The organism is Pseudorhodoferax sp. Leaf274, from assembly GCF_001422445.1.
GTDB lineage: Bacteria > Pseudomonadota > Gammaproteobacteria > Burkholderiales > Burkholderiaceae_C > Pseudorhodoferax.
Genome location: NZ_LMNA01000023.1, coordinates 278,696 through 387,876 on the forward strand (window position 1 = coordinate 278,696; position 109,181 = coordinate 387,876).

Consider the following 109,181-nt stretch of genomic DNA (forward strand, 5'->3'; position numbering starts at 1 on the left):
ACGGCGTGCAGGTGCCAGGGCTGCAGGTTGCCGCCCGAGGGCGCGCGCAGGGCCCGTTCGAGCACGCGGCGGATGACCTCGCCGGGCACCGGCTTCGGCTGGAAGGCGCGCACCGAGCGGCGGCTGGCGATGGCTTCTGAGACGTTCATTTCTTCTCTCCACGGGCGGGCACGGCCACACCCAGTTCGCGCGCCAGTTCGGCGCTGTGTTCGCCGGCATGCGGCGCATGGGCGCGCTGGGCGCAGTCGTAGGCAGAGAAGCGGACGGGCGGCCCCACCTCCAGGTAGTCGCCCTCGGTGGGGTGGGTGCGTGTCTTGAACAGCCCGCTGGCGATGAGCTGCGGATCGTTGGGCAGGTCGGCCACCTCGTTCACGCGCATGGCCGGCACGTTGGCGGCGCGCAGGATGTCCAGCCATTCGTCGGTGCTGCGCTCGGGCAGGATGCGCGCGGCGGCCTGGTACATCAGGTTCATGTTCTTGCGCCGCAGGTCCTTGTCTGCCAGCTCGGGGCGGTCCAGCGCCTCCGGGTGGCCGGCCGCGGCGAAGAAGCGCAGCCAGCGCTCGTCCATGTAGGGTGCGATGGCGATCCAGCCGTCGCGCGTTGCCATGGGCTGGCGGCTGGGGTCGATCTGGCGCGGGTACAGCGCCGGGCCCGTGGGCGGCACGAAGGTGGCGTCGCACAGGTGCTCCAGCAGGTTGAAGCTGGCGACGGATTCGAACATCGGCACCTCGATGCGCTGGCCCTCGCCGGTGCGCAGGCGGTGGACCACGCCGGCCATCACGGCATAGGCCGCGTGCAGGCCCGACACCTTGTCGGCCATGGTCATGGGCACGAAGCGCGGCGCCGGGTTGCCGTCGACCTTGGGTGGCAGCGAAGCCACGCCGGCGGCGGCCTGGATGATGTCGTCGTAGGCCTGCAGGGCCGCATAGGGGCCGCGCTGGTCGAAGCCGGTGCAGTGCACGTACAGGATGTCGGGCTTGATCGCCTTCACCTCCTCGTACGACAGCCCGGCCCGGGCGATGGCCTCGCTGCGCACGTTGTGCACGAAGATGTCTGCCGTGGCCAGCAGCGCGCGCATGGCGGCCTGGCCGTCGGCGCTCTTGAGGTTCCAGTCCACCGAGCGCTTGCCGCGGTTCAGGCGCAGATGCACCGGGCTCATGCCGGGTGTCTTCGCCGGCGTGCCGATGATGCGGGTGTGGTCGCCCTCGGGTGGCTCGACCTTGATCACCTCCGCGCCCAGGTCGGCCAGGATCTGGGTGCAGTAGGGGCCGAAGATCACGGTCGTCAGGTCGACGACGCGCAGGCCTTCGAGCATGCGGGGGGAAGCGGACATGGGTCTCCTCGAATACAGGTGGTGCCGGGATCATCGCCGCGGCGTTGGAAAGTCCTTGTCGCGGGCGCATCCTAGGGACAACCCGCTGGCGGACTCAATCGTCCGTTCCGACGATGTGCCCCCTTGAGGGGCCTGCCTACGATGCGGCCGTTCTGCGGGCAGCCTGCCCGGGACACCCTCAGAAGAGCGGGAGACTTCGAATATGGACCATGGTGTTTCGCGGCCGCTGCGCCGTTTCCTCAAGGCTGGTGTGGCTTTGGCGATGGGCGTGGCGCTGGCCGGTGCGGCCCAGGCGCAGAAGAAGTACGACACGGGTGCCACCGACACCGAGATCAAGATCGGCCACCTGGTGCCCTACAGCGGCCCGGTGTCGGCCTACGGCACCATCGGCAAGGCCATCAACGCCTACTTCTCCAAGCTCAATGCCGAGGGTGGCATCAACGGCCGCAAGATCAACTTCCTGTCGCTGGACGATGCCTACACGCCCTCGCGCACGGTGGAGCAGGCGCGCAAGCTGGTCGAGCAGGACGAGGTGCTGCTGATGTTCGGCACGCTGGGCACGGCGCACAACATGGCGATCCAGCGCTACATGAACGCCAAGAAGGTGCCGCAGCTGTTCGTGGCCACCGGCGCCACGCGCTTCGGCGACCCCAAGGCCTTCCCGTGGACCATGGGCTGGCAGCCGACCTACCAGGCCGAGGGCACCATCTACGCCCAGCACATCCTGGCCACCAAGCCGAACGCGAAGATCGGCATCCTGATGCAGAACGACGACTTCGGGAAGGACTACCTCAAGGGCTTCCTGGACGGCCTGGGCGACAAGGCCAAGACCATGGTCGTCTCCCAGGTCACCTATGAGGTGACCGACCCCACGGTGGACAGCCAGCTGGTGGCGCTCAAGTCCTCGGGCGCCGACGTGTTCTTCTCGATCACCACGCCCAAGTTCGCCGCCCAGGCGATCCGCAAGGTGGCCGAGATCGGCTGGAAGCCCACGCACTACCTGGCCAGCGTGTCGCAGTCGGTCACCTCGGTGTTCAAGCCGGCCGGCTTCGAGAACGCCAAGGGCGTGATCTCGGCCGCCTACCTGCGCGATCCCTCGGACTACAAGGACACCAAGGAAGTGCAGGAGTACCTGGCCGTGATGGCCAAGTACTACCCGGGCGGCGACCCGAACGATTCGCTCAACGTGCTGGGCTATTCCTCGGCCCAGACGCTGGAGTTCGTGCTGCGCAAGGCCGGCGACAACCTCACGCGCGAGAACATCATGAAGATCGCGGCCAACATGTCGATGACGCTGCCCATGCTGTACCCGGGCATCGAGATCAAGACCAGCCCGGACGATTTCCACCCCATCGAGAAGATGCAGCCGCAGCAGTTCGATGGCACGCGCTACGTGCCGATGGGGCCGGTGCTGGGGCGTTGATCGGCCGTTGAGCGGCCGATGAGTGGCCGATGCGTGGCCGGCAGGGAGCTGCCGGCCCGCGCAATCGTCCGATCCGACGACGCCCGCTTGGGCGCCCGCGCCTAGCATGCCTGCGCGCCGCCATGCCGGGCCCCGCCGGGCAGCCTGGGCGGCATTCCAGAAGAAAGAGGAACACACCATGGCATCCCCCCTGTTCGGACTCATGCAGGACCGCCCGCTGCTGATCTCGTCGCTGATCGAGCACGCGGCGCGCTTCCACCCCAAGGCCGAGATCGTCTCGCGCCTGCCCGAAGGCGGCATGCACCGCACCGACTGGGCCGGCATCCGCAGCGAGGCCTGCAAGGTGGCCAACGCCCTGAAGCAGTTGGGCGTCGGGCAGGGCGAACGCGTCGGCACGCTGGCCTGGAACAGTTACCGCCACCTGGCGCTGTACTTCGGCGTCTCGGGTTCGGGCGCCGTGCTGCACACCGTCAACCCGCGGCTGTTTCCCGAGCAGATCGAGTACATCGTGAACCATGCCGAAGACCAGGTGATGTTCTTCGACACCAGCTTCGCGCCACTGGTGGAGAAGCTGGCCTCCAGGTTCAAGACCGTCAAGGCCTTCGTCTGCATGTGCACGCGGGACGCCATGCCCAAGATCGACGTGCCCAACCTGCACTGCTGGGAAGACCTGATCGGCGGCCAGAGCGATGCCTACACCTGGCCCGAATTCGACGAGCGTACCGCCTCGTCGCTGTGCTACACCTCTGGCACCACGGGCAACCCCAAGGGCGTGCTGTACTCGCACCGCTCCACCATTCTGCACACGCTGATGGAACTGGCGCCCGACACCTTCGGCATCAGCTCGCGCGAGACCGTGATGCTGATCGTGCCGATGTTCCACGCCAACGCCTGGGGCACGCCGTACGCCGCCGCGATGGTCGGCTGCCGGCTGGTGCTGCCCGGCCCGCACCTGGACGGGCAGAGCGTCTACACCCTCATGCGCGACGAGAAGGTCACCTTCTCGCAGGGCGTGCCCACGGTCTGGCTCATGCTGTTCCAGTACCTGGACGCCAACCCCGACATCGACCCGAAGAAGCTCGGCATGCAGCGTGTGGGCATCGGCGGTGCGGCCGTGCCGCGCGCGATGCTGGAACGCTTCGAGAACCAGTTCGGCGTCGAGGTCACGCAGGGCTGGGGCATGACCGAGACCAGCCCCATCGGCGTGATCAGCAAGCTGCTGCCCAAGCACGACAGCATGTCCGGCGAAGAGCTGGTCAAGGTCAAGCTCAAGCAGGGCCGCGGCGTCTGGGGCGTGGACCTCAAGATCGTCGACGACGAAGGCAAGGTCCAACCGTGGGATGGCGAGGCCTTCGGCCACCTGCGCGTGCGCGGCCCGTGGATCGCCAGCGGCTACTTCAAGGGCGAGGGCGGCTCGCCCATCGACGAGGAGGGTTACTTCAGCACCGGCGACGTGGCCACCATCGACACCGACGGCTTCCTGCAGCTGGTGGACCGTGCCAAGGACGTGATCAAGTCCGGCGGCGAGTGGATCTCGTCCATCGACGTCGAGAACGCCTGCATGAGCCACCCCGGCGTGGCCGAGGCCGCTGTCATCGGCCTGCCGCACCCCAAGTGGCAAGAGCGCCCGCTGCTGGTGGTGGTCAAGCGCCCCGGTGCCGAGGTCGACCGCCAGAGCGTGCTGGACCACCTGGGCCAGCGCATCGTCAAGTGGTGGATGCCGGACGATGTGGTGTTCGTCGACAGCCTGCCGCACACGGCGACGGGCAAGCTGCTCAAGACGCAGCTGCGGCAGCAGTTCAAGGATTACAAGCTGGCGGATTGAACGTCACCGCACGCTGAACGGCGACTGGTACGGCCGCCCGAACGCCACGCCGGCCACCACCGTGCCGGCCGGCTTCAGGTGCATCTTGCCGGTGCGCTTGTTGCCCATGCTGTCGACGAACTCGACCGGGCCCTCGACCAGATCAAGGAACGACAGATCGGCCGGTGCGCCGACCTGCAGCGTGCCGTGCTTCGGGATGCGGCCGATCACGCGCGCCGGCGCGGCCGTGGACATGGCCACCACCTCGGGCAGCGACAGGCCCAGCCCGACCAGCTTGCTCATGACCCAGGGCAGGTAGGGCATGCCCGGGCTGTTGCCCGAGAAGGCGTGGATGTCCGACGAGATCGTGTCGGGCATGGCGCCCTGGGCCATCGCGGCCTCGGCGATGGTGTAGTCGAAGCTGCCGCCACCGTGGCCGATGTCGAAGATCACGCCGCGGCGCTTGGCCTCCAGCGCGGCCGGCAGCAGCTTGCCGTCCTGCACGATGTTCGTGCCCTCGCCAGCGTTGTTGCGGGCACCCGAATAACAGTGCGTGAGCACATCGCCGGGGCGCAGCGCATCCAGGATCTGCGACATCAGCGCCTTCTCGGACACGCCGCCGATGTGCGCCATCACGCGCGCCGGCACGCCGGCCATCTCGCAGGCCGCGATCGCGCGCTTGAGCGGCTCCAGGCCGTGGCGTGCGACCACGTTCTCGCTCATGCGCACCTTCACGCCCAGGACCATGTCGGCGTTCTCGGCCACCACGCGCGCGGCGGCGTCGGGCCGCGCGTAGTCGATGTTGAACAGCTCGGGCACCGGAAAACCGGCCAGGCCCACGATGCCGATGTGCACGAAGGCGAACTGCCGCGTCCGCGAGCCCGGTGCGATGAAGCGCCGGAACGCCGCGAAGTTGTTGGCGCCCGCATCGCCGGCCGAGACCACGGTGGTCGTGGCCTGCAGTGCCACGAGTTCATCGGCCGGGATGCCGATGGCCGAGCCGTAGGGGTAGCTGTGCGCGTGCAGGTCGATCAGGCCCGGCGTGACCAGCTTGCCGCCGGCGTCCAGCACGCGCTGCGCGCGCTCGGGGGCGATGGAAGCCTCCACGGCGGCGACCAGGCCGTGGCGGATGCCCACGTCGCGCTGGCCCGACAGGTTCTGCGACGGGTCGAGCACATTGGCGTTGCGCACCAGCAGGTCGAACTTGTCGTTGGGGCCCATGGCGGCCAGGGAAAGGCCCGGCAGGGCCATGGCGGGGCAGGCCAGCAGTCGGCGGCGTGTCAGCATGCGTGTCTCCTCTTGGTGGTGGGAATGCCATGGCCGGCACGCGCATGCCTCTGGCCGCAGCGGCGTGAGTCTAGGGGGCAGATGCCTGCCTGGGTAGCATCGCCGCATGCCCTTGCCGCATTTCGCGACTCTGACCCACCATGCCGACCCGCTGGCCGACGGCATCGCGGCAGAGCGCGACTGGGCTCAGGCCGTCGCCAAAGGTGTTGCACCGCAGGCCCACCTATGGCAGGGCGTGCCGGGATGGGCCGTGCCGGCCAGCTATGCCCGCGCGCCTGGCTGGGCCGGCTGGCAGGCGCCGCTACCGCGTCGAGGCACTGACCAGTGTGGCGGCCGAGGCATCGCGCGCGGGCCAGGCGCCGGGCGACTGGCCGCAACGGCTGGCGCAGGCGCTGCGCGTGCAGGGCCTGGCCGGCATCCCCTGAACATCCAACAAGGAAACACCATGGTCCTGCTCGAATTCCAGATGTCCCCGCGCGCCGAAGGCGACAGCGTGAGCGCCTACGTGGCCCAGATCATCGACATCATCGACCGAAGCGGCGTGCCCTACCAGCTCACGCCCATGGGCACCATCCTCGAAGGCGAATGGGACGAGACCTTCGCCGTCGTGAAGGCCTGCTTCGACCATCTGCGCGAGGTTGGCTGCAGCCGGATTGGCCTGCACCTCAAGGTGGACTGGCGCGAGGGCCCGGCCGGTCGGCTGCAGGCCAAGACGGCCAAGGTGGCGCAGCTGCTGGGCCGCAAGCTGCGCACCTGAGGCCGCCGGCCTGGCCTGCCTGTTTTGCAGGCACCGCGCCGCAGCCCGCGCCGGGCAAGGATTCCGGACGCTTCCCACGCGGTTGTCCACAGGCTTGCCCACGGTGTCCATGGACAAGTCGGGGGGGGGCCGGTCACTCGATGTTCTGCACCTGCTCGCGCATCTGCTCGATCAGCACCTTCATGTCCACCGAGATGCGCGTGAGTTCGAGCGCCGCGGACTTCGAACCCAGCGTGTTGGCCTCGCGGTGCAGTTCCTGGATCAGGAAGTCGAGCCGCTTGCCGAGTTCGCCGCCCTTCTTGAGCAGGCGCTCGATCTCGTCGAGGTGCGAGTCCAGCCGGGTGATCTCCTCGGCCACGTCGATGCGGATCGCGAAAGCCGTGGCTTCGCTCAGCGCGCGGTCCTGCGCGGCTTCGGGCAGGGTGGCGCCATCGGCCAGGGCCATGGCGTCCTTCCAGCGGTCCAGGAAGCGCTGGCGCTGCTGTTCCACGAGCTGCGGCACCAGCGGCAGGGCCTGCGCCGCCAGGGCCCGCAGCTGGCCCAGGCGCTCGTTCAGCATCGCCGCGAGGCGGGCGCCTTCGCGCTGGCGCGCGGCCAGCAGTTCCTTGAGCACCTTCTCGGCCAGCGGCAGCACCTGCTCGTCGAGTTCGCCCGTGCCATGCTGTTCGGCGGAAGACAGCCGGATCACCTCGGCCACCGACAGCGGGGTGGCGTTCGGCAGCCAGGAGCGCACCTGGTCCTGCACGCCGTTGAGGCGCTGCAGCAGCCGCGGCGTGGGTTCGGGCACGCTGCCCGCGTCGATGCTGTCGATGGACGCGCGCAGCTCGACCTTGCCGCGCTTGAGCTTGGCCGTCAGCAGTTCGCGCAGCGCGGGCTCCTGCTGGCGCAGCTCGTCGGGCAGGCGGAACGCGAGGTCGAGGAAGCGGCTGTTGACGGCGCGGATCTCGATGCCAAGGCGGCGGGACGGGGCGCTTTTGGCGTCGTGTTCCGCAGTGTTACTGGCGCCACTTTGCTGGGCGCTTGCGTAACCGGTCATGCTGTAGACTGGCATGAGAACGTTTCTGGTCGTTGCAAAGGCCAGAGAATAACGGCTTCCACCACTCGCGACGATTGCAGCCCCTTCCATGACCAAGAGCAAGCCGGCGCCGTTGCGGCCCGAGACCGTCATCGGTGGCTACCGGGTCGTGCGCAGGCTCTCGTCGGGTGGCTTCGGCATGGTGTACCTCGCCATCGACGGCGAGGGCAACCATGTGGCGGTCAAGGAGTACCTGCCGTCCTCGCTCGCTTCGCGCGACCCTGGCGAGACCTTGCCCAAGGTGCCGCCCGAGAAGCTGTCGCTGTACCGCTTGGGCCTCAAGAGCTTCTTCGAGGAAGGCCGCTCGCTCGCGCAGATCGCGCACCCGTCGGTGGTCAGCGTGCTGAACTTCTTCCGCGAGAACGAGACCGTCTACATGGTCATGAACTACCTGGAAGGGGCGACCCTGCAGGACTTCATCATCACCTCGCGCGAGTTGAAGCGGCCCAAGGTATTCCGCGAGTCGACCATCCGCTCGCTGTTCGACGAGGTGCTGCGCGGCCTGCGCATCGTGCACCAGCACAAGATGCTGCACCTGGACATCAAGCCGGCCAACATCTTCATCACCGACGACGACAAGGCCGTGCTGATCGACTTCGGCGCGGCGCGCGAGGTGCTGAACAAGGAAGGCAACTTCATCCGGCCGATGTACACGCCGGGCTTTGCAGCGCCCGAGATGTACCGCCGCGACGCCACCATGGGGCCGTGGACCGACATCTACGCCATCGGCGCCTGCATCTACGCCTGCATGCTGGGCTTTCCGCCTGCCGAGGCGCCGCAGCGGCTCGAGAAGGACCGCATCACCATGTCGCTGTCGCGGCTGCGCGGGGTGTACTCCGACAACCTGATCGAGGTGGTCGAGTGGTGCATGGCGCTGGATCCGCTGTCGCGTCCGCAATCGGTGTTCTCCTTGCAGAAGGAGCTCAGCCGCGAGGGCGAGCGCCGCTACACCAAGCTGTCCGTGGGCGAGAAGATCCGGATGCAGTTCGACACGCTGGTGTCGGACGGCAAGAAGGGCGGTGCAACGCCCGCCGGGTCGAACGACAAGACCTCTCGATGAGGTTTTCGGTCTTCCAGGTCAGCCGCCGCGGTGGCCGGGCGAAGAACGAGGACCGCATGGGCTACTGCTACACGCGGGAGTCCGGCCTGTTCGTGCTGGCGGATGGCATGGGCGGCCATCCCGAGGGCGAGGCCGCGGCCCAGCTCGCGGTGCAGACGGTCTCGTCGCTGCACCAGCAGCAGGCCACGCCGCAGCTGGCGCAGGCGGGCGATTTCCTGGTGCATGCGCTGCTGGCGTCGCACCGGCGCATCCTGCGCTACGGCGAAGAGCGTGGCCTGGCCGACAAGCCGCGCACCACGCTGGTGGCCGCCGTGGTGCAGGGCGACAGCGTGACCTGGGTGCATTGCGGCGATTCGCGGCTGTACCTGGTGCGCGGCGGCGCGTTGCTGGCGCGCACGCGCGACCATTCCTATCTCGAACAGATGCCGCCCGACATGGCCCGCGCGGGCCGGGTCAGCCGCAATGTGCTGTACACCTGCCTGGGCTCGCCCGTGGCGCCGGAATACCAGGTGACGGGGCCGCTGCCGCTGCAGCGCGGCGACAAGCTGCTGCTGTGCTCCGATGGCTTGTGGTCCAGCGTGAGCGACGAGCGCATCGTCGCGCAGCTGAGCGCCGCGCCGGTGGCGCAGGCGGTGCCGGAGCTCGTGGAACAGGCGCTGCGCGCGGCCGGCGAGAGCAGCGACAACGTGACCGCGCTGGCGCTGGAGTGGCAGAACGCCGATGCTTTCGTCTCCACGCGCGGCCAGGCGGCCGACGCGTTCGCCGCCACGGTGCAGGGCGTGGACCCCAAGGCGGCCGTGCCCGAGCTGGACGAGGCCGCCATCGACCGCTCCATCGCCGAGATCAACGAGGCCATCCGCCGCACGGCCGCCCGCCGGATCTGACCGTGCGGCGCGCGCGGCCTTCGCGCTTGGCGACAATCGCCCCATGACTGAATTTGCAAGAACCGGCGGCCGTGCCGCCGACCAGCTGCGTCCCGTGCGCATCACCCGTGGCTTCACCGTCCATGCCGAGGGCTCGGTGCTGATCGAGTTCGGCCAGACGCGCGTGCTGTGCACGGCCTCGGTCGAGGAGAAGGTGCCGCCGCACAAGAAGGGCAGCGGCGAGGGCTGGGTCACGGCGGAGTACGGCATGCTGCCGCGCGCCACCCACACGCGCAGCAGCCGCGAAGCCGCCAAGGGCAAGCAGACCGGCCGCACGCAGGAGATCCAGCGGCTGATCGGCCGCTCCATGCGCGCGGTGTTCGATCTGAACCGCCTGGGCGAGCGCACCATCCACCTCGATTGCGACGTGCTGCAGGCCGACGGCGGCACGCGCACGGCGGCCATCACTGGCGCCTTCGTGGCCGCGCAGGACGCCGTCGGCAAGCTGATGGCCCAGGGCAAGCTGGCTGCCTCGCCCATCGTGCAGCCGGTGGCGGCGGTCTCCGTCGGCATCGTCCAGGGCACGCCGCTGCTGGACCTCGAATACGTGGAAGACTCTGCCTGCGACACCGACATGAACGTGGTCATGACCGGCGCCGGCCACTTCGTCGAGGTGCAGGGCACGGCCGAGGGCGCGGCCTTCACCCGCGCCGAGATGGACCAGCTGCTGCAACTGGCCGACAAGGGCATCCAGGAACTGATCGCGCTGCAAGCGGCTGCCTTGGCCGCCGTGGCGGGTTGAGGCCGGGCATGGACCTGGTCCTCGCGTCCAACAACAAGGGCAAGCTGGCCGAGCTGCAGGCCCTGTTCGCGCCACTGGGCGTGCACCTGGTGGCCCAGGGAGAACTGGGCGTGCCCGAGGCCGAGGAGCCGTTCCGCACCTTCGTCGAGAACGCGCTGGCCAAGGCCCGCAATGCCGCCCGCCACACCGGCCTGGCGGCGGTGGCCGACGACGCGGGCCTGTGCGTCGATGCCTTCGGCGGCCTGCCGGGCGTGGACACGGCCTACTACGCCACGCAGTTCGGCTACGCCAAGGGCGACGACAACAACGTGCGCGCGCTGCTCGAGCAGATGCGCGGCGTGGCCAACCGCCGCGCCGCGCTGGTCAGCACGCTCGTGGCCGTGCGCAGCCCGGAAGACCCGGAGCCGCTGATCGCCGTTGGCCGCGCGGTGGGGCGCATCACCGAGGCACCGGTGGGCGCGGGCGGTTTCGGCTTCGACCCGGTGATGTGGATCGAGAGCTTCGGCAAGACCTTCGCCGAGCTGCCGGCCGAGGTGAAGAACGCCAACAGCCACCGCGGCCAGGCCGCGCGCGAGATGCTGCGCCTCATGCGCGAGCGCTGGTTCTAGATGTCCGGCCTGCGCCCGCGCGAACTGACGGCCTACACGCGGCCCGGCCTGCTGCAGCTGCAGGCCCAGCCGCCGCTGGCGCTGTACCTGCACCTGCCCTGGTGCATCCGCAAGTGCCCCTACTGCGATTTCAACTCGCACGCCGTGCGCGGCGACGAGGCGGTGGTGCGCTGGGCCGGTGCCGATGCGCCCGCCGTGACCCAGGTGGCCGCTCCCGCCGAGCTGCCCGAGCAGCGCTACATCGATGCGCTGATCGCCGACCTGGAGGCCGCGCTGCCGCTGGTCTGGGGCCGCACCGTGCACAGCATCTTCATCGGCGGCGGCACGCCCAGCCTGTTCTCGCCGCAGGCCATCGACCGGCTGCTGGGCGACGTGCGTGCGCGGCTGCGGCTGGAGGCCGATTGCGAGATCACGCTGGAGGCCAACCCCGGCACTTTCGAGAAGGACCGTTTCCGTGCCTACCGCGCGGCCGGCGTCACGCGCCTGTCGGTGGGCGTGCAAAGCTTCGACGATGCGCTGCTGCAGGCCGTGGGCCGCGTGCACGACCGCCGCCAGGCCATCTCCGCGCTCGAAGAGGCGCGCCAGGCGTTCGACACCTTCAACCTGGACCTGATGTACGCGCTGCCCGGCCAGACGCCCGAGATGCTGGCGCAGGACCTGGCCACCGCGCTGGCGCTGGCGCCGCCGCACCTGTCGGTCTACCACCTGACCATCGAGCCCAACACCTTCTTCGCCAAGCACCCGCCGGTGCTGCCCGAGGACGACACTGCCTACGCGATGCTGGACCAGATCACCGAGGCCACGGGCCGCGCGGGCCTGGAGCGCTACGAGGTCTCGGCCTATGCGCGCGCCGGCCACCGCTGCGTGCACAACCTCAACTACTGGCAGTTCGGCGACTACCTCGGCATCGGCGCCGGCGCGCACAGCAAGCTCAGCTTCGCGCACCGCGTGGTGCGCCAGGTGCGGCTGCGCGAGCCGGGCCTGTACATGGCGCAGGCCCTGGCCGGCGCCGCGTTGGCGCAGGACGACGACGTGCGCCGCGCCGACCTGCCGTTCGAGTTCATGCTCAACGCCTTGCGGCTGCGCGAAGGCTTCGCGCTGCAGGACTTCACCGAGCGCACCGGGCTGCCGCTGTCCAGCATTGCGGCGGGGCTGGCCGAAGGCGAGCGGCGCGGCCTGCTGCTGCGCGACGCCGCGCGCGTGCGGCCCAGCGAGAAGGGGTTCGACTTCCTCAGCGACCTGCAGGAAATCTTCCTGTCCGGCGCGTAGCGCCTTTCACTTCACCGGAGTACATCCATGGATCTGCAGTTGACCGGCCAGCATGTCTTGATCACGGGCGGCAGCAAGGGCATCGGCCTGGCCTGCGCCCAGGCCTTCCTGCGCGAGGGCGCGCGCGTGAGCCTGGTCTCGCGCGATGCCGGCAACCTGGAGCGCGCCGCGATGGATCTGCGGGCCGACTTCGCCGATGCCGCCACGCGCGTGCAGACGCATGCCGCGGACCTGCGCGATGCGGCTGCGGCGCTGGCCGCGCTCGACGCCATCGAGCAGCAGGCCGGCGCCGTGCAGGTGCTCGTGAATTCTGCGGGGGCTGCAAAGCGCACGCCGCCCGACGAACTCACGCCGCAGGCCTGGCACGACGCCATGGACGCCAAGTACTTCAGCTACATCCACATGCTGGACCCGCTGGTCAAGCGCATGGCCGAGCGCGGCGGCGGCGCCATCGTCAACGTGGTCGGTGCGGGCGGCAAGGTGGCCAGCCCCATCCACATGCCGGGCGGCGCGGCCAATGCGGCGCTGATGCTGGTCTCGGCCGGCATGGCGGCGGCCTACGCCGCGCGTGGCGTGCGCGTGAATGCGGTGAACCCCGGGCTCACGCTCACGGAAAGGCTCAAGGAGGGGATGGCGGCCGATGCGCGGCTGCAGGGCATCGACACGGACGAGGCCTTGCGCCGTGCCACTGCGCGCCTGCCGCTGGGCCGCATCGCCGAGCCGGCCGAGATCGCGGATGCGGTGCTGTTCCTGGCATCGGCACGCGCCAGCTACATCACAGGCGCGATCCTGGCCATGGACGGCGCCGTGACGCCGATGATCTGACGCAGGCTAATGCTGCGCGCGCCGCAGCGCAGACACGCGGTCGGCGATGACGGCCGTGTCCTGCGCCTCGTCGGCGCAGACCAGGTATTTCTCCAGGTCCAGCACGGCCTCGTCGGTGTTGCCCAGGTCGGCATGCGTCAGGCCGCGGTCGCGGTACTCGGACCAGGCCTCGGGCAGCAACACCACGAGCCGGTTCTGCACCGCCAGCAGGCGCTGCGCGTCCGACTGGCTGCGGTGGATTTCCTTCAGGTTGCGCAGCATGCGCGCCAGGATGTCGCGCGGCTTGGCCGACTGCAGGTACAGGCCCAGCGGCACGTCGAAGTCTTCGCCATGCTCGGCCTGTTGCTGCTGCTTGTAGGGCGCCAGGCGCTCGACCAGTTCCTCGCGGCTCAGCGACTGGCCGACGAAGGGGTCGATCACCACCTGGCCCTTGGGCAGGTTGACCTTGACCAGGAAGTGGCCCGGGAAGTTGATGCCGCGCACCTGCAGGTGCAGGCCCTGGGCCAGTTCCATCCACAGCACGGCCAGCGAGATCGGGATGCCCATGCGCGTGCGCAGCACGGCGTTGAGGTAGCTGTTGTCGGGGTCGTAGTAGTTGTTGACGTTGCCGCCGAAACCCAGCTCGCGGTAGAAGAACTGGTTCAGCATGCGCAGGCGGTGCAGCGGCGGCGCGTCGGCCGCCAGGCGGCGCTGCAGGCGCGCCTGCAGCTGGTCCATGTCGCCCAGCACCTGGTGCACGTCCAGCTCGGGATACTCGTCCTGGGCCAGGCTGGCACAGGCTTCGAGCAGCGGGAACTGCTCATCGCTCTGGACCAGGGTGGCGAAATAGTCCAGCGGTGTCGGGATCGAATAGCGGGGCGGCATCGGTTCTTTGTAATGGACGGGCCAGGGCGCGTCAAGCCAGGGCCGGATGGCCTCAGATGCCGTGGCGCAGCATGCGCTGGAGCTTGATGCCGGCGGCCCAGGCCGCGCCGAAATACACCAGGCCCGAGGCAGCCAGCGCCAGCGCCATGCCGCCCATGCGCAGCCAGCCATGGCCGACCTGCGTCCAGGGATAGGCGCGCGACACCCAGATCAGGAAGATCGCCAGCAGCGCGCTGGCCGCCACCACCTGCAGCAGGAAACGCCCCCAGCCCGGCGAGGGCTGGTAGCTGCCGCGGCGCAGCAGGCCGACCAGCAGCAGCGCCGCGTTCAGCGTGGCGCCCAGGCCGACCGACAGCGCCAGCCCGGCATGCTGCAGCGTCGGCACCAGGGCGAAGTTCAGCAGCTGCGTGCAGACCAGCACCACCAGCGCGATCTTCACCGGGGTGCGCACGTCCTGGCGCGCGTAGAAGCCCGGCGCCAGCACCTTGATCGCCACCAAGCCGAACAGGCCGGCGCCATAGCCCATGAGCGCCAGGCTGGTCTGGCGCACGTCTTCCTCGCGAAACGCGCCGTGGTGGTAGATGGTGGCCACCAGCGGCACGGCGAAGGTCAGCAACGCCACGGCGCTGGGCACGGCCATCAGCACCACCAGGCGCAGGCCCCAGTCCAGCATGGCTGAATAGCGCACCGTGTCGCCGGCTGCGTGGGCGCCGCTGAGCTGCGGCATCAGCACCACGCCCAGCGCCACGCCCAGCAACGCGGTGGGGAACTCCATGAGCCGGTCGGCATAGCCGAGCCAGCTGACGCTGCCGGGCGCCAGGTGCGATGCGATCTGGGTGTTGATCATGATCGACACGTGCGCCACGCCCACGCCCAGCAGCGCCGGCCCCATGAGCTTGGCGATGCGCCGCGTGCCCGGATCGGCCCAGGCCTCGCGCAGGCCGGCCAGGCCCAGCCGCACGCGCGGCAGCAAGCCCATGCCGGCCAGGGCCGGCACCTGCACACCGAGCTGCAGCAGGCCGCCCAGCATGACACCGCCGGCCATGGCGTAGATGGGCTCGATGCCGCGCGCCGCCAGCCAGGGCGCACCCAGCCAGGCCGAGCCCATCATCGCCAGGTTCAACAGCACCGGCGTGACGGCCGGCACGGCGAAGCGCTTCCAGGTGTTCAGGATGCCCGAGGCCAGCGCCACCAGCGACATGCAGCCGATGTAGGGGAACATCCAGCGCGTCATGGCAACGGCCGCATCGAAGCCGGCGGCATCCTGCTGCAGGCCGGCGGCCAGCGCCCAGACCAGCCAGGGTGCCCCCAGCACGCCGGCCAGGCACACCAGCACCAGGACGGCGGACAGCACGCTGGCCACGTGGTCGATCAACTGCTTGGTGGCGGCCTCGCCGTGCTGGGCCTTGCTGGCCGCCAGCACCGGCACGAAGGCTTGGCTGAACGCACCCTCGCCGAACAGGCGCCGGAACAGGTTGGGGATGCGGAAGGCGACGTTGAAGGCATCGGTCATGGCGCTGGCGCCGAACAGCGATGCCATCAGCAGTTCGCGGCCCAGGCCGGTGATGCGCGACGCGAGCGTCAGCAGCGAGACCGTGGAGGCGGATTTGAGGAGACTCACCGGCGCGAGTGTAGCCAGCGGGCAGGGCGGCGCCTGCGTGGCAAGCCGGGACCTGACCGCGCTGCTATACTGGCGGGCTTTGCTGGCAACATCCTCAAGCCCTTAAGGAATACATACCATGGCAACCAAGCCCAAGAAGAAGAACCCGCGCCTGGCGTCGGGCCGCAAGCGCGTCCGCCAGGACGTCAAGATCAACGCCGCAAACACCTCGCTGCGTTCCAAGTACCGCACTTTCGTCAAGAACGTCGAGAAGGCCGTTGCCTCCGGCGACAAGGCGAAGGCCACCGAACTGTTCGGCAAGATGCAATCCGTGGTCGACACCGTCGCCGACAAGGGCATCTTCCACAAGAACAAGGCCGCGCGCGACAAGAGCCGCCTGGCCGCCAAGGTCAAGGCCCTGGCCACTGCCCCGGCCGCAGCCTAAACTAGCCAACCCGCCCGGGTTGCACGTGCAACCCGCCGTTTGACCGGGTGCGCTGCCAGCAAAGAAAAAGAGAAACCGCCTTCGGGCGGTTTTTTCTTGGGCCATCGATCGCGGCTGTCGGACCGCGTGCGTTCAGCGCTTGGGCGGCTCCGGCACCAGGCAGGCCTGTGCCACCTGCAGTTCGTTGTCGCGCGCGAAGTTCATCGCGAAGTCCCAGGCCATCACGTCGTAGTCGCGCAGGTCGTGGTGCACGATCACGCACTTGACGCCGTTCACCGTGGTCGGAACGCACCACGGCGAGTAGCCCAGGTGGCTGCCCGGCTGTGGCCCGCCTGGCCGGAACTGGCTCAGCACCCCGGCCAGCCGCTCGGCCCAGTCGCTGGGGCGGAAGGTCCTGCCGTCGTGGGTGATGCCCTGGATGAAGACTTCCTTGGACGGGGGCGGGGTCATCTGATCGGATTGGTGGAGAAGAAGGCGCTGGGGCGCGGCATTGCGCAGAATTTGCAGCAAGAACGGTGCCGTTGTCATGCTGCGGTGCACCAGAGTTTAGCCGAGCCGCCTGTCTTGGCCTTGTCGCCGGGCGCATGGCTGTGATGCGCAATTGTCAAAAAAGCGAGCAATTGCAGCCCCTAGAATCGCCGTTCAGCGGACTCCGGTGATATGCCGACGAGGCGCCGGTCTTGCTGAATCCCCCGTGTTCCGCCCCCTGTTCCTGGAGAGATCAGCACCATGACCGCTGCCGTAGAGCCCACTTCCCCCCACGTCATGAACACCTACGGCCGCGTGCCGATTGCGCTGTCGCATGGCCAGGGCGTGCGCGTGTGGGACACCAATGGCAAGCAGTACATCGATGCGCTGGGCGGCATCGCCGTCAACACGCTGGGCCACAACCACCCCAAGCTGGTGCCGGCGCTGCAGGACCAGATCACCAAGATCATCCACAGCTCCAACTACTACCACGTGCCCGGCCAGGAGAAGCTCGCGGCCAAGCTGACCGAGCTGGCCGGCATGACCAACGCCTTCTTCTGCTGCACGGGCCTGGAAGCCAACGAGGCCGCCATCAAGCTGGCGCGCAAGTTCGGCCACGACAAGGGCATCGACAAGCCCGAGATCGTCGTCTACGAGAAGGCCTTCCATGGCCGCAGCATCGCCACGCTCTCGGCCACCGGCAACACCAAGGTGCAGCAGGGCTTCGGCCCGCTGGTCGAGGGCTTCATCCGCGTGCCGCTCAACGACATCGCCGCGCTCAAGGCCAAGACCGAAGGCAATCCCAACGTGGTCGCCGTGTTCTTCGAGACCATCCAGGGCGAGGGCGGCGTGAACCCGATGCGCGTCGAATACCTGCAGCAGGTGCGCCAGCTCTGCGACGAACGCGACTGGCTGCTCATGATCGACGAGGTGCAATGCGGCATGGGCCGCACCGGCAAGTGGTTCGCGCACCAGTGGGCCGGCATCGTGCCCGACGTGATGCCGCTGGCCAAGGGCCTGGGCTCGGGCGTGCCCATCGGCGCCGTGGTGGCCGGCCCCAAGGCCGCCGGCATCTTCGGCCCCGGCAACCACGGCACCACCTTCGGCGGCAACCCGCTGGCCATGCGCGCGGGCATCGAGACCATCCGCATCATGGAAGAAGAGGGCTTGCTGGAGAACGCCGCCAAGGTCGGCGCGCATCTCAAGCAATCGCTGCTGCAGGCCTTCGAGGGGCTCGACGGCTTCAAGGAGATCCGCGGCCAGGGCCTCATGCTCGGCGTGGAACTCACCCGGCCCTGCGGCGTGCTCACCGCGCGCGCGGCCGAGCGGGGCCTGCTGCTCAGCGTGACGGCCGATTCGGTGATCCGCATGGTGCCTTCGCTGATCCTGTCGCAGGCCGAGGCCGACGAGATCGTCGGCATCCTCGTGCCGCTGGTGAAAGAGTTCCTGGCCGAGCCGGTGGCTGCATGAGCATCAAGCACTACCTGCAGTTCAGCGACTTCGACGCGGCCGAGTACGCCTACCTGTTCGAGCGCGCCGCGCTCATCAAGCGCAAGTTCAAGGCCTACGAGAAGCACCACCCGCTCGTGGACCGCACGCTGGCCATGATCTTCGAGAAGGCCAGCACCCGCACGCGCGTGAGCTTCGAGGCCGGCATGTACCAGCTCGGCGGCAGCGTGGTCCACCTGACCACGGGCGACAGCCAGCTGGGCCGCGCCGAGCCCATCGAGGACAGCGCCAAGGTCATCAGCCGCATGGTCGACCTGGTGATGATCCGTACCTACGGCCAGGACAAGATCGACAGCTTCGCCGCGCACTCGCGCGTGCCCGTCATCAACGGCCTGACCAACGAGTTCCACCCCTGCCAGATCCTGGCCGACATCTTCACCTTCATCGAGCACCGCGGCTCGATTGCCGGCAAGACGGTGGCCTGGGTGGGCGACGGCAACAACATGGCCAACACCTGGCTGCAGGCCAGCGAGATCCTGGGCTTCAAGGTCCATGTCAGCACGCCCAGCGGTTACGAGGTCGACCAGTCCATCGCCGGACTGCGGTCGAACGACAGCTACCAGGTCTTCCAGGACCCGATGGCCGCCTGCGCCGGCGCCGACCTCGTGACCACGGACGTCTGGACCAGCATGGGCTACGAGGCCGAGAACGAGGCGCGCAAGAAGGCCTTCGCCGACTGGTGCGTGGACGAGGACATGATGAAGGTCGCCAAGCCCGATGCACTGTTCATGCACTGCCTGCCCGCGCACCGCGGCGAGGAGGTGCAGGCCGAGGTCATCGACGGGCCGCAGTCGGTGGTGTGGGAAGAGGCGGAGAACCGCATGCACGTGCAGAAGGCGCTGATGGAGTACCTGCTGCTGGGCAGGCTCTGAGCCACCGCTCGCGCGCAGCATCCGCATTTCACGCCGCAGCCACGGCGTTCCGTCGCAATCCGCTCGCACCCCGGGCGCGCCGTTCCTACAGTGAATGCATCGAAAGCAACTGCCGCTTTCGATCCCTTCACCGTCTGGAGCCCCGCGATGCCCGTTCTCTCCCGCCCTGTTCCTCGCGCCGCCGCCGCTGCCTTCCTGGCGCTGGCTGTCGGTACCGCCCACGCCGCCAACCTGACCGTCGAAGTGTCCGGCGCGCGCTCGCCGCAGGGCAGCGTCGCCGGCGCGCTGTTCACCAGCGCGACCGGCTGGCTCAAGCCCGGACAGGCCGTGCAGGGCCAGTTCGTGCCGGCAACGGACAAGACCGTCCTGTTCTTCCGCGGCCTGGCGCCCGGCCGTCATGCACTGTCCGTCTACCACGACGAGAACGGCAATGCCAAGCTGGACACCAACCCGATCGGCATGCCGATCGAGCCCTATGGCTTCAGCCGTGACGCGCAGGGTCGCATGGGGCCGCCCGCGTTCGATGACGCAGCAGTGGATGTGCAGGCCGACACCACGATCACCATCCAGCTGCGCTGAGGAGGATCGTGATGGACCGCCGTGCCTTTGCCCGTTCCCTGTTGGGCGCCGCCGGCCTGTTGGCGCTGGGCGATGCGCCCGCCCGCGCCGCCGAGGCGCCCGATGCCTGGCAGGCCGCGTTCGACGCGCGCCGCACCCAACAGCCCTGGCAGATGGGCTTCGAGGGCCTGCAGGCCGACGCCGCGCCCATGCCCCTGGAGATGCGCGGTCGCATTCCGCCCGCGCTGTACGGATCGTTCTACCGCAACGGCGCGGCGCGCCATGTACTGGGGGGCGAGCGCTACCACCACTGGTTCGACGGCGACGGCATGTTGCAGCAATACCGGTTGGGCCCCCAGGGCGCTGTGCACAGCGGCCGCTTCGTACGGACCGGCAAATTCCTGGCGGACAGTGCAGCCGGCCGACCGGTGCGTGCTGCCTTCGGCACCAACCCGCCGGCGGCAGAGCCCATCCGCTCGGCCGATGCGCTCAACGTCGCCAACACCAGCGTGGTGTCCCACGGCGGCGAACTGCTGGCCTTGTGGGAGGGCGGTTCCGCCACGCGCATCGACGCGCAGACCCTGGAGACACGCGGCCTCAAGACCTGGACGCCCGAGTACGCCGGCATGCCGTTCTCCGCGCACCCGCGCATCGGGCGCGATGGCAGCCTGTGGAACTTCGGCGTCAGCAGCGCCGCGGGCGTGCTCTCCATCTACCACGTGTCGCCCGACGGCCGCGATGTCCGCACGGCCAGCCTGCAGGTGCCCGACATCGCCATGGTCCACGACTTCGCAGTGACCGAGCGGCACCTGGTGTTCCTGCTGCCGCCCCTGGTGTTCGACCTGGAGCGCATGCGCGCGGGCCAGACCTTCGTGGCCAGCCACGTCTGGCGGCCCGAGATGGGCATGCGTGTGCTGGTGCTGCCCAAGGACCGGCTCGATGCGCCGCGCTGGTTCATGCTGCCCGCCGGCTTCGTGTTCCACATCGGCAACGCATGGGAGGACGCCCGCCGCGGGGTCATCCAGCTGGACTACATCCGCTCTCCCGACGCCTGGTGGGCGACCCAGGGTCTGCAGGACCTGATGCGCGGCCGGTACCAAAGCGCCGATCAGGCCGCGATGGCGCTCGTCACGCTGGACCTGCAATCCGGCCAGGCGCGCCAGGAACTGCTGCCGCATGCGGCCGAGTTCCCGCGCGTGGACCCGCGCTTCGTCGGCCAGCGCACGCGCCACGTGCTGGTGGCCGAGCGCGTGGCCGCCGGCCCGCGGCCGGGCTTCGACGCGGTCACCCGCATCGACCTGCAGACGGGCCGCGCCGACCGCTACCGCTACGGCACCGAGGTGCTGGTCGAGGAGCACCTGTTCGTGCCGCGCGAAGGCAGGCCCGAAGGGCATGGCTGGGTGCTGGGCACCGCGCTGGATCTGCAGCGGCGCGCCATGCTGCTGTCGGTGTTCGACGCGCAGCACCTGGCGGACGGCCCCATCGCGCAAGGCGTGCTGCCGCGCGTGATGCCGATGGGGCTGCATGGGATCTTCGTGGCGGCGTGACGCGGTGCCCTACAGTCGGGACCACCGCGGCCGGCGTGCGCGACGTCCTGCCCGAGACGCCGAACTGCGTCTGGATGGGACGCCGGTCAATGATGAAGCGAAGAGACGTGCTGCTTGCAGCCTTGGGGACTGCCGGATTCGCCGCCAGCGCGGCCGATGCCCGACCGGCAACGCCGGCGTGGGCCTGGATCTACGGCGAATGGCGTTCGGACGTCGAACGGTCCATGGCGCATTTCACCTTCCAGGGCAAGCGGCCGACCCAAGAGAACCTGGCGAGGATCGCCAGCATGTTCGGCCACATGACGCACGTGATCTCTCCCGGGAAGTTCACTGTGGTCTCCCGGACCAACGACATGGAGCATCGGGAGACCTATCCCTTCCGTGTCGCGCGCCACACCGCCAGCAGCACCACCCTCACGTTCGAGGACGCATCCGCGTTGCCCGAGTTGACCTTGTACAAGGGCGACGGGTTCTACCTTGTTCGCGTCGGTGCGAACTTCGAGTACTTCAGCAAGGTCGCGTGATCCGCGGCTGCCACGGGCCAGAGCGGTCATTCGCCATGTGACCGGGGGCACGCCCGCTCCGCGCGCTGCGGCTACGGCGCCAGCGTCTTCTTCATGTGGGCCAGGTAGTGGCCCTGGACATAGTCGTCGATGCGTCCGAACTCCTCGTAGCCTTGCCGCACGTAGAAGGCACGGGCTTGCCATGCGAAGGTGGTCAGCGTTGCATGGCGGGCGCCCATGTCGATTGCTTGGCGTTCTGCGGTTGCGAGCAAGCGGCGGCCCAGGCCCTGGTGCCGCGCCGCCTCGTCCACGAAGAGCAGTTCGACAGTGAGCCAGTGCAGGAACACGAATCCCCGCAATCCGCCGACGAGCTCGCCGCCGGCATTCTTCGCGCTGACCCAGATCGGCTGCGTCTGGCCATACTCGCCGATGACGCGGTAGTTGAACTGCCGCATGCGGCGGCCCAATTCGCCGGAATGGACTTCCTCGGCCGTGGGGGTGTAGATCTCGAAATCGGGCACGGTTGTGCGATGGGTGACCATCTCGCTCTTCCAGCCGTTCAGGCCAGCAACTCCAGGCAGCGCAAGTCTTCGACGGCCTGCACGGTCCGGGTCAGTTGCGGCCACCAGACGTAAGCGGACATGCCCCGTTCAAAACGCGCCAGTGGCGTGCGCAGATGGAGCAACACCGCGAGGCGGTAGTCGTCCTGGAGCGCTTGGCGCGAGCAGCCGGGCATGTCGCAGGCAGCGGCCGCGGCGTGGTACCGGTCCAGCAGGTGGTTCTCGAAGCGCTGGCGAACCCCGCGATCCCATTGCAGGGCCATCATGTACGCAAGGTCCCAAACTCCCGGACCCCGTTGCCAGGCGTCCCAGTCGATGAGCTTCGGTGTCCCAGGAATGCCTGCGCGCGGCAGCATCCAGTTCCACACGTGCGCATCGCCATGGACGAGCGTGATGCCCTGCATCGACGCAGCCCGATCGACAAGAGACGGGTACCTGGACAGGAAGCGCGCATAGGTCTCTCGCGTGCCCGGGGCCAAGGCGTCGCCCGCCTCCGTGAACAGGCGCTCGCATGCCGCATCGAGCCAAGCCGACGTCCGAAGCCGATCCGAAAGCGAGGGGCAGGTGGCTTGCCAGCTGTCTGTCTTTTGTCCGGCTGCATGGAAGCGTGCCAATGCTTCGACGATGCTGGTGCTGCGCGCGAGCGTCGGTGGCAACGGCGCCTGGCTGGGCCGTTCGTGCGATGCGGACAGGTCTTCCATCAGCAGCCATGTGCGCCCGGTTGGCTCGTCGATGCCGCCGGCAAATACCGTGGGAATCGAAGCGCAGTCCAGGTGTTGCGCGATGTTGTCGTAGAACGGCCATTCCAGCTGGCCGAAGCCGGCATGTGACACCTTCAGGATGGCGCGCGTGGGCGCGCCGGTCGGCGGGTCCCACGTCAGCGTCACGCCGACCAGGTCTGACAGGTAGCCGGGAGCATCGACGTCGCGGATGCACGACGACAGCAGTCTCGCGCCATCGGTCTGGCGTTTGCGTTCGATGTGTTTCGACAGGAACGCCGGTTCGAGAAGGCGCGTTGCAAGCAATGGGTCCATCGTGTGTTGGCTCAAAACAGCCAAGCCCCCAGCTGGTAGTAATCGAACCCGCTGCTGCGCCCGCCCAGGCAACTGGCGAGGAAGTCCTCCGTCTTGCGGTACATCGCCAGGTTGTTGTTCCATTTCTGGTTGCCGTGGCCATCGCCCTGGAACGTCAGGTACTCGACCGGCTTGCCGGCCGCGCGCAGCGCGGCCACCATGCGCTCGGACTGGTCCAGCTTGACCCGCGCGTCGTTGACGCCGTGCATGATGAGGATGGGGCGGGTGGCCCGGTCTGCGCGGTACAGCGGCGACTTGTCGCGCATGCGCTGCAGGTCTTCCGGGCGATCTGGATCGCCGACGAAGCGCACCCACCAGGGCTTGCCAAGCTCCCAGTACGGCGGCGCGTTCTGCAGCAGGCTGCCCAGGTCGCTCATGCCGACCACGTCGACCGCGCAGGCAAACACTTCGGGCGTGAACGTGGCGCCGACCAGCGCGGAATACCCACCGTAGCTGGCGCCGTAGATGGCCACGCGGCCCGGGTCTGCCACGCCGGCGTCCACGGCCCAGCGCACGCCGTCGACCAGGTCGTCGTGCATCCGCCCGGCGAACTCGCCGATCGCTTTCTCCATGAAGGCGCGGCCGTAGCCGCTGGAGCCGCGGTAGTTCAGTTGCAGCACCGCATAGCCGCGGTTGGCCAGGAACTGCTGCAGCGCGCGGTTCGTCGCACCGTTGCCCCAGCGGTCGCGCTGCCACGGGCCGCCGTGCACCAGCAACGCCATGGGCAGTTGGCGTGGGGCCACGCCGGGCGGCAACGTGAGATAGCCGTGCAGCGCGAGGCCATCGCGGCTGGTCACGGTGATGGGCCGGGTGGACGCCAGCTCCGTGTCGACCATGCTCAGGCTGCTCTCGCCGAGCAGCTGCGCCGGCTGGTCGCCGCGCAGCAGGTAGCTGCGGCTGCCACGGTCCGTGGTCACGGTGGCGACGAACACGGTTTCGCTGTCGTCCATGCTTGCGATCTGCACGTCGGCCGGCTTGCCGTCGGCCAGTGTGTCCAGGCGGCGGGCGAGGGCGTCGTCCAGAACGCGGCGGGCCGGATAGCCGGGCATCGCGTGGATGACCAGCGGCTGTTGCGTCTTGCGGCTCAGCACCACGCTGTCCAGGTCCACGTCGGGGTCGGCATGGACCATGTCCTCGGTCCCGGTGTCCAGGTCGAAACGCACCAGCGCCAGCTTGTCCCGGCCACGATTGGACAGCGCCCATGCCTGGCGGCCATCCTCCTGCAAGCCGAACAGGATGACGGTGTCCCAACGGCTCCATTGCGCCAGATCGCGCCAAGGCTGGCCATCGGCCGCCGGCCGCTGCAGATGACCCTGCGTGCCATCGAGGGTGACCCGGGCCAGCGTGCGGCCCTTGCGGTCCACGCCCCACCAGCCCACGTTGCCCGGGTTGGTCTGCAGCAGTGTGCGTGCGCCGGTGCGCGCGTCGATACGGTACAGGTCGAAGACCTTCTTGTCGCGCAGGTTGGAGCTGACGACGAAGTCCGCCGTACCGTCCACCGGCATGACGATGTGCGACGTGGTGCGCGCGAAAGGCGTCAGGTCCAGCGCCTCGGTGGACGGGCCGTCGGCCGCCACGGCGTGCACGCGCATGTCTTCGTCGCCGCCACGGTCGGCCACGATGGCCAGGATGCTGCTGTCGGCGCTCCAGCGCAGCGTGCGTCCCCGCATGCGCACGGCCTTGGCGTCGTCCGCGTCCAGCGACTTGATCCACACCGCCGGCGATACGCCATCGGTGCCGAACCAGGCGATCTTGCGGCCATCGGGCGAAACGCGGTATCCGCCGCTGGATTGGCGGTTGGCCACGAAATCGCGCACCGGGACCAGGGCAGGCAGCGCCGCCTCGCGCAACGCCGGGTGCGTGGGGGCGACTGTGCAACCCGCCAGCGCCGTGGCCGCCAACGCCAAAACCATCCATGTGCTCCGCATCGTCTTCTCCTTCTTGTCGAGCGGTGGAGATGCTAGCGGCGGGCGGCTTAAGGATTGCCAAAGATGCAGGTCCGCACGGGCCGGATCGCGGCGCCCCAGCGCCACAATCGTGGCGATGCATGTGCTTCTCATCGAAGACGACCTGGACCTGGGCCGCGCGTTGCAGTCCGCGCTGCGCGTGGAAGGCCTCAGCAGCGAATGGCGGCGCCGGGCGGTGGACGTGCCGCGCGAGGTCGACGCCAGCGTGGACTGCGTGCTGCTGGACCTGGCCTTGCCCGACGGCTCCGGGCTCGACCTCCTGCTGCGCTGGCGGCGCGAGGGCGTGCTGGTGCCGGTCATCGTCATCACCGCGCGCTCGGCCGTGGCCGACCGGCTGGCGGGGCTGGACGGCGGGGCCGACGACTTCGTCGTCAAGCCATTCGCCACCGAGGAGCTGATCTCGCGCATCCGCGCCGTGCTGCGCCGCGCGGCGCGCCAGGCCAGCGAACGCTGGGTGCTGGGGCCGCTGGTCGTCGAGCCGCGGCGGCGCCGCGTCACGCGCGAGGGCGTGGCGGTGCCGCTGTCGCCGCGCGAATTCCAGATCCTGCTGGAGCTGGCGCGCGAACCCGGCACGGTGCTGGCCAAGGGCCTGCTATCGCAGCGCCTCGAACCGCTGGGCGAGCCGCTGGACTTCAGCGCGCTGGAAGTGCACATCTCCAACCTGCGCCGCAAGATCGGCCCCGACGCGATCCAGACCGTGCGCGGGGTCGGGTACGTGCTGTCGGCATGAAGCGCCTTGTCGCCTGGTTGGCCGAACCCACGCTGGTACGGCGCAGCACCTGGTCGGTGCTGCTGGCGTTCGTCGTGGTGTGGATGGTGCTGCTGGGCTACAACTACGCGTTGAACCGCCATGCGCTGGCGACCGGCCCGAACCTGCAGAAATTCGGCCACGCGTTGGCTGGCGCGCTGGCGGACATCAAGGATGCGGACCAGGCGCGTGTCACGCTGGCGGCCTCGGCGCGCTGGATCAACGAGCGGCGCGCGCACGACGAGCGGTTCACGGGCCACTACCGGTTCGCGCTGGCCGATGGGGACGGCCGGACCGTCTACGCATCGCCGGGCTTCGCAGCCGACGCAGCGCGCCCCGCGGACCCGATCACGCACGCCGACATCGACGGCGTGCCCCACCGGATCTTTCAAGCCGGCGCGGGACGCTGGACGCTGCGGATCGCGGAGCCCCGGCGCATGACGTCGGACTTCCTGGCCTACAACGCGCGCAACCTGCTGCCCTACCTGCTCCTGGCCTCTCCCATTGTGCTGCTGGCCGTCTGGCTGTCCGTGCGCAACGGCCTGCGGCCGCTGCAGGTATTGGCCGACCGCATCCGCAGCCGCACGGTGGGCGACCTGCAGCCGGTCGGCTTCGACGCGCGGCACCGCGAGCTGCTGCCGCTGGTGCACTCGCTCGACGACCTGCTGGCCAGTGCACGCCACAAGCTCGCGCGCGAGCGCGCCTTCGTGCAGGACGCGGCCCACGAACTGCGCACGCCGCTGGCCGTGGTCGCCGCGCAGGCGCACGTGCTGGCGCGCTCGCAGGATGCGCGGGAACGCGCGTTGGCCGCACCGCAGCTCGAACAGGCCGTGCTGCGCGCGGCCCACCTGGCGCAGCAGCTGCTGGAGTTGGCCCGGCTCGACGAGGCACAGCGGCCGCCGGCCGAACCGGCAGACCTGGCCGCGCTGCTGCGCGAGACATTGGCCGAAGCTTTCCCGGCGGCACGCGCGCGCCGCATCGAGCTGGCCCTGGAGGCGCCGAGCACCTGCACCGGCCTGCGGATCCCATGGTCGTGCGCTCGATCGCCACCAACCTCGTGGACAACGCGGTCCGCTACAGCGGCGCGGGCAGCCAGGTGCGTGCCACGCTCGCGGGCCTGGCCTCCGGCGGCTGGTCGCTGGCCGTGCAGGACGACGGCGTGGGCATCGCGCCGGCCGAGCACGAACGCGTGTTCGAGCGCTTCTACCGCGGCGCCGGCCAGGCGGAATCGGGCGCCGGCCTGGGCCTGGCCATCGTGCGCCAGGCCGCGCTGCGCCTGGGCGGCAGCGTGCGGGTTGCCGAGGGCTTGCACGGCCGCGGCGTGGGGCTGCTCGTCGAGGTGCCGGCCGTCCCCGGCGCGCGCTCCTAAAATCCGGCCCGCCGCGCGGGGGCTCCGGTGCGCCGTGGCGCGCTCCCTATGCCAGATTCCCACGCCATCACACCCGCGCTGCGGCGCTCCATCCTGCTGCTGTCGCTGTCCAACTTCTCCAGCATGTCGGTGCAGCGCATCTGCGACGCCATGCTGCCCGCGCTGGCGCAGGAGTTCTCGGTCTCGCTGGCGCAGGCCGCGCAGGTGGTCTCGTTCTTCGCGATCGCCTACGGCGTGGCATTGCTGTTCTACGGACCGCTGGGCGACCGCTTCGGCAAGTTCAAGCTGATCTCGCTGTGCACGCTGGCCTGCAGCGTCGGCAGCGTGGTCTCGGCGTTGGCGCCGGACCTGGCCATGCTGGTGCTGGGGCGCGTGCTGGTGGCCGTGGCGGCCGCGGCCATGATCCCGATGGCGCTGGCCTGGGTCGGCGATGCGGTCAGCTATGAGAAGCGCCAGGAAACGCTGGCGCTGCTGGGCCTGGGTTCCACGCTGGGGCTGGTCAGCGGCCAGCTGCTGGGCGGCCTGTTCACCGACTGGTTCGGCTGGCGCTGGGCCTTCTGGTTCCTGACCGCCCTGTTCGGCGTGGTCGGCGCGCTGCAGTGGCGCGACTGGCGGCAGCAGCGCCTGCGGCCGCACCACATGGCGGGCCTGGCGGGTGCGCCTGCCACGCGCCAGCCCTTCGGCGCGCAGCTGCTCGTCATCCTGCGGCGCCCGCACGCCCGCGCCGTGCTGCTGACCTCGGTGGCCCAGGGCGCGCTGGCCTTCGGCGTCATGGCCATCTGGGCCTCGCACCTGCACGCCCGGCTGGGCATGTCGCTGGCTGCTTCCGGTGCCAGCGTGGCGCTGGCCGGGGTTGGCGGCGTGCTCTACATGGTCGGCGCGCGGCGGCTGATCCCCTGGCTGGGCGAGCGCGGCCTGGTGCTGACGGGCGCCGCCGCGCTGTCCATCGGCGCATGCGGGCTGGCCTTCACCCCTTATGCCGGGCTGGCGCCGCTGGCCAGCCTGGTCGCAGGCTTCGGCCTGTTCATGATGCAGAACACGCTGCAGACCAACGCCACGCAGATGGCGCCCGAGGCGCGCGGCATGGGCGTGGCCATGTTCTCCACCTCGCTGTTCATCGGGCAATCGGTGGGCGTGGTGCTGGCGGCCAGCCTGGTCGGGCGCTGGGGCTCGACGGCGGTGGTGGCGGGCGCGGGCGTGGCGGTGCTGGGCATGGCGCTGTTCTTCGCGCGGGCGCTGCGCCGGCGCGATGCGGCGGCTGCGGCAGCCCAGGCCTGACGGACGCACCATGGCTCAGACCGATTCCCCCTGCCAATCCTGCGGCGCCTGCTGCGCCAACTTCCGCGTCGACTTCTCGGTCTACGAGCTGCAGAGCGAAGGCGGCACCGTGCCCGATGGCCTGGCCGTGGAGGTCAACGGCAACACCGCGCGCATGCGCGGCACCGACCACGTGCCGATCCGCTGCGCCGCGCTGACCGGCAAGCTGGGGCAGAACGTGGGCTGCGGCATCTACGAATGGCGGCCCTCGCCCTGCCGCGAGTTCGAGGCCGGCAGCGATGCCTGCGACCGGGCCCGCGCGCGCCACGGCATGGCGCCGCTGGATTCCTGACCAGCCGCGCGCCCGCAGCCGCGTGCAACTACGCGCGCGCCAGCAGACGCGCAATGGCCTCGGGCAGTCCTGCGTTGGGCTTGACCGGCGGCGGCGCGAAGCTGCCGCGCGTGGCCTTGCCTGGCGCCAGCGCCACCAGAGATTCGGCATGCCGCACGGCGCTGGACACGCCATCGACCACCGGCACCGGCAGCTGCCCGCGCAGGCTGCGCGCCAGCCCTGCCAGCGGCGCACCGGCCAGCACGATCACGTCGGCGCCGTCCTCGGCCACCGCCCGCTCGCACAGCGCCTGCAGTGCCTGTCCATGGTCTGTCTGCACACTGCCGATGCCGGCCAGCGGCTGGTCCAGCGCGCGGATGCTGGCGAGCCGGCCGATCAGGCCATTGGCCTCGACGACCTCGCGGTACCAGGCGCTGATGCGCTGCGAGATCGCGACGATGGAAAAGCGCTGGCCCAGCAGGCAGGCGCTGGCCAGCGCCGATTCGGTCAGGCCCAGCACGGGCATGGGCAGCACCTCGCGCAGGCCCGCCAGGCCAGGGTCGCCGAACGCGGCGACGATCACCGCGTCGTGGCCGGGTGCGTGCTCGGCCGCGACCTGGGACGTGGCGTAGGCGCCGATCAGCGCCTCGAAGCGCGTCTCGATGTAGGCCACGCCGAAGGGCGCCGTCTGCATGCTCAGGGACGTGGTGGCAGAGGCACTGCGGCGCGCCTCGGCCTCGATCAGCGCCGTGACGCTGGTGGAAATGTTGGGGTTGATGATCAGCAGCTGCATGGCGTCAGGCCGGGCGGCGTTGGGGCAGCAGGGATGGCTTGCCGCATGCGAGCAGGCGGCCCTGGCCGGGCCGTGCATGGAACTGCCCGTCCCACACCACCTCGCCCCGGCAGAGCGTGATGCCAGGCCAGGCCTTGAGCCGCATGCCCTCGTAGGGCGTGTAGTCCACCTCGTGGTGCAGCTGTTCGTTGCGCAGCACGAACTCGCGTTCGTCCCAGATCACAAGGTCGGCGTCCGCGCCGATCGCGATCGTGCCCTTGCGCGGGTGCAGGCCGTAGGCCTTGGCCGGGCCCGTGGCCGTGAGTTCGACGAAGCGGTGCGGCGTCATGCGGCCGGCCAGCACGCCTTCGGACCACAGCAGCGCCATGCGCGTCTCCAGGCCCGGGATGCCGTTGGGGATGTGGCGGAACGACACCTCCTCGCCGTTCGGCTTCTTGCCCTCGGGCGCGTCGAACTTGAAGGGCGCGTGGTCGGACGAGAACACCGTGAACAGCCCGTCGTTGAGCCCATCCCAGATCACCTGCTGGTTCGCGCGGTCGCGCGGCGGCGGGCTGCAGACGCACTTGGCGCCCTTGTAGCTGTCGTCGATGCCCAGGTCCTCGGCCGTCAGGAACAGGTACTGTGGGCAGGTCTCGGCGAAGATGTTCAGGCCATGCGCGCGCGCCCAACGGATCTGCTCCACGGCCTCGCGGCCCGACACGTGCACGATCAGGATGGGCACGTCCACGAGTTCGGCCAGCGCGATCGCGCGGTGCGTGGCCTCGCGCTCCACGAGCATGGGCCGCGCATGCGCATGGAAGCGTGGCGCCGTACGGCCCGCAGCCTCCAGCCGGCGCGTGAGCCACTCGATGCAGTCGGCGTTCTCGGCGTGCACCATGGCCAGCGCGCCGTGCTGGCGGGCCACGTCCAGCACGTCCAGGATCTGGCCGTCGTCCAGCTTCATGTCGTCGTAGGTCATGTAGATCTTGAACGAGGTGAAGCCTTCCTGGATGAGCGCCGGCAGCTCCTCCTGCAGCACCGTGGGCGTGGGGTCGCTCACGATCAGGTGGAAGGCGTAGTCGATGTGCGCCTTGCCTGCCGCGCGCGCGCGGTAGTCCTCCACCGCCGCGCGCAGCGACTGGCCCTTCTGCTGCGCGGCGAACGGGATCACCGTGGTGGTGCCGCCGCAGGCGGCCGAGCGCGTGCCCGTGTCGAAGTCGTCGGCGTTGCGCGTGGGCGGCGGCATCGGCTGGTCGAGGTGGCAGTGCGCGTCCACGCCGCCGGGCGTCACGGTGCGGCCTGCGGCATCGATCTCCTGCTTGCCAGCGGGCAGGCCCAGGCCCAGCTGGGCGATGCGGCCGCCGCGGATGCCGATGTCGCAGTCGAAGCTGTCGGAGGCGGTCACGGCCCGCGCGTTGCGGATCACAAGGTCGAAGTCGGACATGGGTGGTGTTGTGGTGGAAATGGGGGGAGGCATCAGGCCGCCATCCAGCCGCCGTCGACCATGAGTTGGGCGCCGGTGGTGAAGGTCGATTCGCGGCTGGACAGGAACAGCACGGCCTGCGCCACGTCGTCGGGCCGGCCCAGGCGCGGCCAGGGCGTGCGGCGTGTCGCGCGGTCCATCACGGCCGCATCCAGCGCACGGCCGCCCTGGCCGGTCTGGATCTTGCCGGGCGCCACCGCGTTGCAGACGATCTGCTGCGCGGCGTAGTCGGTGGCCACCTGGCGCGTGAGGTAGCCGATGCCGGCCTTGCTCACGCCATAGGCCAGGTCCTCGGGCGCGGCGATCATGCCGTGCTGCGAGGCCAGGTTCACGATGCGGCCGCGCACCTCGTCAACGGCCGCCTGGCGCAGCATCTGGCGCACGGCGGCGCGGCAGCAGCGGTAGACGCCCGACAGGTTCACGTCGAGCACGCGCTGCCAGTCGGCTTCTTCCAGGTCGAGCAGCGGCCGCGCGTGCCGGATGCAGGCGTTGTTGACCAGCACGTCGAGCCGGCCGAAGCGGGCCACGGTCTCGTCGACCAGCGCATCGACCTGCGCCGTGCTGGCCACGTCGGTGGCGACGAAGCAGGCCCGGCCTCCGGCGGCTTCGATGGCGGCCACGGTCGGCGGCCCGCCTTCGATGGCGTCGGTCGTCACGTCGGCCACGACCACGGCAGCGCCGTGCGCGGCCAGCAGGCGCGCGATGGCGCGGCCGATGCCCGAGGCGGCGCCGGTGACGATGCAGACCTGGCCGGCCATGCGGGCCGCGGCGGCGGGCTGGAGGGCGTAGGCGTCAGGCATGGGCGGGGGCGGGGGCGGGTTGGGCGGCGCCGTGCTGTTGCCGCCATGCCAGGAAGTCCTCGGCCGCGGCGCGCAGGTCGTAGCGCGGCACGAAGCCGGTGTCGGCGCGCAGGTGCGCGATGTCCATGGGCGCGCGGTCGTAAGGCGCGTAGTAGTCGATGTCGGCCGTGTCAGCCGCGATCTGCCAGGACCAGCCCGGGTGCGCGGCAGCCACGGCGGCGCACCAGTCCGACATGCGGCCCATGAAGCCTGCGGCGACGTTGTAGACGGGGCGCGGCAGCTGCGGGCGGTCCAGCAGGGCCTGCAAGCCAGCAGCGGCGTCGCGCACGTAGAGCCAGTCGCGCGTGCTCTCGCGCGGCAGCCGCACGGCCTCGCCGCGCTCGGCGCGCAGCAGCACCTGCAGCGGCGCGCTGAGCGTGTCGCGCACGCCGGTGTCGGCCTCCCAGGGGCCGAAGCAGGTGCCCAGGCGGCCGACCACGAGGTCCAGGCCGTGCAGGGCGGCGATCCGCAGTGCCGCGGCTTCGGCGGCCTGCTTGGAAATGCCGTACAGGCCTTCGGGCCGCAGCGGCGTGCTGTCCTCGTGCAGCGCCTGCGCGTCGATGCCGCTGGCGCCGTAGACCGACCCCGAGCTGGCGTGCACGATGCGCCGTACACCCGTGGCTGCGGTGGCCGTCAGCGCCGCCACCACGCCGCCCAGGTTGACCTCGAAGATCGCGCCGGGCGTGGTGCGCTCGCGCCGCGCATCGGCCGTGATCGCGGCCAGCGTGACCAGGCGCTGCGGCCGGTGGGCGCGCATGGCGGCCTCCAGGGCCGATGTGTCGCGTACGTCGCCCTGCACCAGGCTGAAGCGGCCGGGCAGCGCGGCAAAGGCCCGCGCCGCGGCCGGCGGCAGCGGCGCACGGTCGAAGCCGACCACGGCCTCGCCAGCGTGTAGCAGGCGCTCGGCCAGCGCCAGGCCGACGAAGCCGCAGGCGCCTGTGATGAAGATGGGCATCAGGCAGCCACCGCGGCCGGTGCAACGGGCTCTGGCCGCAGCAGCTGCAGGATGCGGCGCTTGGTGTCGTTGAACTGCGGGCTGGTGGAATCGCGCGGGCGCGGCAGGTCGATGGTCAGCATCTCGCGGATGCGGCCCGGCCGCGCCGACATCACGGCCACGTGCGTGCCCAGCGCCAGCGATTCGTCGATGCCGTGCGTCACGAACACGATGGTGCTCTGGCTGTCGCGCCAGATGCGGACCAGCTCGGCATGCATCTCCATCTTGGTCTGCTCGTCCAGCGCGCCGAAGGGCTCGTCCATGAGGATCACCTCCGGGTTCATGAGCAGCGCACGCGCGATGCCCACGCGCTGGTTCATGCCGCCCGAGAGTTCGCTCGGAAAATGGTTCTCGAAGCCCTTCAGGTTCACCATCTCGATGAAATGCTGGGCCTTCTTGCGGCGGATGTCCTTGCCCACGCCCTGCATGGTCAGGTGGAAGGCCACGTTCTCCCAGACCGTGAGCCAGGGCATCAGCGTGGGCTGCTGGAACACCACGCCGCGGTCCGCCCCCGGTGCGGTGACCGGCTGGCCGCCCACGCGCACGCTGCCGCTGGAGGGCCTGTCGAAGCCCGCGATCAGGTTCAGCAGCGTGGACTTGCCGCAGCCGCTGGGGCCCAGCAGGCACAAGAACTCGTTGCGCGCCACGTGCACGCTGACATCGTCCAGCGCTTTCACGGCGTTGCCACGCTTGGGGTCGTCGAACAGACGGGTGACGTGGTCGATCTCGATCAAACTCATTTCATACTTCCTTTGCCTGCAGGGTGGAGCCGCGCTGCCACCGGAGAACGCGGCCGGCCAGCAGCTTGATCGCCAGGTCGCTCAGGAAGCCCAGCAGGCCGATGCTGACCATGGCCGCGATCACGATGTCGTAGCGCAGGAAGTAGTACGAATCCCAGAGCACATAGCCCACGCCGCTCTTGACGGCCACCATCTCGGCCGTGACGGTCAGCATCCAGGCCGAGCCGATGGCGATGCGCAGGCCCGAGAAGATGCTGGGCAGCGCGGCCGGGAACACGATGTGGCGCAGCAGCTTGCCGGGCGTGCCGCCGGCCATGGCGCCGGCGCGCAGCAGGTTGCGGTCGCAGGTCTTCACGCCGTGGATGGTGGACAGCAGCACCGGGAAGAACGAGCCCAGGAACACCAGGAAGATGGCCGGCTTGTTGGCGATGCCGAACCAGATGATGGCCAGCGGAATCCACGACACGGGCGGCACCGGCCGCAGGATCTGCAGCACCGGTTCGATCAGCCGCTCGACCGTGCGCGACCAGCCGATGGCCATGCCGATGCCCACGCCCAGCAGCGTGGAGATGGCGAAGCCGGCAAACACGCGCGAGGCACTGGCGGCCACGTCCTGGATCCATTTGCCGCTGTAGGTCTGGGTGTTTCCGTCCGTCGCGAAGACCCAGTCCGCCCAGGCCAGCAACACCTGCGAGGGGGCCGGCAGCAGCGCGGGCGGCAGCACGCCGGAGCGCGAGAAGATCTCCCAGCCGATCAGCAGCGCGACCGGGACGATCGCGCGCTCGATGCGCCGGTACAGGGAGAGCAAGGCGGAGGCTTGGGTCACGCGAACGTCCTCAGTAGCCCAGCGCCGACTTCGGCTGGCCCGTGGCCGCTTCCAGGAAGCGGTAGTCCATGTTCTTCTCCACGGCCGCGCTCACGTCGCTGTTGATGTACTTCAGGTCGCGCATCATCTGCGCGATGGCCACGGCCGAGGCGCGGTGCATGGCGTGGTCGGGGTACAGGTTGGCCACGGCGCCGGTGGCGATGGCCTTGTCCAGGCCGGTCACCTTCTGGATGGTGTCGATGAACAGCGCCTTGTCGGCGGCCATGATGCCGTTGACCTTGACGATGGCGCGCACCGTTTCCTCCACGCCCTTGGCGCGGCCGGCGATCACGTCCGAGCGCGTCACGATCAGGTTGGTCAGCTTGCCGGCGGCCTGGTCGTACGGGAAGGTGAAGAACTTGGCGGCCTTCACCTCGCGGATCTGGGTGGCGAAGGGGTCGACCGAGCAGATCAGCTCGACCTCGCCGCGGCGCAGCGCCTGCACGTGGTCGGACGGGTTCGGGATGTTGATGAACTGCACATCCTTGTTGATGTCGATGCCCTGCTTGGCGAATGCGCCGCGCATGTGGATGTCCTGCGCATTGCCGCGCGAGGCCGCCACGCGGAAGGGCTTGCCCTGGGCCTTGTAGTCGGCAATCAGCTTCTTGAGGCCGGCCCAGTCGTTCTCGGCCAGCGGCAGGTCGTTGCCCACGAGGATCTGCGAGCCGCCGTTGATCTGGCCCGAGATCGCGACCACGTCGAAGCCCTTGTCGAGCGCGGTGGCGTAGTGCAGGTAGGTGACCTGGGCCACGTCGATGCTCTTGGAGAGCAGGGCCGTCAGCACGTCGTTGCCGGTGTTGAACGCGATGGCCTCAAGCTTGACGTTGCTGGCGTTGGCCGGCGTCAGCGCCAGCGGCGTGCAATGCGCGCACTTGGCGTAGCCGAGCTTGATGGCGTCCTGGGCCTGGCCTGCCAGCGGCAGGACAGCGGCCGCGGCGAGGGCGAGGCGGGCGAGAAGTTTGAACATGGAGCTCCCTGGAGGTTGGCCGGGCCCGCGGGCGCGGGACCTGCTGCCATCGAGCAAGGGACATGCCAAGTTTGTATCCAATCCAATAAGTGTTTGTCGCCAAACAGATTCATTGGAGAAATCGCCCATTGGCAGGCAGCGCGTGGCACAGGGACGGATCCACGCCATGCGCCACATTGGATACAAAGTGCCCGGCCTTGGTGCGCGTCGGCCTTCAGCGCCAGTACGGCTTGCCCTCCGCGCCCCACAGCGCGCGCGCCGCCTGCTCCGCCTCGGCGCAGACGGCATCCATGTCCACGCGCGTGGGCCGGCCGTTCTCCACCAGGATCTCGCCGTCGACGAGCACCATGGACACGTCGCGCCCCTGGCCCGTGTGGACCAGGTTGCCGAGCGGGTTCACGTGCGGACGCAGGTGCGGCCGGTTGGCGTCGAACACCACGATGTCGGCCGCCTTGCCCAGTGCCAGGCTGCCGGTGTCGTCCGCCATGCCCAATGCCCTGGCACCACCCATGGTGGCCATGTGGAACACGTCGCGCGGCTGCCAGCTGTCGTCCACGAGGCCTTCCTGCACGCGCGCGGTGGCCAGCGCCCAGCGCATCAGTTCGACCATGTCGCCGTGCTGCGTGTCGGTGGCCAGCGCCATGTTCACACCCGCGCGCTTGAGCATGGGCGTGGGCGCCAGCCGGCCCGAGGTGGCGTTGCACTTGGGGATGTGCACGGCATGCGCACCGGCCGCGGCCATGCGGGCCGCATCCTCGGGCGTCACGTAGATGCAGTGGCCGCCCATCAGTCGTTCGCCCAGCAGGCCGGTGTCGGCCAGCACCTCGGTGGAGCTGCGGCCGCAGCGTGCGCGCACGCGCTCGACCTCCACCTGGCTCTGCCCCAGGTGCGTGCTGACGACCAGGCCGTGCTGCGCCGATGCCGCCGCCACCTCGCGCAGGAAGCCCTCCGAGCAGGTGTCCACTGCATGCGCGGCGAGGTTCACGCGCACGCGCGGGTGAGAAGCCCAGCGCGCGTGCAGGTCCAGCCCGGCCTGCAGCGTGGCGTGGCCGATGGCCGCACTGTGGTGCCAGTCGCCGTGCGCCACGCGCGCGAAGTCCACGTCGTGGATGCGCCAGCTCGGCGCCAGCCGCATGCCGAGCTCCACCATGGCCTCGGTCGTCACATCGGCATGCACGAAGTTGTCGCCCAGCACGGTGGAGCCGAACAGCAGTGCCTCCAGCGCGCCGAGCCGGGCCAGCGCGCGCGCCTGCTCGGGGTTCACCTGCGTGCCCTTGGGAATGCCCGGTGTGTAAGAGGGCGCGAAGCCCAGGTCGGCCGCCACGCCGCGCACCATGGTCAGGATGGAGTGCGCATGGGTGTTGACGAAGCCCGGCGTGACGAAGTGGTCCGGCAGGCGCAGCACGCGGCTGGCCTGGTAGCGCTCGGGCGGCTGCGCGGCCAGCCAGGCGATGCGGCCGTTCGCGATGCCGATGGCGGCGCCGCGGATTTCGGGTTGCGCGGGGTCGGCTGTCAGCGCGATGGCGTCCAGCAGCAGCAGGTCGAAGGTGGGGGTGTGGGCTGGGTCGGTCATGCGGCCGTTGCAAGCAACGGCCGTGCCGACTTTGTATCCAATCTGCCGATCGACTGTCGCCGAGGTCTCAGCCCAGCAGGGCTTCGGCCAGGTCGATCTCTGGCGCGGCCTCGGCGTCCAGGTTCAGCGATTTCTCGATGTGGTGCAGGTGCTCGTCCATGAGCGCCACGGCGGCCTCGGCCTGGCCGGCCTCGATGGCGTCCAGCAGCTCGGTGTGCTCGTCGTTCGGGCAGGCCGCGCCGGTGGGGGCGTCGAAGGTCAGGATGGCCAGGCAGGTCAGCGGCGTGAGCTCGCGCAGCATGCGCGTCATGATCGCGCTGCCCGACAGCTGGGCCAGCAGCACGTGGAACTCGCCCGACAGCCGCACGGCCGAACGCCGGTCGCCGTTGGCATGGGCCTGCTGCTCGCGCTTGACGAGCGCGCGCAGCTGCTTGATGGCGGTGGGCGCCTTGCCCGCGGCGATCCGGTCGATCAGCCGCCGCACCACGGCCGGCTCCAGCGTGCGCCGCACCTCCAGCACGTCGTGCGCCTCCTCGGCGCTGGGCGTGGTCACGAAGGCGCCGCGGTTGGGGATCAGCGTCACGAGCTGCTCCACGGCCAGGCGCTGCAGCACGCCGCGCACCTGGGTGCGACTGACCGCGAACAGCTCGGCCACGCGCTCCTCCGACAGCTTGGTGCCGGGCAGCAGCCGGTGCTCGACCACGGCCTCGTAGATGCGTTCGTAGATGTCGTCCTTGGAGGCGGCCTTGCCGCTGGCGTGGGAGGAGGACAGCCGCAGCGTGCGCCGGGACGGAGGGGGGGCCATGGGTGGTGCTGGCGGTGGTGGTGAAGGGGGCCCGCGAGGGCAGGCGGATGGTAGCGGCTGGGCAGGTCAGCCGGCAGGCAGTTCGCTGAACAGGCGGCCCCAGCCCTGCACGCGGCGCGTGTCCACGCCGGCCAGGCGCAGCGACTTCCAGACGGCGGTGGCGATGGTGTCGTAGACGGGCATGTCCAGCTCGGCCTCCAGCGCCGGCACCAGCTGCGCGGCGCGCAGGTTGGTGCAGAAGGTGGTGATGCACTGCGGCCCGGCGGTGGCGAGTTCGCGCGCCATGGCCTCGATCTGCGCGGGCGTGACCTCGGAGAACTCGAAGTTGACCTGCCTGTCCAGGTGGCGCTCGGCCACGCAGTCGAAGCCGCTCGCGCGGTAGTTGGCCACGATGCGCTGCTGCACGTCGCCCAGGTAGGGCGAGGCCAGGCCGAAGCGCGTGCGGCCCGAGAGCTGCATGGCCTCGTTGAGCGCCAGCACCGAGGTGCAGGCGGGGATGCCGGTCTCTGCGGTGATGCGCGCACACAGGGCTTCGTCGGTGTCGAAGCCCAGCCAGCCCGAGGAGGTGCCGTTCCAGGCGATCACGTCCACGCGCGCATCGGCCAGCAGCCGCGCGGCCTGCAGGATGGGCTCCAGGTCGAACTGGCCCAGCGCCTGTGCGGACAGCGAGATCTCCGTCACGCGAAAGCGCGCGAAATGCGCCGACACCTCGGGCAGGCCCGCGAGCATGGCCGCCGTGAGCGGCTCCAGCGCGGTGTTGGACGAGGGCGTCAGCATGCCCAGCAGCACGCGCTCCATCAGACCTTGACCTCCCGGTTGAAGCGGTCGATGTACTCGCCGCGGCGCGGGTTCAGCTTGGCCCAGTCCACGCCGTTCATGGCCTCGATCTCGGCCACGTTCTTCGCGTAGGCCTGCAGGCCGGGGCTGAACTGCGCCTTGCTGCTGACCGGCGCGACGAAGTAGGGCGCGGCCGCCATCTGGGTCTGCACCTCGGGGCTCAACGCGGCGTTGATGTAGGCGGCGGCGAGGTCGGGGTTCTTGGTGTTCTTGACGATGTGCATCACGCTCTTGATGTGGATCCAGCCCGTCTCGGGCTTGGCCAGCGCCACCGGCACGCCCTTGCCCTGCAGGTCGCCCACGTTGTTGTTGTAGTGCACGGAGATGTCGATCTGGCCCTGCTGGAACAGCGTGGCCAGGGAGCCGGGGTTGCTGGCCACGGCACTCACGTTGGGCAGCAGCTTCTTGACGAACTGGAAGGCAGGTTCGAGGTTCTCCTCGCTGCCGCCGTTCAGGCGCGCGATCTCCACCATCCAGGCCGACATCAGCGTCGAGCCCATGCCCGCCAGGCCCACGCGGCCCTTGTACTCGGGCTTGAGCAGGTCGTTCCAGTTCTTGGGTGGGTTCTTGATCTTCTCGGTGTTGTAGGCGATGCCGATGATCTGGCCCGACACGAACACCCCCAGGCCGCGCGGATCGACCAGCTTGGGCGGCACGTCCTTGAGGTTGGGCATCTTGTCCACCGGGATCTTCTCGAAGATGTCCTGCGACAGCGCGGCCAGGTAGGGGCCTTCGTCCAGGATCACCACGTCGTAGGGCGGGTTGGCCTTGGAGGCGACGATCTTGGACACCGTGTCCACCGCCAGCGAAGAGACCAGGCTCGTCGACGCGCCCGTGGCCTTGGCGAAGGCCGGCAGCAGGATGCTGCGGTGCGCCGATTCCCAGGCGCCCGGATAGGTGGTCGCCGAGATGGTCTTGGACTGGGCGTGCGCCAGGCTGGCGTGCAGCGGCAGTTGGGCGGCACCGAAACCGGCTGCGGCTTGCAGCAGCGTGCGGCGGGACAGGGACATGGGTGGACTCCTAGGTTGCGAGGGCTGCCCGATGGCGGGACTCGCCATGCCAGCGCAAGCTTTGTGCCATGGCCTGTATCCAGGGGCGTGGGTGCCGCGCCCTCCCAAGCCGGTGCGGCGCCTGCGCCAATGTGGCGCAGCGCGCACCAAATTGTGCTCAATGAAAAACGAGATTGTGTCCAATCTGTTCGGTGTTTGTTGCCAGAGCGGCTGCCGGCCAGTGGCACGTTTCTTGAGTTGCAGCAGGCAGCGCGGCACCACCCGATGCCGCCCCCAACCAGGCCACTGCATGCAAGCTCCCGATCGAACCGCCGGCGTCGGCATCGTGCTCGACCAGATCCACCACCGTTATGCCGGCTCCACGGCCGTGGAATCGGTGTCGCTGGACATTCCGGCCGGCGAACTCGTCGCGTTGCTGGGCCCCAGCGGCTGCGGCAAGACCACGCTGCTGCGCATCGTCGCGGGCCTGTTGCGCCAGAGCGGCGGCCATGTGCGCATCGGCGGCGAGACCGTGGACGCGCTGCCGACCAACGAACGCGGCGCCGGCATCGTGTTCCAGAACTACGCGCTGTTCCCGCACATGACGGTGGACGACAACGTGGCCTACGGCCTGCGCGCGCGCGGCGTCGCCGCCCCCGAGGCGCGCGCCACGGCCGCGCAGATGCTGGCCATGGTGCGCATGGCCGACTACGGCAAGCGCTACCCGCGCGAACTCTCGGGCGGCCAGCAGCAGCGCGTGGCGCTGGCGCGCACGCTGGCCGTGCGCCCGCGCGTGCTGCTGCTCGACGAGCCCTTCGCCGCGCTCGACAAGAACCTGCGGCTGGACATGCAGATCGAGATCCGGCGCATCCAGCGCGAGCTGGGCATCACCACCATCCTGGTCACGCACGACCAGGACGAGGCCATGTCCATGGCCGACCGCATCGCCGTCATGCACGCGGGCCGCGTCGAGCAGTTCGACACGCCCGAGACGATCTACGACCGGCCGGCCACGCTGTTCGTGGCCACCTTCATCGGCACGGCCAACCTGCTGCCGGGCCAGCTGCGCCAGGCCGAGGGCGGCTACGCGGTCGATTGCGCGGGCGGCGGCGCCATCGCGCTGGAGCGCGCCGCGCCCTGTTCGCGCGTGGGCAGCGTGGTGGTCGCGGCCAGGCCCGAGCACCTGGTGCTGGCCGGCTCGGCGCTGGGCGCATTGCCGGCCCGCGTCGAGATGGTGTTGCCGCTGGGGCCTTCGCTGGTCTACGAACTCGCGCTGGAGACCGGCGGCACGATCAAGGTCACGCAGCCGCGCAGCGCGGGCCAGATGCGCTATGCGGCCGGCGAGCAGGTCGGCGTGCGGCTGCGCCCCGGCGCGCCGGCCGGCGTGTTCGCGGGTTGACCGGGGTGGCGATGGCAACCGCACCCCGCTTCGCGCCGCCGCTGGGCCTGGCGCTGCCGCTCGGCATCTTCTTCCTGTTCTTTGTGTTCGCGCCCATGCTGCTGCTGGGCTGGATCAGCCTGCACAACGACCAGGGCATGACGCAGTTCGGCATCGCCCAGTACGCCAAGTTCCTGGGCGACGGCTTCAACCTCGGCGTGCTGGGCAGCACGCTGTGGCTGGGCCTGAAGGTCACGGCGTTGACGCTGCTGATCGGCTTTCCGCTGGCCTACCTCTACACGCAGGCCCCGGCGCGCTGGCAGGGCCTGCTCATGCTGCTGATCGTGCTGCCGCTGCTCACGAGCTCGGTGGTGCGCACCTTCGCCTGGGTCGTGATCCTGGGCCGCCAGGGCATCGTGAACACGGCGCTGCTCGACCTGGGCCTGATCGCCGAGCCGCTCAAGCTGCTCTACACACCGGGCGGCGTGACGGTGGCGCTGGCGCAGATCGAGCTGCCGCTCATGGTGCTGCCGCTCATCACCTCGCTCATGAACACCGATGCCAACCTGCGCCAGGCCTCGCTGGCGCTCGGCGCGGGCCATTGGCGCACTTTCTGGCAGGTGACGCTGCCGCTCACCATGCCGGGCCTCCTGGCCGGCGCGCTGCTGGTGTTCGCCTCCAGCATCAGCGCCTTCGTCACGCAGACGCTGGTGGGCGGCGGGCAGCAGATGTTCATGCCCTATTACATGTACCAGCAGGCCATCCAGGCCAACAACTATCCGTTCGCCGCCGCGATCGCGATGCTGCTGCTGGCCAGCGTGCTGGCCGTGGTCGTCGCCATCAACGCCGTGGGCCGCCGCAGCCGGGGATTCGTCCATGCCTGATGCCTTCGTTTCCGGCGCCCCCGTGCGCCCCGCCGCCGCGCCGCGCGCGGCCGAGTCGTTGGGCGCCGCGTTCGAGCGGCGCTCGTTCTGGGCCGTGTTCGGCCTGCTCGGCGTGTTCGCCGGCGTGCTACTGCTGGCGCCCACGGTGGTGGTGCTGGTCACCTCGTTCACGAGCGGCTTCTCGCTCAAGTTTCCGCCGCCGGGCTACTCGGTGCGCTGGTACCAGGCGCTGTGGGATTCGCCGGAGCTGATCGAGGCCGGCGTGCTCTCGCTCAAGCTGGCGGCGATGGCCACGGGCATCTCGGCCGTGCTGGCGGTGGCGGCGGCGCTGGCGCTGGCACGCCGGCGCGAGGGCTGGGCGCGCGCGGCCGAGGCCGTGCTGCTGTCGCCGCTGATGCTGCCGGCGCTGGCCATCGGCCTGTCGCTGTTGATGCTGTTCAACATCGCAGGCACGGGCCTGTCGTTCACCACGCTGGTGCTGGGCCACATCGCCATCACCACGCCCTACATCCTGCGCACCACCTCGGCCAGCCTGCTGCAGATGGACGGCGTCCTGCTGGAAAGCGCCCACTCGCTGGGCGCCTCGCCGCTCTACGTGTTCCGCACCATCACGCTGCCGCTGATCGCGCGCGGCGTCGCGGCGGGGGCCTTCATCGGCTTCATGTACTCGTTCGACAACGTGGCCGTGTCGCTGTTCCTCTCGGACGCGCGCAGCGAGGTGCTGCCAATCCGCATGTGGCACATCATCGAATCGAACCTGGATGTGCGGGCAGCGGCCGTGTCGGGCGTGCTGATCGCAGCCACGCTGGTCCTCATGGTCGTCATGGAGCGCGTGGCCGGCATCACCCGCCACATGCGGTGATATGAATCCACCCCGTTTGGCTGGCTCACTTCGTGTAGCCAGCCCATCCCCCTCAAGGGGCGCCGCCAGCGGCCTGGCAGAGCCAGTTCCGCGGCGTCTGCTGGCATGGCCTGCTCCGCGGCCTTCGGAGCCGCTGCCGATTTCAACCTTGCCGATGGACGGGGTCGCCGCCCCAGCGCAGCCGCAGTGCGAGGTAGTCGGCCTCCAGCACACCGTCGCGCAGCGCCATGGCGTGGCCGGTCAGCGTGCAGAAGCGCTCGATGCTGTAGTCGCCCAGGTCGTTGCGGCGCAGCGTGGCGTGGCGCAGCGCCAGCACCAGGGTGGACACGCCGGCCAGCTTGAGCGCGCCCGCGCACATGGGGCAGGGCTCCATCGTGCAGTACAGCGTGGCGCCCTGCGCCGCGGCCGGGCCGTGGGCCGCGAAGGCCTGGCGCAGCGCATCGGGCTCGGCGTGCAGCGTCGGGTCGCCCTGGCTGACCTGGCGGTTCTGGCCGCGGCCCAGCAACTGCCCACCCTGCACCAGCACCGCGCCGGTCGGCCAGTCGCCGCGCGCGTAGGCGTCCTCGGCTTCGTTCAGCGCCAGGCGCATCCAGTGCTCGTCGTTCATCCAACACCTTCCACAACATTCGGGGCCAAACCATGAGCAAGAAACGCACCCTGTTGCGCAATGCGCGCGTGCTGCTGGGCGACGCGCTGGCGCTGTCGGACGGCCCGCAGGACCTGCTGGTCGAGGGCGGCCGTATCGCCGCCATCGCGCCGGCCGGCACGCTGGGCCAGGCCGAGCAGATCATCGACCTGACCGACCACCTGCTGGTGCCGGGCCTCGTCAACGGCCACCAGCATTCGCACGAGCACTTCCAGCGCGGTCGCACCGAGAACCTGCCGCTGGAACTGTGGATGCAGCTGGTGCGCACGCGCACGCCCGTGCCGCTCACGCCGCGCCAGGTCTACCTGCGCACCATGGTCGGGGCGATCGAATCGCTGCGCACGGGCGCCACCACCATCGTGGACGACATGGCGCTGGGCGGCGCCATCGACCGCGAACGCATCGCCGCCGTGCTGCAGGCCTACGACGACGTGGGCATCCGCGCGCTGCTGGGCTTCGCGATGATGGACAAGCCCATCGTCGACAACTTCCCGTTCCTCGCGGCCCACGTACCAACCGCGCTGGTCGCCGAATTGCGCGCCGCACCGCGGCCTGCCGGCGCCGAACAGTTGGCGCTGGTGCGCGGGCTGGCGCGCGAGCGGCATCCGCAATCGCGCCGCGTGGGCGTGCTGGTGTCGGCGTCGGCGCCGCAGCGCTGCACCGAGCCCTTCCTGCGCGAGGTGCGCGCCCTGGCCGACGAGCTGGCGCTGCCCGTCATCACGCACGTGCAGGAAACGCGGCTGCAGGTCGTCACGGGCCAGCTGTTCTACGGCTGCCCCATGGTCGAGTACCTGGACCGCATCGGCTTCCTCAAGCCCGCCACCAGCCTGATCCACGCCGTGTGGCTGAACCCGCGCGAGATCGCGGCACTGGCGCGCACGGGCGCCACGGCCCAGCACAACCCGTGGAGCAACCTGCTGCTGGGCTCGGGCGTGCAGCCCGTGCGCGAACTGCTGGACGCCGGCGTCAACGTGAGCCTGGGGTCGGACGGCTCGTGTTCCACCGTCACCGTGAACATGCTCAACGTGCTGGGCAGCGCGGCGGCCGTCTCCAAGCTGCGCGGCGACGACCACCGGCGCTGGCTGTCGGCGCACGAGGCGCTGCACGCCGGCACGCTGGCAGGCGGGCGCGCGCTGGGCTTCGGCGAGCAACTGGGGTCGCTGCGCGTGGGGGCCATCGCCGATCTGGTGGGCTACCGCACCGACAGCGTCACGTTCACGCCCTTCAACGATCCGGTGCGCCAGCTGGTCTATGCCGAGCGCGGCGCGGGCCTGGGCTTCTCCATGGTCGACGGCGAGGTCGTGGTGGCGGGCGGCGCGCTGCGCGCGGTGGACGAGGCCGGTCTGCTGCGCGAGATCGAACGCGAGTTTGCGCACCTGGCGCCGCAGTACGCCAAGGCCGAGGCCGAGATGGGGCCGGTGGTCGCTGCGCTGGAGGGCATCCACCGCGAGGGGCTGGCGACGGCCATCGCGCCCGACACCTGCGCGGCGAGGCTGGCATGAGCGGGCGCGACTTCTCCGGCTACCGCTGGAACTACCCCCAGCTGCGCTGGCCCGGCGGTGCAGGCCTGGCCGTCTCGTTCGTGCTCAACGTGGAAGAGGGCGCCGAGCTTGCGCTGAGCGCAGGCGACGCGCGCAACGAAAGCCACCACGAGGTCAACCACGAGGTGGTGGGCGCGCCCGACCTGTGCATGGAAAGCCAGTTCGAGTACGGCGCGCGCGTGGGCTACTGGCGCATCACGCGGCACCTGATGGAAGCCGGCATCCCGCTGACCCTGAACGCCTGTGCCCGCGCATTGGAGGCCACGCCCTGGATCGCCAGCGACGCGGCCGAGCAGGGCTTCGAGGTCTGCTGCCACGGCTGGCGCTGGGAGTCGCACGCCGGCATGGACGAGGCCGACGAACGCGCCGTGATCGCGCGCTGCGTGGACAGCATCCGCCGCCTGCACGGCCGCGCGCCCGTGGGCTGGCACACGAAGTCGTCGGCCTCGGTGAACACGCGGCGCCTGCTGGTGGAGCAGGGCGGCTTCCTCTACGACAGCGACGCCTACAACGACGATCTGCCCTACTACACGGCCGTGGCCGGCCGCCCGCACCTGGTGCTGCCCTACGCCTTCGACACCAACGACATGCGCTTCTTCGACAGCCACGCCTACGTGCGCGGCAGCGACTTCGCCGACTACGCCATCGATGCCTTCGACGCGCTGCTGGCCGAGTCGCGCGAGACGCCGCGCATGCTGTCCATCGGCCTGCACACGCGCATCATCGGCCGGCCGGGCCGCATCGAGGGCCTGCGCCAGCTGACGCGCCACATCGCCCAGCGGGGCGGCGCCTGGTGCGCCACGCGCGAGCAGATCGCGCGGCACTGGCTCGCGAACGTGCCGCCGCCGGGGAGCGCAACATGAAGCTGCTGCTGGTCAACCCGAACCTGACCCAGGCCGTGACCGACGCGGTGCTGGCCGCCGCGCGCGCCCGCGCGGCGCCGGGCACCGAACTGGTGGCCGTGACCGGCAGCTTCGGCCCTGCCGTGATCGGCTCGCGTGCCGAGAACGCGCTGGCGCAGCACGGCGTGCTCGACCTCGTGGCGCAGCACGCGCCAGGCTGCGACGCCGTGGTGCTGGGCGTGTCGCTGGACACCGCACTGTGGGCCTGCCGCGAGCTGCTCGACATCCCCGTGATCGGCATGACCGAGGCCGGCCTGCTGTGCGGCGCCACGGTGGCCACGCGCATCGGCCTGTTGACCAACGGCGCGCGCATGGGGCCGCTGTACCGCGAACTCGTGCAGTCCTACGGGCTCGCTGACCGCCTGGCCGGCATCGAGACCATCACGCTCACGCCGCAGCAGATGGTCGGTGCGCCGCAGGCCGCGCAAGACGCCGTGCTGGCCGCCGCCCGCACCCTGGTCGAACGCGACGGCGCCGAGGCCGTGCTGCTGGCCGGCGCGGCCATGGCGTCGATGGCCGAGGTGCTGCAGCCGCAGCTGCCCGTGCCGCTGCTCGACGGCGTGGGCTGTGCCGTGGCGCTGGCGCAGGCCATGGTGGGCCTGCGGCTGCCGCGCGCCCGGGTGGGCAGCGTCAGCCCCACGGGTGGGCGCGCCGTGCAGGGCGTGTCGCCAGCGCTGGCGCAGCTGTTCGCGAGGCCGACATGACCGAACTGCACGCACTCAGCGCACGCGCGCTGGCCGGGCAGGTCAATGCCGGCGCGCTCAGCGCGTTGGACGTGGCACGCCACTTCATCGAGCGTGTGGAGCGCCTGAACCCTGCGCTCAACGCCATCGTGCAGTTCGACGCCCAGGCCGTGCTGGCCGAGGCCGCGGCGGTCGATGCCCGGCTGGCGGCCGGCGAGCACCTGCCCATGGCCGGCGTGCCGTTCACGGTCAAGGACAACCTGTGGGTCGAGGGCCGGCGCATTGCCCAGGGCTCGCGCCTGTTCGAAGACTTCGTGGCCCCGCGCGACGCATGGGCCGTGGCGCGGCTGCGTGCGTTGGGTGCGGTGGTGCTGGGCATCACCAACTGCTCGGAGTTCGCCTGCAAGGGCGTGACCAGCAACCTGCTGTACGGCGCCACGCGCCATCCGCTGGACGCTTCGCTGACGCCGGGCGGCTCCTCGGGCGGCGCCGTGTCGGCGCTGGCCGCGGGCCTGGGCCTGCTGGCGTTGGGCACCGATGCGGGCGGTTCCACGCGCCGGCCGGCCGCGCACTGCGGCCTGGTGGGCTTCAAGCCCAGCAACGGGCTCATCCCGCACCCCTGGGGCTTTGCAGAACCGAACTTCGGCCTGTCGGTGATCGGCCAACTCGCGCGCAGCGTGGACGACTGCGCCTGGCTCTACGACCACCTGCTGGCCTACGACGCGGCCGATCCGGCCGGCGTGCCGATCGCCGTGGGGCTGGAGGCTTCGGCGGGCCTGCAGCAGCCCATCGCCGGTCTGCGCGTGGCCTGGAGCCCGCAGCTGGGCTGCGGCTTCGCGGTGGACGCCGATGTGCTGCAAGCCTTGCAGCAGCGTGTGGACGCGCTGCGCGCGGCCGGCTGGCAGATCGACGATGCCGACCCGCCCTGGCCGCCCGAGGCGCGCGAATACCCGCTGCTGGTGCTGCAGCAGGCCGGCCTGCACGCGCTGTATGGCGCGCGCCTGGCCGATGCGCGCGAGCGCATCGACCCGGTGCTGGTGGCGCAGATCGAGGCGGGTGCAGAGGTCACGCCCGCGCAGGTGGCGCGCGCGCTGCGTCTGAAGGAGAAACTCATCGCCTGCCTGTCGGCTTTCTTCGCGCGCTACGACCTGCTGTTGTGCCCGACCTCCCCGGTCACGGCCTGGCCGTTGGCACAGCTCGGCCCGCCGCAGATCGGCGGCAAGCCTGCCGGGCCACGTGGTCACGCCGCGTTCACGCCGCTGTTCAACTACTGCGGGGTGCCGGCGTGCTCGGTGCCGGCCGGCAGCGTGCGCGGCCTGCCGGTGGGGCTGCAGGTGGTGGGGCCGCGCTTCGAGGATCCGCGCGTGCTGCAGTGCGCAGGGCAGATCGAGGCGCTGGGGGCGTAGGCCGCTAGGGCTGCGACTCGCTGGGCGTTGTGTCCGGTTGGTCGTCCGGCTCGGCCTGCCGTCCATCCACGCCCAGCGCACGTCCTTGCGGGTCCATCTGCGTGGCGGTGGCGCCGGCGGTCTTGGTGGTGTCGACCTGCGTCATGCTCGGCTGGCTCTCGCCTTGCCTGCCCTGGGCGCTGGCCGGGTTGATGGCACCCGCCTGCGGCTTGTCGGGCTGGCCCTGGAGGTTGGGGCTGGGGTCGGTCTGCGTCATCGATGTCTCCGGTGGCGTGAACCCTGGTGGTCACAGGCACACGGTAGACACGGTGCCCGCGGCGGGCTGTCAGCCGGCGGTGACCAGCCGCGGTAGGAGGAAGCCCGGATCGGCCGGCGTGCCGCGCCGGCCGTCGGCCGGGCAGCGGCGGCATTCCGCTCGGCCGGCCGGCCAAGCCGCAGTCGGCCGCGGGACGGTGACCACGGTCCAGGGCTGCTGGCCCTGTGTTGGAAATAACCGACACCACGCCCCCCCGCATGGCGCTACCTTCGCGCCCATGTCTACCGAACCACGCCTGTGGGACATCTCGCCGCCCGTGCACGCGGGCACGCCGGTGTTCCCGGGCGACACCCCTTACCGCCAGCGCTGGGCCGCCAGCATCGGCCCGGGCTGCCCCGTCAACGTCGGCGAGCTGACGCTGTCGCCGCACGTGGGCGCGCATGCCGACGCACCGCTGCACTACGACCCTGCCGGCGCGCCCATCGGCGCCGTGGACCTCGCGCCCTACCTGGGCCCGTGCCGCGTGGTGCATGCCATCGGCTGCGGGCCGCTGGTCACATGGGCGCACCTGGCGCATGCACTGGAAGGCCTGCCGCCGCGCCTGCTGGTGCGCACCTACACCACGATGCCGCAGGACCGCTGGGACCCGCAGCTCGCGGCCTACGCGCCCGACACCGTCGAGCGCCTCGCGGCGCTGGGCGTGCGGCTGATCGGCATCGACACGGCCAGCATCGACCCGGCCGACAGCAAGACGCTGGACAGCCACCAGACCATCCGCCGCCACGGCATGCGCGTGCTCGAGAACCTCGTGCTCGACGACGTGCCCGAGGGCGACTACGAACTCATCGCGCTGCCGCTCAAGCTCACGACGGCCGATGCCTCCCCCGTGCGCGCCGTGCTGCGCGAACTCCGGAACTGAACCATGACGACCCTGCAAGACTGCCGCGCACGCGATGCCGCGGACCCGCTGCGCGCATTGCGCGACCTGTTCACGATTCCCCCGGGCGTGATCTACCTGGACGGCAACTCGCTCGGCGTGATGCCGGCCGCCGCGCCTGCGCGCATCGCCGCCGCCGTGACCGAGGAGTGGGGCACGCAGCTGATCCGCGCCTGGAACGCATCGGGCTGGTTCGACCTGCCGCAGCGCCTGGGCGACCGGCTCGCACGGCTGGTGGGTGCGCAGCCCGGCGAACTGGTCTGCACCGATTCGACCTCGGTCAACCTGTTCAAGGTGCTCAGCGCCGCGCTCAAGATCGCGGGCGAGGATGCGCCGCAGCGCCGCCTGGTCGTCAGCGAGCGCAGCAACTTTCCCACCGACCTGTACATCGCCGAGGGCCTGTGCCGCGAACGCGGCTACACGCTGCAGCTGGTGGACGAGCCGGGCCAGATCGCCGCGGTGCTGCCCGACACCGCCGTGCTCATGCTCACGCACGTGAACTACCGCACCGGCGCCATGCACGACATGGCGGCCGTCAGCGCCGCAGCCCACGCAGCCGGCGCGCTGGCGGTGTGGGACCTCGCGCACAGCGCGGGCGCCGTGCCGGTGGACCTGAACGGCGGCGGCGCCGACTTCGCGGTGGGCTGCGGCTACAAGTACCTCAACGGCGGGCCCGGTGCGCCGGCCTTCGTGTGGGTGCACCCGCGCCACGCGCAGCGCTTCTGGCAGCCGCTGTCGGGCTGGTGGGGGCACGCGGCGCCGTTCGCGTTCACCCCCGACTACCAGCCCGCGCCCGGCATCGCGCGCTACCTGTGCGGCACGCAACCCATCCTGAGCCTGACGGGCCTGGAGTGCGGGCTGGACACGGTGCTGGCCGCCGAGCCGCTGGGCGGCATGGCAGCGCTGCGCAGCAAGTCGCTGGCGCTGACGGACCAGTTCATCGCGCTGGTCGAAGAACGTTGCGCCGGCCACGGCCTGGAACTGGTGACGCCACGGGACCACGCAGCACGCGGCTCGCAGGTCTGCCTGTCCAGGACGGAAGGCGCCTACGCCATCGTGCAAGCCCTGATCGCACGCGGCGTGATCGGCGACTACCGCGCTGGCGACAGCCAGGCGGCGCCGGGCCGCCCCCAAGCCGCCGGTCTCCCCTCGGGGGACGGACCCGGCTTGCCGGGGCCCGGGGGTGCAGGTTTGCCCGACATCCTGCGCTTCGGCTTCACGCCGCTGTACCTGGGCTTCGAAGACGTCTGGAATTCCGTCGAACATCTGCGCGACGTCCTGGTCACCGAAGAGTGGCGCCGCCCCGAGTTCAACGCCAGGCACGCGGTGACGTGATGACTTCGGAAAAGATCGTCCACGACGAAAAGGCCCAGCTGGACTTCAGCCAGTCCATGAGCTATGGCGACTACCTGCACCTGGACGAGATCCTGAACGCGCAGCACCCGCTGTCGCCAGCGCACGACGAGATGCTGTTCATCGTGCAGCACCAGACCAGCGAGCTGTGGATGAAGCTCATGCTGCACGAGCTGCGCGCCGCCATCCGCGCGGTGGCCAGCGACCAGCGCGCCGATGCGTTCAAGATGCTGGCGCGCGTCACACGCATCATGGAGCAACTGGTCAGCGCCTGGACGGTGCTCTCGACCATGACACCCCCCGAGTACAGCGCCATGCGGCCCTACCTGGCCTCGTCCAGCGGCTTCCAGAGCGCGCAGTACCGGTGCATCGAGTTCGCGCTGGGCAACAAGAACGCGGCCATGCTCAAGCCGCACGCGCACCGGCCCGACCTGCTGGCCGAGGTGGACGCCGCGTACCGCGCGCCATCGCTCTACGACGAAGCGCTGCGCCTGCTCGCGCGCGCGGGGCTGGCCATCCCGGCCGGGTACCTGCAGCGCGACTGGACCCAGCCCTACGAAGCCAGCCCCGCGGTCGAGGCCGCCTGGGCCACGGTGTACCGCGACCCGCACGCGCACTGGGACCTGTACCAGCTCGGCGAGAAGCTGACCGACATCGAGGACGCGTTCCGGCTCTGGCGCTTTCGCCACGTGACCACCGTGGAGCGCGTGATCGGCTTCAAGCGCGGCACCGGCGGCACCGGCGGCGTGAGCTACCTGCGCAAGATGCTGGACGTGGTGCTGTTCCCGGAGATCTGGTCGGTGCGCACGGCGCTCTGAGCGCGCGGTTGCGCGTCCAGCGGCTTGCCGGTTGGCGGCGCGCCGATGAAGGCGCGCACATCCGCCAGCACCGGCGCCAGCCAGCGCAGCGGCCAGGCCACGGCGCCGACCAGCGTCGCGTGGTTCACGCGGTCGTACAGGCGCAGCGTCACCGGCACGCCGGCAGCCTGCAGCTTGCGCGCCAGCTGCAGGGTGCTGCGCTGGGGGCTCACGAGCGTGTCCTCGCTGGCCGCGCCCAGGAAGGTGCGCGGCGCATCGGCCGGGGCGAAGTCGATGGGCTGCGCCCGCGGCGGGTAATCCGGGTGGAAGAACACCGGCCGCACGTCCGGGTTGTCGGTCGGGAAGAAGTCGTAGGGTCCGGCCAGGCCGATCCAGCCGGCCAGCTCTTGCGGGCGGTGGCCGCTGGCCTGCAGCCAGCGCGCGTCCAGCGCCAGCATCGCTGCGTTGTAGCCGCCCGCGCTGTGGCCCATCACGAACACGCGGCCGGGGTCGGCGCCCAGGCTGCGGGCCTGGTCCAGGCCATAGGCCAGGGCCTGCGCGCTGTCCTGCAGGAAGGCCGGATAGCGCACTTCGGGGTACAGCCGGTAGTCGGCGATCAGCGTCAGCACGCCCTGCGCGGCCAGCGCCTGGCCCAGGAAACGGTAGTCGCCGCGCGCGCCCGTGTTCCAGGAGCCGCCGTAGAAGAACACCACCATCGGCCAGCCCGCCGCGGGCGGCGCGCTGGTGGGCGTGTAGATGTCCAGGCGCTGGCGGGGCCCGCTGCCATAGGCCACCCCCTGCTGCAGCGTGTAGGTGCCGGTGGCCGACAGCGCATTGAGCGCCCCCGTGCCGGAACAGCCCGCCAGCATTGCGAGCGCTGCGAGCACGGCCACGAGGGCGAGCGGGCGGAACGGGGCGAGGAGGGCGTGCAGAGCGGGTTGAGCGGGCGGAGCGGGCAAGAGGCTGGATCCGGCAGTGGTGTGAGCCTGCAGTACGCCGCGGCCGCCCGATCGGATCACTGCGGCCGGCCCCGCGCCGGGGCGCCGCGCCGGCGCCTCAATCTTCGAAGCCGACGAAGCGTGCCGCCTCGTCCACCGACTTGCGCTGCGACACCACGGCGTTGGCCGGAAAGCTCTCGTCGGGCCAGCCCATCGCGATGCAGGTCTGGATCACCTGGTCGTCGGGGATGCCGGCCTCGGCCCGCACCACGGGCGATTGCATGATGCCCTGGCTGTTGATCACGCAGCCCAGCCCGCGCGACCACGCAGCGTTGACGATGGCGTTGACCACGCCGCCGCAGTCGAACGGCGCGATGTCGCTGCCGTGGATGGCGCGGTCGTAGGTCACGACGATGGAGACGGGTGCGTCGAACTGCCGGAAGCCGCGCAGCACCCAGTCCTGGCGCGCCGCCTTGTCCTCGCGCGCGATGCCCATGGCCGCGAACAGCTGCTTGGCAATGCCGATCTGGCGTTCGCGGTGCGCGCCCGCGTAGTCGGGGCCCATGCGGAACTCGCGCGAATGCGGCACGCCGGCCAGGTTGCGTTCCACGTTGCCGGCGCGGATGCGGTCCAGCACCGCGCCCGTGACCACGTGGAAGTTCCAGGGCTGGGTGTTGAGCGAGGTCGGCGCGCGCATCGCGAGGGCCAGCACCTCGCGGATGAGCGCCTGGGGCACCGGCCTGTCCTGGTAGCCGCGGATGCTGCGGCGCTGCTGCACCACCTGGTCGAAGTCCATGCATGTCTCCCTGTCGTTGCCGTGGGTCGCTGCCGGCCCGGGGGGGGGGGCTGGGCGGCAGCGCGGGCGATCATGCGCAGGCCGCCAGGGGCCTGCGATCACTTGCGCGACATGCGGGCGCGCGGCGTTCGCTCAGGCGCGTTGGCGTGGGGGCGACGAGGTGGTCTCCAGCCTGGCCGCCAGCAGCCCGGGTGCACGCACATGGGGCCGCAGCGACAGCAGGGCGGCCAGCGCGCCGGCCAGCAGCCACGCCGTTGCCGGTTCCGGGGTGTCGACGGACAGGTCCGGGTCCAGGCCGGCGTGGTTGGCCAGGTATTCGAAGGCCACACGGGCCAGCACGCCATCGCCTTGCACGCCGCCGGAGAAGAAGCCGGCCACGTGGTCGATGAAGCCTGGGAAGCTGAAGCTGAAGCTGAAGCCGACCGCCGGGCGCAAGGCCCGGTCGGGCTGCGCGCTGTTGAAGGCCGCGCCGTGGACGCCTTGGTCGAACGGGCCGCCGATGCGTTGCACCACCTGGTCGCCGTCGCGCAGGTCGAAGCGCCCGTCCTGCAGGTCCACGGTGCCCGTGGCCTGCTCCGGCGCCGGGAACTGGCCTGCGCCCAGCGCGGTGCCGAGATAGGACGGCGCCGTGGCCAGCGGCGTGCCGGCCGAGACCACCAGGGCGGCCGCGGGCAGCACTGCGCAGCACCACAGCGCCACGCCCAGGCCGATCCCGCGCAGCCGGGCGCGCAGGCGCCCCTGGATCCTTGCGTTCATGCTTGCTCCCTTGCCGCCGGTGTGGCGAAGTCCCGCGGCAGGATGCGGGCGCACACCGCAGTCTCCGGGCTGCGCGGCTTGCGGGCCATCCCGCGTCCATGGGATGGCCGGCCAGGCTCAGGCCCGCACGGCGCTGGGCGGCTGCCCGATCACGCGCTTGAACGCGCGGCTGAACGAGGCCTCGGAGTCGTAGCCCAGCCGGCTGGCGGCCACGGCCACGCGCATGCCTTCCTGTGCGATCCAGTGCCGGGCCTGGAACATCTTGACCTTGGCCACGTAGCGCGCCGGGCTTTCGCCCACGGTCCTGGTGAAGGCCTCGGCGAAGCGCGAGCGCGAGGCGCCCATGAGCTCGGCCAGCGCGGGCACGCTCCAGTCGCGCCCGGGCTCGGCGTGGATGGCGGCCAGCACCTTGCCGATCTGCGGGCAGTGCACGGCCGCCAGCCAGCCCGTGGCATCGCCGCAGGCGCATTCCACCCAGGCGCGGATGATGCTGGCGGCCAGCACGTCGGCCAGCCGCGCGAGGATGCCGCAGCTGCCGATGCGGTCCAGCGCCACCTCGCGCTCCATGGCGTCCAGCAGGGCCGGCACGCCGGGGTCGCGCAGCGCGAGTTCGCCGGCGCGCATGAGGTCCGGCATCAGCGCCATGAGCGGGTGCAGCGGGTCCAGGTTGAAGCGCATGCTGCCGCAGAACAGCAGGTCGGCGGGGGCGTCGCCGGCGTCTGCCGCGCCGTCGCGCACGAGGTAGACCTGCTCGGACACGGGCACGCGCGCCAGCGCGGCGATGTCGGTGGTCGGCAGGTCGGGTGCGCTGGCCAGTTCGTGCGCGCTGCCGCGTGGCAGCAGCACGGCGTCGCCGGGGTCCAGCCGCACCCAGTCGCTGCCGGGCAGGCGCAGCCAGGCGCCACCGCTGGCGACGAAATGGAAGCGCGCGTCGCGCTGGGCCGGAAATCGCAAGGCCCAGGGCGCGCGCAGAAGGCAGCGGCCGTACTCCACGCCGTCCAGCCGCATGCCCAGCAGGATGCGCGTGAGCGTGTCGCGGCGGTCGGGGTGGATCGCGGGCAGATCGGCCACCGGATCGGAAGAATGGCTGGAGTATTGGTCAAGCATTTCGGCGTTTCCGGCATTCAAACGCCTGGATGTTAGGCCTAAGCTGCGCACTCCGCTGCTTCGCCTTCGGGTTTACCCTCTGTGTCTTCCGCCTCCTGCACCACCTGCCCTCCCAACGCCGGCGCCGCGCCGGCGCCCGCGCACGCGCACTGGCCGGCTGTCGCCGCGCTGGCGTTGGGCGTGTTCGGCCTCGTCACCGCCGAATTCCTGCCCGCCAGCCTGCTCACCGCCATGGCGGCCGACCTGCGTGTCAGCGAGGGCACGGCCGGCCAGACCGTGACGGCCACCGCGCTCGTCGCGGCCGTGGCCGCGCCCAGCCTGCCGCTGCTCACGCGCAGCCTCGACCGCCGCAGCGTGATGCTGGCGTTGACGGTGTTGCTGGTGGTGTCCAACGGGCTTGCCGTGGCGGCCGACAGCCTGCCGGCGCTGCTGGTGGCGCGGGTGCTGCTGGGCGTGGCGCTGGGCGGCTTCTGGTCGATGTCGGGCGCGCTGGCGCTGCGGCTGGTGCCGGCCGACCGCTTCGCGCGTGCGATGGCGCTCATCCTGACCGGCGTGTCGGTGGCCACCGTCTGCGCCGCGCCCATCGGGGCCTGGATGGGCGAGATGTGGGGCTGGCGCAGCGCCTTCTGGGCCGCTGGCGCCGTGAGCCTGGTCACGCTGGCGTTCCAGCTGGCCACGCTGCCCGCGCTGCCGCCGCAGGGCCGGCCCGATCTGCGGGTGCTGGCCGAACTGCTCACGCGGCCCGATGTGCGCGTGGCGCTGCTGGCCGTGCTGCTCGTGATCTCGGGCCATTTCGCTGGCTTCACGTACATCCGGCCGCTCATGGAGAACGTGACGCACCTGTCCGTGGGCGCGATCACGGGCGTGCTGCTGGGCTATGGCATCGGCGGCTTCTTCGGCAACCTGGTGGGCGGCGCCATCGCCGAACGCAGCGAGCGCCGCGCCATCGTGGCCGGCGGCAGCCTGGTGGCGGTGCTGGCCGGCGTGCTGCTGCTGGGGGCCTCCTCGGCCGCCGTCACGGCCGTGGCCGTGGTGCTCTGGGGCTTTGCGTTCGGTGCGTTCCCGGTGGGCTTCCAGACCTGGATCGTGCGGGCCGCGCCCGACCAGGCCGAGGGCGCAGGCGGGCTGCTGGTGGCGGCCTTCCAGGTCGCCATCGCAAGCGGCGCCATCGGTGGCGGCCTGCTGGTGGACCACGTGGGCGCGCACGGCGGGCCGCTGTTCGCGCTGGGCTCGGTCTCGCTGGGTGCGCTGCTGGTGTGGCGCCACGGGCCGCGGCCGGCGCAGTCCTGAGCCCGGCGCTGCGCCGAGAATGCGGCGCATGGGCCCCTTGCGTTTTCTCGTGCTGACCCGGCGGCACCCCTCTGCCATCCTGCTGGTGGTGCAACTGGCCGGCCTGGTGCTGTACCCGCTGCTGGAAGGCACCCGGGCCGGGCCCCTGGCGTTGGGGGCCTTCGGCATCGTCGTGCTGACCATGACCACGCGCATGGTGCGCAGCACGCCGGGGCTGACCTGGATCAGCGTGTGCATCGCGCTGCCGGCCATCGCCCTGCTGGTGCTGCAGGCGGTGTGGGACATGCGCTGGCTGCTGCCGTGGTCGGCGGCGCTGGAGGCGCTGTTCTACTTCTACGCCGTGGGCAGCCTCATCGCCTACATGCTCGGCGACATGCGCGCCACCACCGACGAGCTGTTCGCCGCGGGCGCCACCTTCACCTTGCTGGCCTGGGCCTTCGCCCATGTGTTCGTGGTGCTGCAGGCGCTGCAGCCCGCCAGCTTCCTGGCGGCGGTCGATCCGCAGGCGCCGCGCAGCTGGACCGAGCTGCTGTTCCTGAGCTTCGCGCTGCTGTCGTCCACCGGCATCGGCGACGTGATCCCGGTCCGGCCGCTGGCACGCGCCATGGCCAGCCTGGAGATGTTCACCGGCGTGATCTACCTGGCGGCGGTGGTGTCGCGGCTGATCGGGCTCACGCTGCAGCGGCGCTGACGCCGGCCGGACATCAGCCCACCCGGGCCAGCTGCGCCTGCGTCCAGCGCACGATGTCGGCCGTGCCCATGGCACCCGCCTGCCGCGCGATTTCGCGCCCGCCGCGGAACAGCGCCAGCGTGGGGATGCTGCGGATCGCGAAGCGCGCGCCCAGCGCGGGCTCGGCCTCGGTGTCCAGCTTGGCAAGCCGCACATGCGGCTGCAGCTGGGCCGCGGCCTGCTCGAAGGCCGGCGCCATCTGCCGGCAGGGCCCGCACCAGGGCGCCCAGAAGTCCACCAGCACCGGGATGTCGCTGCGGCCGATGTGCCGGTCGAAGCTGGCGCCGTCAAGTGCCAGCGGGCGGCCCGTGAACAGCGGCTGGTGGCACCTGCCGCAGTCGGGCGCGTGGGCCAGGTCGGCCGAGGCGACGCGGTTGGTGGTGTGGCAGTGCGGGCAGACGATCAGCAGCGGGGTGGTCATGGGCTGAACTGCGGGGCGCCGCGCCGGATTTCAAGCCGCCAGCACGGGCGTGCCGGCGGACGGGACAGCAGATGGCAGGGCCGGTACGGCCTGGTCGCGGCCCTGTTCCTTGGCGCGGTACATCGCGGCGTCGGCCGCCTGCACCAGCGCCGTGGCGTCCTGCCGGATGTCGGGCACGCAGGCGGCCACGCCGATGCTGGCGCTGACGATGCCCAGCGGCGAATCGCCGTGCGGCAGGGCCTCGTGCCGCAGCGCCGCGCCGATCCTGTGCGCCAGCGCCAGCGCCTCTTCGGCGGTCGTGCCCGGCAGCACGAAGACGAACTCCTCGCCGCCGTAGCGGGCCACCAGGTCGCCGGCGCGCGCCAGCTGGGCCGCCAGCAGCTGTGCCACGGCGCGCAGGCAGGCGTCGCCGGCGGCGTGGCCGTGGTGGTCGTTGTAGCGCTTGAACCAGTCCACATCGACCATGCCGATCGCCAGGCTCGCGCCGTCGCGCGCGGCGCGGCGCCACTCGCGCTCCAGCACCGTGTCGAAGTGGCGTCGGTTGGCCAGCCCGGTCAGGCCGTCGCTGTTGGACAGCACCTCCAGCCGCTGGTTGGCGGCGCGCAGCTCGCTGGTGCGCTCGGCCACCTTGTCTTCCAGCTCCTGCTTGGAGCGCATCAGCTCGTAGCGGTGGGCCGCGAGCAGGTAGACCGGCACGCCCAGGCCGATCACGAACATCAGCAGCGCGATCAGCGATCCCACGTCGTCGCTCAGCGCGAACGGGCCCACGTGCTGGGCGGTGGCGATCGTCAGGGCCAGCGAGGCGCACAGCACGAAGCCCGTCGCTGCGCGCAGGCCGGAGTACAGCGCGGCCAGCACGCCCAGCATGGTGACCAGGTGGATGGCGGCGCGGTGCCAGAACACGGTGACGGCCACCAGCAGCACCAGCACCGCGCTGAGCGGCAGCGCCACGGTGCGCCAGCGGGGGCGCCAGGACGGGCGTGTGGCCTGGCTCATCCAGGTGATGCCGAACAGCCCGGCGACGAAGTAGCCGTGGTAGTCGGCCATGGCCCCCGCGATGCAGACCGACAACGCCAGCGGCACGTTGCCCAGGTCGACATAGCCCGCCAGGCCGAACAGCAGCGTGAGCAGCAGCATGTTGGCCGCGCTGGGCGCCAGCGCCACCTTGAACAGGAAGTTGACGATGTTGCGTGCCGACTGGATGTTGCCGTCGGCGATGAAGCGCCGGTACAGCGCATGGGCGTACAGCGCCTGGACCGTGGTGTTGATGGTGGCCGTGCCCATGCCGACCAGCACCGCGCGGGCGACCGATGCCTCGGCAGGCCCGCCGAGCAGGAACGGCGTGTTGGTGGCGAAGGAGCCGAGCCACAGCGCCGGCCAGATGCCCACGCCGTAGCGCACGCAGGCCGCCAGGCTGATGCCCGAGGGCAGCCACAGCATGCTCAGCGACGTGCCGGCGATGGTGCCGTACCGGATGCCCAGCCAGCCGGACACCAGATAGACCAGGAAGACGGCGGCGTGCTGGCGCAGCGTGGGGTGCGCGTGCGGCGCCGCTCCGGGCGGGACCCCCGCGGCCAGGGGCACGGCTTGCGGTCGCAACATCGCGCGGCACCTTCCTGCAGGCCGCACGGCCCGAAATGGACCTCCAGAGAACCTGCCCGGTCAATGTACCAGAGCGGTATACCGCGAAGTGGACCGCCGCTGGCGAACGGCGGTCCACTTCGGGTTCATTGCGGCACCAGTCCCGACGCCTTGACCAGTTCGGCGTGCAGCCGGCTCTCGTCCGAGATCGTCTTGGCGAACTGCTCGGGCGTGGTCGGTGCCACGTCCATGCCCGCCTCGCGCAGCTGGGCCTTCACGTCGTCGCTGTCCAGGATGCCGCGGATCTGCTGGTTCAGCTGGTCGATCAGCGGGCGCGGCGTGCGGGCCGGGGCCAGCATGCCGATCCAGGTCTGGAACACCATGTTGTCGATGCCGGCCTCGCGCATGGTGGGCACGTCGGCGATCAGTGGCGAGCGTTGCTCGCTCATGATGGCCAGCGCAGTGAGCTTGCCGGCCTTGATGTGGGGCAGGGCCTCGGGCAGGGGCGCGAACAGCATGTCCACGTTGCCGCCCAGCAGGTCGTTGATGGCCAGCGCGCCGCCCTTGTAGGGGATGTGCACCATGCGCACCTTCATGCGCGTCTCGAACATCAGCGCGGCCAGGTGCTGCGGGCTGCCGTCGCCGGACGAGGCATAGTTCACGGCCTCGGGCTTGGCCCGGGCGGCCGCCAGCACCGCGCCGGCACTGGCGAACTTCTGCCGGTCCTTGACCACCAGCACCATGGACTGGTTGGCCAGCTTGGTGATGGGCGCGAAGTCGGTCTCGGCGTCGTAGGGCATCTCCTTGAAGATGTGCTTGTTGGTCGTCAGGAACGAGGCCGGCGAGGCCATCAGCGTGTAGCCGTCCGGCGCGGCCTTGGCCACCAGCGGCAGCCCGATGCGGCCCGAGGCGCCGGCCCGGTTGTCGACCACGTAGGGCTGCCCGTTCAGCGCGGCCAGCTTCTGCCCGACCAGGCGCGCGATCATGTCCACGCCGCCGCCGGCCGGCAGCGCCACCATGAGCTTGACGGGGTGGTCGGGGTACTTGCCCTGGGCCGCGGCCGGCAGGGCAGGGGCCAGCATGCCGAGCAGGCAGGCCAGCAGGGAAAGGCGGCGTTGGATGGTCATGGCGGCAACTCCAAGGGGGTGGGGATGGGCGCATCCTAGGATTCGCCTGCATTGCCGTCCATCACAGCATCAGCAACGTCGCATGCGAAAAATTCGCATGGTTGAAGGTTTCAGTCCGCTGCCACCTGCAGCACCAGCTTGCCGAAGTTGCCGCCCGCGAACAGCTTGTTCAGCGTCTCGGGGAACTGGTCCAGGCCTTGCACCACGTCCTCCTTGCTCTGCATGCGGCCGTCCTGCAGGTAGCCGGCCAGTTCGGCGATGGCCTGCGGGAAGCGGTCGACGTAGTCGAACACCACCATGCCCTCCATGCGCGCGCGGTTGACCAGCAGGCTCAGGTAGTTGCGCGGGCCGGCGCCGGGCATGCTGTTGGCGTTGTTGTACTGGCTGATGGCGCCGCAGACGATCACGCGGGCCTTGCGTGCCAGCCTGGCCAGCACCTGGTCGAGGATGTCGCCGCCCACGTTGTCGAAGTACACGTCCACGCCCTGCGGGCAGTGCTGCTTGAGGCCTTCGCGCACCGCGCTGGGGCCGGCCTTGTAGTCGATGCAGGCGTCGAAGCCCAGTTCACGCACCACCCAGTCGCACTTGGCCTGGCCGCCCGCGATGCCGACCGCGCGGCAGCCCTTGATCTTCGCGAGCTGGCCCACGGTCTGGCCGACCGCCCCCGCCGCGGCCGAGACCACCACCGTCTGGCCCGGTTGCGGCTGGCCGATGTCCAGCAGGCCGAAGTAGCCCGTCATGCCCGGCATGCCCAGCACGTTGAGCCACTGGCCCACCGTGCCCAGGCGCAGGTCGATCTTCACCAGGCCGGCGCGCCGGATCGCGTCCTGCGGCAGCAGCACGTACGCCTGCACGCCCAGCGTGCCGTAGACCGTGTCGCCCACCGCGAAGGCCGGGTTCTGCGAGGCGATGACGCGGCCGACGCCGCCGGCGCGCATCACCTCGCCGATGGCCACCGGCGGGATGTAGCTCTTGGCATCGTTGAGCCAGCCGCGCATGGCCGGGTCCAGCGAGAGCGACAGGGTCTGGACCAGCACGCCGCCTTCGGCCGGGTCGGCCACGGCCTCCGAGGTGAAGCGCCAGTGCTCGCGCGTGGCGGTGGTCTCGGGGCGTTTGGCCAGGCGGACCTGGTGGTTGACGAGGGGAGTGGTCATGCGCTTGTCTCCGGGGTTGGATGGCGCGGCATGCTAGCGCGGCTTCAGCCCGGTGCGGACGATCCCCGCGCCACCAGCTGTCCCTCAAGCAACACCCGCCGCGCCGGCCCGTCGTGGCCCTGCAGCCGCTCGATCAGGCAGCGCGCCGCGCCTTCGCCGATGGCGTCGGTGGGCTGGGCGATGCAGGTGAGGCCCGGGCCGATCAGCGATGCCCAGTCGGGATCGTCGAACCCGGCGAAGCCCAGGTCGGTGCCGAACTGCCAGCCGAGCTGGCGCACGGCATGTGCCACGCGCAGCGTGACCACCGCGTTGCCGGCCACCACGGCGGGGCGCCGCCGCTTGCCGGCGCGTTGGCGCAGCGCCACCAGGGCGGCCACCAGCGCGGCGTCGGCCCCCTCGGCGCTCTCGAACACGTTGCCGGCCACCGGGGGCTGCAGGCAGCCGCCGAAGGCCGCCGTGCGCTCGCGCCGGGTGCTGACGCCGGCCACGGGCTCGGTCACGTACAGCAGCTCCTGCCAGCCGCCGGCCTGCAGGTGGGCGCAGAGCTGGGCCATGGCGCCGGCGTTGTCCAGCGCCACGAAGTCGGCCAGCATGCCGGTATGGCGCCGGTCGATCAGCACCACGGGCTTGCCCTGCGCGGCCACGGCATCGGGCACGCTGTGGCCGCGGCCCAGCGTGTTGAGGATGAAGCCATCCACCTGGTAGCCGGCCAGCGCCTCGATCGCCTCGCGTTCGCGGCCCGGCTCGTTGCCCAGGTTGAACAGCATCACGAGGTAGCCGGCATCGCGGCAGGCCCGCTCTGCACCGCGCAGCACGGCCACGGAGTAGGGGTTGGCGATGTCGGCCACGACCAGGCCGATCAGGCGCGAGCGGCCGCGGCTCAACGCCTGGGCCATGGGGCTGGGCGCGTAGCCGAGCTGGTCGATGGCGGCCTGCACGCGCGCGGCGATGTCCGGGCTCAGCAGGCGTTCGCGGTGGTTGAAGAAGCGCGAGACCGTGGCCTTGGAGACGCCGGCCGCGGCGGCCACGTCGGAGATGGTCGGCCGGGCGGCGCTCATGGGTTCACCGCCACGCTCCCCCGCTGCGCGGGAGGGCGCGCGGGCTGGCCTGCGGCGGCCCGGCGCTGCGCTCATGCCGTGCGGGTGTCGTAGGCCGCGGGCGGCTGCTGGCCGGCCAGCACCGCCAGCAGGTTGGTCACGGCCAGCGCGGCCATGGCGTGGCGCGTCTCGGCCGTGGCCGAGCCGATGTGCGGCAGCGGCGTCACGCGCGGGTGCGTGCGCAGTGGCGAATCGGCTGGCAAGGGCTCCTTGGCGAACACGTCCAGGCCGGCCGCGCGCAGCGGGCCGTGGTCCAGCGCGTGCAGCAGCGCGGCCTCGTCGACGGTGGCGCCGCGCCCGCCGTTGACGAAGATGCTGCCGGGCTTCATCTGCGCGAACAGCTCGGCGTTCAGCATGCCGCGCGTGGCATCGGACAGCGGCAGCATGGCGACCACGAAGTCGGCGCGCGGCAGCAGTTCGGCCAGCGGGGTGTGCTGGGCCTTGCCCACGAGTTCGGGCGCCTGCGCCGCCAGGTCGACCGGCCGGCGCGCGTGGTAAAGCACGGGCATGCCGAAGCCCAGCGCGGCACGCCGCGCGATGGCCTGGCCGATGCGGCCGAAGCCCAGGAGGCCCAGTGTCTTGTGGTGCACGTCCCAGCCGTACAGGTCTTCGCCCACGCTCTTCGTCCAGCGGCCCTCGCGGATCCACGTGGCCAGCTCGACCACGCGGCGGCTGGTGGCCATGAGCAGGCCGAACACGGTGTCGGCCACGGTCTCGTCGAGCACGCCGGGCGTGTGGCACAGCACGATGCCGCGCTGCTGCAGCGCGGCCAGCGGGTAGTTGTCCACGCCGACCGAGACGCTGGAGACCACGCGCAGGCGCGGTGCCTTGTCCAGCAGCGCCGGCGTGATGGTGTAGCTGGCGCCGATGAGCCCCTCGGCCTGCGGCAGCGCGGCCTCGAACGCAGCCGGATCCAGCTTGGGCTCGGTGACGGTGACCTGGTGCACGGCCTGCAGGCGCGCGAGCTGGTCGGGCGGCAGCGCGCCGAAGACGACGACGTTCATAGTCCAGCCTCCTGCAACTGGGCCCGCGTGGGCAGGCCTTCGGTGTCGCCGATCACCTGCACGCAGCGCGCGCCGATCCACGCGCCGCGGCGCACGGCCTCGGGCACGCTGAGCCCTTCGAGCAGGGCACTCACCACGCCGGCCGCAAAGCCGTCGCCCGCGCCCACGGTGTCGACGACCTGCTCGACCGGGAAGCCCGGCGCGCGGCCGGTGCCGGCCACGTCGCTGTCGTAGTAGGCACCGTCGGCGCCGAGCTTCACGACGACCAGCCTGGCGCCTTGCGCACGGTAGAAGGCCGCCACGCGTTCCGGCGCGGTCTCGCCCGTCAGGATCTCACCTTCCTCGATGCCGGGCAGCACCCAGTCGGCGCGGGCGGCCAGGCCGTTGATGGCCTGCACCATGGCCTCACGGCTGGGCCACAGCATGGGCCGCAGGTTGGTGTCGAAGGACACCGTGCGGCCGGCGGCGCGCGCGATCTCCATGCTGCGGATGGCGGTGGGCAGCGTGGTGGCAGAAATGGCCGGGAACACGCCCGTGGCATGCAGATGGCGCGCGCTGCGCAGCCAGGCCTCGTCGATGTCGGCGGGCGCCATCTGGCTGGCGGCCGAGCCCTTGCGGTGGTATTCGACCGGCGGGTCGCTGCCGTCCGTCACGCGGCCCTTGAACTGGAAGCCGGTTTTCTGGCTCGCATCGCAGACCACGTGGCCGCAGTCGATGCCTTCGGCCTGCATGCTGCGCAGCAGGTAGCGGCCCATGCTGTCGGTCCCCAGCCGGCTCGCCCAGCCGACCTTGAAGCCCAGGCGCGCGAGGCCGATGGCGAAGTTCGTTTCTGCGCCGGCCGTGCGTTTGAGGAAGCCGGTGCAGTCCTCCAGCGGGCCGGCCTGGTCGGCGACCAGCAGCATCATGGCTTCGCCGAACACGGCGACGTCGAAAGCGGTGGAATCGTTCATAGGATCTGCCCGAGGAATTGCCGGGTCTTCTCGTGCTGCGGGTTCTCGAAGAACTGCTGCGGCGGTGCCTGCTCGATGATCCTGCCCTCGGCCATGAAGATCACGCGGTCGGCCACGCTGCGTGCGAAGCCCATCTCGTGCGTGACGCACAGCATGGTCATGCCGTCCTCGGCCAGCGTGATCATGGTGTCCAGCACCTCCTTGACCATCTCGGGATCGAGGGCCGAGGTCGGCTCGTCGAACAGCATGATCTTGGGCGCCATGCACAGCGCGCGCGCAATGGCCACGCGCTGCTGCTGGCCGCCCGAGAGCTGGGCCGGGTACTTCTTGGCCTGCTCGGGAATGCGCACGCGCGTGAGGTACTGCATGGCCACCTCTTCGGCCTGCTGCTGTGTCATGCCGCGCGAGCGCATGGGCGCCAGCGTGCAGTTCTCCAGAATCGTCAGGTGCGGGAACAGGTTGAACTGCTGGAACACCATGCCGACCTCGGCCCGCACGCGGTCCACGTTCTTGCCGCCTGCGGTCAGCTCGATGCCGTCCACGGTGATCTTGCCCTGCTGCACGGTCTCGAGCCGGTTGATGCAGCGGATCAGCGTGGACTTGCCCGAGCCCGAGGGGCCGCAGACCACGATGCGCTCGCCGGCACGCACCGACAGGTCGATGCCGGTCAGCACCTGGAACTGGCCGTACCACTTGTTGACGCCGGCCATCTCGATGATGGGGGCGCCGAGGGTGTGTTGCTGCTTGGTGTTCACGTTGGCTCGTCTATGTTGGAAGGAGACTGGCGGTGTTGCGGGGTGCGTGGGCCGAGGCCACCGGGTGGCCCCTTCCGCGAATGTCCCCCGCCAGGGCCGCAGGCGGCCCAGGCTCCTCCTTTATTTCGCTGCAGGGGCCACCCAGTGCCCTCGACCCTGGACAAGTCGCGCCGTGCCGACGAATGCGAAGCGACGCTGCCAGACCGCGACGATGGTGTGCACCGTCGGCGCGGTCCCGCACCACCTTCACGCGTGCAAGCACAGCCAGCTCACAGCGCCGGGAAGTCCGTCCCCAGCCACTTCTGGTACAGCTTGTTCAGCTCGCCGTTCTTCTTGTTGCGCTCGACGAACTCGTCCAGCGTCTTCTTGAGCTCGGCCTGGCCGGGGCGCATGGCCACGCCCATGACCTGCTGGCGCAGGTTGAACTTGTTCTCGTAGGTGCCGGCGGGTGCGCGCTTGGCGATCTGCGCGGCCACCGTGGTCGAGCAGCCGATGGCGTCGACCTGGCCCGACATCAGCGCCTGCATGGCCGAAGCGTCGTCGTCGAAGCGGCGGATCTCGGTGCCCTCGGGCGCGATGGCGGTCAATGCCACGTCCTGCGTGCTGGCGCGGGCCACGCCCACGCGCTTGCCCTTGAGGTCGGCGGCTTCCTTGAGCTGCACCTTGGCCGCGCCGTACAGCACGATGGTCGCGGCCGCGTAGGGCGTGGAGAAGTCGACCTGCTTGGCGCGCTCGGGCGTGATGGCCAGCGAGGCCACCAGCACGTCCACCTTGTTGGTCAGCAGGAACGGAATGCGGTTCGGGCCGGTGACCGGCACGATGTTGGCCTTCACGCCCAGGTCCTTGGCCAGCAGCCGGGCCACGTCGGCGTCGTAGCCGTCGGGCTGGTTCTGCGCGTTGGTCGTGCCGTAGGGCGGGAAGTCCACCAGCATGCCGATGGTGATCTCGCCCTTCTTCTTGATGTCGGCGACGGTCTGGGCCGCGGCGGGCAAGGCAAAGGCGGCGGCCAGGGTCAGCGCCAGGGCGGCGCGGCGGGTGGTGGTCATGGCAAGGTCTCCGGGTGGGTCGAAAGAATCAGCGCGTGAGGGCAGCCGCGCGGCGCTTTTCCATGCGCGCGGCCAGCAGCGACAGCGGCCAGCAGATCACGAAGTAGACGGCGGCCACCGTGGTGAACACATGCAGCGGCTGGAAGGTGGCGTTGTTGATGATCTGGCCCGCGCGCGTGATCTCGGTGAAGCCGATGATGGCTGCCAGCGAGGTGCCCTTGATCACCTGCACGAGGTAGCCCACGGTGGGCGGCAGCGCGATCTTGAAGGCCTGCGGCAGGATCACGTCGCGCATGCGGTTCACGTACGACAGGTTCAGCGCCAGCGCCGCCTCGCGCTGGCCACCGGGCACGGCCTGGATACAGCCGCGCCAGATCTCGGCCAGGAAGGCTGCGGTGTTCAAGGTCAGCGCGATGCTGGCCGCCACCCAGGGATTGATGTCCAGCCCCAGCACCGGAAAGCCGAAGAAGATCAGGAACAGCTGCAGCAACAGCGGTGTGCCCTGGAACACCTGGATGAAGCCGGTGGCCAGGAACTGCGCGCCGCGGTGTTCGCTGGTGCGCGCCAGCGCGACCAGGAGGCCGAGCAGCGTGCCGCCGACGAAGGCGATGGCGGAGAGCGCCAGCGTCCACTTCGCCGCCTCGACGATGAACAGGAATTCTGACCAGCCAAAAGTGCGCATCACCGTTTGTCCGGGTAATTGAGGAACTGGCGGTGCACGAGCTTGAACAGCCCCGCGAACGTCAACGCCAGCCCCAGGTAGATCAGCGTCACCACGATGTAGATCTCGAAGCTGCGGAAGGTCTGCGATTGCAGCGTGGCGGCCACCGAGGTGAGGTCGTCGGCCGAGATCACCGAGACCACGGCCGAGGTCAGCATCAGCAGGATGAACTGGCTGGTCAGCGCCGGGTAGATGGCCTTGAGCGCGGGCTTGAGGACCACGAAGCGGAAGATCTCCCAGGCCTTGAGGTTCAGCGCGCGGCCGGCCTCGATCTGGCCCTTGGGGATGGACTCGATGCCGGCGCGGATGATCTCGGTGGCGTAGGCGCCCAGGTTGACGACCATGGCCGTCAGCGCGGCCTGGTAGGGCGACCAGCGCAACCCGAACACCGGCAGCGCGAAAAAGAAGAAGAACAACTGCACCAGGAAGGGCGTGTTGCGGATCAGCTCGATGTAGGCCTGGATCAACCAGCGCAGCCAGGCCGGCCCGCCGGTCTTGCCCCAGGCGCACAGCACGGCCACCACCAGGCCCAGCACGGTGGCCGTGAGCGAGAGCTGCACGGTGATCCAGGTGCCCTTGAGCAGCAGCGGCCAGGCGTTGAAAACAGCGTCGAACTGGAATTGGTAGTTCACGGACCGGAGTATGAAACCGGTTTCAGAATCTTGAATGAGGGTTTACGCGCATGCGGGTCGATGCGGCGGCGCGCTTGGCCGGCGCGCTGCGTTCGGGGACGGGTGGCGGCAGACGTGGCGGGCCTTACTCCGCCTTGGCCCCCGACACCCGCACCTGCTCGGCCGCCAGCGGCATCTGCTGCTGCACGAAGCTCCAGAACTCGTCCACGCCCATCGGCTTGACGGGCAGCGCGCCCTGGTCGATGAACTGCTTTTGCACCTCGGGGTTGCGCAGGGCCGTGGCCAGCGCGGCGTTCAGCTTGTCCAGCGCCGGGCGCGGCGTGCCGGCCGGGGCCACCAGGCCATACCACGAGTCGGTGTAGAAGCCCTTGACGCCGGCTTCCTCGAAGGTCGGCACGTCCGGCAGCGCGGGCAGGCGCTGGCGCGATGCCACGGCCAGCGGGCGCAGCTTGCCCGAGCGGATGAAGGACATCGCGCCCGTGGTCAGCACGAAGTCCACGCGGCCGGCCATCAGGTCGGTCATGGCCGGGGCCGTGCCCTTGAACGGGATGTGGGCCACGTCCACGCCGGTGATCTTCTTGAAGCTGGCGCCGGCCAGGTGCTGGCTGGAACCGACGCCGCCCGAGCCGTAGTTGAGCTTGCCCGGCTCGGCCTTGGCCGCCTTGAGCAGGTCGGCGACCGAGCGGAACGGCGAATCGGTGGGCACCAGCAGCACGCTGGGCGAGGTGGAGATCATGCCGATGGGCGCGAAGTCCTTCAGCGGGTCGTGGTTCAGCTTGGCGTACAGCACCGAGTTCAGGCCGTGCGATGCCACCGTGGCCAGCATGATGGTGCTGCCGTCCGGCCTGGCGCGGGCCACCGCATCGCTGCCGATGTTGCCGCCGGCGCCGCCCTTGTTGTCGATGACGATGGACTGGCCCAGTGCCTCGGCCATGCGCTGGGCGGTGAGCCGCGCGACGTTGTCCGAGGGGCCGCCCGCGGGCCAGCCGACGACCATGGTGACGGGGCCGGGTGGCAGGGCGCCCTGGGCGGCCGCGGGCACCGGGGGCAGGGCGATGGCGGCGAGGGCGAGCGCGGCGAAGCCACGGCGGGAGAGGGTGTGCATGGTGTTCGAGGGAAAGGGATGGAGCATGGGTGGGGTCATGGCTTGTCCTGCCAGGGCATCTCGCCCCAGAGCTTGCGGAAGCCCGCTTCGGTGGCCTGCAGTTCCGCCGCGTAGGCGGCCGGCGCGAGGTAGCGCAGTGGCGCGTACATGGCCTCGGCCTGCTGCTTGAACGCCGGGTCGGCGGCGATGGCGGCCACGGCGTCGACCAGCTTCCTGCGCACGGCCTCGGGCAGGCCCTTGGGGGCGGCCAGGCCGCGCAGCGAGGCCAATTCGATGGGGATGCCTTGCTCCTTGAAGGTGGGCACCTGCGGCGCCAGCGACGACCGCTCGGCCGACATCTGGCCCAGCAGCCGGATGGGCGTGCCGCCCTTCTGGTAGGCCAGCACCTCGCCGACGTTGATGGCGCCGATGACGATCTGCTGGCCCGTGGCGGCGGCGCGCACCTCGCCCGCGCCCTTGTACGGAACGTGCGTCAGGCGGGTGCCCGTGGCGCGCTCGAACAGCAGCATGGCCAGGTGGTCGTCCGAGCCCGTGCCGGTGGTGCCCACGGTGACGGCGCCCGGGTTGTCCCTGGCGTAGGCGGCCAGGCCGGCCAGCGTGGTGATGCCGTTGCCGTTGTGGATGGCGAAGGCGCCCGGGTCGTCCACCAGGTTGCCCAGCAGGTCGTACTGGCTCCAGTGGAAGCTGCTCTTGCGCTCGATCGGGATGGTCAGCACGTTGGGCGTGTTGATGAAGCCGATGGTGTAGCCGTCTGGCCTGGCACGCGCGAGTTCGCCGAAGCCGATGCCGCCGCCCGCGCCGGGGCGGTTCAGCACCACCACGCTGGCGCCGATCTGCTTTTCCAGGTGGCGGGCCAGCAGGCGCGCCACCAGGTCGGTGCCGCCGCCGGGACCGTAGGCCACGATCAGTTCGATGGGCTTGGCGGGGTAGGGCGCGTCGGGCTGTGCCACCGCATGCAGGTGGGGCAGGGCGAAGGCGGCTGCGGCGATGCCTGCGCACAGCGCGCGGCGGGTCCAGTGGTCGTTCATGCTTGTCTCCGTTGTGTTGCCCGCAATGGGCTGTGCGAATCAGGGTGCGCGTGCCGCGGCGATGCGTGCGCTGGCGCGTGGCCAGACCTCGGGGTTGACCAGGCGTTCGGGCCGCTGCCCATCGGCCAGCAGCTTCACGATCTGGGTCGCGGCCAGCGTGGCGTTGTTGCGCCGGGCCTCGTGCGTCACACCGGCCGTGTGGAAGGTGGCCACGACATGGGGCAGCCGCAGCAGTGGATGGTCGGCCGGCGGTGGCTCCTGCTCCCAGACGTCGAGCCCCGCGCCGCCCAGGTGGCCGCTGGCCAGGGCCGCGTGCAGGGCCGCCTCGTCGTGGATGCCGCCGCGCGCCGTGCTCACGAAGATGCTGCCCGGCCGCATGGCGGCGAACGCCGCGGCGTCCATGAGGCCCAGCGTGCCAGCGTCGCGCGGGCAGTGCAGCGAGACGATGTCGGCGCGGCGCAGCAGCTCGTCCAGCGGCACCGCCACGGCGCCGCGCGCGGCCATCTCGCCGGCATCGAGCGCCGGGTCGACACCCAGCACCTGCATGCCGAAGGCGCGGCCCAGCGCGGCGGTGCGGCGGCCGGCCTCGCCCACGCCCACGATGCCCAGCGTGCGGCCACGCAGCTCGTGGCCCATCAGGTCTTCGCGGCTGAAGCCGCGGGCGCTGGCGCGCAGCCGCTGGTCGGATTCGGGGATGCGGCGCAGCACGGCCAGCATCAGGCCCAGCGCCATCTCGGCCACCGAGTCGGCGTTGCCGCCGGCCTGGTTCATGACCAGCACGCCGGCGCGCGTGCAGGCGCTGATGTCGATGGTGTCGCAGCCCGAGCCGCTGGACGAGACCGCCAGCAGCTGCGGGCAGCGCGCCAGCAGCTCGGGCGTGACGAACCAGCGGCGCGGCAGCTCGTCCTTGGCCGCGGTGATCTGCAGCACCTGGGCGTGGGCCAGCGCGCTCCAGGCCGCGTCGTCCGCGCCTTCCATGGCGCAGGTCTGGAGCAGCACGCCGGGGGCCTCGCCGACGATGCGGTCGAAGGCCGGGTCCAGCCAGTAGTTGAAGCGGACGACGCGGAGCGGCGAGCCTGCGCCCTGCAGGCTGCCGTGCCGATCCCCTTGGGGCGGGCTGGCGGTGCTCACAGCGCGCCCTTCTCGCGCAGGCTGCGCAGCACCCAGCTGCGGTCGGCGCGGCCTTCGGCGATGGCTTGCAGCGCATCGGCCTCCACGCGCTGGATCGCCTCCACGCGCGCGGCGATGTCTTCGGCCTCCTCGGGCGGCACGGCCAGCAGGCCGTCGCCGTCCCCGACGACGATGTCGCCCGGCCGCACCACCATGCCGTCGATGCTGACCGGCACGTGCAGCTCGCCGGGGCCGTCCTTGTACGGGCCGCGGTGCGAGACGCCGCGCGCATACACCGGCAGGCTGTGCTGGGCGATGGTGTCGCTGTCGCGGATCAGGCCGTCGATGACGATGCCGGCGGCGCCGCGCGCGATCAGCAGCGCCAGCATGATCTCGCCGATGATGGCGTTGGGCCCCACGCCGCCGGCGTCCACCACGAGCACGTCGCCCGGGGCGCAGGTGTCGATGGCGTGGTGCACGAGCAGGTTGTCGCCGGGCCGGGTGCGCACCGTCAGCGCGCGGCCCGCGAAGCCGCCCTCGCGCCGGTGGAACGGCTGGAGCGCCGACGTGCCCGTGGTGCGGCTCATCGCGTCGCTGACGTTGGCGACCTGGAAGCCGCGGTAGCGCGCGAGCAGCGCGTCGCTCACGGCCGGCGCCGGGCGCGCGTGGATGTGGAAGCCCTGGATCTTGCTCATGGGTGGTTCTCGGTGAGGGGAAAGTCGGCGGCGCTGGCCACCGGGCGGATGCAGGCCGGCGTGATGTCGGCGATGCGGGTCAGCCCCAGCATGGCCATGTCGCGCGAGATCTCCTCGCGCAGCAGCGCGATGCCATGGGCCACGCCGGCCTGCCCGGCGACCGCCGCCGCGTAGTTGAACGGCCGGCCCACGAACACGCAGCGCGCGCCGAGCGCCAGTGCCTTCACGGCATCGGTGCCGCGGCGCACGCCGCTGTCCAGCATCACGGGCAGGCCGGGCACGGCGCGCACGATGGAGGCCAGTACGCGCAGCGGCGCCACCGCGCCGTCGAGCTGGCGGCCGCCGTGGTTGGAGACGATCAGGCCGTCGGCGCCATGGTCGCGCGCGACGGAGGCGTCCTCGGCCGCCAGGATGCCCTTGACGACCAGCTGGCCGGTCCAGCGCTTGCGGATGGCGGCCAGGTGCGGCCAGGCCAGGTGCGCCCGGTCGGAGAAATCGCGCAGCACGCTGGGCGAGAGGATGGGCGCGCCGCGCGTGGCGTAGTTGTTCTCGAAGTGCGGCATGCCGTGGCGCAGCAGCGTCTTGAGGAAGGTGCCGAGCAGCCAGCGCGGGTGGCTGAGGCCCTGCCAGGCCAGCGACAGGCTGGGCTTGAGCGGCGTGGAAAAGCCCGCGCGCACGTTGTTCTCGCGGTTGGCCGCGACGGGCGTGTCCACCGTGATCACCAGGGTCTGCACGCCGGCGGCCTGCACGCGGTCCAGCAGGCCGTCGATCTGCGCCAGCTCGCCCGGCAGGTAGGCCTGGAACCAGGTTTGCGGCGCGGCGGCCATCACCTCCTCCAGCCGGATCAGCGAAGAGCCGCTCATGATGGCCGGCACGCCCGCCTGCTGCGCGGCCTGGGCCAGCACCACGTCGCCGCGGTAGGCCGAGAGCGCGGAGATGCCCATGGGTGCCAGGCCGATGGGCGCCGCATAGCGCCGGCCGAACAGTTCGAAGCCCAGGTCGCGCTGCGCCACGCCGGCCAGCACGCGCGGGCGGAAGGCCAGGTCGGCGAAGGCCGCGCGGTTGGCCGCCAGCGAGCGGTTGTCTTCCACGGCACCGCTGATGTAGGCGTGGATGGGCCGCGGCAGGTGGCGCCGGGCCAGCGCCTCGAAGTCGTCCAGGCACAGCACCTGGCGGCAGGCACGGGGCAGGGTGGAAGCAGGGGCAACAGCGGGCATGGGGCGGCCATGGTGCCCAGCGCGATGGTGAAAGAAAAGCGAAAAAAATCGGCGATGGCGTTTCGCTTTTTAGAAAATGAGCCCATGACGCTCAAGCAACTCGAGGCCTTCTACTGGGCCGCCACCTGCCTGAACTTCTCGGTCGCCGCCGAGCGGGTGCACCTGTCGGTCTCCTCGCTGTCCAAGCGCATCGCGGAACTGGAGGCCTCGCTGGGCACGCAGCTGTTCGACCGCAGCGGCCGCGCGGCCGAACTCACGCCGCAGGGCGAGCAACTGCTGCCGCGCGTGCGCGCGCTGCTGCACGACGCCGCGCAGCTGCAGCAGGCGGCCGGGCGCAGCGTGGGGCTGCAGGGGCGCTGCCGCATCGGCTTTGGCGAGCTGAGCGGCCTGACCTGGCTGCCGAAACTCGTGCAGAAGGTGGCCGAGCTGCACCCGGCGCTGCAGCTGGAGCCGCATGCCGACATCGGCCAGGTGCTGGAGCAGCGCATCGTCGATGGCGAGCTCGACTGCGTGGTGATCGCCGGCCCGTCCTCGCGCAGCAGCCTGGCCTTCGAGCAGGTGGCGCAGGTGCGCTTCGTCTGGGTGGCCAGCGAGGCCTTCCTCGCGCGCGCCGGCACCGAGCAGCCGCAGCGCCTGGTGCGCGAGCAGCTGCTGATCGCGCTGCCGGTGGGTTCGGGCGCCACGCGCACGCTGGACGAATGGCTGGGCCGCCAGGGCCTGGGCATCGAACGCCGGCTCAGCTGCAACAGCTGGGGCGCGGTGGTCGGCATGGTGGCCGAGGGCCTGGGCTTCACCTACATGCCGCAGGGCTGGGCCGAGGCGCTGCAGGCGCGCGGCGTGCTGCGCATCCTGTCGGGCGGCGGCGCGCTGGTGCCGCTGACCTACACCGTGCAGTGGCGGCGCGACGACGCGCGGCCGCTGATCGCCGAGATGCGGCAGATCATCCGCAGCGTGATCGATTTTCCGGCGCCGCGTTGCCTGGTGTGAGGTGCCGCTGTCCTGCGCCGACGCCCGCTGGAGTCGGGTTTACCCTTCGTCGTGCCGCAGCGTCCAGGCCTAGCATTCCGGCCTGACGAGAGGGCCGCTGGGGCCTTGGCGAAACATCCGGATGCACGGGCAGACGACACGATGCTTGCGAAGCAGACCATCGAGTGGACGACCGCTGGCGTTTCGCCTGCGGACAAGACCGACCTGTGGGAATCGGTCCTCAGTTCCAGCTACCGCGCGTGGCAGGTGCCGCGTCGCCTGCCGGCCACCTTCCATGCCCAGGTCCGGCAACATGCCTTCGCCGGCGCCGGCCTCGTGGAAACCATCTGCGATCCGTGCAGCGGCCGTCGCACCAAGGCCCTGGCGCGGCAGGACGACGAGCCCTACGTGGGGATACAGCTCACGACCGCCGGCCGCGAGCGCTTCAGGGTGGGGGGCCAAGGCATCGAGGCAAAGGCCGGCGACCTGGTGGTCTGGACCACCGATGCCGATGTGGAATTCGACGTCCTGGAGCGGCTGCACAAGGTCACGCTGATGATCCCGTGGACGCTGCTGCGCGAGCGGCTTGCGGAGCGCAGATCGATGCCTGTGGGCGGCAAGATCGACAGCCGCATCGGCATCGGTTCGTTGTTGGCCGCGCACCTGCTGGGCCTGTCCCACCAGATCGGCGCCTTGAGCACGCAGCAGCTGGGCGCCGTGAGCCGCACGACCCTGGAATTCCTTGGCATCGCGCTCGCGGAGCAGCAGCCGGTGGCCACCTTCGATGCCGGTGCGGCGATGTTGCGCCGCGTGCAGGACTACATCCTGCAGAACCTGCACGAGGAGGGCATGACGCCGGCGGCGATCGCGGCGGCCAATCGCATTTCGGTGCGCTATCTGCATCTGCTGTTCCAGCGCAATGGCGCGACGGTCGGTGCGTGGGTGCAGGAGCGGCGCCTGGTTAAGTGCCGGGAGGCGCTGGCCGATCCGGCCCATGGCCGTCAGCGGGTGGCGGACATCGCCTACCGCTGGGGCTTCACGTCCACGAGCCATTTCAGCCGCGTCTTCAAGGACCGCTACGGCATGTCGCCCGGCGATGCGCGCGGCGGCCCGCTGATCTGAATCCGATCGGAGCCCGGGCATGCGCCCGGCCCACGTTCATGGCACAGCGGCGGTGCCCAAGCCTTTCAGGCGAGCTGGCTCCACGATCTCGATCCAGTAGCCGTCCGGGTCCTCGATGAAGGCCACATCCTTCATCCTTCCCTGGTCGGGCCGCTTCACGTAGGGCACGCCGTGCTGGTCGAACCAGGCCACGGCTGCGTCCAGGTCCGGCACGGAAATGCAAATGTGCCCGAAGCCTTGCGGCTGCGCGTTGCCATCGTGGTATTGAAATTCCGCATTGCTCTCGGTGCCCCAGTTGTGGGTCAGCTCCAGCACGCCGCGCTGGGAGAAGGTCCAGGCCGTGCGCTCCTGCGCGGACACGGGCACGTCGTTGTTCTCGGGCAGATGCGCGAGGAAATACAGGGAGAACTTCATTTCCGGGAAGTCCAGCCTGCGCAGCACCTGCATGCCCAGGACCTTGGTGTAGAAGCCGAGCGACGCCACCGGATCCTTCACGCGAAGCATCGCGTGGTTGAAGGTGAAGCCGCGTGTTTCGGTCGCGCGTGCGGCGCTCACGCCGGGGTGGGTTTCGGTGATGAACGGCATGGGCTGGTTCACACCGAGAAGCGGCAGAGGGTCTCGCCGCCGTCGATGCGGATCAGGTCGCCGTGGATGTAGCTCGACTCGTCCGAGGCCAGGAACACGGCCAGGTTGGCGATGTCGTCCACCTCGCCCCAGCGCTTGAGCGGGATCATGTCGGTGAAGGTCTTGTCGAAGTCCTTGTCATCGAACAGCGCACGGGTCAGGGAGGTCTTGGCGTAGGTGGGGCAGATGCCGTTCACGCGGATCTTGTTCTGACCGTACTCGATGGCAAGGCAGCGGGTCATGTTCGCAGCCGCACCCTTGGAAATGTTGTAGACCGACTGCTTGGGGTGGCCCTGCAAGCCAGCGGTGGAAACGATGTTCACGATGTTGCCGCCACGGCCTTGTTGCAGGAACACCTTGATGGCTTCCTGGCAACCGAACCAAGAGCCTTTGACATTGACGTCCCAGCAGGCGTCGAGGTCTTCCACGCCGAATTCGTGGGCCAGCTTGCCGGCGCGGTAGATGCCCGCGTTGTTGACCATGATGTCCAGGCCACCAAAGACCTTGACCGTATCGGCCACCAGGGCGGCCACCTGGTCCTGCTGGGTCACGTCGCAACGGACGTAGTGCGCCTGGCCGCCGGCCTCCTGGATGCCCGCGACCGTGGTCAGCTGCGGCTTGGTCTCGAATCCGCCCTTGTTCGGCTGCTCGTGCACGTCGCTGACCACCACTTTGGCGCCTTGCGCCGCACATGCCAGGGCAATACCCCGGCCGAAACCGGAGCTTGCGCCGGTGACGATCGCCACTTTGCCCGCAAGGCGTCCTGCTTGGTTGGACATGGAAGTTTCCTGGAATTGGGTTGGTCGGTGCCGGCCCCTGAGGGCCTGCGGCCGGCGTCGACAGGCGATGAACGTGCCATCCGCCGCCAGCGTCGGGCCCGGCAATGAAGCGGAGGTCGGCCGCGTTAGGCGTCGAACGGCGTGAAGGTCTGGACCGCGATGCGGCCGCCCTGCACATGCAGGGTGTCGGTGGCCCGCGTGACCCAGGGCCTGGCTTCCCAGACGAGGTAAGCCACTTCGCCGTGGACAGCGTTCCTGGTGATCTTGAAGGCCTCCCAGAACCGGGGATCGGCGCCTTCGATGAAGGCCTTGAAGAAGGCGCGGATCTCGGCGGTGCCGGTGTAGGTCTTGTCGGGCGTGGCGAGCACCGAGGTGTCGTCGTAGTCGCGCATCAGTTCGTCCAGACCCTGCGCGAAGGCGCCCAGATGGTGGTCCAGCGTCTGCTTGGTGCGGACATCGGGGCTTGCGTTGGCAGAAGGCATCGATCACTCCATGGGGCAGGGTTCGAGAGGGATGCCGGCCGCGTGCGCGCGGCCGGCGTCGGCGCACCGGGGCGTCAGATGTAGGCGCGCTGTGCCTCGTCCCAGGTGACCACCACGATGGGGGTGCCGTCGTCCTGGATGAACGACAGGGGACCGAGGAAGGTCATGTAGAACTCGCTGTCGACGGGGAAGTAGGTCTTGTCGTGGCGAGCGTTGGCCGACTCGTAGCCGTAGGCCGGCGCCACCACCGTGTCGCCGCCATGTTCGGTGCCGCCGCGCACGTCCATGCGCCCCTTGGTCAGCAGGTACTCGCCTGGCCCGATGTGGAAGTGCGGGTTGAACGAGGAGCCGGCCGGGCAGTCGAAGATGGCGGCCCAGGAGCCCATTTCCGGCGATGCATGCAGGAACTTCCAGCGGATGCCGCCGCGCGACAGCGCATCGGGGAACGGCTTCCACGGGATGTCGTCGATCTGAACGGCCTCTTCCTGGATCTTGTTTTTGATCTGCAGCATGGTTGCCTCCTGTGGCGCTCGGCTGGCGAGCTGGTGTGTGGGGCCTGAACAATAGGTTCGACCGGCCCTTGAGCCCGGCCCCGGGAGCGCAGGGCCAGATGCGTCCACGTGCAACGTGGCGCTGTCGGCCGGCATGCAGGAGCCCGAACGTTCGCCGTATCCCCACCTGGACGGCGGTGCCGATGCGGCCTGGACCGCCACCGGCTTGCAGGGTTGTCCTGCAGGACGCCATGGGCCTGCCACAGCGGGCGGACACGGGTTGCACGGGCAGGCAATGCGTGGTGCGCTGGGGGACCAGTGGATGGAGTCATCAACCATTTGGCCTGAATTTGTCCTAACTTGGGTCTTGTGAAGCCAAAGCCCTGGCCCTAGCATCCGTCGCATTGCCCTATAACCAGCAGGAGACACGCGGCGTGACGCCCTGGCAAGCCACCACTGCGGATGAGATGCGCGTGCTCGACGCGGCCTTCTGGTCGCCCGGCAGTTCGCGCCACGCGCTGGCCGCGCCGCTGGGGTTCTCGTCCAGCAAGGGCAAGGCGCTGATCGCCGGCCTGATCGACCAGGGTCTGCTGGAGGAAGCTGGCACCCAGGCGTCCCAGGGCGGCCGCCCCGCCGAAACCCTGCGCCTGCACCATGGCCTGGGCCTGCTGCTGGGCGTGGACATCGGCGTCACCAGCCTCACGGTGGCCGTGCTGCGGCCCGACCTCACCCTGCTGACCCAGCACAGCGAAGACATCGACGTGCGCCGCCAGGGCCCTGGCGTGGTGCTGGCACGCGCCGCCGTGCTGATGCGCGAACTGCTGGCGCGCAGCGGCGGGCGGGCCGCTCAGGTGCTGGGCATCGGCGTGGGCGTGCCGGGGCCTGTCAACTTCGAGGCCGGCCAGCTCGTGAGCCCGCCGCTGATGCCCGACTGGGACCGTTTTTCCATCCGCGACTTCCTGCGCGACGACTACCGCGCGCCGGTGTTCGTGGACAACGACGTGAACCTCATGGCGCTGGGCGAGTTGTGGCGCCTCAAGCGCGCGCTGCCCAACTTCATCGTGGTCAAGATCGGCACCGGCATCGGCTGCGGCATCGTCTGCCATGGCAGCGTGTACCGCGGCGCCACGGGGTCGGCCGGCGACGTGGGCCACATCAGCGTGGACCACGAAGGCCCGCGCTGCCATTGCGGCAACCGCGGCTGCGTGGAGGCCATGGCCGCCGGGCCGGCCATCGTGCGCTTGGCGACCGAGGCCGCCGAGGCCGGCGAAAGCCCCGTGCTGGCCGCGGCGCTGGCCGAGCGCGGCAGCCTGGCCGCCGAGGACGTGGGCGCCGCCAGCCGCGCAGGCGACGCGGCGGCCAACCGCATCCTGCAGCACGCCGGCCACCTGGTCGGCCAGATGCTGGCCGCCGTGGTGAACTTCTTCAACCCCTCCCATGTGCTGCTGGGCGGCGGCATCACGCAGGTCGGGCCGCTGTTCCTGGCGGCCGTGCGGCAGAGCGTCTACCAGCGCTCGCTGGCGCTGTCGACGCGCCAGCTCGAGGTGCAGTACGCGCCGCTGGGGGCGCAGGGCGGGGTGGTCGGTGCGGGTGCGCTCGCGATGGGCGAGACCTTGCGTGTGCGGGGAGTGGCGCCATGAGCACACGCGGCGAGGGGCCCCGCGAAGCGGGGATCGACGTCAGTGCGTTTGGTGCCGGCCACCGACCAGCGCGACCTGTGGGTGGGCGCAACAGGACGGAGGTGGCGCCATGAGCAACAGCGTCGGCGTCGGCGTCGAGTTCGACGCGATCCGCAAATCCTTCGGCCCGGTCGAGGTGCTGCACGGCATCTCGTTCAGCCTGCAGCCCGGCCGCGTGGTCGGCCTGCTCGGCGAGAACGGCGCCGGCAAGTCCACGCTCATGAAGATCCTGTCCGGTTACGAGGCGCCGACCGCGGGCCTGCTCCGCGTGAACGGCCAGCCCTGTGCCTTCAAGGGCCCGCGCGACGCCGAGGAACTGGGCATCGTGCTGATCCACCAGGAGTTCAACCTGGCGGACGACCTGACGGTGGCGCAGAACATCTTCCTGGGCCACGAGAAGCACAAGGGCTGGTTTCTCGACGACGCCGCGATGGCGCGCGACACCGCTGCCGCGCTGGCCCAGGTGGGCCTGTCGGTGCCGCCGGACCGGCGCGTGCGCGACCTGATCGTGGCCGAGAAGCAATTGGTCGAGATCGCCAAGTCCGTGGCCCGCCGCGCACGCCTGCTCATCATGGACGAGCCCACGGCCACGCTGACGGCGGCCGAGACCGAGCGCCTGTTCGCGCTGATCGCGCAGCTGCGCGCCGACGGCGTGACGGTGGTCTACATCTCGCACAAGCTCGACGAGGTCGAGCGCGTGACCGACGAGGTCGTGGTCATGCGCGATGGCCAGTTCGTCACGCAGCAGCCCACGCAGGGCCTCACGCGCCATGCCATGGCCAAGCTGATGGTGGGCCGTGAGATCGCCGACCTCTACCCCGCGCGCGACCCCCGGCCGACCGAGGGCGCCGCTGCCCTGCGCCTGGAAGGCTTCGGCGTGCCGGGTTGGGCCGAGGGCTGGAACTTCGAGGTGCGCCCGGGCGAGATCCTGGGCTTCGCCGGCCTGGTCGGCGCCGGCCGCACCGAGCTGTTCGAGGGCCTGCTGGGCCTGCGGCCGGCGCGCGGCCGCGTGTGGCTGCACGGCCAGGCATTGCCCGGCGACGGCGGTTTCAGCAACCCGCGCGCCGCCGCCGACGCCGGCCTCACCTACCTCAGCGAAGACCGCAAGGGCCGCGGCCTGCACGTGCACATGGGCCTGCGCGAGAACCTCACGCTGATGGCGCTGCAGCGCTATGCCAGGCCCTGGCTCGACCCGGCCGCCGAGCGCCGCGCGCTGGAACAGGCGCAGCGCGAGTTCGGCATCCGCGCGGGTTCGCTGGACGTGCCGGCCTCGGCGCTCTCGGGCGGCAACCAGCAGAAGCTGGCGCTGGCGCGCGTGCTGCATCCGGCGCCGCGCGTGGTGGTGCTGGACGAGCCCACCCGCGGCGTGGACGTGGGCGCCAAGCGCGAGATCTACGAACTCGTGCAGCGCCTGGCGCGCCAGGGCCTGGCGGTGCTGGTGGTGTCGTCCGAGCTCATGGAGCTGATCGGCCTGGCGCACCGTGTGGCCGTGGTGCGTGCGGGCCGCCTCGTGGCCACGCTGGATGCCGCCGGCCTGACCGAAGAAACCCTGATCGCCCACGCCACCGGCGTGGCAGAAACCAACCATGTCCACGCCTGAAGCTTCCACTTCCGCCGCCCGTGTCAAGCCCAAGCTGCAGGGCTGGGGCCCGGTGCTGGGCCTGGTGCTGCTGTGCATCGCCGGCACCCTGCTCAACAGCGACTTCGCCACCGTGGACAACGCCATGAACCTGCTCACGCGCACGGCCTTCATCGGCATCATCGCGGTGGGCATGTGCTTCGTGATCATCTCGGGCGGCATCGACCTGTCGGTGGGCTCCATGGCCGCGCTGATCGCCGGCTGCGTGATTCTGTTCATCAACGCCATGGGACCGCTCACGGGCTCGCCGCTGCTGGCGGTGGTGCTGGGCGCGGGGCTGTCCGTCGTGCTGGGCGCGGCCTTCGGGCTGGCGCACGGGCTGCTGATCACCAAGGGCCGCATCGAGCCCTTCATCGTGACGCTGGGCACGCTGGGCATCTTCCGCGCCTACCTGACCTGGGCCGCGGACGGCGGCGCCATCACGCTGGACAACGACCTGTCGGACCTGTACGCGCCGGTCTACTACGGCAGCCTGCTGGGCATCCCGGTGCCGGTCTGGGTGTTCCTGGCCGTGGCGCTGGCCGGCGGCGTGGTGCTCAACCGCACGGCCTACGGCCGCTACGTGCAGGCCATCGGCTCCAACGAGCAGGTGGCGCGCTATGCGGCCGTGGCCGTGGACCGCGTGAAGATCCAGACCTACATGTTGCTGGGCATCTGCGTGGGCATCGCCACCTTGCTCTACGTGCCACGGCTGGGCTCGGCCTCGCCGACCACCGGGCTGCTGTGGGAGCTCGAAGCCATCGCCGCGGTGATCGTGGGCGGCACCGCGCTCAAGGGCGGCGCGGGCAGCATCACGGGCACCGTGGTCGGCGCCGTGCTGCTCTCGGTCATCAGCAACATCCTGAACCTCACCAGCATCATCAGCGTGTACCTGAACGCGGCGGTGCAGGGTTTCGTGATCATCGTCGTCGCGTTCCTGCAGCGCGGGAAACGGTGAGTGTTCGTGCCTTCAACCAACCAGGAGACTTTCGCATGATTTCCAGACGCCTGACCCTCACGGCCATTGCCGCCGCCAGCTTCGCCCTGCCGGCCCTGGCCGCCGACCCGGTGCACCTGGGCGTGTCCATCCCGGCCGCCACCCACAGCTTCATGGGCGGCATCAACTACTGGGCCAACCAGGCCAAGAAGGATCTGGAGAAGGCGCACAAGGACCTCAAGATCACGATCCGCACGGCCGCCAACGCGCCCGAGCAGGCCAACCAGCTGCAGGATCTGTCGTCGGTCTCCAAGATCAACGCGCTGGTCGTCTTCCCGTTCGAATCCGCCGCGCTGACCAAGCCGGTGGCGCAGGTCAAGGCCAAGGGCGCCTACGTCACCGTGGTCGACCGGGGCCTGACGGACACCAGCGCGCAGGACGCCTACGTGGCCGGCGACAACACCGCCTTCGGCAAGATCCCGGCCGAGTACATCGCCAAGAAGCTGGGCGGCAAGGGCAACGTGGTGGCGCTGCGCGGCATCGCGACCACGCTGGACAACGAGCGCATGGACGCCTTCAACGCCGTGCTCAAGAACCACCCGGACATCAAGCTGCTGGACGCCAAGTACGCCAACTGGAACCGCGACGACGCGTTCAAGGTCACGCAGGACTACCTCACGCGCTTCAAGCAGATCGACGCGATCTGGGCCGCCGACGACGACATGGCCGTGGGCGTGCTCAAGGCCATCGACCAGGCCAAGCGCGACGACATCAAGATCGTCTTCGGCGGCGCCGGCGCCAAGGGCATGGTCAAGACCATCATGGACGGCAAGGACAAGCGCATCGACGCCGACGTGAGCTACTCGCCCAAGTTCATCTACGACGCGATCAAGCTCACGGCCGAGGCGCGGCTGAAGGGCGAGAAGCTGCCGGCGACCACGATCATTCCGTCGGTGTTGATCACCAAGGACAACGCCAAGGACTTCTACCACCCCGACTCTCCTTTCTAAGCGCCGAGCGATGAAGACGATCAAGGGCCCCGCCATCTTCCTTGCCCAGTTCCTGGGCGACGCGCCGCCGTTCGACACGCTGGACCATCTCGGCGCCTGGGCCAAGGGCCTGGGCTACGAGGGCGTGCAGCTGCCCACGGCGCCGCACATCGTCGACCTGGAGAAGGCGGCGAGCAGCCAGACCTACTGCGACGAGGTCACGGGGACCTTGCAAGCGCATGGCCTGGCGATCACCGAACTGTCCACGCACCTGCAGGGCCAGCTCGTGGCCGTGCACCCGGCCTACGACGCTTTGTTCGACGGCTTCGCGCCCGAGGCCGTGCGCGGCACGCCGGCCGCGCGCACCGAGTGGGCCATCGGCCAGATGCACCTGGCCGCGCAGGCCAGCGAGCGCCTGGGCCTCACGGCGACCGCCACGTTCTCGGGCGCGCTGGCCTGGCCCTACCTCTACCCCTGGCCGCAGCGGCCGCCAGGGCTCGTGGAAGAAGCCTTCGGCGAGCTCGCGCGGCGCTGGCGGCCCATCCTCGACAAGCTCGACGCGCACGGCGTGGACGCGGCCTTCGAACTGCACCCGGGCGAGGACCTGCACGACGGTGTGACCTTCGAGCGCTTCCTCGCAGCGGTCGGCGACCACCAGCGCGCCAATATCCTGTACGACCCCAGCCACTTCGTGCTGCAGCAGCTCGACTACCTGGCCTTCATCGACATCTACCACCCGCGCATCAAGGCCTTCCACGTGAAGGACGCCGAGTTCCGGCCCGACGGCCGCCAGGGTGTCTACGGCGGCTACAGCGGCTGGGCCGAGCGCGCCGGGCGCTTCCGCTCGCTGGGCGACGGGCAGGTGGACTTCGGCGCGATCTTCTCGAAGATGGCCCAGTACGACTTCGCCGGCTGGGCCGTGCTGGAGTGGGAGTGCGCGCTCAAGCATCCCGAGGACGGCGCGCGCGAAGGCGCGGACTTCATCCGCCGCCACATCATCCGCGTGGCCGAGCGGGCTTTCGACGACTTCGCCGGCAGCGGCGTGGACCCCGCCGCCGTGCGCGCCCTGATGGGGATCGCGCGATGACGCGACGACTGCGCCTGGCCATGCTCGGCGGTGGCGAGGGCGCCTTCATCGGCGCGGTGCACCGCATCGCCGCGCGGCTGGACGACTGCTACGAGCTGGTGGCCGCCGCGTTGTCGTCCGACCCTGCGCGCGCGGCCGCCAGCGCTGCCGCCATCCACCTGCCGCCCGGGCGCAGCTATGCCGACTGGCGCGAACTGATCCGCGCCGAGGCCGCGCGCCCGGACGGCGCCGAGGTCGTGGCCATCGTCACGCCCAACCACCTGCACGCACCCATGGCCACGGCCGCGCTGCAGGCGGGCCTGCACGTCATCTGCGACAAGCCGCTGGCCGTCTCGCTGGCCGAGGGCGAGGAACTGGCGCGCCTGGCGGACCGGCAAGGCCGCGTGTTCGCGCTGACCCATCCCTACGCCGCCTACCCCATGGTGCGCCACGCCCGCCACCTGGTGGCCAGCGGCGCGCTGGGCACCATCCGCCTGGTGCAGGCCGAGTACCAGCAGGACTGGCTGACCCGAGCGCTGGAGCAGGAAGGCAACAAGCAGGCGGCCTGGCGCAACGACCCCGCCCAGGCCGGCCCCGCCGGTTGCCTGGGCGACATCGGCACCCACGCGTTCCAGCTGGCCTGCTTCGTCACCGGCATGGTCCCCGACCAGCTCAGCGCCGAGCTGACCAGCTTCGTGCCCGGCCGCGTGCTGGACGATCACGTGCAGATGATGCTGCGCTACGCCAACGGCGCGCGCGGCCTGCTGTGGGCCAGCCAGGTCGCGGCCGGCTGCGAGAACGCGCTGCGGCTGCGCGTGTTCGGCACCGAGGCCTCGCTCGCGTTCGACCAGGAGCAGCCGGGCGAACTCTGGTTCACGCCGCTGGGTGGCGCCGCGCAGCGCCTCACGCGCGGCCGCGTGGACAGCCCTGCGGCGCTGCAGGCCACGCGCGTGCCGGCCGGGCACCCGGAGGGCTACCTGGAAGCCTTCGCCCAGGTCTACCGCGACGCGGCCGAACTGATCCTGGCACGCGGCGAAGGCCGTGCGCCCGCCGCGGCGGCGCAGCAGGTGGCCACGGTGCACGACGGCGTGGCGGGGCACCGCTTCATCGAGGCCGTGCTGCGCAGCAGCGCCGCAGACGGACGCTGGGTGCCCCTGGACTGACCGGCCCGCCGACGGGGTGGGGGGCCCGGGGCGGGCCGCAGGCGGTAATACACTGCGCGCGCCGCACCATGCGCGGACGCCCATGACCCGAACGCCCGCCACGCCCAAGCCGAACGATGCCAGCGCCGCCCATGCACACATGCTGGACGAACTGGCCGAGCTGACGAAGCGGATCGCCGACCCGGCCGAGGTGATGCACGTGACGGCCCGCCTGCTGGGCCAGCACCTGCACGCCAGCCGCTGCGCCTATGCCCATGTCGAGTCGGACCAGGACCACTTCGAGCTGTTCGGCGACTACAACGACGGCGTGCCCAGCATCGTCGGGCGCTACGCCTTCTCCGACTTCGGCGAGGTGGTGCGCGACCTCATGCGCGCCGACCGGCCCTACATCAACCACGACGTCGACACCGATCCGCGCACGGCGGGCAGCGACCTGTCGGCCTACCGCGTCACGCGCATCCAGGCGGTGATCTGCGTGCCGCTGCACCGCGACGGGCGCTTCGTCGCCGGCATGGCGGTGCACCAGGACCGGCCCCGGGTCTGGCGCGACGACGAGATCGCGCTCATGCTGACCGTGGTGGCGCGCTGCTGGGAGTCGCTCGAGCGGCTGCGCACCGAGCGCGCGCTGCGCGAGGCCAACCAGCGGCTGAGCCTGGCGCTGGCCGCCGGAGAACTGGGCGACTGGAGCTGGGACGCCGCCACCGACCGCATGGCCCTGAGCCCGGCCGCCGCGCGCCTGTACGGGCTGGAGCCCGACAGCCACTGGACCCGCAGTGCCATGCGCCGGCTGCTGCACCGCGAGGACCGCGAGCCGGCGCGCCTGGCCGCTGCGCGCGCCGTTGCCCAGCGCGGGCTGTACGACATCGAATACCGCGTGCCGCGGCCCGAAGGCCTGCGCTGGGTGTCGGTGCAGGGCAAGCCCACCTACGGCGCCGACGGCCAGCTGGTCGGCATGATCGGCGTGGTGCGCGACATCACCGAACGCCGCCTGGCCGAGGAGCGCGCACGCACTGAGGCGCAGACGCTGGAGCTGCTGAACCAGACCGGCGCCGCGCTGGCCGGCGAGCTGGAGCTGGATGCGCTGCTGCAGCGCGTGACCGATGCCGCCACCCAGCTCACGGGGGCGCGTTTCGGCGCCTTCTTCTACAACGGCACCGACGCGCAGGGCGAGGCCTACCTGCCCTACGCGCTGTCGGGCGCGCCGCCCGGGGCCTTCGGGCAGCTGGGCCATCCGCGGCCGACCGTTCTGTTGGACCTGACCTTCCGCGGCGGCCCGCCGATCCGCAGCGACGACATCCTGGACGACCCGCGCTACGGCCAGTGGGGCCCGCACCACGGCATGCCGCCGGGGCACCTGCCGGTGCGCAGCTACCTGGCCGTGGCGGTGGTCTCGCGCACGGGCCAGGTGTTCGGCGGCCTGTTCTTCGGCCACCCCGAGCCGGGCCGCTTCGGCGAGCGCGCCGAGCGGCTGGCCGTGGGCATCGCCGGCCAGGCCGGCATTGCCATCGACAACGCACGGCTGTACGCCGACGTGCAGCGTGCCAGCGCGCTCAAGGACGAGTTCCTGGCCACGCTCTCGCACGAGCTGCGCACGCCGCTGTCGGCCATCCTGGGCTGGGTGCACATCCTGCGCCGGCGCTATCCCGATGCGGCCGGCGACCTGGCCAAGGGCATCGCCGTGATCGAACGCAATGCGCGCGCGCAGAGCCAGCTGGTGGGCGACCTGCTGGACATGAGCCGCATCGTCTCGGGCAAGCTGCAGCTGGAGTTGCAGCCGCTGGCGCCGCTGGGCTGCATCGAGGCCGCCATCGAAACCGTGCGGCCGGCCGCGGAGGCCGGCGGCGTGCGCATCGAGGCCCGGCTCGACCCGGCCGCCGGCGTGGTGGCGGCCGACGCGGTGCGGCTGCAGCAGGTGGTCTGGAACCTGGTGGCCAATGCCGTCAAGTTCACGCCGCGCGGCGGCCTGGTCACGGTGCGGCTGGCGGCCGACGGCGAGGCGCTGCACATCGCCGTCGAGGACAGCGGCATCGGCATCGCGCCCGCGTTCCTGCCCTACATCTTCGACCGCTTCCGCCAGGCCGACGGTTCCACCACGCGGCGCTTCGGCGGCCTGGGACTGGGCCTGGCCATCGTGCGCCAGCTCGTGGAACTGCATGGCGGCAGCGTGCAGGCCACCAGCGCCGGCGAGGGCTGCGGCAGCTGCTTCGTCGTGCGGCTGCCGCTGCATGCGGCCGACGTGCCGCCGGCGCTGCAGGCCTTTGCGCCGGAGGCGGCGAGCACCGAGCTTGCCGGCCTGCGCGTGCTGGTGGTGGACGACGAGACCGACGCACGCGATCTGCTGCAGCGCATGCTGGCCGACGCGGGCGCCGAGGTGCTCGTGGCCGACGGCGCCGACGCGGTGCTGCAGGCCATCGTGCAGGAGCGGCCGCAGGTGCTGGTGTCCGACATCGGCATGCCGCAGGTCGACGGCTACGCGCTGCTGCGCCGCGTGCGGGCGCTGGGGCCGGCGCAGGGCGGCGACCTGCCGGCCATCGCGCTGACGGCCTTCGCGCGCGCCGAAGACCGGGTGCGCGCGCTCAAGGCCGGGTTCCGTGCCCACGTGGCCAAGCCGGTGGAGCCGGCCGAACTCGTGGCCACCATCGCCAGCGCCGCCGGGCGCTGAGGCTGGCTCAGGCGCCCAGCGCCGCCTCGATCTGCGCGAAGGTCTGCGCGGTCTCGAAGGTTTCCACGGGCACGCCGAGCTGGCGGCCCAGTTGCGTGGCCGAGAACATGCCGCGCACGGTCAGCGGCTGGCCGGCAGGCTCTTCGCCCACCAGCAGGTGCTGGCGGCCCAGGCGCTTGAACGTGGCCAGCAGGTCGCCCACGTTGGCGTGGCGCACGTCGCCCAGCCGCAACATGGCCAGGCTGGACAGCGGGTGCATGAGGTCGGCCACGCTGAGGTCGAACACGTTGCCCTTGCCCTGGTGGCGCAGCTGCAGCGGCCGCTCGCCCAGCGTGTCCTGCGTGCTGACGATGCCCAGCAACTGCTCGCTGTCGGCCACGAACAACAGCCGGACGCGGTGGGCGATCATGGCCTCGTTGGCCGCGAACAGGCTGGCGTCGGGCGCGATGCACACCGGGTTCGTGGCGGTGAAGTCCGTCATCACCTCCAGCGCCGGCGACTGGGCCGTCACCGCCTTGCCCGGCGCCGGCCGGGCCAGCAGCGCGCGCGCCGCGAGTGGTTGGGTGCCGAGGGGCTTGAAGCTCGTGCCGGTCATGGTGCGGTCCTTTGCAAGGCGGGTGGGGCGTTTCGGCGCCCTCTGCTGCGGCGGGCCCGCTCCGTTGGCCCGCGTTGCGATGTGGTGGATGTGGCGCCGCCGCGGCAGTATGCGGCCCGGCTCGGGGAGCGTCAAACCGCGCGTATCGGCGTTTTCTCCGACACCGATCCGGTGCCGGCAGGCGTAGGCTGCGCCCGCGCAGTTCGCGCCTACGACATGACAAGGAGACCCTGATGCGATCCATGCACCCCATGTTCCTGAGCCTTCTGGCCGCTGCCGCCCTGGCAGCCTGCGGCGGTGGCGGCGACGACGACGCGCCGGAGGAAACCCGCCTGCAGGACAGCCGCAACAGCTTCGTGCCGGCCGACGCCTCGGCGACGACCTTCGCCGCGCTGCAGCCGGCCAGCAGCGACACGGTGGACAACACCACGACCAGCCGCTGGTCGGGCGTGCTGAACGGCGCGGCCTACCGCATCGAGGTGCCGGCCAACTGGAACGGGCGGCTCGTGATGTATGCCCACGGGTACGCGGGCGAGGGCAATGCGCTGAATGTCACCAACCCGTCGATCCGCCGCTACCTGGTCCAGAACGGCTACGCCTGGGCCGCGTCGAGCTACAGCAAGAACTACTACGACGTGCGCGTGGGCGTGGAAGACACGAACGCGCTGGCGCTGGCCTTCAACCGCATCGCCACGGCCAATGGCCGCACGCTGGCGGCCCCCACGCGTATGTACATCACCGGGCATTCGATGGGCGGGCACATCACCGCCGCCGCGATCGAGCAGGAGGCGCTGGAGGATGCCAACAACAAGGTGCGCTACCACGGCGCCGTGCCCATGTGCGGCGTGATGGGCGACACCGAACTGTTCGACTACTTCGCCGGTGCCCAGGTGGCCGCGCAGGTGCTGGCGGGTGTGCCCAACAGTCCGTTCACCAGCTGGGCCACCGTGCGGGACCAGGTCACGGCCACGCTCTTCACCGCCTTTCCCGGCACCCCCACGGCGACCGGTGTGAAGTTCATGTCGGTGGTGGAGAACCTGACCGGTGGCGACCGGCCCCTGTTCGACCTGGGCGTGGCGTTCGGCGGCTCGTTCACCCCGGTCTGGGGTGTGTTCGGCGGCGACGGCACAGTGAACGGCATCCTCAACAAGAGCTTGCTGGACACCAACCGCTTCACCTACACCATCACCGGGGATGCGGCCGGCTCGGCGGCGCTGAACGCAGCGGCGCAGAAGCTGACCGCCACCCCGGATGCCAACCGCGAACGCCGTGACGGCCTGCGCTGGATTCCCAAGGCCAACGGCGAGATCGGCATCCCGGTGGTGTCGCTGCACACGCTGGGCGACCTGTATGTGCCGTTCAGCATGCAGCAGATCTACAAGCGCCGTGTGGTCGCTCAGGGCAACGACCGCTGGCTGGTGCAGCGCGCCATCCGCGGCATCTCGCATTGCGACTTCACGGTGGCCGAGCAGGAGGAGGCCTTCGCCGCGATGGTGCAGTGGGAGCAGGGCGGTGCCAAGCCGGCGGGCGACGACGTGCTGACGGCCGCCACCGTGGCTGCGCCGACCTATGGCTGCACCTACACGCGCGACACGCTGGGCCAGGACGACAGCACCACCACGCGGCAGCTGCGCGGCGCCATCGCGCAGGCCGGCGCGACCTGCCCGCGCTAGCCGCTACTCCAGGCCGGCCCGGCCGCGGCCGGCCTTGATCTCGGAGCGGTGGCTCTTGCCTTCGAGCCGCCGCTGGCGCGAGCCGAAGGTGGGCTTGGTCGGCTTGCGCACACGGGGCGGGCGCGCCACGCTCTGCACCAGCTCGTGCAGGCGCGAGAAGGCGTCCAGCCGGTTCATCTCCTGCGTGCGGTGCTGCTGGGCCTTGAGGACCAGCACGCCGGCCTGCGTGATGCGGCTGTCGCGCAGGGCCAGCAGCCGTTCCTTCACGTCCTCGGGCAGCGACGAGGCGGGAATGTCGAAGCGCAGGTGGATCGCGCTCGAGACCTTGTTGACATTCTGTCCGCCCGCGCCCTGGGCGCGGATGGCCGTGACCTCCACTTCCGATTCGTCGACGGCCAGCACGCGGATCACTCCAGCAGCTGCCGCAGCACATACGGCAGGATGCCGCCGTGCCGGTAGTAGTCGACCTCGATCGGCGTGTCGATGCGCAGCGTCAGCTCGGTCTCGTGCCGGCTGCCGTCGGGTCGCACGATGACCAGGCTGGCGTTGCTGCGCGGCGCCAGGTCGGCCGCGGGCACGATCTCGATCTGTTCGTCGCCCTTCAGGCCCAGCGACTCCCAGCTCTCGCCGTGCTTGAACTGCAGCGGCAGCACGCCCATGCCGACCAGGTTGCTGCGGTGGATGCGCTCGAAGCTCTTGGCCACCACGGCCTTGATGCCCAAGAGCTGCGTGCCCTTGGCGGCCCAGTCGCGGCTGGAGCCGGTGCCGTATTCCTCGCCGGCGAAGATCACCGTGGGCGTGCCGGCGGCGATGTACTGCATCGCGGCGTCGTAGATCGGCATCTTCTGGTCGCCCGGCTGGAACAGCGTCATGCCGCCTTCCTCGCGCGAGCCATCGGCACCGGCCGGGATCATCAGGTTCTTGATGCGCACGTTGGCGAAGGTGCCGCGCATCATCACGTCGTGGTTGCCGCGGCGCGCGCCGTAGCTATTGAAGTCGGCCTTCTGCACGCCGTGTTCCTGCAGCCACAGGCCGGCCGGTGCGCTGGCCTTGATCGAGCCGGCCGGCGAGATGTGGTCGGTGGTGATGGAGTCGCCGAACAGCGCCATGATGCGCGCGCCGCGCACCGCCACGGCTTCATCGGCTGCGGGCGGCTCCAGCGCGAAATCGGCGAAGAAGGGCGGCTCGGCGATGTAGGTGCTGGCAGGCCAGGTGTAGGTGGCGCCGGCCACGCCCTTGATCTTCTCCCACAGCTTGCCGGGCTCGGTCTTGACCTTGGCGTAGTTCTCGCGGAAGGCCTTGCCGTTCATGGCGAACTTGAGCAGCGCGTGCACTTCCTCGCTGGTCGGCCAGATGTCGCCGAGGTAGACGTCCTTGCCGCCCTTGCCCTTGCCGACCGGCTCGGTCATGAGGTCGCGCATCACCGTGCCGGCGATCGCGTAGGCCACCACCAGCGGCGGGCTGGCCAGGAAGTTGGCCTTGAGGTTGGGGTGGATGCGCGCCTCGAAGTTGCGGTTGCCCGAGAGCACGGCGGCGCACACCAGGTCGTTCTTGGTGATGACCTCGTTGAGCTCGGGCGTCAGGTCGCCCGCATTGCCGATGCAGGTGGTGCAGCCGTAGCCGGCCAGCGCGAAGCCGAGCTTGGCCAGGTAGGGCAGTAGGCCCGTCTCGGTCAGGTACTCGGTGACGATGCGCGAGCCGGGCGCCAGCGAGGTCTTGATGTGCGGCTGCACCTTGAGGCCCGCCTCCACGGCCTTCTTGGCGAGCAGGCCGGCGGCCAGCAGCACGCTCGGGTTAGAGGTGTTGGTGCAGCTGGTGATGGCGGCGATCAGCACGTCGCCGTTGCCGATGGTGATCTCGGGTGCCTTCTTGAGCACGGCCGAGACTTCGTTCTTTGCCGCGGACAGGGTGGACTTGTTGCCCTCCATCTCGGCCACGGTCAGCGCCGCGCCGCTGGGCGTGGGCGGGGTCTCGGGCACCTTGTCCAGCAGCGGCTCTTCGGTGGTGCGCACCTGGTGGCGCGTGCCCAGCACGGCGGCGGCCTGGTTGAAGCCGTTCTCGGCCGAGGGCTTGGAGAACAGGCTCTTGAACTGGCTGGCCACCTGGCCCAGCTCGATGCGGTCCTGCGGACGCTTGGGGCCGGCCAGGCTGGGCGTCACGTCGCCCAGGTCGAGCTTGACCACCTGCGAGTAGTCGATCTCCCCGGCCAGCGGCACGCCGAACAGGCCCTGGGCGCGGAAGTAGGCTTCGAAGGCCTCGATCTCGGCCTTGGTGCGGCCCGTGCCCTTGAAGTACTCGATGGTCTTCTCGTCCACCGGGAAGAAGCCCATGGTGGCGCCGTACTCGGGCGCCATGTTGCCGATGGTGGCGCGGTCGGGCAGGGCCAGCGTGCGCGTGCCCTCGCCGAAGAACTCGACGAACTTGCCCACCACCTTGTGGCGGCGCAGGATCTCGGTCACCGTCAACACGAGGTCGGTGGCGGTCACGCCCTCGCGCAGCCGGCCGGTGAGCTCGAAGCCCACCACGTCCGGCGTCAGGAAATAGACAGGTTGGCCCAGCATGGCGGCCTCGGCCTCGATACCGCCCACGCCCCAGGCCACCACGCCGATGCCGTTGATCATGGTGGTGTGGCTGTCGGTGCCGACCAGGCTGTCGGGGTAGTAGACGTCTTCCTTGGTCTTGTGCACGCCGCGCGCCAGGTACTCCAGGTTCACCTGGTGCACGATGCCGAAACCGGGCGGCACCACGCCGAAGGTCTTGAAGGCCTGCATGCCCCACTTCATGAACTCGTAGCGCTCGCGGTTGCGCTGGAACTCGAGCTTCATGTTGAGGTCCAGCGCGTCCTTGCGGCCGTAGTAGTCGACCATGATGGAGTGGTCGACCACGAGGTCGACCGGCACCAGCGGCTCGATGCGGCCCACGGGCTTGTCCAGCTTGGCGGCCACGCTGCGCATGGCGGCCAGGTCGGCCAGCAGCGGCACGCCGGTGAAGTCCTGCAGCACCACGCGCGAGACCACGAAGGGGATTTCGTCCGTGCGCTCGGCCTTGGCGCTCCAGTTGGCCAACTGGTGCACGTGTTCCTCGGCGACGCGCTTGCCGTCGCAGTTGCGCAACACCGATTCGAGCACGATGCGCAACGACACCGGCAGCCGCCGGATCTGCGGGAATTCCTTGGCCAGGGCCGGCAGCGAGTAGAACTGCCCGGTCTTGCCGGACGCGGTGGTGAACTTCTTTCGGGTGCGCGCGAATGCGTGGGCCATGCCGGATGCTCCGTTTTCTATGGGGTGGTGGGGCGGCGCCGCATGCCGCGGCGGGTGCCGCAGCATCGTACTCCCCGGCTGTAACACCCGCAGCGGCGTGAACTATTTGGCACGCCCGTTGCGGGGCTGTGGAAGGCGTGACCGCTCATCGCGCGCCGGGGGCCGCTCGACGCGGCTTGCGGCCGACACGCTTGTTTCGGTCTGCGGGGCGTTTAGCATCTACCCAGTCATGATTCGCCCATTCCGTGGCCATTCACCCATTCCTGCGGCCCGCGGCTTCACCATGCTCGAACTCATGGTGGTCGTGGCGATCCTCGCCATCCTCGCTGCATTGGCCGGCCCCAGCATGGTGCCGGTCATCGAGCGCTGGCGCGTGCGGCAGGCGGTGGAAGAGATGACGGCGACCATCGCGTTCGCGCGCTCGGAGGCGATCAAGCGGGGCGGCAATGTGTCCGTGGCACGCAGCACGCCGGACTCGGCGCAGTGCGCGTTGCCGACGAGTGCGGCGGATTGGCGCTGCGGCTGGACGGTGTCCGACGGCAGCACGGCGCTGCGCATCTCCTCACCCACCAACGGCGTCAGCGTCACCAATGCGGATGCTGCTGGCGCATCCTTCGCGCTCTCGCGCTGGGGCGAGCCCACCGCTGGGGGGAACATCCGCTTCGTGCTCGCCTCCACACGCGCCGGTTCCACCGTGCAGACCACCGTGTGCGCCGGCGGCGGTGGGCGCATCCGGGCGCTGGCCGGGAGTGTCTCGTGCTGAGGCGCGGGCACAGGGGCTTCACCCTGCTCGAATCGCTGATCGCCATCGTGGTGGTGGCGCTGGGCGTGCTGGGTGTGCTGGGCGTGCAGCTACGCACGTTGACGGAGACGCAGACCTCCGTGCGCCGCGCACAGGCGATGCGGTTGATCGAGGACTTGAACGAGCGCATCCGCGCCAACCCCAACGCGCTGACGGATGCAGTGATGAGCAACTACGTGGTGGACTGGGGCGACGTGAAGTTCCAATTGCCCGACTGCAGCAGCGGTTGCGGGTCCACCGACCTGGCGTTGCGCGACATTTTCCTGTGGAAGCAGGCGGTCGGCACCACCCTGCCGCTGGGCGACGCGACGGTGTTCCGCGTGATGGACACCTCCGGTACGAATACCCGCCCGCAGCTCGGCGTGATGGTCGGCTGGCGCGAGAACGAGCGCGTTTCCGACAACCCGGACAGCACCGCGGCCAAGGCCGAGGACGCGGCCTACCGCGCGCAGGTCGGGTTGTCCGGCATCGGCGTCGACAAGGACGGCACCACCGTCAGCTGCCTGGCCGGCCGCATCTGCCACCTGCAGTACGTGCTGCCCACGTTGCGCTGCGTGCCGTACTCGTCCGGCGCCGCCAACTCGACGGCGATCTGCCCATGAGAGCGAGCCGGCGATCCCTGCAGCATGGCGTCACGCTCATCGAGTTGCTGGTCGGCCTGTCGCTCGGCCTGATGACGGTGGCCGTGGCGCTGGGGGCGCTGCTCGTGTCGCGCGGCGTGTCCGGCACCGTCAGCGATTCCAGCCAGATGCAGCAGCAGGCGGCCCACGCCCTGCGGGTGATCGGCCTGCAGCTGCGCCAGGCAGGCTCGATCCGGCTCAACCTGGCCTATGCCATTCCGGCCGCGGCGGCGTCGACGCCGCAAACCTTCAACGCGGCCGATCCGGTCGCGTTCGACACCGGCTTCAGCCGCGCGACCGGCACGCTGGGATCTGCCGCCAATTTCCCGCTGAGCGTGGGCTACCAGAACTACACCGAGCAGGTGTCGGCCGGCGCGACCGCGCAGTCGCTGTTGTTCGACTGCCAGGGCCGCCAGCCATCGGCCACCGTCATCCAGAGCAATTTCCGGCTGGTCAAGGCCGACGGGGCGGCCACCGGCGATCTGCGGTGCACCAGTGCCGACGGCACGGAGCAGACGGTGATCGGCAACGTGGCGGATTTCCAGGTGCGCTACCAACTGCAGGGCACCGGCGCTGGCGGGGCCGCCACGGTGCGCCTGGTCGACGCCGCCACCGCTGCCGCGGCCTGGCCTTCGGTGGTGGCGGTGGAGGTGTGCTTCGAGCTCGTGGGCGAAGCACCTCTCGATACGGCCAGCGCGAGCTTCGTGAACTGCAGCGGCAATTCGGTGGCGATGGGGCAGCGCGTGCACATGGTGTTCCGCAACACCTTCCAGCTGCGCACGCAGGGGGTGGCGCGGTGAGGCGCGCGCGCGCCATGGGCGGCACGGGCCAGCGCGGCATCGCGCTGCTGGTGGTGATGCTCGTCGTGCTGCTGTCGTCGCTGCTGGCGCTGTGGGCGTTCCGCTCCTCGCTGGTGAACGAGACGCTGGTCGGCAACGATGCCGACTACCAGCGGGCCTTCGAGGCTGCCCAGGCCATGTTGCAGGACGCCGAACTGGACATCCGCGGCGAACGGCCCGATGGCACGGCCTGCATTCCGACCGCCGATACGAAAGTGTGCCGCCAGGACCCGACGGTGGCTTTCATCGTGGAGACCAAGGATCTTGGCAAACTGCTGGGCGCGTTGGATGCGGCGGACACGCGCTGCAAGGACGGCATCTGCCAGAAGCGCACCGGCGCGCAGGATTTCTGGGCCTCCAAGGCGACGCTCGATCCGATGTTGCTGGTGGGCGCCCGCTATGGCCAGTACACCGGCGCGGTGCTGCCTGGCAACAGCAAGGCCGCCGCCAATCCGCTGCTCACGACCGTGGTGAGCGACCAGGGCGCCTGGTACTGGGTCGAGGTGATGCCCTACGACACCACGCCGCCCGGCCTGCTCGCGGGGCGCGACAAGATGGACCTGAACCTGAACCCCAACGTGGTCTACCGCATCACCGCCCTCGCGCGCGGGCTCAAGCCGCGCACGCAAGTCGTGCTGCAATCCACCCTGGCGCGGCAGAAGCTGAGGAACTGAAGAGGTAGGCCCATGCGTCCACATTCCATTACCACGCGAACCCTGGCCGGCGTACTCGTCTGCGCGATCGCCGCGCCGCCGGCGGCGACCGCCGCGCAGTTGTCGCTGGCGCAGTTTCCGGCCGGGTCGGCGTGGCGGGCGCCGGCGCCGAACGTGATCCTGACGATCGACAATTCGGGCTCGATGGCCTTCTACGACGACGGCGGTAGCAGGCAGGACGAGACCAAGCCCAGTTCGCGCATCTACGCGCTGAAGACCGCCTTGCGCACCTTGTTCGATGCCAATACGCAGGTCATCCCCGACGGCGCGATCCGCCTGGGCTGGAACAGCATGAATGGCTGCCGCGCCATTCCTGCGTCCGACGGCGGTTGTAACAGCCTGAACGCGGTCCGCGTGCTGGATGCCACGCACCGTGCGAATTTCTTGAGCTGGGTTGGCGTGCCGGGCGCACCGGCGAACACGCCCAACTCGTTGCACACCACTGGCACCACGCCCACGCACCACGCGGTGATTGCCGCGGGAGACTACCTGATCAACAAGACGACCAACGTCAGCAGTCCTTGGGCGTCGGTGCCGGGCAGCGTGGGAGAACCCTTTCTGAGCTGCCGGCGGGCCTACAACGTGCTGATGACCGACGGCGGCTGGAACTTCGAACTCAGCTCGACGATTTCGGTGGCGCGTCCGACCACGGTCCCGAACTTCGACGGCACGACGAGCACGCTGCCCGATGGCACGGTGTACGACGCGACCAGCCCGAACACGCGCCTGTACCGTGGCGAAAACACCGGCAAGAACATCACGCAGAACGGCGTCACCAAGCCCGTCAGCACGCTGAGCGACCTGGCGTTCTATTACTGGGCCACCGACCTGACCGGACGCGGTTACAACCAGGTCAAGACCAAGCCGCAGGACATGCCATCGGGAACCTATGGCACGGTGACGTTGCCGCCCTATTGGAACCCCAGGAACGACCCGGCCACTTGGCAGCACATGACGATGTACACGGTCGGCTTCGGCGATGCGGCGGAGTGGAATACCACCGGCAGCTACGCTGCTTTCCCGGTTTGGGATATCGACTCCAACGACATGTTCAGCGACAAGAGTTCGCTCAATGCCCTGGTGGCCGGCACCAAGCTGTGGCCGGACCCCATGAACAATGGCCGTGTGACGCTGACGGACAGCAGCAACATCAACGATGCGGCAACGACCAACGGCGAAGCGCGCAAGGTCGAGCTGTGGCATGCCGCCATCAACAGCCGTGGCCGGTTCATCGCCACGGCGAGCAACGACGCCATGCTGTCGGCGTTCACCAGCATCCTGGCCGAGATCATCAAGGACAACAGCACGCCGATCACCAGCTTCGCCAGCGCTTCCACGTCCGTCGCGCGGTCGCCCACCACGCAGTTCACATCCGGCTACGAGGCCGCGAACTGGACCGGCTACGTGCGTGCCAACACGCTGCGCCAGGACAGCGATGGCAAGGTCACGTCGACGCCCGACAGCACGTGGGGCACCAGTCCCCGCGGCGGTGGCGCGACCTCCCCCAGCACGACGGCGGACAAGCTCGACGCGCTGACGAACGCCCAGATCGCCAGCCGGCTGATCCTGACCTGGAGCGATCTGGCGGGCACCGCCGGCGGCGGCAAGTCGTTCGAATGGGCCGCGGACGAAAGCTACCTGAGCACTGCGCAAAAGAACCTCATCAAGAGCGAAGGAACCGGTACCGTCAGCGACACCGTCGGCCAGCGCCGGCTGAACTTCCTGCGCGGCGACACCACCACCTACACCGACACCACGTTGCGCAGCCGCACATCGCGCCAGGGGGACATCGTCAACTCCACGCTGTGGTATGTCGCCGACCCCGTCGGCAACTACGGCTTCGACCAGTACCCCGCCTTCGCCAAGACCCATGCCGAGCGCCTGCCCATGGTCTACGTGGGCGGCAACGATGGCATGCTGCATGGCTTCTCTGGCGAGGACGGCACGGAGAAGATCGCCTACGTGCCCAAGGGCGTGATCGCCAACCTGGCCGACCTCACGCGCACGACCTATTCGCACCGCTACTACGTGGATGGCTCGCCGTTCAGCGGCGATGCGTACATCGAGCCGTCGGCAGGCGCCTCCAAGGAGTGGCGCACGCTGCTGGTCGGCACGCTGGGCGCTGGCGGCAAGGGCTATTTCGTGCTGGACGTGACCAAACCCGGCAGCAAGAGCGCGGCGACCGGCACGACGGTGCCCACCAACTTCGCCAAGTCGAACGCGGCGAGCCTGGTGGTCATGGACAAGACCTCGGTGGCTGGCGCGACGACGGAGGACGCGGACATCGGCCACATCATGGTCAACCCTGTGGTGGAAGATGGCAACACGCAGAAGTCCACGCAGATCGTGCGCATGAACAACGGCCGCTGGGCGCTGGTGTCGGGCAACGGCTACAACAGCACCAACGAACGGCCGGTGCTGCTGATTCAGTACCTGGACGGCGACAGGTCGCTGCTGAAGATCGTGGCCAGCAGCACCACCGGCGCAAGCAACGGGCTGTCGGCCCCGCGCCTGGTGGACATCGACGGCAATGGCACGCCCGACGTCATCTATGCCGGTGACTTGCGCGGCAACATGTGGAAGTTCGACGTGATGTCGGCCACGGCCAGCGAGTGGAAGGTCTCGTTCGGTACGTCGAGCACGCCGCTGCCGCTGTACAGCGCCACCTACACCGCGCCGGGTGCCAGCACGTCGCAGGCACAACCCATCACCGCGCCGCCCGTGGTGCGTTCCAACGAGCGCGGCGTGGTCGGCCTGATGGTGGCCTTCGGGACGGGGCGCAACCTGACCGAGGCAGACCGTAGCGACACCTCCGTGCAGAGCATTTATTCGGTGTTGGACAACACGCGCTACAAGCTCGTCAACGTCTCCAGCAAGCAATATGTGGCCGTGGATACTGACGCGGTCACGCCGGCTGCTGTGGGTTCGGGCGTTTCCAAGCTCGTGCAGCAGAGCGTGAACACGAACAGCAAGATCGCGGGCGCCGCCGCCAGCCTGGGCCGGGATTTCTGGACCGTGACCCAGAAGACGGTGACCTACGCCGACGGGACAACCAAGGGCTGGTACATGAACCTTCCCGAGAGCGGAGAGCGTGTACTGGCACCGCTGACCTTCTACGACGACAGCAACATCATCGAGCTGATGTCGGTGGTGCCGGCGGTGGGCAGCAATCTCACGGTGGAGAGCTGCACGGCCCCGATCACGGAGGCGCGCACCTACCGCACCTTGGTCAACATCATGGACGGCAAGGCCCCCAGCGTGCAGGTGATGGATTCCAATGGCGACGGCGCGTACAGCCTGTCGGCCGACGGAGGCGTCTCGCGCATGGCAGCGGCGTCGGCCGAGAACCGCGTGACCACCAAAACCAAGCAGGACCGCATCGGCTCCGACGGCAAGACAGACAGGCTGCAACGCCTGCCGGAACTCCCGCTGCGCCCGACCTGGCGCCAACTGCAATGACCCGACCGAATCCCATGGCCCACCGCCGGCGCGGCATGCGCGGCTTCACCTTGATCGAACTGATGGTGGTCGTGGCCATCGTGGCCATCCTGGCGGCCGTGGCGCTGCCCAGCTACAGCGAGTACATCCGGCGCGGTGCCCGCGCGGAGGCGCGCTCGGGCCTGCAGCAGGCCGCACAGTGGATGGAGCGCGCGGCCACGGCCAAGGGAACTTATCCGCTGGCGGCGGACTTTCCGGCCAATCTCACCCGCGTACCCTCCGGCCGTTACCTGATCGGGCTGGTGTCGACGGATGGCGCCAGCTTCACCTTGACTGCCACACGCCAAGGGGCACAGGCCGGCGACAAGTGTGGGAACTACACGCTGACCCACACCGGTGCACGCGGCCTGACCAACAACACCGAGACGGTCCAGAACTGCTGGAACCGCTGACCGCCTTCTCTCCCCCGATGCTGCTGGGCTGCGACTTCAGCAGCAGCCCCACGCGCCGCAAACCCATCGTGCTGGCGCTTGGCCGCCTGCACGGCAGCGCCGTCCACCTCGAGCGCTTTGAGCGTTTCACGGCCCTCCCGGACTTCGGCGCCTGGCTGGCGCAGCCCGGCGACTGGGTCGGCGGCTTCGACCTGCCGTTCGGCCTGCCGCGCGAACTGGTGCTGGCGCTGGGCTGGCCGACCGATTGGGCTGCCTGCATGGCGCACTACGCCGGTTTCACGCGGGCGCAACTGCGCGCCCTGTTCCAGGCGTTCTGCGCCGGTCGTTCGGTCGGTGGCAAGTTTGCCCACCGCGCCACCGACGGCCCGGCCGGTGCCAGCCCTTCGATGAAATGGGTCAACCCGCCGGTCGCCTGGATGCTGCATGCCGGTGTGCCCTTGTTGCGTGCGGCCGGCGTGCACCTGCCGGGCCTGGCCGATGGGGATGGGCGGCGCGTGGCGCTGGAGGCGTATCCGGGCTTGCTGGCGCGCGAGGCGCTGGGTGGGCGGCGCAGCTACAAGAGCGACGATCCGAAGCGCCAGACGCCTGCGCGCCACCAGGCGCGTGCCGACCTGATGGCCGCACTGTGCGCGGGCGAGGGCGCGCGCCGGCTGGGCCTGCGGCTGGTGGCGGCGCCAGCGCTGCACGCAGCGATGGTGGACGATGCCAGCGGCGACCTGCTCGACGCCACGCTGTGCATGGTGCAGGCCGGCTGGGCGCAAGGCCAGCACGCGGCCGGCGATCCCCGCTTCGGCATGCCGGCTGACTGCGACCCGCTGGAAGGATGGATCCTGACCGCATGACCGGGCAGGACGACCCGCACGCGGTGCGGGAGCGCCGCGGCCTCAGCCGGTGGCGCTGTCGGCGCGGGAGATCACCGTCTCGTCGAGCTTGCGTGCCAGTTCGGTCACCGCCATGGCGGCGGCGCTGCCTGGCGCGCTGACCATCAGCAGCTGGCGCCGCATCACGGCCTCGCGCACGGTCGGGTCGGCCGGGATGTCGCCCAGGTGGATCAGGCGCACGGAGCGGCCGGTGGCGCCGGTCACGAAGCGGTCTAGCACCTGCTGCAGCTGCGAGGTGATGGCCCGGCCGTCGCCGGGACGCGCGGTCTGGTTGATGACCACGCGCACATGCTGGCGCTTGTGCTGGGTGGCCAGCACCTTGATGGCGGCATAGGCGTCGGTCAGCGAAGTGGGCTCGGGCGTGGCCACGACCACCACCTCGGAGGCCAGCGACACCGCGAACAGCACCACGTCGGAGATGCCGGCGCCGGTGTCCAGCAGCAGCACGTCGTAGTTGGGCATCACGCTGCGGATGACGCCGAGGAACTCGTCGCGTACCTCGGGCGTCAGGCGCGAATACTCGACCATGCCCGAGCCGGCCAGCAGCACCGAGAAGCCACCCGGGGCCTTGACGATGGCCTCGGCGATGGTGGCCTTGCCGGTGAACACGTCGTGCAGCGTGATCTTGGGATGCAGGTTGAGCACCACGTCCAGGTTGGCCAGGCCCAGGTCGGCGTCCAGCACCAGCACGCGCTGGCCGCGTCGCGCCAGGGCGGCGGCCAGGTTGGCCGAAAGAAAGGTCTTGCCCACGCCGCCCTTGCCGCTGGTGACGGCCAGGACCCTGGCGCCGAGTGCCGGCGGTACGGACTTGGGGGTGGAGGGATCGCTCATCGTGTTCCTCTTACACAGCGCCGCCAGAGGCGACGCCAGAACTCATGTCGATCCAGGCAGGATCTGCGGCGGCCAGATGGCCGAACAGCAAGTGTTTTTCCTCCGCGCTGACGGTACTGTCGGGTTGTTCTTCCAGGCACAGGCGGTTGCGTCCGCCGGTCTTGGCGACGTAGAGCTGCTGGTCCGCGCGGTCGATCCACAACTCGGTGGTGGATCGGATCCACTGCAGTGCGAACGCGCCGCCGATGCTGACGGTCACGCGCAGGTCCACGCTGGGCGACACCCGGATCGGCGTGGCCTCGATGGTGCGGCGGATGCGTTCCGCCACCACCTGGCCGAAGGCCGGCTGGCAGCTGGGCAGCACGACGGCGAACTCTTCGCCACCGTAGCGTGCGGCGGTGTCCATCGGCCGGATGCAGCCGGCCAGCGCCTGCGCCACCGCCTGCAGCACCTGGTCGCCGGCCATGTGGCCGTAGTTGTCGTTGACGGACTTGAAGTGGTCGATGTCCAGCATCAGCAGCAGCGCTGCTTCGCCCGAGCGCGCCACGCGGTCGATCTCGGCTTCCAGCACATGCTCGAGCTGGCGCCGGTTGGACAGGCCGGTCAGCGCGTCCTTCAGCGACAGTTCGTTGAGGCCATCGAGCACCGCCTGCAGGTAGACGGTTGCGTCGCCATCGGCGGGCGGCAGCTGCGCCATGCCTGCGCGGGCCAGCAGTGCGCACGCGGCATCCAGACGCAACTTGTGCAGGTCGACCAGGTTGGACGGGGCCGGATGGATCACGGATGGGTGTGTGTTGAACCGCGGCAGTTTACCAGCGCAGGTGGGGCCTGGCGCTGTGGCGCGGCCATGCCGAACGCTGGAAAAGCAAGCGAATGGCCCCGCGTTTCAGGCTGGCGCCTGCATGCCCGGATGCCGGAACGCGGCCAGCGCCTCGGCGTCGGTGCGGTACAGGCGCAGCAGCGGATCGGCCGTGGCGCCGGTTGCCGGCAGTTCGCCGGCCCGCAGCAGCACGCGCTCGACCGGCAGCTTCATGCCGGCGATGTGCAGGCAGATGCCGCGTTCGCGCAGCCCCTTGCGCAGCTGGCTGAACATCTCGACGCCGGTGGCATCGATGTGGTTGATGGACAACGCGAACACGCAGACATGGCGCACGTCCGGATGCGCGGCCAGTTGCTCCAGCACGGCGCGCTCGAAGGCGTTGGCAGAGGCGAAGTCCAGCCCGCCATCCATGCGCAGCGCACACAGCCGGGGCGCCAGGGGAGGCAGATGCCAGAGGTGGCGGTCGCGCAGGCTGCCGTCCGGGTGCAGGCCGATCTCGATGATTCGCGGGTGCAGCCGCAGGTACAGGAAGTGCGACAGGCTCATCAGCAGGCCGGCGATCACGCCCCAGTACAGCGCCGGCGCCGAGAGCACCGTCACGCCGAAGGTCACGCCGGCCGTGACGGCTTCCACGCGCGACACCCGCCACAGCTGCACGAACGCGGCCGGCTTGACGAGGCCCATCACCGCGGCCACGACGATGGCCGCCAGCACCGCCTGCGGCACAGGGTGCAGCAGGGGCGTGAGCCACACCAGGGCCACCAGCACCACCACGACCGAAGCCACGGTGGCCCAGCCGGTGCGGGCGCCGGCATAGAGATTCAGTGCCGAGCGCGAGAACGACGAACTGGTGGGGAACGCGCCGGACACGCCGGACGCCAGCTTGGCCAGGCCCTGGCCGATCAGGTCCTGGTCCTGGTCCCAGCGCTGGCCGCCCTTCTGGCTGTCCACCTTGGCGCTGGACGCGGTTTCCAGGAAGCTGATCAGCGTGATCACCAGTGCCGGCACCAGCAGCCGGCTGAAGTCCTGCCAGCCCGGCCATTGCGGCAGGTACAGCTGCGGCATGCCGGCCGGCAAAGCGCCAACGACACCGCCGCCCGCGGCCTCGAAACCGATGGTCCAGCTGATGGCCGCGGCGGCCAGCACCACCAGCACCACGGCCGGCAGCCTGGGCGAGAGCCGGCGCGACAGCAGCAGCAGCGCCAGCGATCCGATGCCGAACAGCGTCGCGCCCGGGTTCTGCTGCTGCAGCGCCTGGGCGGCACGCCAGCCGTGGGGCAGGCCCAGCAGGTCGCCCAGCTGGGACAGCAGGATCAGCACGGCCGCGGCCTGCGTGAAGCCCATCAGCACCGGCGCGCTGACCACGTTGAGCAGCCAGCCGAACCGCGCCAGGCCCAGCACCACCTGCAGCAGTCCCGACAGCAGCGCCAGCCACACCGCGAGGTTCACCCACTGCGGGCTGCCTGGCGGGGCCATGCCGGACAGCGAGGCGGCGATCAGCAGGCAGCTCAGCGCAGTCGGGCCGACCGACAGCCGCGTGGAGGCCGAGAAGAGCACGGCGATCAGCGCCGGCAGCAGCGAGGCGTAGATGCCGGTCACCAGCGGCATGCCGGCCAGCGCGGCATAGGCCACGCCCTGGGGAATGACCATCATGCCGACCGTCAGGCCGGCGAGGGCTTCGCCTTGCAGCGTGGCACGGTCGGGCCGCGGCCAGGACAGAAAGGGGAAGAAACGGCGCCAGGCGTGGCGCGGGGACGGTTGCGGCTGTTCGGGCATCATCCAGGGCTGCCCGCAGAGTCGGGCGGCCCGCATTCTCCCATCGTCCTCACTGCCGCTCTGCCGTGTTCCGCATCCCCGCCGCGTTGCTGTGCGCCTTCGCCTGCCTGGCCTGCACCGCGGCGCCCAGGCCCGCCGGCTGGTCCGGCACCGTCAGCCATGTCAGCGACGGCGATACGCTGTGGGTGCGGCCCGCCGCTGGTGGTGCGCCGCGCAAGATCCGGCTGCACGGCATTGACGCGCCGGAACTGTGCCAGGCCCACGGGCGCGAAGCCCGGGACGCGCTGCTGCTGCAGGTGTTGCACCGTCCGGTGCTGGTGGAACCGCTGCAGCGCGACGACTACGACCGCCTGCTCGCGCGCCTGTTCGTCGGCGGGCAGGACCTGGGCGGGCTGCTGGTGCGCGAAGGTCATGCCTGGTCTTACCGCTACAGGCGCAGCCCGGGACCTTACGCGCGCGAGGAGCGTGCGGCCCGGTCGGCCCGGCTCGGCCTGTTCGCCGACAGCCAGGCGCTGCGGCCCTATGCCTTCCGCCGCCAGCACGGCCCGTGCACGCCGTGATTCAGCGCGGGCCGCAGACCGGGCAATGCGGCTGCCGGGCCACGCGCAGCGTGGTCCATTCCAGCTGACGCGCATCCAGCATCATCAGGCGGCCGGCCAGCGAAGGGCCGGCGCCGCTGAGCAGCTTCAGCGCCTCCACCGCCTGCAGGCTGCCGACCACACCGACCAGCGGCGCCAGCACGCCCATGGTGGCGCAGCGCACTTCCTCGGGCGCGCTGTCGGGCGGAAAGACGCAGGCATAGCACGGCGAGGCGGCGTCGCGCGGATCGAACACCGCCAGCTGGGCGTCGAAGCGGATCGCCGCGCCCGAGACCAAGGGCCGGCCGTGCCGCACGCAGGCCGCGTTCACGGCCTGGCGCGTGGCGAAGTTGTCGCTGCAGTCCAGCACCACGTCGGCCTGGGCAACCAGCCGGTCCAGCAGCGCGGCATCGGCGCGCTGCGCGACCGTTTCCACCACCACCTCGGGGTTCAGCGCGGCGATGGCCGCACGTGCCGACGCCGTCTTGGGCTGCCCTAGCCGCGCCATGTTGTGGGCGATCTGGCGCTGCAGGTTGGTCAGATCGACCTGGTCATCGTCGACCAGGGTGATGCGGCCCACGCCGGCGCTGCCCAGGTACAGCGCCACCGGCGAGCCCAGCCCGCCGGCACCGACGACGAGGGCGTGCGCATCGAGCAGGCGCTGCTGGCCTTCGATGCCGATCTCGTCGAGCAGGATGTGGCGCGAGTAGCGCAGGAGCTGGTCGTCGGTCATGTGCGGATTGTGGTGCCCAAGAAAAAGCCCCGCATCGCGGGGCTTGGCATGCGGCCTTGCGGAGATCAGTTCTCCTTCTTCTCCGCCGGGCGCTCGACCAGGGTCTTGCTGACCAGCACCGGGCCACCCTTGAGCTGGCTGATGGCCTGGGCGAGCTGGAAGTCCTTGTCGGAACCGAACTCGGGCGGGCGGCGTTCGGCCACCGGCTTCTTGGCTTCCTCTTCCAGGCGCTTGCGGGCTTCCTCGCGTGCCTTCTCGCGCGCCGCGTCCTTGACCTCGGGGCCCTGGCCGCTGTTCAGGTGCTTTTCCAGGTCGGCCTCGCGCGTGCGCAGGGCGGCGAACGGGCTGCCTTCCTCGGTCTCGTCGACCATCACGTCGGGCACGATGCCCTTGGCCTGGATCGAGTTGCCGCTCGGCGTGTAGTAGCGCGCCGTGGTGAGCTTCAGGCCCGTGTCCGGACCCAACGGGCGCACGGTCTGCACCGAGCCCTTGCCGAAGGTCTGGCTGCCCATGATGGTGGCGCGCTTGTGGTCCTGCAGCGCACCGGCCACGATCTCGCTGGCCGAGGCCGAACCCTCGTTGACCAGCACCACGATGGGCACGTTCTTGAGCGCGGCCGGCAGGCGCTTGAGCGGATCGGCGCCGCCGCGGCGCAGGTAGTACTCGGGCGCCGCCTTGTAGGTGAACTTGCTGTCGGCCAACTGTCCGTTGGTCGAGACCACCGTCACGCCCTCGGGCAGGAAGGCGCTGGAGACGGCCACGGCCGCATCGAGCAGGCCGCCCGGGTCGTTGCGCAGGTCGAGCACCAGGCCCTTGAGGTTGGGCTCCTGCTTGTAGATCTCTTCGAGCTTGCGCGTGAAGTCGTCGACCGTGCGGTCCTGGAACTGGCTCAGGCGGATCCAGGCGTAGCCCGGCTCCACGACCTTGCCCTTGACCGACTGGGTGCGGATTTCCTCGCGCGTGATCGAGACCGGGAAGGTGCGGCTCTCGTCCTTGCGGAAGATGGTCAGGTCGACCTTGGTGTTGGGCTCGCCGCGCATGCGCTTGACGGCGTCGTTGAGCGACAGGCCCTTGACGGCCGTGTCGTCGATCTTGGTGATCAGGTCGCCCGGCTTCAGGCCAGCGCGGAAGGCCGGCGAGCCCTCGATCGGCGAGACCACCTTGACCAGGCCGTCTTCCTGCGTGATCTCGATGCCCACGCCGACGAAACGGCCCGTCGTGCCCTCGCGGAATTCCTTGAAGGACTTCTTGTCGAAGTACTGCGAGTGCGGGTCCAGGCTGGCGACCATGCCGGAGATGGCGTCGCTGATGAGCTTCTTCTCGTCCACCGGCTCGACATAGTCGCTCTTGACCATGCCGAAGACGGCGGCCAGTTGCTGCAGCTCTTCCAGCGGCAAGGGTGCCATGGCGCCACGCGCCACGGTCTGCAGGGACACGGTGGTCATGGCCCCTGCAAGGGCACCGGCTGCCACCCAGCCTGCGATCTTCAGTTTCTGACCCATAGCGAGCAATCCCCAGACAGGTTCCGACAAATATGCGATTGGAATGCCGGATCGCGGGCCGGTTCCGCTGAAACAGCGGAGAATTTTCGGCCTTTACAGGCCGTTCACGGGAATCAGGCCTTCTTGCCCTGCGCTGCCACCGCGGCAGCGGCGCGCGCGGCGGCTTCGGCGTCGCCCAGATAGTAGTGGCGGATCGGCTTGAGCCCGGCGTCCAGCTCGTAAACCAGCGGAATTCCGTTGGGAATGTTCAGGCCCACGATGTCCTGGTCGGAGATGCCGTCCAGGTACTTCACGAGCGCGCGGATCGAGTTGCCGTGGGCGGCCACCACCACGCGGCGGCCGGACTGGATGGCAGGCGCCATGGCCTCGTTCCAGAACGGCAGCACGCGGGCCACGGTGTCCTTCAGGCACTCGGTCAGCGGAATCTGCTCGGGCGCGAGCCTGGCGTAGCGCAGGTCGCCGCGCTCGCTGCGCGGGTCGGTCGGCTCCAGCGCCGGCGGCGGCGTGTCGTAGCTGCGGCGCCAGACCAGCACCTGCTCGTCGCCGTATTGCTTGGCGGTCTCGGCCTTGTTGAGGCCCTGCAGCGCGCCGTAGTGGCGTTCGTTCAGGCGCCAGCTGTGCACCACGGGCAGCCAGGTGCGGTCCATCTCGTCCAGCGTGTGCCACAGCGTGCGCGTCGCGCGCTTGAGCACGCTGGTGTAGGCCACGTCGAACTCATAGCCTTCGGCGCGCAGCAGGCGGCCGGCGGTCTTGGCCTGTTCGACGCCGGTTTCCGTGAGGTCCACGTCGGTCCAGCCGGTGAATCGGTTTTCGAGGTTCCAGGTCGATTCGCCGTGGCGGATCAGGACGAGTTTGTGCATGGTGGTCAAGGTTTGGAGAGCGAGAGGGACTTGGGCCGGCACGCGCAGCGGGCCGAAACCCAGGCATTTTAGAATCGCCGACCCGCCCGCCAGATCGGCTGCGGTCCCAACGAGAAAGCCTTCCGCATGAATTTCGTGATCGACAACTGGATGCTGTTCGCCGTGGCGCTGGCCTCCGCCAGCCTGCTGCTGTGGCCCATGGTCTCCGGTGCCGCCGGCGCCTCCGCATTGACGCCGGCCGGTGCCGTGCAACTGATCAACCGCGAAAAGGCGGTGGTGGTGGATGTGAGCGAGGAGGCTGAATTCGCCACCGGCCACGTGGTCGGTGCCAAGAACGTGCCTTTCGGCCAGATCGACACCAAGCTGGCCGGCGTGGTCAAGAACAAGGGGCTGCCGCTGCTGCTGGTCTGCCCCACGGGCGCGCGCGCCAACCGCGCCGTCGCGGCCGCCAAGAAGCTGGGCTACGAGAAGGCGCAGGCCGTGGCCGGCGGCATGAAGGGCTGGCGCGACGCCGGCCTGCCGGTGGAGAAAGCCTGATGCAGGCCGTGCGCATGTACACCACCGCGGTGTGCCCCTACTGCATCCGCGCCAAGCAGGTGCTCAAGGCCAAGGGCGTCGAGCAGATCGAGGAGATCCGCGTCGACACCGACCCGGCCGAGCGCATGAAGATGATGGAACTCACCGGCCGGCGCACCGTCCCGCAGATCTTCGTGGGCGACACCCATGTGGGCGGTTGCGACGACCTGATCGCACTGGACAGCCGCGGCGGCCTGGTGCCGCTGCTGCAGGCGAGCTGACACAGCGCTCGGCCATAATCGCCGGCTGACTGCCGCCCGCCGCGGACGCATCCCCGGCGGGCTTTTTTTGACACCCGAAAGACCTCCATGGCCGAGACCCAAGACCAAGCTCCCGTGTTCCAGATCCAGCGCATCTACCTGAAGGAAGCCTCGCTGGAGCAGCCCAACTCGCCGGCCATCCTGCTGCAGCAGGAGCAGCCGCAGGTCGACATCCAGCTGGGCGTGGACGGCAACAACGTGGCCGACGGCATCTACGAGGTCACCGTCACCGCCACCGTGCACACGCGCGTGGGCGGCGACAAGACGGTGTTCCTGGTCGAAGCCAAGCAGGCCGGCATCTTCGAGATCCGCAATCTGCCGCAAGACCAGATGGGCGCCATCATGGGCATCGCCTGCCCGCAGATCGTCTACCCCTACCTGCGCGGCAACGTGGCCGACCTGGTGCAGCGCGCCGGCTTCCCGCCCGTGCACCTGGCCGAGATCAACTTCCAGGCCATGTACGAGCAGCAGCAGGCGCAACAGGCCACCGCCGCCAACGGCGCAGCGCCGGCCCTCCAATAAGCCCCATGCAGATCGCCGTGCTGGGCGCGGGCGCCTGGGGCACGGCACTGGCCGTGCATGCCAGCCGCCTGCCGGGCCGCTCCGTGACCCTGTGGGCGCGCGACGCGGCGCAGGCGGCGCAGATGCGCGTGCAACGCGTCAACGCCCGCTACCTGCCGGACGCGCCGCTGCCGGCGCCGCTGCAACTGGTCGATGGGCCGCTGGCGCCGCTGTGCGCCGGCCAGGACCTTCTCGTCATCGCGACGCCCATGGCGGCACTGCGGCCCATGCTGGCCGAGCTGGCGCCGCTGGGCCGGCCGCTGGCCTGGCTCTGCAAGGGCTTCGAG

At 70.3% G+C, this 109,181-nt stretch carries 110 protein-coding genes and 1 pseudogene (2 of these 111 running past the window's edge); 55 read left to right on the forward strand and 56 right to left on the reverse strand.

What is annotated here, in order from left to right:
* Positions 1–149 carry the start of a nitroreductase gene (locus tag ASF44_RS18520; protein ID WP_056900698.1) on the reverse strand. 529 nt of this gene lie to the left of the window's left edge, so the window shows 149 of its 678 coding nt (coding positions 1–149); it begins with the start codon at positions 147–149; its stop codon lies beyond the left edge, outside the window.
* Positions 146–1,333, reverse strand: coding sequence for a CaiB/BaiF CoA-transferase family protein (locus ASF44_RS18525; protein WP_056900699.1), 1,188 nt, complete (start codon positions 1,331–1,333; stop codon positions 146–148). Before ASF44_RS18525 ends, ASF44_RS18520 begins: the two co-directional genes overlap by 4 nt.
* A 262-nt stretch (positions 1,334–1,595) precedes the next feature.
* Between ASF44_RS18525 and ASF44_RS18530 the strand changes: the two genes are divergently transcribed.
* A complete protein-coding gene (locus tag ASF44_RS18530; protein WP_235579275.1) occupies positions 1,596–2,756 on the forward strand; it encodes an ABC transporter substrate-binding protein in 1,161 nt (386 codons plus the stop codon).
* A 178-nt stretch (positions 2,757–2,934) separates the two neighbouring features.
* On the forward strand, positions 2,935–4,581 hold the full coding sequence (locus ASF44_RS18535; RefSeq protein ID WP_056900701.1) for a 3-(methylthio)propionyl-CoA ligase: 1,647 nt from the start codon (positions 2,935–2,937) through the stop codon (positions 4,579–4,581).
* A 3-nt stretch (positions 4,582–4,584) separates the two neighbouring features.
* On the opposite strand, the gene ASF44_RS18540 is transcribed toward ASF44_RS18535, so the two are convergent.
* Positions 4,585–5,847: an amidohydrolase family protein gene (locus ASF44_RS18540; RefSeq protein WP_056900702.1), complete on the reverse strand. Its 1,263-nt coding sequence runs from the start codon at positions 5,845–5,847 to the stop codon at positions 4,585–4,587.
* Positions 5,848–6,110: 263 nt separating this feature from the next.
* Between ASF44_RS18540 and ASF44_RS31955 the strand changes: the two genes are divergently transcribed.
* Together ASF44_RS31955 and ASF44_RS18545 are read left to right on the forward strand one after the other, a co-directional pair.
* Positions 6,111–6,272, forward strand: coding sequence for a hypothetical protein (locus tag ASF44_RS31955; protein WP_156374586.1), 162 nt, complete (start codon positions 6,111–6,113; stop codon positions 6,270–6,272).
* A gap of 20 nt (positions 6,273–6,292) precedes the next feature.
* Positions 6,293–6,604 carry an MTH1187 family thiamine-binding protein gene (locus tag ASF44_RS18545; protein WP_056900703.1) on the forward strand — a complete coding sequence of 104 codons (312 nt, stop codon included), beginning with the start codon at positions 6,293–6,295 and terminating at the stop codon, positions 6,602–6,604.
* A gap of 133 nt (positions 6,605–6,737) precedes the next feature.
* On the opposite strand, the gene ASF44_RS18550 is transcribed toward ASF44_RS18545, so the two are convergent.
* Positions 6,738–7,655 (reverse strand): YicC/YloC family endoribonuclease, encoded by a 918-nt coding sequence (locus ASF44_RS18550; RefSeq protein ID WP_082524880.1) that lies wholly within the window; start codon positions 7,653–7,655, stop codon positions 6,738–6,740.
* A gap of 73 nt (positions 7,656–7,728) precedes the next feature.
* Here ASF44_RS18550 and ASF44_RS18555 point away from each other — a divergent pair, with 73 nt between their 5' ends.
* The 6 genes from ASF44_RS18555 to ASF44_RS18580 are packed head-to-tail and all read left to right on the forward strand — an operon-like array spanning position 7,729 to position 13,106.
* Entirely contained in the window at positions 7,729–8,739 is a 1,011-nt protein-coding gene (locus tag ASF44_RS18555; RefSeq protein WP_056900705.1) for a serine/threonine-protein kinase, read from the forward strand.
* Positions 8,736–9,623, forward strand: coding sequence for a PP2C family serine/threonine-protein phosphatase (locus ASF44_RS18560; RefSeq protein ID WP_056900706.1), 888 nt, complete (start codon positions 8,736–8,738; stop codon positions 9,621–9,623). The genes ASF44_RS18555 and ASF44_RS18560 overlap by 4 nt, the downstream gene beginning before the upstream one ends.
* A 43-nt stretch (positions 9,624–9,666) precedes the next feature.
* Positions 9,667–10,404: a ribonuclease PH gene (gene rph, locus ASF44_RS18565; RefSeq protein ID WP_056900707.1), complete on the forward strand. Its 738-nt coding sequence runs from the start codon at positions 9,667–9,669 to the stop codon at positions 10,402–10,404.
* A gap of 8 nt (positions 10,405–10,412) precedes the next feature.
* Positions 10,413–11,012, forward strand: a complete 600-nt coding sequence (gene rdgB / locus ASF44_RS18570) for an RdgB/HAM1 family non-canonical purine NTP pyrophosphatase (RefSeq protein ID WP_056900708.1) — start codon at positions 10,413–10,415, stop codon at positions 11,010–11,012.
* Entirely contained in the window at positions 11,013–12,281 is a 1,269-nt protein-coding gene (gene hemW, locus ASF44_RS18575; protein WP_056900709.1) for a radical SAM family heme chaperone HemW, read from the forward strand.
* Positions 12,282–12,308: 27 nt separating this feature from the next.
* A complete protein-coding gene (locus tag ASF44_RS18580) occupies positions 12,309–13,106 on the forward strand; it encodes an SDR family oxidoreductase (RefSeq protein WP_056900710.1) in 798 nt (265 codons plus the stop codon).
* A gap of 6 nt (positions 13,107–13,112) precedes the next feature.
* On the opposite strand, the gene ASF44_RS18585 is transcribed toward ASF44_RS18580, so the two are convergent.
* A complete protein-coding gene (locus ASF44_RS18585; RefSeq protein ID WP_056900711.1) occupies positions 13,113–13,970 on the reverse strand; it encodes a SirB1 family protein in 858 nt (285 codons plus the stop codon).
* A 52-nt stretch (positions 13,971–14,022) separates the two neighbouring features.
* Positions 14,023–15,591 (reverse strand): murein biosynthesis integral membrane protein MurJ, encoded by a 1,569-nt coding sequence (gene murJ / locus ASF44_RS18590; RefSeq protein ID WP_056900712.1) that lies wholly within the window; start codon positions 15,589–15,591, stop codon positions 14,023–14,025.
* 118 nt (positions 15,592–15,709) lie between these two features.
* Here murJ and rpsT point away from each other — a divergent pair, with 118 nt between their 5' ends.
* A complete protein-coding gene (rpsT, locus tag ASF44_RS18595; RefSeq protein WP_056900713.1) occupies positions 15,710–16,015 on the forward strand; it encodes a 30S ribosomal protein S20 in 306 nt (101 codons plus the stop codon).
* 132 nt (positions 16,016–16,147) lie between these two features.
* Here rpsT and ASF44_RS18600 read toward each other — a convergent pair whose 3' ends face one another.
* Entirely contained in the window at positions 16,148–16,465 is a 318-nt protein-coding gene (locus ASF44_RS18600) for a DUF3579 domain-containing protein (RefSeq protein ID WP_056900714.1), read from the reverse strand.
* 279 nt (positions 16,466–16,744) lie between these two features.
* On the opposite strand from ASF44_RS18600, the gene ASF44_RS18605 reads away from it, so the two are divergent.
* From ASF44_RS18605 to ASF44_RS18625, 5 genes are all read left to right on the forward strand, one after another.
* A complete protein-coding gene (locus ASF44_RS18605; RefSeq protein ID WP_056900715.1) occupies positions 16,745–17,953 on the forward strand; it encodes an aspartate aminotransferase family protein in 1,209 nt (402 codons plus the stop codon).
* Positions 17,950–18,864, forward strand: coding sequence for an ornithine carbamoyltransferase (gene argF, locus ASF44_RS18610; protein WP_056900716.1), 915 nt, complete (start codon positions 17,950–17,952; stop codon positions 18,862–18,864). The genes ASF44_RS18605 and argF overlap by 4 nt, the downstream gene beginning before the upstream one ends.
* A gap of 147 nt (positions 18,865–19,011) precedes the next feature.
* Positions 19,012–19,443 (forward strand): DUF2141 domain-containing protein, encoded by a 432-nt coding sequence (locus ASF44_RS18615; RefSeq protein WP_056900717.1) that lies wholly within the window; start codon positions 19,012–19,014, stop codon positions 19,441–19,443.
* A gap of 11 nt (positions 19,444–19,454) precedes the next feature.
* Entirely contained in the window at positions 19,455–20,969 is a 1,515-nt protein-coding gene (locus ASF44_RS18620; protein WP_056900718.1) for a carotenoid oxygenase family protein, read from the forward strand.
* Positions 20,970–21,004: 35 nt separating this feature from the next.
* A complete protein-coding gene (locus tag ASF44_RS18625; protein WP_156374587.1) occupies positions 21,005–21,493 on the forward strand; it encodes a hypothetical protein in 489 nt (162 codons plus the stop codon).
* A gap of 71 nt (positions 21,494–21,564) precedes the next feature.
* Here the strand turns inward: ASF44_RS18625 and ASF44_RS18630 are convergent, their stop codons facing one another.
* The 3 genes from ASF44_RS18630 to ASF44_RS18640 are packed head-to-tail and all read right to left on the reverse strand — an operon-like array spanning position 21,565 to position 25,033.
* The gene (locus ASF44_RS18630; protein ID WP_235579265.1) at positions 21,565–22,014 is read right to left on the reverse strand and encodes an N-acetyltransferase; all 450 of its coding nucleotides are present in this window, start codon (positions 22,012–22,014) and stop codon (positions 21,565–21,567) included.
* 17 nt (positions 22,015–22,031) lie between these two features.
* The gene (locus ASF44_RS18635) at positions 22,032–23,066 is read right to left on the reverse strand and encodes an aminoglycoside phosphotransferase family protein (protein ID WP_056900720.1); all 1,035 of its coding nucleotides are present in this window, start codon (positions 23,064–23,066) and stop codon (positions 22,032–22,034) included.
* An 11-nt stretch (positions 23,067–23,077) separates the two neighbouring features.
* Positions 23,078–25,033: a S9 family peptidase gene (locus ASF44_RS18640; RefSeq protein ID WP_162243838.1), complete on the reverse strand. Its 1,956-nt coding sequence runs from the start codon at positions 25,031–25,033 to the stop codon at positions 23,078–23,080.
* A 115-nt stretch (positions 25,034–25,148) separates the two neighbouring features.
* Here ASF44_RS18640 and ASF44_RS18645 point away from each other — a divergent pair, with 115 nt between their 5' ends.
* From ASF44_RS18645 to ASF44_RS18660, 5 genes and pseudogenes are all read left to right on the forward strand, one after another.
* On the forward strand, positions 25,149–25,802 hold the full coding sequence (locus ASF44_RS18645) for a response regulator transcription factor (RefSeq protein WP_056900722.1): 654 nt from the start codon (positions 25,149–25,151) through the stop codon (positions 25,800–25,802).
* A 455-nt stretch (positions 25,803–26,257) separates the two neighbouring features.
* Positions 26,258–26,647, forward strand: a pseudogene (locus ASF44_RS32930) (histidine kinase dimerization/phospho-acceptor domain-containing protein); the annotation flags it as partial.
* A gap of 200 nt (positions 26,648–26,847) precedes the next feature.
* The gene (locus tag ASF44_RS32935; protein WP_056900723.1) at positions 26,848–27,189 is read left to right on the forward strand and encodes a sensor histidine kinase KdpD; all 342 of its coding nucleotides are present in this window, start codon (positions 26,848–26,850) and stop codon (positions 27,187–27,189) included.
* 48 nt (positions 27,190–27,237) lie between these two features.
* Positions 27,238–28,467: an MFS transporter gene (locus ASF44_RS18655; protein ID WP_056900724.1), complete on the forward strand. Its 1,230-nt coding sequence runs from the start codon at positions 27,238–27,240 to the stop codon at positions 28,465–28,467.
* 10 nt (positions 28,468–28,477) lie between these two features.
* Positions 28,478–28,798, forward strand: a complete 321-nt coding sequence (locus ASF44_RS18660) for a YkgJ family cysteine cluster protein (protein WP_056900823.1) — start codon at positions 28,478–28,480, stop codon at positions 28,796–28,798.
* A gap of 28 nt (positions 28,799–28,826) precedes the next feature.
* On the opposite strand, the gene ASF44_RS18665 is transcribed toward ASF44_RS18660, so the two are convergent.
* The 11 genes from ASF44_RS18665 to ASF44_RS18715 form a co-directional block, all read right to left on the reverse strand.
* Entirely contained in the window at positions 28,827–29,570 is a 744-nt protein-coding gene (locus ASF44_RS18665; protein ID WP_056900725.1) for an aspartate/glutamate racemase family protein, read from the reverse strand.
* A gap of 4 nt (positions 29,571–29,574) precedes the next feature.
* On the reverse strand, positions 29,575–30,993 hold the full coding sequence (hydA, locus tag ASF44_RS18670; protein ID WP_056900726.1) for a dihydropyrimidinase: 1,419 nt from the start codon (positions 30,991–30,993) through the stop codon (positions 29,575–29,577).
* 32 nt (positions 30,994–31,025) lie between these two features.
* Positions 31,026–31,832, reverse strand: coding sequence for an SDR family NAD(P)-dependent oxidoreductase (locus ASF44_RS18675; RefSeq protein ID WP_235579266.1), 807 nt, complete (start codon positions 31,830–31,832; stop codon positions 31,026–31,028).
* Positions 31,825–32,826 (reverse strand): NAD(P)-dependent oxidoreductase, encoded by a 1,002-nt coding sequence (locus tag ASF44_RS18680; protein WP_056900727.1) that lies wholly within the window; start codon positions 32,824–32,826, stop codon positions 31,825–31,827. The genes ASF44_RS18675 and ASF44_RS18680 overlap by 8 nt, the downstream gene beginning before the upstream one ends.
* On the reverse strand, positions 32,826–33,605 hold the full coding sequence (locus ASF44_RS18685) for an ABC transporter ATP-binding protein (RefSeq protein WP_056900728.1): 780 nt from the start codon (positions 33,603–33,605) through the stop codon (positions 32,826–32,828). Before ASF44_RS18685 ends, ASF44_RS18680 begins: the two co-directional genes overlap by 1 nt.
* A 1-nt stretch (position 33,606) precedes the next feature.
* Positions 33,607–34,431 carry an ABC transporter permease gene (locus tag ASF44_RS18690; RefSeq protein WP_235579267.1) on the reverse strand — a complete coding sequence of 275 codons (825 nt, stop codon included), beginning with the start codon at positions 34,429–34,431 and terminating at the stop codon, positions 33,607–33,609.
* A 10-nt stretch (positions 34,432–34,441) separates the two neighbouring features.
* On the reverse strand, positions 34,442–35,437 hold the full coding sequence (locus tag ASF44_RS18695) for an ABC transporter substrate-binding protein (protein WP_056900730.1): 996 nt from the start codon (positions 35,435–35,437) through the stop codon (positions 34,442–34,444).
* Between the two features lie 214 nt (positions 35,438–35,651).
* Positions 35,652–37,010 (reverse strand): amidohydrolase family protein, encoded by a 1,359-nt coding sequence (locus ASF44_RS18700; RefSeq protein WP_056900731.1) that lies wholly within the window; start codon positions 37,008–37,010, stop codon positions 35,652–35,654.
* 67 nt (positions 37,011–37,077) lie between these two features.
* On the reverse strand, positions 37,078–37,815 hold the full coding sequence (locus tag ASF44_RS18705) for a GntR family transcriptional regulator (protein ID WP_082524883.1): 738 nt from the start codon (positions 37,813–37,815) through the stop codon (positions 37,078–37,080).
* Positions 37,816–37,881: 66 nt separating this feature from the next.
* The gene (locus ASF44_RS18710; RefSeq protein ID WP_369820939.1) at positions 37,882–38,613 is read right to left on the reverse strand and encodes an aspartate/glutamate racemase family protein; all 732 of its coding nucleotides are present in this window, start codon (positions 38,611–38,613) and stop codon (positions 37,882–37,884) included.
* Entirely contained in the window at positions 38,613–39,662 is a 1,050-nt protein-coding gene (locus ASF44_RS18715) for an ABC transporter substrate-binding protein (protein WP_056900733.1), read from the reverse strand. Before ASF44_RS18715 ends, ASF44_RS18710 begins: the two co-directional genes overlap by 1 nt.
* 289 nt (positions 39,663–39,951) lie before the next feature.
* Between ASF44_RS18715 and ASF44_RS18720 the strand changes: the two genes are divergently transcribed.
* From ASF44_RS18720 to ASF44_RS18730, 3 genes are read left to right on the forward strand one after another with little or no spacing between them, the layout of a single operon-like run.
* A complete protein-coding gene (locus tag ASF44_RS18720) occupies positions 39,952–41,040 on the forward strand; it encodes an ABC transporter ATP-binding protein (protein WP_056900734.1) in 1,089 nt (362 codons plus the stop codon).
* A gap of 11 nt (positions 41,041–41,051) precedes the next feature.
* Positions 41,052–41,903 (forward strand): ABC transporter permease, encoded by an 852-nt coding sequence (locus ASF44_RS18725; RefSeq protein ID WP_056900735.1) that lies wholly within the window; start codon positions 41,052–41,054, stop codon positions 41,901–41,903.
* Positions 41,896–42,765, forward strand: coding sequence for an ABC transporter permease (locus ASF44_RS18730; RefSeq protein ID WP_082524884.1), 870 nt, complete (start codon positions 41,896–41,898; stop codon positions 42,763–42,765). Before ASF44_RS18725 ends, ASF44_RS18730 begins: the two co-directional genes overlap by 8 nt.
* A 142-nt stretch (positions 42,766–42,907) precedes the next feature.
* Here the strand turns inward: ASF44_RS18730 and ASF44_RS18735 are convergent, their stop codons facing one another.
* Complete coding sequence (locus ASF44_RS18735; RefSeq protein WP_056900736.1) at positions 42,908–43,372, reverse strand: nucleoside deaminase; 465 nt, start codon at positions 43,370–43,372, stop codon at positions 42,908–42,910.
* Positions 43,373–43,404: 32 nt separating this feature from the next.
* Between ASF44_RS18735 and ASF44_RS18740 the strand changes: the two genes are divergently transcribed.
* From ASF44_RS18740 to ASF44_RS18755, 4 genes are read left to right on the forward strand one after another with little or no spacing between them, the layout of a single operon-like run.
* Positions 43,405–44,913 carry an amidohydrolase family protein gene (locus ASF44_RS18740; protein ID WP_056900737.1) on the forward strand — a complete coding sequence of 503 codons (1,509 nt, stop codon included), beginning with the start codon at positions 43,405–43,407 and terminating at the stop codon, positions 44,911–44,913.
* Positions 44,910–45,815, forward strand: coding sequence for a polysaccharide deacetylase family protein (locus tag ASF44_RS18745; RefSeq protein WP_056900738.1), 906 nt, complete (start codon positions 44,910–44,912; stop codon positions 45,813–45,815). Before ASF44_RS18740 ends, ASF44_RS18745 begins: the two co-directional genes overlap by 4 nt.
* The gene (locus ASF44_RS18750) at positions 45,812–46,558 is read left to right on the forward strand and encodes an aspartate/glutamate racemase family protein (RefSeq protein WP_056900739.1); all 747 of its coding nucleotides are present in this window, start codon (positions 45,812–45,814) and stop codon (positions 46,556–46,558) included. The genes ASF44_RS18745 and ASF44_RS18750 overlap by 4 nt, the downstream gene beginning before the upstream one ends.
* Positions 46,555–47,943, forward strand: coding sequence for an amidase (locus ASF44_RS18755; protein WP_056900740.1), 1,389 nt, complete (start codon positions 46,555–46,557; stop codon positions 47,941–47,943). Before ASF44_RS18750 ends, ASF44_RS18755 begins: the two co-directional genes overlap by 4 nt.
* Positions 47,944–47,947: 4 nt before the next feature.
* Here ASF44_RS18755 and ASF44_RS18760 read toward each other — a convergent pair whose 3' ends face one another.
* Positions 47,948–48,199 carry a hypothetical protein gene (locus ASF44_RS18760; RefSeq protein WP_056900741.1) on the reverse strand — a complete coding sequence of 84 codons (252 nt, stop codon included), beginning with the start codon at positions 48,197–48,199 and terminating at the stop codon, positions 47,948–47,950.
* Between the two features lie 277 nt (positions 48,200–48,476).
* On the opposite strand from ASF44_RS18760, the gene kynB reads away from it, so the two are divergent.
* The 3 genes from kynB to kynA are packed head-to-tail and all read left to right on the forward strand — an operon-like array spanning position 48,477 to position 51,307.
* The gene (gene kynB / locus ASF44_RS18765; protein ID WP_056900742.1) at positions 48,477–49,118 is read left to right on the forward strand and encodes an arylformamidase; all 642 of its coding nucleotides are present in this window, start codon (positions 48,477–48,479) and stop codon (positions 49,116–49,118) included.
* 3 nt (positions 49,119–49,121) lie between these two features.
* Positions 49,122–50,471 carry a kynureninase gene (kynU, locus tag ASF44_RS18770; protein ID WP_056900743.1) on the forward strand — a complete coding sequence of 450 codons (1,350 nt, stop codon included), beginning with the start codon at positions 49,122–49,124 and terminating at the stop codon, positions 50,469–50,471.
* A complete protein-coding gene (kynA, locus tag ASF44_RS18775; protein WP_056900744.1) occupies positions 50,471–51,307 on the forward strand; it encodes a tryptophan 2,3-dioxygenase in 837 nt (278 codons plus the stop codon). Before kynU ends, kynA begins: the two co-directional genes overlap by 1 nt.
* Here kynA and ASF44_RS18780 read toward each other — a convergent pair.
* The 4 genes from ASF44_RS18780 to ASF44_RS18795 form a co-directional block, all read right to left on the reverse strand.
* Positions 51,241–52,155, reverse strand: a complete 915-nt coding sequence (locus ASF44_RS18780; RefSeq protein WP_082524885.1) for an alpha/beta hydrolase — start codon at positions 52,153–52,155, stop codon at positions 51,241–51,243. The genes kynA and ASF44_RS18780 overlap by 67 nt on opposite strands.
* Before the next feature lie 187 nt (positions 52,156–52,342).
* On the reverse strand, positions 52,343–53,020 hold the full coding sequence (locus ASF44_RS18785; RefSeq protein ID WP_056900745.1) for a nitroreductase: 678 nt from the start codon (positions 53,018–53,020) through the stop codon (positions 52,343–52,345).
* A gap of 132 nt (positions 53,021–53,152) precedes the next feature.
* Complete coding sequence (locus tag ASF44_RS18790) at positions 53,153–53,776, reverse strand: hypothetical protein (RefSeq protein WP_056900746.1); 624 nt, start codon at positions 53,774–53,776, stop codon at positions 53,153–53,155.
* A 117-nt stretch (positions 53,777–53,893) separates the two neighbouring features.
* The gene (locus ASF44_RS18795) at positions 53,894–54,883 is read right to left on the reverse strand and encodes an AraC family transcriptional regulator (RefSeq protein WP_056900747.1); all 990 of its coding nucleotides are present in this window, start codon (positions 54,881–54,883) and stop codon (positions 53,894–53,896) included.
* A gap of 81 nt (positions 54,884–54,964) precedes the next feature.
* On the opposite strand from ASF44_RS18795, the gene ASF44_RS18800 reads away from it, so the two are divergent.
* Both ASF44_RS18800 and ASF44_RS18805 read left to right on the forward strand, forming a co-directional pair.
* Positions 54,965–56,173, forward strand: coding sequence for an MFS transporter (locus tag ASF44_RS18800; protein WP_056900748.1), 1,209 nt, complete (start codon positions 54,965–54,967; stop codon positions 56,171–56,173).
* A gap of 28 nt (positions 56,174–56,201) precedes the next feature.
* Positions 56,202–56,864 (forward strand): ion channel, encoded by a 663-nt coding sequence (locus ASF44_RS18805; protein ID WP_056900749.1) that lies wholly within the window; start codon positions 56,202–56,204, stop codon positions 56,862–56,864.
* 13 nt (positions 56,865–56,877) lie between these two features.
* Here ASF44_RS18805 and trxC read toward each other — a convergent pair whose 3' ends face one another.
* From trxC to ASF44_RS18885, 16 genes are all read right to left on the reverse strand, one after another.
* Complete coding sequence (gene trxC / locus ASF44_RS18810; RefSeq protein ID WP_056900750.1) at positions 56,878–57,324, reverse strand: thioredoxin TrxC; 447 nt, start codon at positions 57,322–57,324, stop codon at positions 56,878–56,880.
* A gap of 30 nt (positions 57,325–57,354) precedes the next feature.
* Complete coding sequence (locus tag ASF44_RS18815; RefSeq protein WP_056900751.1) at positions 57,355–58,926, reverse strand: diguanylate cyclase; 1,572 nt, start codon at positions 58,924–58,926, stop codon at positions 57,355–57,357.
* Positions 58,927–59,051: 125 nt separating this feature from the next.
* Positions 59,052–60,032 carry a tripartite tricarboxylate transporter substrate binding protein gene (locus tag ASF44_RS18820; RefSeq protein WP_056900752.1) on the reverse strand — a complete coding sequence of 327 codons (981 nt, stop codon included), beginning with the start codon at positions 60,030–60,032 and terminating at the stop codon, positions 59,052–59,054.
* A gap of 110 nt (positions 60,033–60,142) precedes the next feature.
* Positions 60,143–61,186: an NADP-dependent oxidoreductase gene (locus tag ASF44_RS18825; RefSeq protein WP_056900753.1), complete on the reverse strand. Its 1,044-nt coding sequence runs from the start codon at positions 61,184–61,186 to the stop codon at positions 60,143–60,145.
* A 44-nt stretch (positions 61,187–61,230) separates the two neighbouring features.
* On the reverse strand, positions 61,231–62,244 hold the full coding sequence (locus tag ASF44_RS18830) for a LacI family DNA-binding transcriptional regulator (RefSeq protein ID WP_056900754.1): 1,014 nt from the start codon (positions 62,242–62,244) through the stop codon (positions 61,231–61,233).
* 71 nt (positions 62,245–62,315) lie between these two features.
* Positions 62,316–63,287: a D-glycerate dehydrogenase gene (locus tag ASF44_RS18835; RefSeq protein WP_056900755.1), complete on the reverse strand. Its 972-nt coding sequence runs from the start codon at positions 63,285–63,287 to the stop codon at positions 62,316–62,318.
* Positions 63,284–64,237, reverse strand: a complete 954-nt coding sequence (locus ASF44_RS18840) for a sugar kinase (RefSeq protein WP_056900756.1) — start codon at positions 64,235–64,237, stop codon at positions 63,284–63,286. The genes ASF44_RS18835 and ASF44_RS18840 overlap by 4 nt, the downstream gene beginning before the upstream one ends.
* The gene (locus tag ASF44_RS18845) at positions 64,234–64,947 is read right to left on the reverse strand and encodes an amino acid ABC transporter ATP-binding protein (protein ID WP_056900827.1); all 714 of its coding nucleotides are present in this window, start codon (positions 64,945–64,947) and stop codon (positions 64,234–64,236) included. The genes ASF44_RS18840 and ASF44_RS18845 overlap by 4 nt, the downstream gene beginning before the upstream one ends.
* 314 nt (positions 64,948–65,261) lie before the next feature.
* Positions 65,262–66,038 carry a transporter substrate-binding domain-containing protein gene (locus ASF44_RS18850; protein WP_056900757.1) on the reverse strand — a complete coding sequence of 259 codons (777 nt, stop codon included), beginning with the start codon at positions 66,036–66,038 and terminating at the stop codon, positions 65,262–65,264.
* A 28-nt stretch (positions 66,039–66,066) separates the two neighbouring features.
* Positions 66,067–66,720: an amino acid ABC transporter permease gene (locus ASF44_RS18855; RefSeq protein ID WP_056900758.1), complete on the reverse strand. Its 654-nt coding sequence runs from the start codon at positions 66,718–66,720 to the stop codon at positions 66,067–66,069.
* Complete coding sequence (locus ASF44_RS18860; protein ID WP_056900759.1) at positions 66,720–67,391, reverse strand: amino acid ABC transporter permease; 672 nt, start codon at positions 67,389–67,391, stop codon at positions 66,720–66,722. Before ASF44_RS18860 ends, ASF44_RS18855 begins: the two co-directional genes overlap by 1 nt.
* A gap of 124 nt (positions 67,392–67,515) precedes the next feature.
* The gene (locus ASF44_RS18865; protein WP_056900828.1) at positions 67,516–68,496 is read right to left on the reverse strand and encodes a tripartite tricarboxylate transporter substrate binding protein; all 981 of its coding nucleotides are present in this window, start codon (positions 68,494–68,496) and stop codon (positions 67,516–67,518) included.
* A 35-nt stretch (positions 68,497–68,531) separates the two neighbouring features.
* Complete coding sequence (locus tag ASF44_RS18870; RefSeq protein ID WP_056900760.1) at positions 68,532–69,524, reverse strand: tripartite tricarboxylate transporter substrate binding protein; 993 nt, start codon at positions 69,522–69,524, stop codon at positions 68,532–68,534.
* A gap of 39 nt (positions 69,525–69,563) precedes the next feature.
* Positions 69,564–70,613 (reverse strand): hydroxyacid dehydrogenase, encoded by a 1,050-nt coding sequence (locus tag ASF44_RS18875; protein WP_056900829.1) that lies wholly within the window; start codon positions 70,611–70,613, stop codon positions 69,564–69,566.
* Between the two features lie 38 nt (positions 70,614–70,651).
* The gene (locus ASF44_RS18880) at positions 70,652–71,329 is read right to left on the reverse strand and encodes an RraA family protein (RefSeq protein WP_056900761.1); all 678 of its coding nucleotides are present in this window, start codon (positions 71,327–71,329) and stop codon (positions 70,652–70,654) included.
* The gene (locus ASF44_RS18885; protein WP_056900762.1) at positions 71,326–72,546 is read right to left on the reverse strand and encodes an alpha-hydroxy acid oxidase; all 1,221 of its coding nucleotides are present in this window, start codon (positions 72,544–72,546) and stop codon (positions 71,326–71,328) included. The genes ASF44_RS18880 and ASF44_RS18885 overlap by 4 nt, the downstream gene beginning before the upstream one ends.
* An 84-nt stretch (positions 72,547–72,630) precedes the next feature.
* On the opposite strand from ASF44_RS18885, the gene ASF44_RS18890 reads away from it, so the two are divergent.
* Complete coding sequence (locus ASF44_RS18890) at positions 72,631–73,533, forward strand: LysR family transcriptional regulator (protein ID WP_056900763.1); 903 nt, start codon at positions 72,631–72,633, stop codon at positions 73,531–73,533.
* Between the two features lie 141 nt (positions 73,534–73,674).
* Positions 73,675–74,634: a helix-turn-helix domain-containing protein gene (locus tag ASF44_RS18895; RefSeq protein WP_056900764.1), complete on the forward strand. Its 960-nt coding sequence runs from the start codon at positions 73,675–73,677 to the stop codon at positions 74,632–74,634.
* A gap of 36 nt (positions 74,635–74,670) precedes the next feature.
* Here the strand turns inward: ASF44_RS18895 and gloA are convergent, their stop codons facing one another.
* From gloA to ASF44_RS18915, 4 genes are all read right to left on the reverse strand, one after another.
* A complete protein-coding gene (gene gloA, locus ASF44_RS18900; RefSeq protein WP_056900830.1) occupies positions 74,671–75,219 on the reverse strand; it encodes a lactoylglutathione lyase in 549 nt (182 codons plus the stop codon).
* An 8-nt stretch (positions 75,220–75,227) separates the two neighbouring features.
* Positions 75,228–76,037 carry an SDR family NAD(P)-dependent oxidoreductase gene (locus tag ASF44_RS18905; protein WP_056900765.1) on the reverse strand — a complete coding sequence of 270 codons (810 nt, stop codon included), beginning with the start codon at positions 76,035–76,037 and terminating at the stop codon, positions 75,228–75,230.
* Positions 76,038–76,162: 125 nt separating this feature from the next.
* Positions 76,163–76,519 carry a nuclear transport factor 2 family protein gene (locus tag ASF44_RS18910; RefSeq protein WP_056900766.1) on the reverse strand — a complete coding sequence of 119 codons (357 nt, stop codon included), beginning with the start codon at positions 76,517–76,519 and terminating at the stop codon, positions 76,163–76,165.
* Between the two features lie 74 nt (positions 76,520–76,593).
* Positions 76,594–77,031, reverse strand: coding sequence for an acetylacetone-cleaving protein (locus ASF44_RS18915; protein WP_235579269.1), 438 nt, complete (start codon positions 77,029–77,031; stop codon positions 76,594–76,596).
* A 446-nt stretch (positions 77,032–77,477) separates the two neighbouring features.
* On the opposite strand from ASF44_RS18915, the gene ASF44_RS18920 reads away from it, so the two are divergent.
* The 7 genes from ASF44_RS18920 to ASF44_RS18950 all read left to right on the forward strand — a co-directional run bounded on the left by ASF44_RS18920 (position 77,478) and on the right by ASF44_RS18950 (position 87,124).
* On the forward strand, positions 77,478–78,650 hold the full coding sequence (locus ASF44_RS18920) for an ROK family protein (protein WP_056900767.1): 1,173 nt from the start codon (positions 77,478–77,480) through the stop codon (positions 78,648–78,650).
* A gap of 109 nt (positions 78,651–78,759) precedes the next feature.
* On the forward strand, positions 78,760–80,289 hold the full coding sequence (locus ASF44_RS18925) for a sugar ABC transporter ATP-binding protein (RefSeq protein ID WP_056900768.1): 1,530 nt from the start codon (positions 78,760–78,762) through the stop codon (positions 80,287–80,289).
* Positions 80,276–81,265: an ABC transporter permease gene (locus tag ASF44_RS18930; protein WP_056900769.1), complete on the forward strand. Its 990-nt coding sequence runs from the start codon at positions 80,276–80,278 to the stop codon at positions 81,263–81,265. Before ASF44_RS18925 ends, ASF44_RS18930 begins: the two co-directional genes overlap by 14 nt.
* Positions 81,266–81,300: 35 nt before the next feature.
* Positions 81,301–82,254 (forward strand): substrate-binding domain-containing protein, encoded by a 954-nt coding sequence (locus ASF44_RS18935; RefSeq protein ID WP_056900770.1) that lies wholly within the window; start codon positions 81,301–81,303, stop codon positions 82,252–82,254.
* Positions 82,255–82,264: 10 nt separating this feature from the next.
* The gene (locus ASF44_RS18940) at positions 82,265–83,320 is read left to right on the forward strand and encodes a sugar phosphate isomerase/epimerase (protein WP_056900771.1); all 1,056 of its coding nucleotides are present in this window, start codon (positions 82,265–82,267) and stop codon (positions 83,318–83,320) included.
* Positions 83,317–84,462, forward strand: coding sequence for a Gfo/Idh/MocA family protein (locus ASF44_RS18945; RefSeq protein WP_056900772.1), 1,146 nt, complete (start codon positions 83,317–83,319; stop codon positions 84,460–84,462). Before ASF44_RS18940 ends, ASF44_RS18945 begins: the two co-directional genes overlap by 4 nt.
* A gap of 82 nt (positions 84,463–84,544) precedes the next feature.
* Positions 84,545–87,124: a GAF domain-containing hybrid sensor histidine kinase/response regulator gene (locus tag ASF44_RS18950; RefSeq protein ID WP_082524888.1), complete on the forward strand. Its 2,580-nt coding sequence runs from the start codon at positions 84,545–84,547 to the stop codon at positions 87,122–87,124.
* Between the two features lie 7 nt (positions 87,125–87,131).
* Here the strand turns inward: ASF44_RS18950 and ASF44_RS18955 are convergent, their stop codons facing one another.
* On the reverse strand, positions 87,132–87,719 hold the full coding sequence (locus tag ASF44_RS18955; protein WP_082524889.1) for a CBS domain-containing protein: 588 nt from the start codon (positions 87,717–87,719) through the stop codon (positions 87,132–87,134).
* A 233-nt stretch (positions 87,720–87,952) separates the two neighbouring features.
* Here ASF44_RS18955 and ASF44_RS18960 point away from each other — a divergent pair, with 233 nt between their 5' ends.
* On the forward strand, positions 87,953–89,392 hold the full coding sequence (locus ASF44_RS18960) for a S9 family peptidase (RefSeq protein ID WP_056900773.1): 1,440 nt from the start codon (positions 87,953–87,955) through the stop codon (positions 89,390–89,392).
* A 3-nt stretch (positions 89,393–89,395) separates the two neighbouring features.
* Here ASF44_RS18960 and arfB read toward each other — a convergent pair whose 3' ends face one another.
* Both arfB and ASF44_RS18970 read right to left on the reverse strand, forming a co-directional pair.
* Positions 89,396–89,794, reverse strand: coding sequence for an alternative ribosome rescue aminoacyl-tRNA hydrolase ArfB (arfB, locus tag ASF44_RS18965; protein WP_369820940.1), 399 nt, complete (start codon positions 89,792–89,794; stop codon positions 89,396–89,398).
* A gap of 5 nt (positions 89,795–89,799) precedes the next feature.
* Complete coding sequence (locus tag ASF44_RS18970) at positions 89,800–92,652, reverse strand: aconitate hydratase (protein ID WP_056900775.1); 2,853 nt, start codon at positions 92,650–92,652, stop codon at positions 89,800–89,802.
* 229 nt (positions 92,653–92,881) lie between these two features.
* Here ASF44_RS18970 and ASF44_RS31210 point away from each other — a divergent pair, with 229 nt between their 5' ends.
* From ASF44_RS31210 to ASF44_RS19005, 7 genes are read left to right on the forward strand one after another with little or no spacing between them, the layout of a single operon-like run.
* Positions 92,882–93,415 (forward strand): GspH/FimT family pseudopilin, encoded by a 534-nt coding sequence (locus tag ASF44_RS31210; protein ID WP_156374588.1) that lies wholly within the window; start codon positions 92,882–92,884, stop codon positions 93,413–93,415.
* On the forward strand, positions 93,409–94,056 hold the full coding sequence (gene pilV / locus ASF44_RS18980) for a type IV pilus modification protein PilV (protein WP_056900777.1): 648 nt from the start codon (positions 93,409–93,411) through the stop codon (positions 94,054–94,056). Before ASF44_RS31210 ends, pilV begins: the two co-directional genes overlap by 7 nt.
* On the forward strand, positions 94,053–94,874 hold the full coding sequence (locus ASF44_RS18985; RefSeq protein WP_056900778.1) for a PilW family protein: 822 nt from the start codon (positions 94,053–94,055) through the stop codon (positions 94,872–94,874). The genes pilV and ASF44_RS18985 overlap by 4 nt, the downstream gene beginning before the upstream one ends.
* A 14-nt stretch (positions 94,875–94,888) precedes the next feature.
* Positions 94,889–95,587 carry a PilX N-terminal domain-containing pilus assembly protein gene (locus ASF44_RS18990; RefSeq protein WP_056900779.1) on the forward strand — a complete coding sequence of 233 codons (699 nt, stop codon included), beginning with the start codon at positions 94,889–94,891 and terminating at the stop codon, positions 95,585–95,587.
* A 12-nt stretch (positions 95,588–95,599) separates the two neighbouring features.
* Entirely contained in the window at positions 95,600–99,085 is a 3,486-nt protein-coding gene (locus ASF44_RS18995) for a pilus assembly protein (protein ID WP_056900780.1), read from the forward strand.
* 14 nt (positions 99,086–99,099) lie between these two features.
* Positions 99,100–99,516 (forward strand): type IV pilin protein, encoded by a 417-nt coding sequence (locus tag ASF44_RS19000; protein WP_056900781.1) that lies wholly within the window; start codon positions 99,100–99,102, stop codon positions 99,514–99,516.
* Between the two features lie 17 nt (positions 99,517–99,533).
* On the forward strand, positions 99,534–100,358 hold the full coding sequence (locus ASF44_RS19005; RefSeq protein ID WP_056900782.1) for a DUF429 domain-containing protein: 825 nt from the start codon (positions 99,534–99,536) through the stop codon (positions 100,356–100,358).
* Positions 100,359–100,400: 42 nt separating this feature from the next.
* Here the strand turns inward: ASF44_RS19005 and ASF44_RS19010 are convergent, their stop codons facing one another.
* The 3 genes from ASF44_RS19010 to ASF44_RS19020 all read right to left on the reverse strand — a co-directional run bounded on the left by ASF44_RS19010 (position 100,401) and on the right by ASF44_RS19020 (position 103,824).
* A complete protein-coding gene (locus ASF44_RS19010; RefSeq protein ID WP_056900783.1) occupies positions 100,401–101,228 on the reverse strand; it encodes a MinD/ParA family protein in 828 nt (275 codons plus the stop codon).
* Between the two features lie 10 nt (positions 101,229–101,238).
* Entirely contained in the window at positions 101,239–102,009 is a 771-nt protein-coding gene (locus ASF44_RS19015; protein WP_369820941.1) for a GGDEF domain-containing protein, read from the reverse strand.
* Between the two features lie 105 nt (positions 102,010–102,114).
* Complete coding sequence (locus ASF44_RS19020; RefSeq protein WP_056900835.1) at positions 102,115–103,824, reverse strand: SulP family inorganic anion transporter; 1,710 nt, start codon at positions 103,822–103,824, stop codon at positions 102,115–102,117.
* A 65-nt stretch (positions 103,825–103,889) separates the two neighbouring features.
* Between ASF44_RS19020 and ASF44_RS19025 the strand changes: the two genes are divergently transcribed.
* The gene (locus tag ASF44_RS19025; RefSeq protein ID WP_235579270.1) at positions 103,890–104,384 is read left to right on the forward strand and encodes a thermonuclease family protein; all 495 of its coding nucleotides are present in this window, start codon (positions 103,890–103,892) and stop codon (positions 104,382–104,384) included.
* A gap of 1 nt (position 104,385) precedes the next feature.
* Here ASF44_RS19025 and ASF44_RS19030 read toward each other — a convergent pair whose 3' ends face one another.
* The 3 genes from ASF44_RS19030 to gpmA all read right to left on the reverse strand — a co-directional run bounded on the left by ASF44_RS19030 (position 104,386) and on the right by gpmA (position 107,497).
* The gene (locus ASF44_RS19030; protein WP_056900784.1) at positions 104,386–105,135 is read right to left on the reverse strand and encodes a molybdopterin-synthase adenylyltransferase MoeB; all 750 of its coding nucleotides are present in this window, start codon (positions 105,133–105,135) and stop codon (positions 104,386–104,388) included.
* Positions 105,136–105,200: 65 nt separating this feature from the next.
* Entirely contained in the window at positions 105,201–106,637 is a 1,437-nt protein-coding gene (locus tag ASF44_RS19035) for a S41 family peptidase (RefSeq protein ID WP_056900785.1), read from the reverse strand.
* 113 nt (positions 106,638–106,750) lie between these two features.
* Entirely contained in the window at positions 106,751–107,497 is a 747-nt protein-coding gene (gene gpmA / locus ASF44_RS19040; RefSeq protein ID WP_056900786.1) for a 2,3-diphosphoglycerate-dependent phosphoglycerate mutase, read from the reverse strand.
* Between the two features lie 126 nt (positions 107,498–107,623).
* Here gpmA and ASF44_RS19045 point away from each other — a divergent pair, with 126 nt between their 5' ends.
* From ASF44_RS19045 to ASF44_RS19060, 4 genes are all read left to right on the forward strand, one after another.
* Complete coding sequence (locus ASF44_RS19045; protein ID WP_056900787.1) at positions 107,624–108,034, forward strand: rhodanese-like domain-containing protein; 411 nt, start codon at positions 107,624–107,626, stop codon at positions 108,032–108,034.
* Positions 108,034–108,294: a glutaredoxin 3 gene (gene grxC / locus ASF44_RS19050; RefSeq protein WP_056900788.1), complete on the forward strand. Its 261-nt coding sequence runs from the start codon at positions 108,034–108,036 to the stop codon at positions 108,292–108,294. The genes ASF44_RS19045 and grxC overlap by 1 nt, the downstream gene beginning before the upstream one ends.
* Positions 108,295–108,381: 87 nt before the next feature.
* Positions 108,382–108,855: a protein-export chaperone SecB gene (gene secB / locus ASF44_RS19055; RefSeq protein WP_056900789.1), complete on the forward strand. Its 474-nt coding sequence runs from the start codon at positions 108,382–108,384 to the stop codon at positions 108,853–108,855.
* A 5-nt stretch (positions 108,856–108,860) separates the two neighbouring features.
* Positions 108,861–109,181: the start of an NAD(P)H-dependent glycerol-3-phosphate dehydrogenase gene (locus ASF44_RS19060; protein WP_056900790.1), read on the forward strand. The gene runs 672 nt beyond the window's last position; only the first 321 of its 993 coding nucleotides appear in the window; it begins with the start codon at positions 108,861–108,863; its stop codon lies off the right edge, out of view.

Excerpts from the sequence above, each read along its gene's own strand:
- ASF44_RS18525 (WP_056900699.1), bottom strand. The coding sequence starts at position 1,333 with ATGTCCGCTTCCCCCCGCATGCTCGAAGGCCTGCGCGTCGTCGACCTG.
- ASF44_RS18530 (WP_235579275.1), top strand. The coding sequence starts at position 1,596 with ATGGGCGTGGCGCTGGCCGGTGCGGCCCAGGCGCAGAAGAAGTACGAC.
- ASF44_RS18535 (WP_056900701.1), top strand. The coding sequence starts at position 2,935 with ATGGCATCCCCCCTGTTCGGACTCATGCAGGACCGCCCGCTGCTGATC.
- ASF44_RS18540 (WP_056900702.1), bottom strand. The coding sequence starts at position 5,847 with ATGCTGACACGCCGCCGACTGCTGGCCTGCCCCGCCATGGCCCTGCCG.
- ASF44_RS31955 (WP_156374586.1), top strand. The coding sequence starts at position 6,111 with ATGCCCGCGCGCCTGGCTGGGCCGGCTGGCAGGCGCCGCTACCGCGTC.
- ASF44_RS18545 (WP_056900703.1), top strand. The coding sequence starts at position 6,293 with ATGGTCCTGCTCGAATTCCAGATGTCCCCGCGCGCCGAAGGCGACAGC.
- ASF44_RS18550 (WP_082524880.1), bottom strand. The coding sequence starts at position 7,655 with ATGCCAGTCTACAGCATGACCGGTTACGCAAGCGCCCAGCAAAGTGGC.
- ASF44_RS18555 (WP_056900705.1), top strand. The coding sequence starts at position 7,729 with ATGACCAAGAGCAAGCCGGCGCCGTTGCGGCCCGAGACCGTCATCGGT.
- ASF44_RS18560 (WP_056900706.1), top strand. The coding sequence starts at position 8,736 with ATGAGGTTTTCGGTCTTCCAGGTCAGCCGCCGCGGTGGCCGGGCGAAG.
- rph (WP_056900707.1), top strand. The coding sequence starts at position 9,667 with ATGACTGAATTTGCAAGAACCGGCGGCCGTGCCGCCGACCAGCTGCGT.
- rdgB (WP_056900708.1), top strand. The coding sequence starts at position 10,413 with ATGGACCTGGTCCTCGCGTCCAACAACAAGGGCAAGCTGGCCGAGCTG.
- hemW (WP_056900709.1), top strand. The coding sequence starts at position 11,013 with ATGTCCGGCCTGCGCCCGCGCGAACTGACGGCCTACACGCGGCCCGGC.
- ASF44_RS18580 (WP_056900710.1), top strand. The coding sequence starts at position 12,309 with ATGGATCTGCAGTTGACCGGCCAGCATGTCTTGATCACGGGCGGCAGC.
- ASF44_RS18585 (WP_056900711.1), bottom strand. The coding sequence starts at position 13,970 with ATGCCGCCCCGCTATTCGATCCCGACACCGCTGGACTATTTCGCCACC.
- rpsT (WP_056900713.1), top strand. The coding sequence starts at position 15,710 with ATGGCAACCAAGCCCAAGAAGAAGAACCCGCGCCTGGCGTCGGGCCGC.
- ASF44_RS18600 (WP_056900714.1), bottom strand. The coding sequence starts at position 16,465 with ATGACCCCGCCCCCGTCCAAGGAAGTCTTCATCCAGGGCATCACCCAC.
- ASF44_RS18605 (WP_056900715.1), top strand. The coding sequence starts at position 16,745 with ATGACCGCTGCCGTAGAGCCCACTTCCCCCCACGTCATGAACACCTAC.
- argF (WP_056900716.1), top strand. The coding sequence starts at position 17,950 with ATGAGCATCAAGCACTACCTGCAGTTCAGCGACTTCGACGCGGCCGAG.
- ASF44_RS18615 (WP_056900717.1), top strand. The coding sequence starts at position 19,012 with ATGCCCGTTCTCTCCCGCCCTGTTCCTCGCGCCGCCGCCGCTGCCTTC.
- ASF44_RS18620 (WP_056900718.1), top strand. The coding sequence starts at position 19,455 with ATGGACCGCCGTGCCTTTGCCCGTTCCCTGTTGGGCGCCGCCGGCCTG.
- ASF44_RS18630 (WP_235579265.1), bottom strand. The coding sequence starts at position 22,014 with ATGGTCACCCATCGCACAACCGTGCCCGATTTCGAGATCTACACCCCC.
- ASF44_RS18635 (WP_056900720.1), bottom strand. The coding sequence starts at position 23,066 with ATGGACCCATTGCTTGCAACGCGCCTTCTCGAACCGGCGTTCCTGTCG.
- ASF44_RS18640 (WP_162243838.1), bottom strand. The coding sequence starts at position 25,033 with ATGCGGAGCACATGGATGGTTTTGGCGTTGGCGGCCACGGCGCTGGCG.
- ASF44_RS18645 (WP_056900722.1), top strand. The coding sequence starts at position 25,149 with ATGCATGTGCTTCTCATCGAAGACGACCTGGACCTGGGCCGCGCGTTG.
- ASF44_RS32935 (WP_056900723.1), top strand. The coding sequence starts at position 26,848 with ATGGTCGTGCGCTCGATCGCCACCAACCTCGTGGACAACGCGGTCCGC.
- ASF44_RS18655 (WP_056900724.1), top strand. The coding sequence starts at position 27,238 with ATGCCAGATTCCCACGCCATCACACCCGCGCTGCGGCGCTCCATCCTG.
- ASF44_RS18660 (WP_056900823.1), top strand. The coding sequence starts at position 28,478 with ATGGCTCAGACCGATTCCCCCTGCCAATCCTGCGGCGCCTGCTGCGCC.
- ASF44_RS18665 (WP_056900725.1), bottom strand. The coding sequence starts at position 29,570 with ATGCAGCTGCTGATCATCAACCCCAACATTTCCACCAGCGTCACGGCG.
- hydA (WP_056900726.1), bottom strand. The coding sequence starts at position 30,993 with ATGTCCGACTTCGACCTTGTGATCCGCAACGCGCGGGCCGTGACCGCC.
- ASF44_RS18675 (WP_235579266.1), bottom strand. The coding sequence starts at position 31,832 with ATGCCTGACGCCTACGCCCTCCAGCCCGCCGCCGCGGCCCGCATGGCC.
- ASF44_RS18680 (WP_056900727.1), bottom strand. The coding sequence starts at position 32,826 with ATGCCCATCTTCATCACAGGCGCCTGCGGCTTCGTCGGCCTGGCGCTG.
- ASF44_RS18685 (WP_056900728.1), bottom strand. The coding sequence starts at position 33,605 with ATGAGTTTGATCGAGATCGACCACGTCACCCGTCTGTTCGACGACCCC.
- ASF44_RS18695 (WP_056900730.1), bottom strand. The coding sequence starts at position 35,437 with ATGTTCAAACTTCTCGCCCGCCTCGCCCTCGCCGCGGCCGCTGTCCTG.
- ASF44_RS18700 (WP_056900731.1), bottom strand. The coding sequence starts at position 37,010 with ATGACCGACCCAGCCCACACCCCCACCTTCGACCTGCTGCTGCTGGAC.
- ASF44_RS18705 (WP_082524883.1), bottom strand. The coding sequence starts at position 37,815 with ATGGCCCCCCCTCCGTCCCGGCGCACGCTGCGGCTGTCCTCCTCCCAC.
- ASF44_RS18710 (WP_369820939.1), bottom strand. The coding sequence starts at position 38,613 with ATGGAGCGCGTGCTGCTGGGCATGCTGACGCCCTCGTCCAACACCGCG.
- ASF44_RS18715 (WP_056900733.1), bottom strand. The coding sequence starts at position 39,662 with ATGTCCCTGTCCCGCCGCACGCTGCTGCAAGCCGCAGCCGGTTTCGGT.
- ASF44_RS18720 (WP_056900734.1), top strand. The coding sequence starts at position 39,952 with ATGCAAGCTCCCGATCGAACCGCCGGCGTCGGCATCGTGCTCGACCAG.
- ASF44_RS18725 (WP_056900735.1), top strand. The coding sequence starts at position 41,052 with ATGGCAACCGCACCCCGCTTCGCGCCGCCGCTGGGCCTGGCGCTGCCG.
- ASF44_RS18730 (WP_082524884.1), top strand. The coding sequence starts at position 41,896 with ATGCCTGATGCCTTCGTTTCCGGCGCCCCCGTGCGCCCCGCCGCCGCG.
- ASF44_RS18735 (WP_056900736.1), bottom strand. The coding sequence starts at position 43,372 with ATGAACGACGAGCACTGGATGCGCCTGGCGCTGAACGAAGCCGAGGAC.
- ASF44_RS18740 (WP_056900737.1), top strand. The coding sequence starts at position 43,405 with ATGAGCAAGAAACGCACCCTGTTGCGCAATGCGCGCGTGCTGCTGGGC.
- ASF44_RS18745 (WP_056900738.1), top strand. The coding sequence starts at position 44,910 with ATGAGCGGGCGCGACTTCTCCGGCTACCGCTGGAACTACCCCCAGCTG.
- ASF44_RS18750 (WP_056900739.1), top strand. The coding sequence starts at position 45,812 with ATGAAGCTGCTGCTGGTCAACCCGAACCTGACCCAGGCCGTGACCGAC.
- ASF44_RS18755 (WP_056900740.1), top strand. The coding sequence starts at position 46,555 with ATGACCGAACTGCACGCACTCAGCGCACGCGCGCTGGCCGGGCAGGTC.
- ASF44_RS18760 (WP_056900741.1), bottom strand. The coding sequence starts at position 48,199 with ATGACGCAGACCGACCCCAGCCCCAACCTCCAGGGCCAGCCCGACAAG.
- kynB (WP_056900742.1), top strand. The coding sequence starts at position 48,477 with ATGTCTACCGAACCACGCCTGTGGGACATCTCGCCGCCCGTGCACGCG.
- kynU (WP_056900743.1), top strand. The coding sequence starts at position 49,122 with ATGACGACCCTGCAAGACTGCCGCGCACGCGATGCCGCGGACCCGCTG.
- kynA (WP_056900744.1), top strand. The coding sequence starts at position 50,471 with ATGACTTCGGAAAAGATCGTCCACGACGAAAAGGCCCAGCTGGACTTC.
- ASF44_RS18780 (WP_082524885.1), bottom strand. The coding sequence starts at position 52,155 with ATGCTGGCGGGCTGTTCCGGCACGGGGGCGCTCAATGCGCTGTCGGCC.
- ASF44_RS18785 (WP_056900745.1), bottom strand. The coding sequence starts at position 53,020 with ATGGACTTCGACCAGGTGGTGCAGCAGCGCCGCAGCATCCGCGGCTAC.
- ASF44_RS18790 (WP_056900746.1), bottom strand. The coding sequence starts at position 53,776 with ATGAACGCAAGGATCCAGGGGCGCCTGCGCGCCCGGCTGCGCGGGATC.
- ASF44_RS18795 (WP_056900747.1), bottom strand. The coding sequence starts at position 54,883 with ATGCTTGACCAATACTCCAGCCATTCTTCCGATCCGGTGGCCGATCTG.
- ASF44_RS18805 (WP_056900749.1), top strand. The coding sequence starts at position 56,202 with ATGGGCCCCTTGCGTTTTCTCGTGCTGACCCGGCGGCACCCCTCTGCC.
- trxC (WP_056900750.1), bottom strand. The coding sequence starts at position 57,324 with ATGACCACCCCGCTGCTGATCGTCTGCCCGCACTGCCACACCACCAAC.
- ASF44_RS18815 (WP_056900751.1), bottom strand. The coding sequence starts at position 58,926 with ATGTTGCGACCGCAAGCCGTGCCCCTGGCCGCGGGGGTCCCGCCCGGA.
- ASF44_RS18820 (WP_056900752.1), bottom strand. The coding sequence starts at position 60,032 with ATGACCATCCAACGCCGCCTTTCCCTGCTGGCCTGCCTGCTCGGCATG.
- ASF44_RS18825 (WP_056900753.1), bottom strand. The coding sequence starts at position 61,186 with ATGACCACTCCCCTCGTCAACCACCAGGTCCGCCTGGCCAAACGCCCC.
- ASF44_RS18830 (WP_056900754.1), bottom strand. The coding sequence starts at position 62,244 with ATGAGCGCCGCCCGGCCGACCATCTCCGACGTGGCCGCCGCGGCCGGC.
- ASF44_RS18835 (WP_056900755.1), bottom strand. The coding sequence starts at position 63,287 with ATGAACGTCGTCGTCTTCGGCGCGCTGCCGCCCGACCAGCTCGCGCGC.
- ASF44_RS18840 (WP_056900756.1), bottom strand. The coding sequence starts at position 64,237 with ATGAACGATTCCACCGCTTTCGACGTCGCCGTGTTCGGCGAAGCCATG.
- ASF44_RS18845 (WP_056900827.1), bottom strand. The coding sequence starts at position 64,947 with ATGGCCGGCGTCAACAAGTGGTACGGCCAGTTCCAGGTGCTGACCGGC.
- ASF44_RS18850 (WP_056900757.1), bottom strand. The coding sequence starts at position 66,038 with ATGACCACCACCCGCCGCGCCGCCCTGGCGCTGACCCTGGCCGCCGCC.
- ASF44_RS18855 (WP_056900758.1), bottom strand. The coding sequence starts at position 66,720 with ATGCGCACTTTTGGCTGGTCAGAATTCCTGTTCATCGTCGAGGCGGCG.
- ASF44_RS18865 (WP_056900828.1), bottom strand. The coding sequence starts at position 68,496 with ATGCACACCCTCTCCCGCCGTGGCTTCGCCGCGCTCGCCCTCGCCGCC.
- ASF44_RS18870 (WP_056900760.1), bottom strand. The coding sequence starts at position 69,524 with ATGAACGACCACTGGACCCGCCGCGCGCTGTGCGCAGGCATCGCCGCA.
- ASF44_RS18880 (WP_056900761.1), bottom strand. The coding sequence starts at position 71,329 with ATGAGCAAGATCCAGGGCTTCCACATCCACGCGCGCCCGGCGCCGGCC.
- ASF44_RS18885 (WP_056900762.1), bottom strand. The coding sequence starts at position 72,546 with ATGCCCGCTGTTGCCCCTGCTTCCACCCTGCCCCGTGCCTGCCGCCAG.
- ASF44_RS18890 (WP_056900763.1), top strand. The coding sequence starts at position 72,631 with ATGACGCTCAAGCAACTCGAGGCCTTCTACTGGGCCGCCACCTGCCTG.
- ASF44_RS18895 (WP_056900764.1), top strand. The coding sequence starts at position 73,675 with ATGCTTGCGAAGCAGACCATCGAGTGGACGACCGCTGGCGTTTCGCCT.
- gloA (WP_056900830.1), bottom strand. The coding sequence starts at position 75,219 with ATGCCGTTCATCACCGAAACCCACCCCGGCGTGAGCGCCGCACGCGCG.
- ASF44_RS18905 (WP_056900765.1), bottom strand. The coding sequence starts at position 76,037 with ATGTCCAACCAAGCAGGACGCCTTGCGGGCAAAGTGGCGATCGTCACC.
- ASF44_RS18910 (WP_056900766.1), bottom strand. The coding sequence starts at position 76,519 with ATGCCTTCTGCCAACGCAAGCCCCGATGTCCGCACCAAGCAGACGCTG.
- ASF44_RS18915 (WP_235579269.1), bottom strand. The coding sequence starts at position 77,031 with ATGCTGCAGATCAAAAACAAGATCCAGGAAGAGGCCGTTCAGATCGAC.
- ASF44_RS18920 (WP_056900767.1), top strand. The coding sequence starts at position 77,478 with ATGCGCGTGCTCGACGCGGCCTTCTGGTCGCCCGGCAGTTCGCGCCAC.
- ASF44_RS18925 (WP_056900768.1), top strand. The coding sequence starts at position 78,760 with ATGAGCAACAGCGTCGGCGTCGGCGTCGAGTTCGACGCGATCCGCAAA.
- ASF44_RS18930 (WP_056900769.1), top strand. The coding sequence starts at position 80,276 with ATGTCCACGCCTGAAGCTTCCACTTCCGCCGCCCGTGTCAAGCCCAAG.
- ASF44_RS18935 (WP_056900770.1), top strand. The coding sequence starts at position 81,301 with ATGATTTCCAGACGCCTGACCCTCACGGCCATTGCCGCCGCCAGCTTC.
- ASF44_RS18940 (WP_056900771.1), top strand. The coding sequence starts at position 82,265 with ATGAAGACGATCAAGGGCCCCGCCATCTTCCTTGCCCAGTTCCTGGGC.
- ASF44_RS18945 (WP_056900772.1), top strand. The coding sequence starts at position 83,317 with ATGACGCGACGACTGCGCCTGGCCATGCTCGGCGGTGGCGAGGGCGCC.
- ASF44_RS18950 (WP_082524888.1), top strand. The coding sequence starts at position 84,545 with ATGACCCGAACGCCCGCCACGCCCAAGCCGAACGATGCCAGCGCCGCC.
- ASF44_RS18955 (WP_082524889.1), bottom strand. The coding sequence starts at position 87,719 with ATGACCGGCACGAGCTTCAAGCCCCTCGGCACCCAACCACTCGCGGCG.
- ASF44_RS18960 (WP_056900773.1), top strand. The coding sequence starts at position 87,953 with ATGCGATCCATGCACCCCATGTTCCTGAGCCTTCTGGCCGCTGCCGCC.
- ASF44_RS18970 (WP_056900775.1), bottom strand. The coding sequence starts at position 92,652 with ATGGCCCACGCATTCGCGCGCACCCGAAAGAAGTTCACCACCGCGTCC.
- ASF44_RS31210 (WP_156374588.1), top strand. The coding sequence starts at position 92,882 with ATGATTCGCCCATTCCGTGGCCATTCACCCATTCCTGCGGCCCGCGGC.
- ASF44_RS18985 (WP_056900778.1), top strand. The coding sequence starts at position 94,053 with ATGAGAGCGAGCCGGCGATCCCTGCAGCATGGCGTCACGCTCATCGAG.
- ASF44_RS18990 (WP_056900779.1), top strand. The coding sequence starts at position 94,889 with ATGGGCGGCACGGGCCAGCGCGGCATCGCGCTGCTGGTGGTGATGCTC.
- ASF44_RS18995 (WP_056900780.1), top strand. The coding sequence starts at position 95,600 with ATGCGTCCACATTCCATTACCACGCGAACCCTGGCCGGCGTACTCGTC.
- ASF44_RS19000 (WP_056900781.1), top strand. The coding sequence starts at position 99,100 with ATGGCCCACCGCCGGCGCGGCATGCGCGGCTTCACCTTGATCGAACTG.
- ASF44_RS19005 (WP_056900782.1), top strand. The coding sequence starts at position 99,534 with ATGCTGCTGGGCTGCGACTTCAGCAGCAGCCCCACGCGCCGCAAACCC.
- ASF44_RS19010 (WP_056900783.1), bottom strand. The coding sequence starts at position 101,228 with ATGAGCGATCCCTCCACCCCCAAGTCCGTACCGCCGGCACTCGGCGCC.
- ASF44_RS19020 (WP_056900835.1), bottom strand. The coding sequence starts at position 103,824 with ATGCCCGAACAGCCGCAACCGTCCCCGCGCCACGCCTGGCGCCGTTTC.
- ASF44_RS19030 (WP_056900784.1), bottom strand. The coding sequence starts at position 105,135 with ATGACCGACGACCAGCTCCTGCGCTACTCGCGCCACATCCTGCTCGAC.
- ASF44_RS19035 (WP_056900785.1), bottom strand. The coding sequence starts at position 106,637 with ATGGGTCAGAAACTGAAGATCGCAGGCTGGGTGGCAGCCGGTGCCCTT.
- gpmA (WP_056900786.1), bottom strand. The coding sequence starts at position 107,497 with ATGCACAAACTCGTCCTGATCCGCCACGGCGAATCGACCTGGAACCTC.
- ASF44_RS19045 (WP_056900787.1), top strand. The coding sequence starts at position 107,624 with ATGAATTTCGTGATCGACAACTGGATGCTGTTCGCCGTGGCGCTGGCC.
- grxC (WP_056900788.1), top strand. The coding sequence starts at position 108,034 with ATGCAGGCCGTGCGCATGTACACCACCGCGGTGTGCCCCTACTGCATC.
- secB (WP_056900789.1), top strand. The coding sequence starts at position 108,382 with ATGGCCGAGACCCAAGACCAAGCTCCCGTGTTCCAGATCCAGCGCATC.